The organism is Azospirillum sp. TSH20 (assembly GCF_003115935.1).
In the GTDB taxonomy this organism is placed as follows: domain Bacteria; phylum Pseudomonadota; class Alphaproteobacteria; order Azospirillales; family Azospirillaceae; genus Azospirillum.
Map to the genome: position 1 here is coordinate 1 of NZ_LGQU01000022.1, position 109,423 is coordinate 109,423.

Sequence of the window (109,423 nt, forward strand, 5' to 3'; positions counted from 1 at the left end):
TGGCGGGTCGCGCGGCGTGCCGGTGATCGCCGGCGTACCCGGCGGCCAATGGGGCCGCTGCGATCCCGCCAATCCGAAGAACCGCCGCATGCGCCCGTCGGTGCTGGTGGAGAGCGGCGAGGTGTCGGTGCTGGTCGACACCTCCCCCGACCTGCGGCAGCAACTGCTGGACAGCGGCTGTGCGCGGCTGGATGCCGTGCTGTGGACCCACCAGCATGCCGACCATTGCCACGGCATCGACGAGCTGCGCGAGATCTGCCGCCACATGCATGCGCCGATCGACGCCTATGGCTGGGACGAACATCTGCGGGACATCGAAACCCGCTTCCCCTACTGCTTCGATCCGCTGCCCGAAGGGTATCCTTTCTACCGGCCGGTGCTGAAAACGCACCGCGTCGACGGCCCGTTCAGCGTGAAAGGGCTGGAGGTGACGCCGTTCGAACAGGACCACGGTTATATGCGGACGGTCGGCTACCGGTTCGGGTCATTTGCCTATTCCACCGACGTGGTGAGGCTGGACGAGCGGGCCTTCGAGGCGCTGGCGGGGGTGGACACCTGGATGGTCGATTGCGGCCGGATCGAGCCACCGCACCCGGTGCACGCGCACCTGGCGCTGACGCTGGAGTGGATCGAACGGGTGAAGCCGCGGCGGGCGTTCCTGACCCACATGGACAACAGCATGGACTACGACAGCCTGCTGCGGACCCTGCCGCCGGGGGTCGAGCCGGCATTTGATGGGATGGTGATCGAGGTTTAGGAGTCGGCTTCGATGCCCCCACCTAACCTCCCCCGCTTCGCAGGGGAGGGACTGCCGCCACTCTCCCGCATCAGCACCTGTCCCCTCCCCCGCCCAGCGGGGGAGGGTTAGGGTGGGGGCAATACTTCCCCTTACTTCTTCTTCTCAAGCGGCGGGGCCGCGTAGACGAAGCGGTCGAAGCTGTATTCGGCAACGCGGAACCACAGATACTCTTCCTCGCGGAACTTCTTCCACGCCTCGTAGATCTTGCGGAACTTCTCGTTCTTCGCCGCCTCTTCCTCATACACTTCGATGGAGGCCTGATAGCAGGCCTGCATCACCTCGTTCGGGAAGGGACGCAGCTGGGTGCCGGCGGCGACCAGACGCTTCAGCGCGGTCATGTTCTGGACGTCGTACTTGCCCAGCATGTCGAGCGTGGCGTCGGAGCAGGCGGCCTGCAGCGCCGCCTTGTAGGCCGGCGGCAGCGACTCGAACTTGTCCTTGCCGAACAGCATGGACACCTGCGGCCCGCCTTCCCACCAGCCGGGATAGTAGTAGTACTTGGCAACCTTGTTGAAGCCGAGCTTCTCGTCGTCATAGGGGCCGACGAACTCGGCGCCGTCGATGGTGCCCTTTTCCAGCGCCGGGTAGATGTCGCCGCCGCCGATCTGCTGCGGCACGACGCCCAGCTTGGCCATGATGGTGCCGGCATAGCCGCCGATGCGGAACTTCAGGCCCTTCAGGTCCTCGACCGACTTGATTTCCTTGCGGAACCAGCCGCCCATCTGCGTGCCGGTGTTGCCGGCGCCGATGGCGACCAGATTGTGGCCGGCGAAGAACTCCGCCATCAGCTCCTTGCCGCCGCCGTGGGTCATCCAGGCGTTCTGCTGGCGGGCGTTCAGGCCGAACGGCATCGCCGCGTCGAAGGCGAAGGTCGGATCCTTGCCGACGTAGTAATAGGAGACGGTGTGGCCGCACTCGATCGTGCCGTCCTTGACCGCGTCCAGAACCTGCAGAGCCGGAACGATCTCGCCAGCCGCGAAGACGCGGATCTGGAACTTGCCGTCCGTCAGTTCGGCCACGCGCTTCGCCACGAACTCCGCACCGCCATAGATGGTGTCGAGGCTCTTCGGGAAGCTGGAGGCGCAGCGCCACTTGATCTCGGGCGTGGACTGGGCGATGGCGGGGGCGGCAAGCGTGCTGGCGGCGACGCCCACACCGGCGGAGGTCAGAAATGCACGACGTTTCATGCAGAAGCTCCCTTGTTCATTCTCTGTTATGCGTTCTTATTGCCGGACCGGCGGACACCCTGCCAAGGCGTGTCGGTCCGCACCCGGGCATGGCAGGACCCTCACGGGACCGGGCGATGCCGGATGAGCAGGGAAAGCGGGAATGAATGGGATGCACGCTCGACCGACCCGGACGGCGCACCCTCGGGACCCATGGAACCGGTGGGCACCGGCGCGTTGCGCCATCCGCCCGGTTCCATGGCGTGCCGACGTTGGTGTGCGTTTCCTCCCGTCCATCCGGGCTTGCCGCCGGCCTTCCGGCCGATCCGCCCCAACTTTCTTTTGCCAATCGGATTATGCAGGAAGCGAACGGTCGGGATCAAGCGCGATCGGGAATTGAAGCCTGTATTTCAGAGGTTTAACGCTGCGACGCGAAGCCGCGGGTTTCATTCAATCATAGGCCCGCTGGTGTTCCGCATCCATTCGACGCTAAACGTCTCGACTCCGGCGGCGGCACCCCCATCTTTTGCAATGCGTGCCCCGGGAACCCGGTCGGGCTGGAATGTTGAAGAGGGCGGAACAGGCACTTGCGGGTTGAACGGCCATGAAAGACGCGGCCATGAAGAAGGCGACTGCGGCGGAGAGCGGGAACGAGACGGACGCACGCGACCTGCGGCTGGACTTCTTCCGCGGTCTGGCCCTGTGGTTCATTTTCGTGAATCACATCCCGGCCAATCAGATCTCGTGGGCCACGCCGCGCAATTTCGGACTGAGCGACGCCACCGAGATCTTCGTCTTCATCTCCGGCTACACCGCCGCGCTGGTCTATGGCCGGACGCTGGACCGGCAGGGAATGCCGATGGCGGCGGCGCAGGTGCTGCACCGCTGCTGGACGCTGTACGCCACCTATATCATCCTGTTCTTCGCCTACACCGCGCAGATCGCCTACACCGCCCGCGCCTTCGACAGTCCGCTGTTCGTGGAGGAGATGGGCATCGCCGGCTATTTCCAGGATCCCGTCACCGCCCTGACCCAGGCCATCCTGCTGAAATTCCGACCGGCCAACCTGGACGTGCTGCCACTCTACATCATGCTTCTGCTGGGCTTTCCGCTGCTGCTGCCGGCTCTGCGCCGCCGGCCGCTGGGGGTGCTGGCGGGGTCCGGCGCGCTGTATCTGGCGGCGAGGCAATGGGGGTGGAACCTGCCGACCTATCCCGACGGCGGCGTCTGGTACTTCAACCCCTTCACCTGGCAGTTCCTGTTCGTGCTGGGCGCGTCACTGCAGTTCCAACCGGACCTGCGGGCCGTGCTGACCCGCTTCCGCCGGCCGGTGGGCGTCGCGGCGGCGGTGATCCTGCTGGCCAGCCTGTTCCTGACCTTGTCCTGGAAATTCGCCCCGCTGCACGCGCTGATCCCGGTGTGGCTGACGGAGATCCTCTATCCCATCAGCAAGACCGACCTCGACCCGCTGCGCCTGCTGCATTTCTTCGCGCTGGCCTATCTGGTGCTGTGGCTGGTGCCGGCGGGGGCGTCCTGGCTGCGTGGATCCCTGGCCGCCCCGGTGCTCGCCTGCGGGAAGCAGTCGCTGCACGTGTTCTGCCTGGGCGTGCTGCTGTCCTTCGCCGGGCAGACCGTGCTTGTGCATGTCAGCGGCTCGCTTTCCGCCCAGTTCCTTGTTACCGTGGTCGGCATCGCCGCGATGGTGCTGATGGCGCGCTTCATGAACTGGTACCAGTCGGCGGAGCGGGCACGGCGCCATCGGGTTGCTGCCACCACGAAAATGGGCACATGACGGGTTCATGGGGCAAGGACGGCGAGGGCGGAAGCGACAGATGCTGACGGTCACGGCAATCCTGCTGGCGGCCGCGCTGTTCGCTTCGCCGGATCGCATCCTTGCCGGCCAACCGGCGGCCCCATCCGTCGATTCCGCCTGTGTCGTGCCGGAATCCGTGCTTGCCCCCGGCAGCGGATTGCCGCGGGTTTCGGCGCATCTCGCCGCCGGGCGCCCGCTGTCGGTGCTGGTCGTTCATTCCGCCAAATCGGCACCCAAGCCCGGCATCGTCAGCTATCCCGCCCGGCTGGAAAACGAACTGAAGCGCCGCCTGCCCGGCCGCGAGGTCAGCACCGCCGTGCTGAGCCTGCCCGGCGAGGCAGCGCCCGCCATGGTCGGCCCGCTGACCCAGGCGGTGGAGGACCAGCAGCCCGCGCTGGTCGTCTGGCAGACCGGCACGGTCGACGCCATGCGCAGCCTGGACCTGGAGAGTTTCGGTTCGGCCCTTCAGTCGGGCATCGCCGAGGTTCAGCGCCGCGGCGCCGACATCGTCATCATGGACATGCAGTACAGCATGCACACGGCGCAGCTGATCGACTTCGCGCCCTACGTGTCCTACATGTCCTGGCTGGCCCAGAGTTCGGACGTCTTCCACTTTCCCCGCTACGACATCATGCGCTACTGGGTGGAGGATGGCCGCGTCGATTTCACCGACGAATCGGATGGGGCGAAACAGCGTGCTTATGATTTCGTTCACCAATGCATCGGACAATTGCTGGCGCAAAGCGTCGCGACGATGATCGACCCCCTGTCGATCGGCCGGCGCACCGGAGCGAGCAATTGAGCCCTGTTCTGCCGTCCGCCATCCGAATCCTGTCGCTGATCGCTGCCTTCGCCGTTTCCGTCCCGGCCTTCGCCGCGGAATCTGCGGCGTCCGCAAGCTGCCAGCTGCCGCGCGGCGCCTCGGCCCTGTCGGTGCCATTGCCGCAACTGTCACAACGCATCGCGGCCGGCGCGCCGATCCGGATCGTCGCCATCGGTTCCTCCTCCACCGCCGGAGCGGGGGCGAGTTCGCAGAACAAAGCCTATCCGGCCCGGCTCGACCATTACCTGAGCGAGCGGTTCCGCAATGCCGACATCGCGGTGCTGAACCGCGGGATCAACGGCGAGACCGACGACCAGACCGAAAAGCGGATCGAGGCCGATGCGCTGAGCGCCAAGCCCGATCTGGTGATCTGGCAGGTCGGCGCCAACACGGTGTTGCGCGACGGAGACCAAGGATTGAGCGAACGCTCCATCCGCCAAGGCGTGGCGCGGCTGCGCGCCGCCGGGGTCGATGTGGTGCTGATGGACCTGCAATACGCTCCGAAGATGCTGGAAAAGACCGGCGTCGCCCCGATGCTGTCCCGCATCGCCGGGATCGCCACCGACAACCACATCGGCCTGTTCCACCGCTTCGACGTCATGCGGACGCTGGTGGAGAGCCGCGGGATGACCATGGCCGACCTGATCGGACCCGACGGCGTCCACCAGAACGACGTCGGATACGACTGCGTCGCCCGCATACTGGCGGTCGGCATCGAGGACGCGGTGAACGTCCACAACAGCGGGCTTCAGCGGTAACAGAAGCGGGGCGGACCTCCGCCCCGTTCCCTCAGCGCTGCATCATCGCGCTTTCCTTGCCGCAGAGGAAGAACACCTTGGAATAGACCTTCAGCAGCGCGTCGGTCAGCGCCTGCACCTCCGGGCTGCCCATGGCGCGCGGCTTGGCGGGATCGACATGCAGGACGCAGCTGTCCTTGACGTCGTTGAAGGCGGCCAGCGCGTGGATGCGGTCGGGGCGGAACTCGTCGGGGAAATTCTCGTCCATCAGCCAGAAGCACTGGAAGTTCCGGCAGGATTGCGGCCGCTCCTCGTAGATCGAGCAGCCCTTGCCCTGGTCGCAGGACGCGCACCATTTGGCGGCGGGCTTCTTCAACTCGGGCACGCCCATCAGCTTGCAGCAGAGGGTGCATTCACCGCAGGTGCGGTCGGACATCACGGAAACTCCAAATAACAACGGCTCGCAGCGGCTTTACGCCGGTGCTGGCAGGGCGATGTGCTCGTCCTCGGCGGCCAGCAGCCGCTCGACCGCCTCCGGCAGGGCCGGACGGGCGAAGTGGTAGCCCTGGGCGTATTGGCACAGACCGCGCAGATACACCGCTTCGTCCGCCGTTTCCACCCCTTCCGCCACGCAATCCAGCCGCAAAATGGTGGCAAGGCCGGCGATGACCTGGACGATGGCGGCGTTGCCCTCCCCCGTCGACACCGCACGGACGAAGCTGCGGTCGATCTTCAGCACGTCGACCGGCAGCTTGTGCAGATAGGCCAGGGAGGAATAGCCGGTGCCGAAATCGTCGATCGACAGGCGGACATCCATGTCGCGCAGGCTCTGCATCAGCATCCGGCATTCGTCGGGATCCTGGACCAGCAGGCTTTCGGTCAGTTCCAGCTTCAGGCTGGACGGCGGGATCGGCACCTCGTCCAGCAGGTCGCGCACGGCGCCGACGATGTCGTCGTCGCGGAACTGGCGGGTGGAGACGTTGACGCTCATGAACAGTGGCACGGGCCGCGGGAAACGCGCCTGCCACGCCGCAAGCTGCCGAACCGCTTCGCCCAGCGCCCAGCGCCCCATCGGCGCGATCAGGCCGGTTTCTTCGGCCAGCGGGATGAACTCGGCGGGAGAGACCAGACCGCGGTCGGGGTGGTTCCAACGCATCAGCGCCTCGAAGCCGGCGATGGCGCCGGTCTCCAGCAGGACGATCGGCTGGTAATGCAGGCAAAGCTGACCCTGCTCCAAGGCCGCGCGCAGGTCGGCCTCCATCTGCATCGCGGCCATCGCCTGCCGGCGCAGGTTGGCGTCGAACACGTCGATGCGCGCGCGCCCGCCACTCTTGGCCCGGTACATGGCGAGGCTGGCGTCGCGCAGCATGTCTTCCGCCCGGTCATAGCCGGTCTGGCTCAGCGCCACGCCGATGGAGGCGGTCAGCACGATGTCGCGCCCCTCCTCCAGCGTGACCGGCCGCGAGATGGAGCGGGCCATCCGCTCAGCCGCCTCCAGCGCGTCGCCGGCATCGTCCAGTTCATCCACCAGAACGGCGAACTCGTCTGCCGACAGCCGGGCCAGCGTGTCGCCGACGCGGCGGCTGGCGTCGAGACGTCTGGCGATGATGCGCAGCACGCGGTCGCCGGCGCTGGTGCCGAGCGCGTCGTTGATCGCCTTGAAGCGGTCCAGGTCGATGATGATGGTGGCGAAGGGCCGGGCGCCGGCGCGCCGGTTGCGGTCCAGCGCCTGCCCGATGCGGTCCAACAGAAGCGTGCGGTTGGGCAGTCCGGTCATGCTGTCATGGACGGCGTTGAACAGGATCTGCTGTTCGGCCTTCTTGCGCGCGGTGATGTCGGTCATCGAGCCGGCCATGCGGACGGCACAGCCCTTCTCGTTCCGGACGGCCAATCCGCGCACCAGCATCCACAACTCCAGCCCGGCCTTGTCGCGGATGCGGAATTCATGCTGGAGATGAGGGCGTTCGCCGGTCAGATGCAGGTTGAGCGCGGTGCGCAGCCCGTCCAGGTCGCCGGGCGTGACCCGCTGGAACCATTCGTCGATGGAGCCGGCGATCTCCGCCTCCTCGAAGCCCAGCATCGCCTTCCAGCGCGGCGAGTAATAGACCTCGCCGCTGTCGATGTGCCAGTCCCACAGCCCGTCGGCGGCCCCGGCGGCGGCAAGGGCATAGCGCTCCTCGCTCTGGCGCAGGCGCTGTTCGGCGGTCTTGCGGTCGGTCACGTCGGCCTGGCTGCCGACCAGCCGGGTCGGCCTGCCGTCGGCGTCCAGCACGGCGATGCCGCGGCAGGCCATCCAGCGGATGGCTCCGGCGGCGTTGCGCATGCGGTATTCGACCTGGAAGGCCGCTTCCGATTCGGCCCCTACCTCTACACCTGCCGCTGCCCCGCCGAGTGCCGCCATCGCGTCGGTCAGGATCGCCCGGTCGGCCGGAAGGATGCGGCCCAGCCATTCCTGCGGGTTGTCGGTCAGCTCGCCCGGCGACAGCCCCAGCAGCGACGCCCAGCGCGGCGAGAAATAGACGCGGTCGGTGACCAGATCCCAGTCATAGAGCCCGTCGTTGCTGGCCGCGGCGGCGAGCGCATAGCGTTCCTCGCTGCGACGCAGTTCCTTTTCGGCATGCTTGCGGTCGGTGATGTCGGCGACCGATCCCACCAGCCGGATCGGCTCCCCCGAATCGTCCATCACCGCCATGCCGCGACAGACCAGCCAGCGCCAGTGCGGCTTCGCGGCGGTGGAGTCGACACGGCGGACGCGGTGTTCGATCTGGAAGGGAACGGACAGACCGACCATCTGCGCCTCGAAGGACGCATGCAGCCAGTCAACGTCCTCCGGGTGGACCAGCGACAGCCAGTCGTTCGGCCGGTTGGAGCCGCGGCTTGAATCGCCCGGCGGCAGCCCGAGGAACTCCTTGAAGCGGGGGGAGAGGTACAGCGTGTCGCTGCGCAGGTCCCAATCCCAGACGCCCTCGGTTCCGGCCTTTTCCGCCAGCAGATATCGGTCGATGTTGGTGTTCAAGACCCCTCGTCGGACCAGTCGGCGGTCAGCGATTGGTGGGGCCTCCCACCGTTGAGCCTCCGATGCTAGGGGCATTTTGGTGAAGAAACCATAAATGCATGCGATGGGCCGGCCAACTTGGTTGCCAAGGGTTCCATCTGCGAAATCTTTTCCTATATTAGGATAGCTCGCCACCTCATCCGGGACCGGCACCGATGGATTGGTCCGATCAGGGAATCGTTCTGTCCGCCCGCCCCCAGGGGGAAGGGTCCGCCGTCGCGACTCTGCTGACGCGCGAGCACGGCCGCCATGCCGGCATGGTGATGGGCGGCCGGTCGGCGCGTCAGCGCGGCACGCTGGAGCCGGGGACGCTGGTCCACGCCCGCTGGCGCGGCCGGCTGCCGGAGCATCTCGGCCATTTCACGCTGGAGCCGGTGAAGGGCTATGCCGCCAACTTCTTCGACGACGCGCAGGCTCTGGCCGCGCTGATCAGCGCCTGCGCGCTGGTCGAGGCCGCCCTGCCGGAGCGGGAGGCGCACCCTGCCCTGTTCGACGGGCTGCTCGCCCTGTTCGACCTGCTCGACAACCCGGCCTGGGCCGAGAGCTATGTGCGGTGGGAGATCGGGTTGCTGGCGGAGCTTGGATTCGGCCTCGACCTCGACCGTTGCGCGGTGTCGGGGGCCAACGACTATCTCGCCTATGTCAGCCCGCGCACCGGCCGCGCGGTGACGGCGTCGGTGGGCGAGCCCTATCGTGACCGGCTGCTTCCCCTGCCGGATTTCCTTGCCGGGCGCGGCGGGGGCGGACCGGTGGCCGTGGCCGACGGGCTGCGGCTGACCGCCCATTTCCTGGAACGCCACGTGCTGAACGGCCCGCTGCCGCCCGCGCGTGAACGGTTGAGAGAACGTTACGCGAACGCGGTAGCGCGTTCCGCCTGAAACTGCTAGACCCCATCATCATGAAGCCGCAAAACCCCGCCTCCGAGATTCTGGAAAAGCCGCTGGCCGACGCGCTCGGCGAGCGGTATCTCAGCTACGCGCTGTCCACCATCATGTCCCGCTCGCTGCCCGACGTGCGCGACGGGCTGAAGCCGGTGCACAGGCGGCTGCTGTTCGCCATGAGCCAGCTCCGGCTGGAACCGACGACGCCGCCGAAGAAGTCGGCCCGCGTCGTCGGCGACGTGATCGGTAAGTTCCATCCGCACGGCGACACCTCCGTCTATGACGCGCTGGTGCGTCTGGCACAGGACTTCTCCGTCCGTTATCCGCTGGTCGACGGCCAGGGCAATTTCGGCAACATCGACGGCGATAACGCCGCGGCGATGCGGTACACCGAAGCCCGCCTGACCGAGGTCGCCAAGGCCCTGCTGGAGGGCATCGACGAGGACGCGGTCGATTTCCGCCCGACCTATGACGGCGACGGCGAGGAGCCGGCGGTTCTGCCCGCCAACTTCCCCAACCTGTTGGCCAACGGGTCGAGCGGCATCGCCGTCGGCATGGCCACCAACATCCCGCCGCACAATGTCGGCGAGATCTGCGACGCGCTGCGCCACCTCATCAAGCACCGCGACGCCTCGATCGAGACGCTGGTCAACTTCATGCCCGGCCCCGATTTCCCCACCGGCGGCGTGCTGGTCGAGTCGCGGCAGAATGTGATCGAAGCCTACCGCACCGGCCGCGGCGCCTTCCGCCTGCGCGCCCGCTGGGAGGTGGAGAAGCTGGGCCAGGGCACCTGGCAGATCGTCGTCACCGAGGTGCCCTATCAGGTACAGAAGGCCCGGCTGGTCGAGAAGATCGCCGAACTGCTGCTGGCCAAGAAGCTGATCCTGCTGGAGGACGTCCGCGACGAATCGGCGGAGGACGTCCGCCTCGTCCTGGTGCCGAAGAGCCGGAACGTGGATCCCGAGGTTCTGATGGCCTCGCTGTTCCAGGCGACCGACCTGGAAATCCGCTTCTCGATGAACATGAACGTGCTGGGTGCGGATCATGTGCCGCGGGTGATGAACCTGCGCGAGGTGCTGCAGGCCTTCCTCGACCACCGGCACGAGGTGCTGGTCCGCCGGTCCAACCACCGGCTGAGGCAGATCGACCACCGGCTGGAGGTCCTCGGCGGATATCTCGCCGCTTACCTGAACCTGGACGAGGTCATCCGCATCATCCGCGAGGAGGACGAGCCGAAGCAGGAGCTGATCCGCGCCTTCACCCTGACCGACGTACAGGCCGACGCCATCCTCAACATGCGTCTGCGCAATTTGCGCAAGCTGGAGGAGATGGAGATCCGGCGCGAGCATGACGCCCTGACCAAGGAAAAGAACGGCCTGCTGGAGCTGCTGGGCGACGAAGCCCTGCGCTGGAAGCGGATCGCCGAGGGTGTCGCCGAGATCAAGAAGAAGTTCGGCACGGGCGCGCTTGGCAAGCGGCGCACCGACGTGGCCGACGCACCCGCCGTGATCGAGGTGCCGCTGGACGCGCTGGTGGAACGCGAGCCGGTGACGGTCATCTGCTCCGCCAAGGGCTGGATCCGCACGGTGCGCGGCCATCTGACCGACGCCGAAGCGGAGGATGTGAAGTACAAGGACGGTGATTCGCGCGGCTTCATCGAGCGGTGCGAGACGACCGACAAGCTTCTGGTCTTCGCCAGCAACGGCAAGTTCTTCACCATCGGCGTCGACAAGCTGCCGCGTGGCCGCGGCTTCGGCGAGCCGGTTCGGCTGATGATCGACCTCGGCAACGACGTCGACATCGTCGACCTTTTCCGCCACCAGCCCGGCCGCACCCTGATGGTGGTGTCGGAGGATGGCCGCGGCTTCCGTGTCGAGGAGGCGGAGGTGCTGGCCCAGACCCGCGCCGGCAAACAGGTGCTGAACCTGGAGGACGGCAAGTCGGCCCGCATCTGCCATCCGGTGACCGGCGACACCGTCGCCATCATCGGCAACAACCGCAAGATGCTGGTCTTCCCGCTGGAACAGGTGCCGGTGATGACCCGCGGCAAGGGCGTCCAGCTTCAGAAGTACAAGGACGCCAGCGTCGCCGACGTGAAGACCTTCACGCTGGCCGAGGGCCTGAGCTGGAAGAACGGCGAGCGCAACTTCAACGTCACCGACCTGACCGGCTGGATGGGAGACCGCGCCGGCCAGGGCAAGATGCCGCCGAACGGCTTCCCGAAGAACAACCGGTTCATGTGAGGTGGGGTGGTTGATGGGTGGGGAGGTTAGACCCCCACCTAACCTCCCCCGCTGGGCGGGGGAGGGACTGCCGCCACTCTCCCGCATCAGCACTTGTCCCCTCCCCCGCCCAGCGGGGGAGAGTTAGGGTGGGGGCAATTACTTCGCCGGCGCCGTGACCGTCGCCGACAGCGGCACGCGGCGTTCGACCAGGGCCGAGGTGACCTCCTTGGCCTTGACCGGGTCCATGGCGGCCAGGATGGGCGCGGTCTTCTGTTCCTTCATCTTCTGGATGACGCCGAGCAGAACCGGCATGTCGAGTTCCTCGAAGATGCGGGCCGCTTCCTTCGGCTTCATCGTCTCGTAGATCTTCACCAAGCTTTCCAGCTGGGCCGACTGCTTTTCGTCGCCCTGGGCCATCAGCTTCTGGATGTCGGCCTTGGTCTTCTCCATCTCCGCCACCTTCTGCTCGATCCGCTTCTCGGCGGCGGCCAGCAGGGCTTCGCGCTGTTCCATCTCCTTGGTGCGACGCTCGATCTCGGCGCGGCGCTCGGCGAAATGCTGCAGCAGCTCCTGGTTGTCGATGGGGCCGAGCGGCGCCAGCGGCGCGTTGGCGGCCGGAGCATTGGCCGGGCCGCTCGCCCCGCCGGGCGCCGGCGGCGCGTCCTTGCCGGCCGGCTTCGTCGTGGCAGAGGGCATCTGAGTGGGCGGCGTCGCCGGGGTCGAGCTTTGCGGCCCCTGGGCGAGGGTGACCGGGAAGTCCGGCAGGCGGGCGTCGTGGGTGGCGAGGCGCCACAGGTCGCCGACGCGCACACCCAGCATCATCACCGCGACGAAGATGGTCAGCGGCAGCAGGCGGAAACGGAAATTGCGCGCTCTGGCGCGCAGCCGCTCGGTCAGCGGAACGCGGGGCGTCGCCGGCTTGCGCGCCTTGGCCTTCGCCTTGCCCTTCTTCGCCGAAGCCTTGGCCGGGACCTTGCCGGTTGCGGGACGCACCGCCGGCAGTTGCGCCTGCTGGGCGGCCAGCGTGGGCGAGGTGCGGACGCCGGTTGGGGCGGCTCCGGCCGGGCGGATCACGACCTTGGGTTCGCCGCCCGCCGACGCGGGCTTGCCGTCACTGGTGCGCATGGTCATCCAAGCCCCTTGCCGGCATTCTCGATCGCCTGCAGCAGTTCACGTTCGGCCCTGGACAAGCTCTCGCCATCCCGGGTGATGGGGTCGCGCGCCTCGGCCGGCGGTTCGGCACGCGCGGCGGCGCGGCGCGGCGGCGCGTCCAGCCGGGCCGGCGGCAGGGCGTGGTCGTCATGGTCGTGGTAGTGGTCTTCCTCGACCGGCAGGCTGCGCAGGGCCGGACGCGGCGCCACCAGCGGCGTCTTGGCAGGAGCGCGCGACGCCAGCGCCGGGGCCACCGCGGTGGAGCGGCCACCATCACGCCCACCATCACGGCCGCTGTCGCGCCGGCCGCCATCGCGGTCGCCGACATTGCCCAGCCGGTTGGCCAGCGCGTCGGCCGCCTCGATCATGAACTCCAACTCGTCGCGCAGGGTCTGCGCCTTGTTCACCGTGCGCTGAAGGTCCTCGCCGGTGTCGCTGGCCGCCTTCTTCAGCGTGCGCACGCCGGTCTCCGCCCGCGCCATCGCGTCGTTCAGTCCCTGGATCAGCTCGGCCATCTCGCCGCGGCTCTCGCGCAGCGCGATGATCTGCCGGTTCAGGATGATCGCGTAGGCAATGGTCGCGGCCAGCAGGCCGACCATCACGACGTCGATGATGATGGAGACCAGCGGACTCATAGCCTCATGACCTCCTGCTTGGGCAGTTCCTTTTCCAGGCGGACGGCGATGTGCCCGCCCTTGCGCCCCATCCGCCCCTGGAACATCGACACGTCGCCACAGCGCAGCTCGATCGCGCCGTCGGGGGTGGCGTTCAGCAGGATGCGGGTGCCGACGCGCCAGTTCAGCACGTCGTGCAGGGTCATCGTCACCTCGTCCAGCACGGCCGACAGATCGACGTCCGTCACCATCAGTTCCGAGGCCAAGTGGGTTTCCCAGATCGAGTCACGGCCGAACTTCTCGCCCATGAACATCTGGAGCAGCAGCTCACGCACCGGCTCCAGCGTCGCGTAGGGGATCATCAGCTCCAGCCGGCCGCCGCGATCCTCCATGTCGATGCGCAGCTTGACCAGCACCGCCGCGTTTGCGGGCCGCGCGATGGTGGCGAAGCGCGGGTTGGTCTCCAGCCGGTCGAAGCGGAAGGTGACGGGCGACAGCGGATCGAAGGCGGCGGACAGGTCGGACAGCACCACATGGACCATGCGTTCCACGAGGTTGCGTTCGATGGTGGTGTAGGGACGGCCTTCGATGCGCATCGCCGCCGTGCCGCGCCGGCCGCCCAGCAGCACGTCGACGATGGAATAGATCAGGGCGGAATCGACGACCATCAGGCCGTAATTGTCCCACTCCTCCGCCTTGAACACCGACAGCATCGCCGGCAGCGGGATGGAGTTCAGGTAATCGCCGAAACGGACCGAGGAAATCTGGTCGAGGCTGACCTCGACGTTGTCGGAGGTGAAATTGCGCAGGCTGGTGGACATCATGCGGACGAGGCGGTCGAAGACCACCTCCAGCATGGGCAGGCGTTCGTAGTTGACCAGCGCCGAGTTGACCAGCGCCATGATGCCGGAGTTGTCGCCGTCGCCGGCGCCGCCCTGGTCGAAGCCCAGCAGGCTGTCGATCTCGTCCTGGTTCAGGACGCGCGTCGACCCGCCGCCGCCCATGTCGCCGACATCGCCGCTGTCCTCGGCCAATGCCGCCCATTCCGCGGCAAGCCGTTCCTCTTCGCTCAGTTCACCGGTGTCGCTCATCGGCCCTTATCCCCAGCTGACCGGGCCCTCACTGGACCAGCATTTCCTTGAACAGCACGTCCTTCACCTTCACCGGAAAAGCGGCGGCGGTGATGCGCAGAAGCAGTTCCTGGCGCAGCCGGTACATGCCGGCCGATCCGCGTAGGTCCTCCAGCCGCAATTCGCGCAGGTAGACCTGGAAATTGTCGATGATGCGCGGCAGCACATGCTCCACCGCACCGACATCCTCCGGCTTCGACAGCTGGATGGAGATCTTGATCTTCAGGAAGGCCGGACGCTTGTTGCCGGTGTTCAGGTTCACCAGCATGTCCGGCAGATCGTAGAAGATCGGTGCCGCATGCGGGTCGGCCTTGCCGGGCTCCGCCCCATGCTCGCCCTCCGCGGCGGCGGCATGCTCCCCCTCCTCCGCCGGCTTTTCCTTCCCCAGCAGCCCGTCGAGCAGACCGGAGAAATAGACACCGGCACCGGCGCCGATCAGCAGGACCAGGGGAAGAACGACGAACAGGACCAGCTTCTTGCCGCTGAATTTCTTCCGCGGCAGGCCGTCGGTCGAAAGTTCGCCGGCGTCGGTTTCGGCAGCCATGACATCCTGGGATCGTTCGAGGTGCGCAACGGCTCAGGCTTTGGCCGCCTGACCAGGTCAAAGCTACTTTTGGGATAGTTAATAACTCCTTTCGAGTGGGGAATGGACCGCCCCGGACGGGCAGGTTTCCCCCCGCTGTCACCATTTCGGCACGGTTCTTGATTGGGGCTGCCCGGCACTCCGCGTCCGGAGTCCGACCGCGACCGCCCGCAATCCCCTTGGGACCGGCAGGGCCGTGGTCCATCGCCCTGCCGCACACCTTGTGTGGCGGGAACGGGAGAGTCTTGCCCGGTCCAACCCGGCAAGGAACGCCCCTACCCCGGCAGATTCTGCCCGGCACCCCCTGCCCCATGCGGCGGGAACGCCCCCGCCTTGCCCGGACTCTGCGGATTTACAGCGCTTCCCGAAGTTGGCACGCCGCCTGCAATACCCTTTTCGCCGGTCGGACGCTGTTGCCCGATCCGTTCGCAAGGTGAAGAGGCCGCAAGATGGAAAATTCGATCTACGTCGCCCTGTCGCGCCAGATGGCGCTGCAACGCCAGCTGGACGTGACGTCGAACAACATCGCGAACATGAACACGACCGGCTACAAGAACCAGCGGATGATGTTCACCGAATTCCTGGAAAAGCCCGGCCTGCACGAGAAGGTCAGCTTCGTCCAGGACCGAGCGGTGGTGCGTGATCTCGCCAACGGCGCCATGACCCAGACCGGCAATCCGCTGGATCTGGCGCTGACCGGCCAGGGCTACTTCACCGTCGATACCGCCAGCGGCCCGCGTTACACCCGCGCCGGCAATTTCCGCCTGAACGACCAGCGCCAGCTGGTGGATGCCGGCGGCCTGCCCGTCCTGGCCAACAACGGCCAGCCCATCACCATCCCGGCCGGCACCGGCGACGTGAAGGTCAGCGGCGACGGCACCGTCGCCACCGAGTTGGGCCCGGTCGGCAAGCTGAACATCGTCACCTTCAAGAACGAGCAGCTGATGACCGAGGTCGGCAACGGCCTGTATGTCAGCGACGAGCAGCCGGAGCCGGCCCCGGCCGAGACGAAAGTGGCACAGGGTTTGCTTGAAGGTTCGAACGTGAAGCCCGTGGTCGAGATGACGCAGATGATCGAAATCCAGCGTCAGTACATGTCCGCCCAGCGGGTGATCGAGAACGAACACGAACGTATCCGCACGATGATCCAGCGTCTGGGCCGGACGGCCTGAACCAGACCGACGACGAGAGGAGAAGACCACAATGCGCAGCCTCGCCATCGGCGCCACCGGCATGATCGCCCAGCAGCTCAACGTCGAGACGATCTCCAACAACATCGCCAACTCGACCACCACCGGCTACAAGAAGCAGCGGGCCGAGTTCCAGGACCTGCTGTACCAGAATTTCCGCCGCATCGGCTCGACCTCGTCGGATGCCGGCACCGTGGTGCCGACCGGCGTGCAGGTGGGTGCCGGCGTGCGCGTCGCCGCGGTGGCCCGCGTGCTGGAACAGGGCAACCTGAACATCACCGACAACAAGCTGGATGTCGCGATCAACGGGTCGGGCTACTTCCAGGTGACGCTGCCCAGCGGCGACACCGCCTATACCCGCGCCGGCAACTTCAAGCTGTCGCCGGAAGGCATGATCGTCACCGCCGACGGCTATCCGGTCCAGCCGAACATCACCATCCCGACCGACGCCGTCGACATCTCGATCAACTCGTCGGGCGAGGTGCTTGTGAAGCTGGACGGCCAGACCGCCACCCAGAATGTCGGCCAGCTCCAGCTCGCCACCTTCGCCAACGCGGCCGGCCTCGAAGCCACCGGCGACAACCTGTTCCTGGAATCCGGCGCGTCGGGCCAGTCGGTGACCGGCAACCCCGGCGCCCCCGGCTTCGGCCGCGTCACCCAGGGCGCGCTGGAGACCTCCAACGTCAATGTGGTGCAGGAGATCACGACCCTGATCACCGCCCAGCGCGCCTACGAGATGAATTCCAAGGTCATCAAGACCACCGACGAAATGATGCAGCAGGCCAGCCAGATGAAGTAACGGCGGCGCCGCCGCTTCGCTTCAGCCTTCACATCGGGAATTGCCGCCATGATCCGCCAGCTCGCCAATCGCCGCTTCTCCGCCCTGCTCCTCGGTGCCGCCCTGCTGACCGCCCCGGTCGCGGCGCAGGCCGCCACGGTCGCTGCGGTTCCGGCTGCCGGCGTCGCGGCACCGGCGCCCGACGTGGTCTATGGCATGCCGCATGTCGAGGCGGTTCTGTCCGACGCGCTGTCGCGGGTCATCACCGCCGGCCGGCTGCAGATGGAGCTGGACAACCGCGCGGTCGAACTGCGCGCGCCCCAGGGCGCCGGCGGGCTGGCGGTGGAGAACCTCTATTACAGCCCGGTCCAGGGCCGCTTCGCCGCCGAGATCGTGGTGACCGGCAGCCAGGTGCGCCTGCCGGTTTCGGGCCGCGCCTTCGGCGTGGTGCAGATCCCGGTGCTGTCGCGCCGCGTCCTGCCCGGCGACATCATCGGCCCGGGCGACGTCGACTGGCAGGACATGCGGGCCGACCAGACCACCAGCGACACCGCCGCCACCGACGCCCAGCTGATCGGCATGACGCCCAAGCGCGGCGTGTCCACCAACCAGCCCGTCCGCCTGCGCGACCTGCAATCGCCGCGCATGGTCGACAAGGGCGCCATGGTCACCATCACCCTGCAGACGCCGTCCATGACGCTGACCACCCAGGGCAAGGCCCTGCAGGACGGCGGGAAGGGCGAGGTCATCCGCGTCGTGAACACCCAATCCAACCGCATCGTCGAAGCGACGGTCGCAGGCCCCAACGTCGTCGCCGTGGCAAAGCCCGGCACCATCGCGCAGTAAGGAGAAAGCTCCAATGTCCGCCACCATGACCGCCCGTCTGATCCGCCTCGCGATGGTCGCCGCCGCCGCCACCTCCCTGACCGCCTGCGGCGCCGCCTCGCGCATCGCCGACATCGGCAAGGCCCCGGAGATGTCCAGCATCCAGGACCCGCAGGCCAAGCCCGGCTATCAGCCGATCAGCCTGCCGATGCCGACCCCGCTGCCGACGGAGCGCAACCCGAACTCGCTGTGGCGGACAGGCGCGAAGGCCTTCTTCAAGGACCAGCGCGCGGCCAAGGTGGGCGACATCCTGACGATCAACATCTCCATCGCCGATCAGGCCAAGCTGTCGAACGAGAGCAAGCGGTCGCGCGCCAACACCGAGAAGGCCGGCATGCCGAGCCTGTTCGGCCTGGAAGGCGCCACGCTGAGCCGCGTCCTGCCGGCCGGCGCCTCCGCCTCGAGCCTGGTGGACCTGTCGAGCGACACGTCGAACGACGGCAAGGGATCGGTCAACCGCAACGAGCAGATCGACCTGAAGGTGGCGGCGCTGGTGGTCCAGTCCCTGCCCAACGGCAATCTGGTCATCCAGGGCCGCCAGGAAGTCCGCGTCAATTACGAGCTGCGCGACCTGCAGATCCACGGCGTGATCCGTCCGGAAGACATCACCGCCCAGAACACCATCAGCTACGAGAAGATCGCCGAGGCCCGCATCTCCTACGGCGGCCGCGGCCAGATCACCGACGTCCAGCAGCCGCGCTATGGCCAGCAGCTGTACGACATCATCATGCCGTTCTGAGGACGGCGGGTTTAACGGTTGAGGGACGGGGCCATGGGGGAGTAGTTCCCCTGTGGCCTTGGTGCATGGAGTGTCGTCGGGAGGCCGGGCGTTTGCCATCGTGATCGGACGCCCCGCATAACGCTACCCGATGGGCAATTGCTGCCGCCCGGTGGGTTGTGCCGAGGCGATGTTGCCGAGCCGTTATCTCTATGACGGCAAAGTGCGCGGCCGGCTCAACCTTCCGAGGATTGCCGCGATAGCGCGGTGAACCCATCCATCACGCCAACCGCCATGTTGCCGCCGATGCGCCCCAAGGCCGGCCCGATAAGTTCGGTCGCGCGACGGTAAGCCTCACGCTGGGCAACGCAGTCGATCAGATCAGCCGCGTTGGTGATGCTCTGGGACAAGGTGAGGTCGCTCGTCATTGTTCATCTCCTCGGACAAGCCATGATCGGCAGGACGAGGATGACCATACGCACCGCAGTCTTCTTCCGCTGTTGCGTGCTTCACGTTCTTGGCCCGCGACCAATCCACTTACAGAACGGATGCCGGCCCCACACCACCCAGAAAGAAACGGCCCGGCCTCCCAGGGGGAGAGCCGGGCCGTCTTGCTTTGGGATGGTTGCCGCCTACTGGTAGCCGCCTTCGCGGGCGCGGTCCTTGGCGGCCTCCTCCTGGGCTTTCTCGGTGCGACTGTCGATCTTGCCGCCGGCCTTGTCGGTGTCGGCAGGCTTCTGCGGCGATTCGCTGCGGCCGGCATCGGCCGGATTCCGGTTGGGCTGGTCGGCCATCTTGCTGCTCCTCGGTCGTTTTTCCGACTGGCGATGAGTCGGGAACAGCGGCGGCCGGAGATCGTCGCGGGAGAAGGCCGGCGGCCTCAACCGGCCGGCCGGCCGGTCTCGGTATCGACTTCACCGTCGTCACGGTCCAGGGCGGCGTTGATCTGATCGAGCGTGCGGCCGCAGCCGGTGCAGACGTCGCCGTCGATGGCACACATGCCCAGACAATCGGGATCGTCGCTCATGGCAGTGGGCGTTCCTTACGGTTGGCGGTGCGGTTCCATCCCTATCGGAAAGCAAATTCCATCTCAAGCGTCTGGGTCGGAGGCATAGGCGGAATGGATTGCGGTCGGGATGCTCAGGGTATAAAGCACTTGCTTCATCCACACGCTGCGAAGGTATGCATGCCAACGGCACTGCTGGTGTCCTGCGCGATGTATCGGCACGGCACCGCCAGAATGCCCGCCGCGCTGAAAGCGGCAGGATTTCGCGTCTTTGCCATCTGCCCCCGGCATTCCCTGCTCGAGTTCAGCGACCATGTCGACGGGCGGCACTCTTTCTCCCCGGGACTGTCGGTCGACGATCTGACGGTCACCGCCGCGCGTGCGGCGACGCAACTGGGTGCGAACATCGTCATCGGTTGCGAGGAAAGCGCGGTCAAGGTGCTCGGCTTGGCCGGCCGCCTTCTTGCGCAGGTGGCCGAGGACAGCGCCGACGCACACAAGCTGCGCTTCCTCCAGGGTTGGTACGGCGGCGTCTGCTGGGAAGAGACGCGCTCGCGTTGTGTCGAATTGGCGGCGGAAGCCGGCATTCGGACGCCACGTCAGGTCGTGGTCGATCCGCGGCGCACCGGTCCAAACGACCTGTCCGCTCTCGGCGCGCCGCTTCTGCTGAAATACGACGGCAGTACCGCCGGCCGCGGGGTTTTTCTCGCGTCCGACGCCCGGCATGTGTCCGAACTGCTGGCGGGGTTGGAGCAGATGAGCGCCTTTCCGGCCGACCGGCGGGTCGTTGCGCAGGAGTTCGTGCGCGGACGGGCGGCTTCGGTGTCGTTCTGCGCGCTCGGCGGGCGGATGCTGGAGGGCTTCGCCTATATCACTCTGCAGCATCAGCGGGAACCCTTCGGCCCGGCCTCGGTGATCGAACTGGCGGACCTGCCGCAGTTGATGGACATGGCCCGCCGCATGGTGGAACTGACGCGCTACTCCGGCTTCGGCGGCATCGACGCCATCCTGCCGGAGGATGGCGGCCCGCCCGTCTTCCTGGAGTTCAACGGCCGTCCGACCCAGACCACCCATCTCGGTCGTCTGGCGGGCAGCGACCTGTGCCGGGCGATGGCCTGCGCGCTGGACGGCCGGCCCCATGAAGGCGTGTTCGGACGGACCTCCGGCAAGACGGTCGCCCTGTTCCCGGCGGAATGGGCCCGCGATGCCAACAGCCGCTATCTGACCGCAGCCCACCATGATGTGCCTTGGAGCGAGCGGCGGATGACCGCGGCGATCCTGAACATCACGCCGCAGCTGAATTCCGCCTGACGGGTCATTGCGGCGGCTGGTCCAGCGACAGTTCGCCGGTGACCTCGTGCGTCAGGTCGATGCCGTCGACCGTCAGCACCATGCGGACCGGCAGTGACTTCATCCCGTCCAGCCGTCCTTCCGCCAGCGCGCGGCCGACGGCCAGTTCGATCTCCCGCTGGGAGGTGACACCGACCTGCTTGAGGAATTTGCGCAGGTCGAGGTTGAAGGTCTCGTTGTCCATGTCCGGCCTCCGGGTTGGGAACCGCTGTTTCGCCTGCCGTTCCGAACCCCTGGGGAGCGGCGTTGGTTCCGTGGCCGGCCCCGCCCTTATTCGGGCAACACCTCGTCGGGATACAGCACGCCCGGCCCCCCGTCCTCCCGCGCAACCAGCCGCAGGCCGGCGGCGGTGAAGGCCGCGGTCAGCAGGGTCTCCGTACTCCGGTGCAAGGCGTGACGGCCCTTTTCGAAGTCGCGGATGGTCCCGCGGGAGACCGTCGCCCGATCCGCCAGTTCCTCCTGCGTCCAGTCGAGAAAGCCGCGGGCCGCTCGGCACTGACCCGGAGTCAAAACACCCTTCGTAAGCATATTTTTCTCCGAGAAAGCTTGGCCAAAAACGTTGAAGTTGACCATTTCCACCACAATATTGGCATCACCACCCCGGAATCCAAGTTCCATCCGCGCCCTTCCCCTGCCGCCGGAGACGCCGCCGCATGCCCCATCACGTTCCCCTGATCGCCACCATGGTGGCCGCCATCGTTCTGGCCTTCGTCTTCGGCGCCTTGGCCCACCGGCTGCGCCTTTCGCCGCTGGTGGGGTATCTGCTGGCCGGGGTCGCCATCGGTCCCTTCACGCCAGGCTTCGTCGGCGACATGCAGTTGGCCTCCCAGTTGGCGGAGATCGGGGTGATCCTGCTGATGTTCGGCGTGGGGCTGCATTTCTCGCTGAGCGACCTGATGAAGGTGCGGTCGATCGCCATTCCGGGTGCGGTGGTGCAGATCGCCATCGCCACGGCGATGGGATGGGGGCTGGCCCGCTTTCTCGGCTGGAATTTGGCGGCGGGGCTGGTATTCGGCCTGGCGCTGTCGGTGGCGAGCACGGTGGTGCTGCTGCGCGCGCTGGAGCAGCTGGACCTGTTCCGCACCGAACGGGGACGGATCGCCATCGGCTGGCTGATCGTCGAGGATCTGGCGATGGTGCTGGCGCTGGTGCTGTTGCCGCCGGTGGCCCGCATGCTGGAAAGCGGCGGCGGGATGGACGGCGAGGTGCTGTTGTCGCTGGCGTGGACGCTGGGAAAGGTGGCGCTGTTCGTCGCCCTGATGCTGGTCGGCGGCCGGCGGATCGTGCCCTGGGTGCTGGAGCGCATCGCCCGCACCGGTTCGCGCGAGTTGTTCACCCTCTGCGTCCTGGCGCTGGCGCTCGGCATCGCCTATGGCTCCGCCACGCTGTTCAGCGTGTCCTTCGCGCTGGGCGCCTTCTTCGCCGGGATGGTGCTGAACGAATCCGATCTCAGCCACCGGGCGGCGGAACAGACCCTGCCCTTGCAGGACGCATTCGCCGTGCTGTTCTTCGTGTCGGTCGGCATGCTGTTCGACCCCGCGGTGCTGACCCGGTCGCCTTGGGCGGTGCTGGCGACCTTGGCGATCATCCTGCTGGGCAAGTCGGCGGCGGCCTTCGGTCTCGTCCTGCTGTTCCGCTATCCGTTGCGCACGGCGGTGACGGTGGCGGTCAGTCTGGCGCAGATCGGCGAGTTCTCCTTCATTCTGGTCGCGCTTGGCATGCAACTCGGCATCCTGCCGGAAGAGGGCCAGGGGCTGATCCTGGCTGGCGCCCTGCTGTCGATCACCGCCAACCCGCTGCTGTTCGCCGTGGTCCAGCGCCTGTTCCCGGACGAGGCGGAACCGCTGCCGCCGGCCGACACCGCGCCGGAATTGCGCGATTACCAGGCCTTGAGCGGCCATGTCATCGTCGTCGGCCATGGGCGGGTCGGCCGCTTCGTCACGCAGGCCCTTCAGGAGGTGCCCGCGGAGGAAGAGCGGCCGGTGGTGGTGATCGACCTGCAGCGCGAACGGGTGAAGGCCCTGCAGGCGGCAGGCGTGCGTGCGGTCTACGGCAATGCGGCGGCGGCTGGAATTCTGGAGCGCGCCGGGGTGCAGGGCGCCTCGCTGCTGCTGGTCACCGTTCCCGATGCGCTGGAAGGCGGCGGCGTGGTGCAGCAGGCCCGGACACTGAATCCGACGATCGCCATCGCCGCCCGTGCCCACAGCGACGAGGCGGTGGCCCATCTCGACCGCACCGGCGCCGATGTCGTCTTCATGGGCGAACGCGAAATCGCGCGGCGGATGTTCGAATATGCAGGCCGCACCGATGCGGACGAGGCAAATGGAGCCGGACTGCTGGCAGCGACCTGAACACGGCGAAAACGCCGGTCGGGGACCGGCGTTTCCAAATCCGTCGATGCAACTTCCGGCGAAGCACACGCACCCTCCCCCGGCGACCGGCGCCGGGAAGGCCGTGACCTGCCGGAAGACGGCGCGGCGTCAGTCGTCGCGCTGGGTCCGTTCCATCCGCTCGTGACGCTCCTGGGCCTCCAGGCTCAGCGTCGCGATCGGACGGGCGTCCAGCCGGCGAACGGAGATGGGATCGCCCGTCTCCTCGCAATAGCCGTAGCTGCCGTCGACCAGCCGCTCCAGCGCGGCGTCGATCTTGGAGATCAGCTTGCGTTCGCGGTCACGGGTGCGCAGTTCCAGCGCGCGGTCGGTCTCCGCCGAGGCGCGGTCGGCGATATCCGGTTCCTGGATACCGCCTTCCTGGAGGCTGTTCAGCGTGCCGGTTGATTCCGCCAGAAGCTCCGCGCGCCAGCGCAGCAGCTTCTGGCGGAAATACTCCCGCATGATCGGGTTCATGAACTCCTCGTCTTCCGACGGGGAATAGTTCTGGGGCAGAAGCGGCGACGTCATCCGAAAGCATCCAGCGAAAAAGGGGTGATCCGGGCGGCGCGGAGTATAGGCACGCCACGCCGGGACCGCAACCCATTGGTTCGCCCCTAAAACGACCAAACAAGCCCTTGGAATAAAAAAGATTTGTCAGAGTGGCACATTGGCCGCGCCGTGCCGCTACCCCGTCGGGGCGTGGGACCGCGGGTCTGGCCGCGCCCTGCCCCGCCTGACTGCCGGCTCACGGCAACGGGGCATCGGCCCACCTGCTCGGGAGGGCTAGGAGGTGAGCTTCGCCAGTTCGACCTGCGCCCGCAGATCGATCTCGTCCAGGATTTCGGCCAGATTGGGATCGTCGACCTGGGCGCGGCGCGTCTGCACCACCTTCGCCAGATCGACCAGCTTCTGCATCGACAATGTACCGGACAGCAGGCCGTGCTGGATTTCCTCCAGCCGGTCGAGCATCTCCTCCGCCCGCATCTTGCCGCGCGAAGCGCGCGCGGTGGCGTCGTCGGTCGCATCGACCTCCTGCAAGGCCAGCACGCCCGAAACCCCGGCGGTGGCGGCGGTGCCGCTGACGCCGTGGGCCGAGCCCGCCTCCCCCACCAATTGCTTGGAGAACGCGGCGCCGGACGAGCCTTCGGACTTGCCGGTGCGGCGTACCGAACCGCTGCCGCGTATGTTACCGGAGCCTTCGACTTTCATGATCCGTGCAACCGTTTGCAGTAAAGGATGCGTAAACGCGCGCACTGTAGATGGACCAACCTTAACATCCGGTCAAGGTTTGCCGCAATCGGGCAAAATTTGCCGGTCGGCTGTGACCGAAAGGCGCCATCTTCCGGACGTTTTTCAGGACAAGCACGGATTGCTGCCGTTTCCGTCGTCTGGCACGGCGTTTGTATAGGGATGGGCACGAGTTCAGGAGTGTCCGCGTCATGCTTCCCACCGCCCTTCGCCTTCTGCGCCGCCGTGCCGTTCTGGCCGTGCTGACCGCCCTGCTGGCGTTCGGCGTCCCGGCCGCACCGGCATTGGCCGCATCCGCCCGTATCAAGGACATCGTGGATGTCGAGGGCGTGCGCGACAACATGCTGATCGGCTATGGCCTCGTGGTGGGTCTGAACGGCACCGGCGACAGCCTGAACAACTCGCCCTTCACCGAGCAGAGCCTGACCGGCATGCTGGAACGGATGGGCGTCAACACCCGCGGCACCAACCTGCGCACCAAGAACGTGGCGGCGGTGATGGTGACGGCGACGCTGGGCGCCTATGCCGCGCAGGGCACGCGCATCGACGTGACCGTGTCGGCGATGGGCGACTCCAAGAGCCTGCTGGGCGGCACCCTGCTGGTCACCCCGATGATGGGCGCCGACGGCGAGGTCTATGCCGTGGCGCAGGGGCCGATCGCGGTCTCGGGCTTCACCGCCCAGGGCCAGGGCGCCAGCGTGACCCGCGGCGTGCCGACCTCCGGCCGCATCTCTTCCGGCGCCATCGTGGAGCGGGAAATCCAGTTCTCGCTGGCCGAGTTGCCCGTGCTGCGGCTGTCCTTGCGCAACCCGGACTTCACCACCGCCCAGCGGGTGGCGACCGCCATCAACATCCAGCTGCGCGGCAACCGCGCCCAGGCGACCGACCCGGCCTCCGTCCTGATCAACGTGCCGGAGACGCGCCGCGGCGACGTGGTGGGGCTGGTGACGGAGATCGAACAGCTGCGCATCACCCCCGATCAGGTCGCCCGCGTGGTGGTCGACGAGAAATCGGGCGTCATCGTGATGGGCGAGAACGTCCGCATCTCCACCGTCGCCATCGCCCAGGGCAACCTGACCATCCGCATCACCGAAACCCCGCAGGTCAGCCAGCCCGGCCCCTTCAGCCAGGGCCAGACCGCGGTGGTGCCGCGCACCGACATCCAGGTCGACGAACAGTCCAACAACCGCCTCGCCGTTATGAATTCCGGGGTGACCCTGCAGGAGTTGGTACAGTCCTTGAATGCGCTTGGGGTGGGTCCGCGGGACATGATCGCCATTCTCCAGTCGATCAAGGCCGCCGGAGCCCTGCAAGCCGAGATCGAGGTGATCTGATGTCCATGAGCCCCGCCCTTTCCGCCGCTTCGGCCCCGCGCAGCTCTTCATTGGTGGAGCGCGCCCAGGCGTCAGGGTTCGGCGTACGGACCCTGGCAAAGATTTCCGATCTGGAGGCCAAGACCGACCCGGCAAAGCTTGCCCAGCTGCGCAAATCCGCCAACGAGTTCGAGAGCCAGTTCGTATCGCAGATGCTGAGCCCGATGTTCGAGGGGATCCAGACCGACGAGACCTTCGGCGGCGGGCGCGGCGAGGAAATGTTCCGGCCGATGCTGGTCGAGCAGTTCGGCAAGCAGATCACCCAGCGTGGCGGCTTCGGCATCGCCAAGCAGGTTTACGCAGAGCTTCTTCGCGCCCAGGAGGCCAGCCATGGATAAGGTCGACGTCCGTTTCCCCCAGCCGGCCAAGCCGGCCGCCAACCTGCCGAAGAATGCCCAGGAACGCGCGGTGGCGCTGGTCGAGCTGATGGGCCGCCTGACCGCCCTGCTGGAGCGCGAGGCCGCCGCCGTCCGTGCCCGCCGCCCGGCCAAGGAACTGACCCAGATCGTCAAGGACAAGCAGCCGATGACGCTGGTCTATGAAGAGATCAGCCGCATGCTGCGCGTCGACCGCGAAGGACTGATGGGTTTGCCGCAGGAGATGAAGGCCGCGCTGAAGGATGCGACCGGCAAGCTCTATGCCGCCACCGCCGACAATGCGGAGGCCCTGCGCATCGGCGGCGAGGCGCAGAAGGTGATGGTCGACACCGTCGTCACCGTCATCACCCGCCAGCAGAAGGCGCCGACCACCGCCTATGCCGCCCACATGGGCGGTGGCCGCGGCTATTCCCCGCCGCCCAGCGGGCCGCGCACCTCGGCGGCGCTGAACACCCGTCTTTGATCCCAACCGCCTTCATCCGTGACTGCCGAGACGTTTCGGACGGCCGCCTCTCTCCACAGGGGCGGCCTTTTTCTTTGCGGGCCTTTCTCCTTGGGGCCAGGTTCCTTGGGGCCCGGTTCCTCGGGATTGGGCCGCTGCGGCAAGAAAGACCCCGCACCCGGCGGAAATTGCCGGTCCGGCCTGCATCATGCGGCGGGAACTGCCACCCCGCACCGCATGAATGGCCCAATGGCGCGGAGTCCCAACTGGCCCGCCTGTTGCATTGGTCTCTCCGCATCGCTGTCGGTGCGTTCCGCCGTCCCTGAGAGGCCGTTCCATGGAAGTCCAATCGAACAACATCGCCGCGTCCTTGTTCGACGGTCTCAGCCAGTCCCAGCAGACGCAGGGGACGGGGGCGAAGAACGACCTGTTTTCCAAGATGATGGACCGCATGCTGACCGACGCCGCCGCGCGCAAGCGCGAACAGGCCGATGCGGCGGCACGCAACTCCGCCAAGGACGCCGCAAAGGACGCGGCCAAGGAGGCCAGCGACGCCCGTAAGGCGGAGGCCCAGCGCAAGCAACCGGTGCGCGCCGAACCGAAGCCGGACCTGACCCGCGAGCGCACGGCCCAGGCCGCCCGTCCGGCCACCGATGCCGCCGACACGGCCCGCGCTCCGGAACCGAAGACCGCCGAGACCGACGACGACCGCAAGGTTCAAGCCGGACAGGACGACCGCCGGCCGGCCAAAGCTGAAAAGCCGACGAAGGATGCGAAGGCGGAGGCGGCGAAAGCCGATCCCTCCAAGACGTCCGCGGCGAAGACGGACGACACCAAGACCGTGGCCGCCGACGAAGCCGCCGCGACTGACGACGCCGCCGCTTCGACTGAGGATGCCGGGCAGACGGAAACCGCGTCGGCCGACGCCCCAGGCGACGGTGACCCGACCGCCACAGCCGACGAACAGGCCCAGCCCGGCGACCAGTCCACCACAGAACAGCCTCCGGCCGCTCAGCCGGTGCCGCCGCAACCGGTGCCGCAGGCCAGCGATCTGATCCTCGCCGGACTGATGCCGGCCGGACAGGCCGCGGCGAAGGATGCCACCGAAGAGGCGGGCGCCGGCACCGACGACGCCGCGACGGTCGGGGCCGCGGGGACCGGCACGGCCGGCACCCTCGATCCCGCTGCCCAGCTGGTCCAGGCGCAGGCCGCCGCTGCCGCCGCTGCCGGCGCGACGGCGGGCGGACAGGCCGCCGCCGGTGCCGATACGGCCGCGAAGGCTGCCGGCAAGGGTGGCGCCGTGGATGGCGACGCCGCGAAGACCACGGACGCCTCCCAGGCCGACGCCGGCGCCGAAGCCCTGCCGAGCGACGAGGACGTCGCCCTGCCCGACCGCTTCGCCGACCTGCTGGCCGCAGCCAAGGCCAAGACGGGTGAAGCCAGGCAGAACGGCAAGCATGCCGGCAGCGAGGGCAGCGGCCGGAACGACGCCCAGCCCCAAACTCAGGCGATGCCGCAGCAGCCGGTTCCGCCGGCTCCGCCTGCCGTCCCGGTGGCGGAAGCCGTCACGGCCGCTGCGACGGGTACGGCCGCTACGACGCTGGAGGGCATCGACGCCTCCGGCGCGGCCGGCGGAGCATCCGGCGCCGCCACCGCCAGCCCGCACACCCACCCGGCCCTTGCCGCGATGGAAGGCGTCCACGGCGGCATTCCCGGCCTCGACCAGCCGCAGGCGACCGCGACGCTCCGCCCGTCGCGCGGCGCCGGCATGCCGATGGGCGTGCACGACCAGATCGCCGTCCATATCAAGAAGAATGTCGGCGACGAGGTCGACCAGTTCACCATCAACCTGCATCCGGCCGAGCTTGGCCGGATCGACATCAAGCTGGACATCGGCGCCGATGGCCGGGTCAACGCGATGGTCGCGGTGGAAAAGGCGCAGACCCTCGAACTTCTGCAGCGTGACAGCCGCAGCCTGGAACGCGCCTTGCAGGACGCCGGACTGCAGACGGACTCGAACAGCTTGAACTTCAGCCTGCGCGGCGAAGGCAACCCCTTCGCCGGTGACGGCCGGGGCGACGGCAAGAACGGTGGATCGGGTCGGCGCGGCCGCGGCTTCGGCGGGGGTGGCGACGATGACGGGACCGACAGCGCCGTCTACACGGCAACGCTCGGCAACGGGCGCGTCGACATCCGCGCCTGACGGCGACGCCCGCGGCCATCTCGCCGCAGCCCACCGTCACATGAGAGATATCGGCCGCAAGGCCAACGAAGGACGACCGCGATGACCACGACGACCAACACCACCAGCCCGACCCTGAACCAGTACGGCACCTATTCGGGAGGCAAGTCCACCGGGTCGAAGACGGCGTCCGAAACCGCCAAGACCCCGCAGACCGATGCCGACAAGACCGCGTCGGCGACCAAGGGCCTCGGCGACAATTTCCAGACGTTCCTCACCATGCTGACCACGCAGATGAAGAACCAGGACCCGCTGAAGCCGCTCGACACCAACGACATGACCAAGCAGCTGGTCGATTTCGCCAACGTCGAGCAGAACATCGGCACCAACAGCCGCCTGGACAAGCTGGTTCAGTTGCAGTCGGCCGGCACCGCGTCGACCAACCTCGCCTATCTCGGCCGCACCGTCGCCTTCGAGGGCGACAGCTTCCAATACAACCAGGGCATGGCCCAGGCGCCGCTGGGCTACGAGCTGGAAACATCGGCCAAGTCGGTGCGCGTCGACATCCTGGATGGCAACGGCAACATCATCCGCTCGATGCCGGGCGAGACCACCGCCGGCACCAAGCATGCCGTCAGTTGGGACTTCAAGGACAACAACGGCCGTGCGGTGCAGCCCGGCACCTATCGCATGAACGTGGCGCCGGTGGCGGAGAACAAGAACGACACCATCAAGACCACCACCTACACCTTCGGCACCGTCGCCGGTATCGGCAGCAGCAAGGACGGCGAAACCGTGCTGAACATCGGCGCCAGCGAAGTCCCGCTGTCGAAGCTGACCACCGTCTATTGATCAGGACTCGTTGCACCTACGGATTGTCGGTCCGCCTGCCGGACGGGGCGTTTCCACGCCCCTATCCGTTCGGACAGTCAACTACCACCCGATAAAAAGTTAACCCTTTCGTTTAGGCATTTGTTAAGTGCCGGCGCCTACAGTACCCCGAAATCGTGGAATCCACAGTTTGGGTTGGAGCGTCCGCGCATGGCACTCATCGAACTCGACACCGGCGACGACTCTGCAGCCGGTGCATCGGTCATTGGTCCTGAGGGGCGTCCCATGACCGAAAACGACCTTCCCCCGCCCGACACCAAGCGTTGGGTGATGCGCCGCAAGGCGGAAGTGGTCGCCGGCGTCCGTTCGGGCCTGATCAGCCTGGAAGAGGCGTGCCGCCGCTACACCTTGTCGGTGGAGGAATTCCTGTCCTGGCAGCGGCTGATCGACAGCCACGGCATGCGCGGCCTGCGCGCTACCCGCCTGCAGGACTACCGCCCCGGCCAGCCCGTCCGCGACCGCATCGGCGCGGACTGAGGCAGCGCACACAGAGTCGACGAAGCGCCGCAGGGCTGACCTGCGGCGCTTCGTTGCGTTCGGGGATTGAGGCCGGGGGCAACCGTCGCCTATGACCGCGCCTGCGCACATGCCGCGTCGACCAGCATCGCAGCCGCGCTTGCCACCGCGTCGTTGGCCGGTCCCAAGTCCAGCGCCCGCCCGGCTGCATAGGCGCCTTCCATCAGCAGCTGCAATTGGCCGCACAGCCGGTCCGGATCGTCGGCGCCGGCCGCCACCGCCAACCTGTGCAGGCGGTCGCGGACCATCCGCTTGTGGGCCAAAGCCAGCGCACGGGCGGGGTTGGCGGGGTCGCGCAGTTCGGCGGCGGCGCTGGTGAAGGGACAGCCCTGAAACTTCGGATGATCGATCCAGTGGGCGAGCGCCACGAAAAGCGCCTTCATCTGTGCGCGCGGATCGCCAGGATGGCGGGCCACCACCCGGTCCCACCACGCGCCATGCTGGGCGATGCTGCGCTCCAGATAGGCGCAGACCAGATCGTCCTTGGACTCGAAGTTGCGGTACAGGCTCATCTTCGCGACGCCGGATTTGGCGATGATGGTGTCGATGCCGACCGCGCGGATGCCTTCGCGATAGAACAGCTCCGCCGCCGTATCGAGAATCCGCTCCCGCGCCGGCTTCCTTGCGCTTGCCGCCTCTGACATTCCCGCTCCATCCGTTCCGAACGGCCGGGTTCAAGCCCGACATTGACAATGATACAGACCTGTCTCTACCATCGCAATGAAGAGACAGGTCTGTATCATCGCCGGGCGATCCGGGCCTGACCACCACAATGAACGGAGTTCCAGGGGATGCGCTATTTCGAGGATGTCACGGTGGGCGACCGCTTCACCGGCGGGCCGCTGACGGTCGAGGCGGCGGAGATCGTCTCCTATGCCGAGAAGTTCGACCCGCAGCCCTTCCATCTGGACGCCGATGCGGCGAAGGACACGCTGTTCCGCGGTCTGGCGGCCAGCGGCTGGCACACCGCCGGGATGACCATGCGGATGATCGTGGGCAGCGATGCCGAACTGGCGGGCGGCTATATCGGCATGGGCGTCGATTCCATCGGCTGGCCCCGCCCGACCCGGCCCGGCGACGTGCTGCGCATCGAGATGGAGGTGATCGAAGCCCGCCGCTCCGCCAAGCGCCCCGACCAGGGCGTGCTGCGGGTGAAGACCACCACCTTCAACCAGAATGACGAGGTGGTGCAGACGATGATCGCCAACCTGCTGGCACCCGGCCGCCCCACCTGAAAAAGAAAGCCCCCGCATCCGGGAGTGGATGCGGGGGCGGCAGTTTTTGCTCTCTCAGTTGCGGGCTTCTGCCGTCAGCGCTTCAGGCCGGCGGTGAAGGCGAAGTTGTCGAAGGAGTTCTCGGCCACCCGGAACCACAGATACTCGTCGTCGCGGAACTTCTTCCACGGCTCGTAGATCTTGGCGAACTTCGGGTTGGTCTTGGCCGTTTCGTCATACAGCTCGGTGGCGGCCTTGTAGCAGGCTTCCATCACGTCGCGCGGGAAGGGACGCAGCTGGGCGCCGCCGCCGACCAGACGCTTCAGCGCCGCCGGGTTTTCGGCGTCGTACTTGGCGGCCATGGTCACGTTGGCCTCGAAGCAGGCGGCCTCCAGGACGGCCTTGTACTGCTTGGGCAGCTGTTCCCACTGCTGCTTGTTGACCAGCAGCGAGACGGTCAGACCGCCTTCCCACCAGCCCGGATAGTAGTAGTACTTGGCGACCTTGTTGAAGCCGAGCTTCTCGTCGTCGTACGGACCGATCCACTCGGCGGCGTCGATGGTGCCCTTTTCCAGCGACGGATAGATGTCGCCGCCGGCGATCTGCTGCGGCACGACGCCCAGCTTGGCCAGGACCTGACCAGCGAAGCCGCCGATGCGGAACTTCAGGCCCTTGAGATCCTCGACGGTCTTGATCTCCTTGCGGAACCAGCCGCCCATCTGCACGCCGGTGTTGCCGGCCGGGAAGTTCACGACTCCGTAGCCGTCGAAGAACTCGCGCAGCAGCGCCATGCCGCCGCCATTGTAGATCCAGGCGTTCTGCTGGCGGGCGTTCAGGCCGAAGGGCACCGTCGCGTCGAAGGTGAAGGTCGGGTCCTTGCCGACATAGTAATAGCTGGCGGTGTGGCCGCATTCGACCGTGCCGTTCTGCACCGCGTCCAGAACCTGCAGGCCGGGGACGAGTTCACCGGCGGCGAAGGGACGGATCTGGAACTTGCCGTCGGTGGCCGCGGCGACGCGGGCGGCGATGGTGTCGGCGGCGCCATAAATGGTGTCCAGGCTCTTGGGGAAGCTGGACGCCAGGCGCCAATGGATCTCCGGCTGGGTCTGGGCGATGGCGGGGGCCGCGAGGGTGCTGGCGGCGACGCCGACACCGGCGGAGGTCAGGAAGGAACGACGCTTCATGAACGTTTCCTCATCGTTATGGCCATGGCGTCGGTTGAACGATGACGCCATTTGCCGAACAAAAGGCACTATGGTGCCTGAACAATTCTAAAAATCGCGATGGCTGTAGGACAATTCGTCAAAACGCATGGCTTCCATTCCCACCCTATTCCATCGCATGGAAAATACAGTGCGCAGGCGCGACTGAAACAGCGACAGAAGTCCGTCGACCTCAGCGGGATTTTCAAAGCAATGCATCGCCGGAAGAAACGAAGACTGGCATCCGCTCCTGGGAGCATCCATCAGCCGCATCGATCAACCGCGGAACCGTCTTGCCGTCATCTGAATGGTTACGTGTACCGATGATATATGCGACGCGCGGAATGGCACCCACCCCTACTTTCGTTCATCCACACCAAGGCCGAGACACGCCATCGGCCGCGCCACCTGCAATCGTTTCGTCCGTACATGAAGGCGAGCACGCGCCATCGCATGCAACTTCCAGCTTCCAACGGGATGGGATGCTTGGCATGTTCGCCGCGCGATCGGGGCGGTGGAACGGCCACCGCCCGCGCAGCACCAACGGAGGGCAAGAGGATGGACAAAATCCTCACTCTCCTGATCCTGCTGTTGCAGGTGGTCAAGCTGGTGCTTGAGTACCTGAACCGCTGATCGGGTGGACGTGCCGGGGGTGAACGCCCCGGCATGTCCACACCGAAAATAGTGTTTTTTCACGCCGACGGCAACGCCTCACCCAAGCATCGGCACAGGTTCAATTCGGCGGCGGGGGAGAATCGCGACCGCTCAAGGAACGCCAACCGGCCGGCCGTGCTTGGGATACAGGCACAGCAGCACGCCGCCCAACAGCAGCCCGGCCGCCAGCCCGCCCGCATGCGCGGCCCAGCCGACTTCGGCAAGTGGGGAGTCGGCTTTCAGCGGCACCAGCGTCATCGCCGCGTTCAACAGCGCGAAAACCAGGATCGCCCCCTGCACCAGCCGCCGGGGCAAGCGTCGCGACAGCAGCCCGGAGCGCGGCCGCATCCACAGGAAGGCGCCCATCAGCGCGCAGATCGCCCCGCTCGCCCCGATCAGCGGCGCCATCCGGTCGACGGCGAGCAGCCCCTCCGTCAGCGCCGCCGCCACCGTGCCGGTGAGGAACAGCGACAGATAGCGGAGATGCCCGGCCTCCCGCTCCACCACGTCGCCCAACAGCCACAGCACGGCCATGTTGGAGACCAGATGCGTCAGGTCGCCATGGATCAGCACATGCCCGAACAGCCCGCGCCACAGCGCACCGGTGGGAAGCGGTCCGGCCAGTTCGACCGTTCCAAAGAAATAGGCGGGAACGAAGGCGAAGGATTCCGGCGGCAGCCGCAGGACGAAGGCCAGCACGCAGACAAGGATGACGGTGCGGTTCGCATAGGGCGGGATGGGTACGACGGCGACAGGCCCGGTTCCTCCGCTCCGGCCACGCCGGTCCAGCGCCAGCGCCATCCCCTGCCCCCGCTGTTCGGTGCCGCCGCTTCGCGCGGCGATAAGTCTCACCCCAATGTAAGAAGGGGTATTGGCGAAAAACAGCCGTTTTCTACGCTGCTCAGGGTCCTCCTATACCGGTCGGACGGATTGGAGCGCCGGCCACCGGCTGGCACAGTGGCTCTACCACCCGGCGAGAGTCCCTTCGCCGGGCAATGACAACCGGGGAAGAAACGACCATGAACGAACGTCAGGATACCGGCAGCATGACGGTGGACCGCCAGGGGCGCGTCATGGTGCTGACCATGAGCGACACCGGCACCCGGAACGCGCTGGGCTTGAAGATGATGGCTGCCGGCCGCGACGCGCTGGACGAGGCGACGCACGACCCCGAAATCGGCGCCATCGTGCTGACCGGCGCAGACGGCGCCTTCAGCAGCGGCGGGCACCTGAACAACCTCTATCACCACGGCAGCCGCTCGCGGTCGGAGAATCGGGACGGGATCGAACGTTTCCACGGCTGGGTCCGGGCGATGCGCGAATGCCCCAAGCCGATCATCGCCGCGGTGGAGGGGCCAGCCGCTGGCGCCGGCTTCTCGCTGGCGCTGGCCTGCGACCTGATCGTCGCGGCGGAGGATGCGCAGTTCCTGACCGCCTATATCAAGGTCGGGCTGACCGCCGACGGCGGTGCCTCCGCCTCGCTCGCCCGCGCGCTGCCTCCGCAACTTTATGCCGAACTGATGCTGACCGGTGGCCCGGTCGATGCGGCGCGCCTGCATGCCGCCGGCGTCGTCAACCGCGTCACCGCGCCGGGCCGGGCGCTGGACGAGGCGACCGCCTGGGCGCAGACCATCGCCGAAGGGCCGGCCGGCGCCATGGGCCGGGCGAAGAAGTTGATGGAGCTGGCTTATGGCAGCTTCGCCACCCAGCTCGCCCGCGAAAGCGACCTGTTCGTCGAGGCCTTGCACCATGGCGAGGCGAAGGAGGGCATCACCGCCTTCTTCGAGAAACGCCGGCCGGCTTTCCACAAGCGCTGAGGGATGCGAAGGGCCGGGCGGCATGCTGCCGAACGGCGTCCGAAAGGAGGTGACGCGAGCGAAGAAGTTCCTGAGGTGGCTCGACCGCTTCTGGTTCAAGTTGAAGATCGAGTTCCAAGCCAGATTCAACAAGGATCAGGGCAGGTAAGGGCCAAGGGGCAGGGCCGGGAAACCGGCTCCGCCTTCAGGACGAGGACTCGCGTCACCTCCTGACCGCTGAGGGTACCATCGCCGCCGAGGAGTTCAAGGCGGCGAGCTGCCCGCCGCCCGGCGATCGAACGTCGGGAAAGTTGCATTTCGGCAAGGAGACTTCAGCCGCAAGGCTGCCCGGCGCGACAAATTTTCCCGATGTCGATCGTCATTCCAGTTCCACACGATTGCATGTTGAACGCGGCGGCGCACCGGTTGTAGAAACTATCCGTATGACACAACCGCGCCGCCCCTTGACCGACGCCGAACGGCTCGATTGGATCCGCCTCATTCGCACCGAGAATGTGGGTCCGATCACCTTTCACCGCCTGATGGAACAGTATGGCAGCGCCGCCAAGGCACTGGACATGCTGCCGGAACTGGCACGGCGCGGCGGGCGGCCGAAGCCGCTGCGCATCACCTCCAAGGCCGAGGCGGAGCGGGAGATGCAGGCGAACCGGCGTTTCGGCGCTCAACTGCTCTGCGCCTGCGAACCCGATTATCCGGAGCCGCTGGCCGCGGTGGACGATGCGCCGCCGGTGATTTCGGTCGCCGGACACGCCCATCTGCTGCCGCGGCGCGCGGTGGCCATTGTCGGGGCGCGCAACGCCTCGCTGAACGGCAAGAAGTTCGCCGAATCGCTGGCGCGCGAACTCGGGGCGGCCGGGCTGCTGGTCGTCTCCGGCCTTGCCCGCGGCATCGACACCGCCGCCCATGCCGGCTCTCTCGCCAGCGGCACCGCCGCCGTTCTGGCCGGCGGCATCGACGTGGTCTATCCGCCGGAGAATGAGGGCCTCTACCGCGACATCGTGGCGCAGGGCGTGGTGGTGGCGGAAAGCGCCATCGGCACCCAGCCGCAGGCCCGCCATTTTCCCCGCCGCAACCGCCTGATCTCCGGCCTGTCGCTGGGCGTGCTGGTGGTGGAGGCGGCGTTGCGCTCCGGCTCCCTCATCACGGCGCGGATGGCCCTGGAACAGGGGCGGGAGGTGATGGCGGTGCCGGGTTCGCCGCTCGATCCCCGCTGCCATGGCACCAACAATCTGCTGCGCCAGGGCGCCACGCTGGTGGAACGGGCCGACGACGTGCTGCGCGCCATCGAAAATCTGCGGCCTCCGACGTTGGCGGAACGGCAGCGCGACCTGTTCAGCGCCCCCCTCCATACCCCCGCCCCTGCGGCGGAACCGGACGAATCCGACCTCGCCAAGGCACGCGCCCTGGTGCTGGAAAACCTGGGCCACTCGCCCGTCACCATTGACGAACTCGTTCGCGGGTGCCAATTGTCCGCTCCGGTGGTGCTGACCGTGGTTCTGGAACTTGAGCTTGCCGGCCGAGTCCAGCGTCTTCCCGGTCATCAGGTCTCTCTCGCCTGATCGGCAGCGCCGTGGTTTGGGTGGGCATACGCGAAGGGCTGGTTTCTTGCCGGGCAGCAACGTCGTCATCGTCGAATCGCCGGCCAAGGCGAAGACCATCAACAAGTATCTGGGCGACGACTATACCGTCATCGCCAGCTTCGGCCATGTCCGCGACCTTCCGGCGCGGGACGGTTCGGTGCGCCCGGATGAAGACTTCGCGATGGAATGGGAGCTGGGCGACCGCTCCAAACGCCACATCGACGAGATCGCCAAGGCGGTGAAGTCGGCCAACCGCGTCTATCTCGCAACCGACCCGGATCGCGAGGGAGAGGCCATCGCCTGGCACCTGTCGGAGCTGCTGCGCGAAAAGCACCTGACCGACAATCGCGACGTCCAGCGCATCACCTTCAACGAGATCACCAAGAGCGCGGTGCAGGCCGCCATCGCCAACCCGCGCGACGTGTCGCGCGAACTGGTCGACGCCTATCTGGCGCGCCGGGCGTTGGATTATCTGGTCGGCTTCACCCTGTCGCCGGTGCTGTGGCGCAAGCTGCCCGGCTCCAAGTCGGCCGGCCGCGTGCAGTCGGTGGCGCTGCGCCTGATCTGTGAGCGCGAGTCGGAGATCGAGGTCTTCAAGCCGCAGGAATACTGGTCGATCGCGGTGGGCTTCACCACGCCGGCGGGGTCCTCCTTCACCGCGTCGCTGACCCAGCTGGACGGCAAGAAGCTCGACAAGTTCGGCCTGCCCAACCGCGAGGCGGCCGAGGCCGCGGTGGCGAAGATCCGCCCGCAGACCTTCGCCGTGTCGCAGGTGGAGCGCAAGCAGAGCCGCCGCAACCCGTCGCCGCCCTTCACCACCTCCACCCTGCAGCAGGAGGCCTCGCGCAAGCTGGGCTTCGGCGCCACCCGCACCATGCGCACGGCGCAGAAGCTGTATGAGGGCGTCGACATCGGCGGCGAGACGGTCGGCCTCATCACCTATATGCGAACCGACGGCGTCAGCCTGTCGCAGGAGGCCATCGACGGCGCCCGCAGCCTGATCGGCTCGCACTATGGCGAGCGATACGTCCCGGCCCAGCAGCGCGTCTACAAGACCGCCGCCAAGAACGCCCAGGAGGCCCACGAGGCCATCCGTCCGACCGACCTGCACCGCCGCCCCGAATCGGTGTCCGGCTATCTGGAAAGTGACGAGCTGCGGCTCTATGAACTGATCTGGAAGCGCACACTGGCCAGCCAGATGGAAAGCGCCGTGCTGGATCAGGTGGCGGTGGACATCGCCAGTCCGTCGAAGGACGTGGTTCTGCGCGCCACCGGCTCCATCGTCGTGTTCGACGGCTTCCTGAAGGTCTATCAGGAGGACCGCGACGACGCGGCCGAGGACGACCAGCAGGAACGCCGCTTGCCGGCCATGGACCAGGGCGACGCTCTGGACCGCGGCGACATCGTCCCGGACCAGCATTTCACCCAGCCGCCGCCGCGCTATTCCGAAGCCAGCCTCGTCAAGAAGCTGGAGGAGTTGGGGATCGGCCGCCCGTCCACCTATGCCTCGATCTTGCAGGTTCTGCAGGACCGCAATTATGTCCGGCTGGACAAGCGGCGCTTCATCCCGGAAGACCGCGGCCGGCTGGTGACTGCCTTCCTGGAAAACTTCTTCCACCGCTATGTGGAGTACAACTTCACGGCGGAGCTGGAGAACCAGCTGGACGAGATCTCCGACGGCAAGATCGATTGGAAGACCGTCCTGCGCGACTTCTGGACCGCCTTCGACGTGGCGGTGAACGGCACCAAGGATCTGACGATCACCCAGGTGCTGACCACGCTCGACAATGAACTCGGCGCCCATTTCTTCCCCGCCGCCACCGAGGACGGCCACGACCCGCGCGTCTGCCCGGTCTGCCGCGAGGGGCGGCTGGGGCTGAAGCTAGGCAAGATGGGCGCCTTCATCGGCTGCTCGCGTTATCCGGAGTGCCGCTACACCCGGCCGCTGGCCGTCGCCAACGACGAGAACGGCGAGGCGCAGGAAGGTCCGCGCGAGCTGGGCAACGATCCGGAGACCGGTCTGCCGGTGACGGTGCGCCGCGGCCCCTACGGCGCCTACATCCAACTCGGCCCGGCGCCCACCGCGACGGTCGCTCCGCCAGAGGAGCCTGCGGCGGAAGAGCCTGCCGCCGACGGTAAGAAGCCGAAGGCGAAGAAAAAGAAGAAGGACGACACGCCCAAGCCCAAGCGGGTGTCGCTGCCCAAGGGCATGGCCGCGGCGGACGTCGATCTCGACACCGCGCTGAAGCTGCTGGCCCTGCCCCGCGTCATCGGCAACCACCCGGAAACCGGCGAGGAAATCAGCGCCGGCATCGGCCGCTTCGGCCCCTACCTGAAGCATGGCAGCGTCTACAAGTCGCTGACGCCCGATGACGACGTGCTGACCATCGGCATCAACCGCGCTGTCGACCTGCTGGCCGGAGCCGCCAAGAAGGCGTCGGCCCCGGCCAAGACGCTGGGCGATCACCCGAAGACCGGCAAGCCGATCACCATGGGCTCCGGCCGCTTCGGTCCCTATGTGAAGCACGCCAGCGTCTATGCCTCGATCCCGAAGGGGACCGAGCCGGACAGCGTCACGCTGGAACAGGCGCTGGAGCTGATCGACGCCAAGGTCGCCAAGGACGCCGCCAAGAAGGGCAAGGCCCCGAAGGAGGCCGAACCGGCCAAGGCCGAGGGCGCGGAGGCTGAGAAGCCCGCCAAGGCGAAAGCCGCGGCGAAGAAGCCCGCCGCCAAGAAGGCGACCAAGGCCAAGACCGCCAAGGACGCTCCGGCGGAAGCCGCCGCGCCGAAGAAGAAGACCGCCAAGGCATCGTAACCGAAGTTCCCTCTCCCACCCCGGGAGAGGGATTTTCGCAGGTGATTTTCCTACTAAAATAAAAGACATTAAAGCAGTTCAGACAAAATTCTCTGTTGAAATCCCCGTCAGCCTGTCGTCTCATTGTCCCTGCCCTGCAGGTTCCCCGTGTCACCCGCAGGCCCGGCGCGTTAAGCTGCCGGCGGTGCGCAACCAAAGGAATACGGGAGGACAACGACCATGAGCGCCGCGGTTTCAACACAGGATTCCCATCCCCCGCAGGATACCCCGCTGGTCCTGCGCGAGGATCGCGATGGGGTCGCCACGCTGACACTGAACCGGCCGAAGGCGCGCAATGCCCTGTCGGTGGGGCTGATGGCGGCGTTGCAGGACGCGCTGGACGCCATTCACGAGGACCGTTCCGTGCGCGCCGTGGTGCTGGCCGGGGCCGGCGGCGCCTTCTGCGCCGGGCATGACCTGAAGGAAATGCGCGCCGCCCCGTCGCGGGAACTGTACGAGGCTCTGTTCACCCAGTGCTCCCGCCTGATGCTGACGATCAACCGCATCCGCCAGCCGGTGATCGCCAAGGTGCGCGGCGTTGCGACCGCCGCCGGCTGCCAGCTGGTCGCCACCTGCGACCTCGCCTATTGCGAGGAGGACGCGCGCTTCGCGACGCCGGGGGTGAACATCGGGCTGTTCTGCTCGACGCCGATGGTGGCGCTGACCCGCGCGGTCGGGCGCAAGGCGGCGATGGAGATGCTGCTGCTGGGCGACCTGATCGACGCCGAGGAGGCGGAGCGCATCGGCCTCGTCAACCGCGCGGTGCCGGCCGACCAGCTGGACGAGGTGGTGGACAGCGTCGCCGCCAAGATCGCGTCCAAGTCGCCGCTGACGCTCGCCACCGGCAAGGAGGCGTTCTATCGCCAGATCGACCTGGACGTGGAAGGCGCCTATGCCTACGCCGCCAAGGTGATGACCGAGAACATGATGGCGCAGGATGCCGCCGAGGGAATCGACGCCTTCCTGGGCAAGCGCACGCCGGTCTGGTGCGGCCGATGACCGACCTGAAAATCACCGAGCCGGCCGACTACACCGACGCCTTCCTGCGCGGTGTGCTGGACAGCGTGAAGAGCGTCGCCGTGGTGGGGGCCAGCGCCGACCCGGTGAAGGCCAGCTTCTTCGTGATGAAGTACCTGCGCGACAAGGGATATCAGGTCATCCCGGTCAACCCGAAGATGGCGGGCCAGACCATTCTCGGCCTGCCGGTCTACGCCAGCCTCAAGGACCTTCCGGAGCCGCCGGACATGGTCGACATCTTCCGCAACTCCACCGCCGCCGGCGGGGTGACGGACGAGGCGATCGCCGCCGGGGCCAAGGTGGTGTGGATGCAGTTGGGCGTCCGCAACGACGAGGCGGCGGCACGGGCCCAGGCGGCCGGCCTGACCGTGGTGATGGACCGCTGCCCGAAGATGGAAATCCAACGGCTCTATGGCGAAATCGGCCGGATCGGGGTCAATTCCAACGTACTGGTGACGCGCCGCATGGCGCCGACGAAATCGTTCAAAAAGCTGATCTGAAAAATTGGGGGAATCACGCAGATGACTGAGCAGAAGAGCTTCGGCTTCGAGACCCGCGCCATCCATGCCGGCGCCGCACCCGATCCGGCGACCGGCGCCCGGCAGACGCCGATCTACCAGACCACCAGCTTCGTCTTCGAGGATGTCGAGGACGCCGCCTCGCTGTTCAACCTGCAGAAGGTCGGCTTCATCTATTCCCGCCTGACCAACCCGACGGTGGCGGTGCTGGAGGAGCGGCTCGCCAATCTGGAAGGCGGCGCCGGCGCCACCGCGACCTCGTCCGGCCATGCCGCGCAGCTGCTGGCACTGTTCCCGCTGATGGCGCCGGGGGACCACATCGTCGCGTCGAAGAAGCTCTATGGCGGCTCGCTGAACCAGCTCGGCATCAGCTTCCCGCGCGCCTTCGGCTGGCAGCCGAGCTTCGTCGACACCGACGACGTGGAGAACGTGAAGGCGGCGATCACCGAGAAGACCAAGGCGATCTTCGTCGAAAGCCTTGCCAACCCCGGCGGCGTGGTGACCGACATCGAGGCCATTGCCAGGATCGCCGACGAGGCCGGCATCCCGCTGATCGTTGACAACACGCTCGCCACCCCGTACCTGATCAACCCGATCCAGTGGGGCGCCACGCTGGTGGTGCATTCCACCACCAAGTTCCTGTCCGGCAACGGCACCTCGGTCGGCGGCGTGGTGGTGGACAGCGGCAAGTTCGACTGGAGCAAGTCCGGCAAGTTCCCGGCGCTGAGCGAACCCGACCCCGGCTATCACGGCCTGCGCTTCCACGAGACCTTCGGCCATCTCGCCTTCACCATCCACGGCCATGCCGTGGGCCTGCGCGACCTGGGACCGAGCCAGGCGCCGATGAACGCCTTCCTGACGCTGAACGGAATCGAAACCCTGCCGCTGCGCATGCAGCGCCACGCCGACAGTGCGCTGAAGGTGGCTCAGTTCCTGGAAAGCCATCCCGCGGTCGGCTGGGTCAGCTATGCCGGTCTGGAGTCGTCGAAGTACCGTGATCTCGCGAAGAAGTACCTGCCGCGCGGTGCCGGTGCGGTGCTGACCTTCGGCGTCAAGGGCGGCTTCGAGGCCGGCGTGAAGGTGGTGGAGAGCGTGGAGCTGTTCAGCCACCTCGCCAACATCGGCGATGCGCGCTCCCTCATCATCCACCCGTCCTCGACCACCCACCGCCAGCTGTCGGCGGAGGCCCAGGCGTCGGCCGGCGCCGGTCCCGACGTGATCCGCCTGTCGATCGGGCTGGAAACGCCGGAGGACATCATCGCCGACCTGGATCAGGCGCTGAACAAGACATTGGCGTAAGAGGAACCACCGGTGCACGGAGCAGGCAGCAGGATCGCGCTTGCCCCCGTGCACCGGCACCGGACCGGTCAGACCGCCGGCTTGTAAGCGATCGCATTGATGCTGAAACGCATTCCGTCGATGGTCCGGCAGATGGAACCGTCCTGGCGGCGCGGATCGACCTTCCCCATGCTTGCGTCGGTAAACAGATTGAAGTGATCGACGCGGGAAATGTTGCAGAAACCGACTTCCTGCAGGAAAAGTTGCAGAATATCGTAGCTGAATCCGATCTTGTGCAGATCGTATTCGTTGCGCTGGCCGCCAAATGCGAGCCTCGACAGCTTGAACCGGTCGCCGGTCGTCAGATCATCGGCACAAAATGCGCGGGCGATTTCATAAAAATCGGGAACGGATATGCGGATCCGACCACCCGGCTTCAGCACCCGCAGGAATTCCCGCAGAGCACATTCCAGCTCCCCATTATGGCTCAGGTGTTCGAGGACATGGCTGGCATAGATTTCCTCCACCGATCCGGCAGGAAACTGGCGCATGTCCGTGCAGGTTCCAACGAAGTCGGTAATATCGCTGGCTGCAATATCGAAGATCTTCCAATCCGGGTGTTTCTGATGCCCGCCGACGTGCAACTTCATACTTAGCCTCATCATCCCGGAAAATTATCATCCGGAGTTCGATAAACGAAAAACCAGTCCGCTGCCATAATCGGCAAGAGCGGTCCTGTATAATGGGACGTACCGGCCAATGGTAAAGGGTTTGAAGTCGAAGCCTGCGGAACCTGATGCTCCGACCCACCATGCCCCGGCGTCACTCCGCCGCCGACAACGGCTCAGCCACCGGTTCGGCCTTGCGGCGGTCGTCGGGCAGCAGCAGGGCGGCGGCGAAGGCCAGGGCAGCCAGCGCCGATAGGGTCAGATAGAGCATGGTGAACTCGCCGGTCCGCTCGTAGACCCAGGCGACCAGCTGCACGGCCAGCGGGCCGGCGCCGAAGGACAGGATGTATTTGGCGCCGAAGGCCAGCCCGCGGTGCTTGTCCGGGGTATAGCGGGCCAGCAGCATGTTCTCCGCCGGGATCTGTGTCTGCGAAGCGATCACCACGAAGGCGGCGGCGGCCACCAGCGGCACGTCGGCCAGGACGGCGACCGCCGCCATCAGCGGGATCTGGGCCAGCAGGCAGAGCATATAGACCCGCTTCAGCGAATGGCGGTCGGCCAGCACGCCGCCGACCATCTGCGGCAGGGCGGAAATCAGGTAGACCGCCGTCACCAGCCCGCCGACCCCCAGCGTGCCGGTGCCGAGCCAGCCACCCAGCCGCGCCTCGAACAGCTTGGGCAGCACCACCTGCATGGCGTTGAAGATCAGACCGGCGCAGACCATGGTCAGCGACAGCACGAAGAAGGCGCGCACCACGTCGCCGCGCGACGGCTTGGGTTGCGGCTTCACGTCGGCGTGGCGGTCCTGGACGACGCCGGTCATCATCAGCATGGCCAGAACGACGCCCAGCACAATGCAGAGCGCACCCGGGATGATGAAGGCCATGCGCCAGTTCAGCCATTGCGTCAGGCTGCCGGCGACCACCGCGGCGGTGGCGACGCCGAAGGTACCGAACAGGCCGAGCCAGCCCATCGCCTTGCCGCGATTCTCGGCGTTCGCCATCATCCAGGCCATGCCGACGGGGTGGTAGATCGACGCCCCCAGCCCCAGCAGGGCCAGCGACCACATCAGCATCTCCGGCCCGTCCGACAGTCCGGCCAGAACCGCGCCGCCACCGGTCAACAGGTAGAAGACGGCGATCATGCCGGCCGAACTCCAGCGGTCGCCCAGCCAGCCGGCCAGCGGCGCCCCCAGCCCGATCATGAAGGCGCCCAGAGTCCACAGCCGGATCAACTCGTCATAGGAGAGCTTCCATTCCGTTTCCAGCGCCAGCACGATGGTGAGGAACAGCGCCGACACGATGTGCATCAGCGAGTGCCCGACCCAGGCGAACCCGACGGACAGCCGCGCCGAGGTCGGCGACGGCAGGGCGGCGGAAGGGTGGCTCATGGACCGTCTCCGACCCCGGACCTGTTCGGACCGGGAAATGTTTCACAGGCAAGCGAAAAACAAAGCTGGCACGGGATGGTTGAACCGTCCAATGCGCCTGCCTCATGGCGGGCATGCCGCGTGGAATCGAGTGGTGGCGTTGTCGGGCAACAGGGCTGGACATGATGTGGTAGACCGCCATATGTGGCTTTACCACATCATCGGGACGGCTTATCTTAGGGCATGAACAAAGCCGTGCTCCTCCTGTCCCGTAAGACCCTCTACGACGACGGAAGCATCATCAGGTGCGGGTCTGGTCAGTGGCGGCTCCCGTACCGCCATCGGAGCATGGCTACAAGTACAGTCTGTTTTACGGTAGAGCCGGCGAACGGATCGTCGGGTACGACAACGAGAAGGGCAAAGGTGACCACAAGCACATCCAGGGCCGGGAGACGTCGGTTCGATTCGAGACTATGGATCAGTTGATCGACCAGTTTTTCGCCGATGTCGCGGCGGTCAGGGAGGGAAGGCTATGACGACGCTTCAGATCCACATCGGGATCGACCTCCAGGCCGAGGCCGCTGCCATCAAGGATGCGCTCCGACGCCATTCAGTCGGGGAGACCGTCCGTGAGCACCACATCACCTTCGAGTCCTTCGAGGGGATGGCGCGGATCCTTACGCCGAAGCGGCTGGAGATCCTCCGGCATCTTCATCGCAATCCCACCGCGAGCATCCGGGCATTGGCCGGCGCGCTGGGCCGCGATTACCGGAATGTCCATCTGGATGTGACCGCATTGGTCGAGGCCGGACTGATCGACGATCAGGACGGTTTGCGAGTGGATTATGACGATGTCGAGATGAAGATGGCGCTCTGACGGGAAGCGCTCAGTCGTGAACGTTCCCGCGCATCTTCTTCACCTCCGACCGCTTGGCCTTGCCCTCCAGTCGCCGCTCCTTGGATCCCTTCGTCGGCTTGGTCGGGCGGCGGGGCGGCGGCGGCGGGGCGGCGGCTTCGCGGATCAGGTCGATCAGGCGCTCGCGGGCGTCTTCGCGGTTGCGAATCTGCGAGCGGTAGCGGTCGGCCACCAGGATCAGCACGCCATCCTGGGTCAGGCGGGACCCGGCCAGCCGCTCCAGCCGGTAGCGCACCGGGTCGGGCAGGTTCGGCGAACGCCGCACGTCGAAGCGCAATTGGACCGCGGTCTCCGTCTTGTTGACATGCTGGCCGCCGGGGCCGGAGGCGCGGATGAACTCCTCCTGCAACTCGTTTTCGTCCAAGCTGATGCGGGGGTTGACCCGGATCATGTCGACTCCCCCGTTGGCGGCTCCAACGGATGGCGGGCGCGGAAGGCGCGGGCCAGGGCGGCGAAGCCGGCGACGTCGACCTCCTCGGCGCGGGCGGTCGGGGCGATGCCGGTTTCCTCCAGCAGGGCCTCGGCATTGCCCAGCGACTTCAGGCTCTGGCGCAGCATTTTGCGGCGCTGGCCGAAGGCGGCGGCGGTGACCTGTTCCAGCGCGCGCCAATCCGCCGGTTCGGGGTTCACCCGCGGGGTCAGGTGAACGACCGTCGATTCGACCTTCGGCGGCGGGGTGAAGGCGCGCGGCGGCAGGTTGAACAGCACGCGGGCGTCGGAGCGCCACTGGGTGATGACAGACAGCCGGCCATAGGCCTTGCTGCCCGGTTTCGCCACCAGCCGGTCGGCGACCTCCTTCTGGAACATCAGGGTCAGGCTGACATAGGCCTCGATTCGCGCCAGCCAGCCGAGCAGAAGCGGGGTCGCGATGTTGTAAGGCAGGTTGGCGACGATGGCGCGCGGCGCGGGGGCGAGGTCTTCCGGGTCCACCGTCAAGGCGTCGGCCTCGACGATGCTCAGGCGGCCCTGCGATGCCTCGATGACGTCCTGCAGCGCCTCGATGAAGCGGCGGTCGCGTTCGATGGCGATGACCTTTACCGCATTGGTCGCCAGCAGCGCGCGGGTCAGGCCGCCGGGACCGGGACCGACCTCGATGGCGGTGGTGCCGGCCGGCAGATTGGCCGAGCGCGCGATCCGCCCCGTCAGGTTCAGGTCGAGCAGGAAGTTCTGCCCCAGCGACTTGCGCGCCTCCAGCCCGAAACGCGCGATCACGTCGCGCAGCGGCGGCAGGGCGTGCGGGTCGAATGCAGCCGGGGTGGATGCGGGCGCGGCAGGGGCGGAGATCGGGTCGGTCATCCCCGACTTATAGGCATCCCCCACGCGCTTCACCAGACGGCAGTTTGCAACAGTGATTACAGCAGGCGGCGCAGCAGCACGACGGCGACCACGCCGGCCACCACGGCGACCACCATCGGCACGCGCCGGGCGATCAGACAGACGAAGGCGGCGGCCAGCGCGTCGGACGGGCGCGACAAGGCGGCGGGCGCCACCAGGGCGACCAGAACGGCGCCGGGCGTCGCCTCCAGCGCAGCATTTGCCGCCCGGCCCGGCCGGATCCGCGCGATCAGCCACGGCCCGCCGATCCGCGTCATCCAGGTGACGAGCGCCCCGCCCAGCACGATGGCGAAGACACTCCAGTCCAGGTGCAGCGACTCAAGCATTGCGCGCCCTCCCCTGCCCCTTCGCTTGAAGGGCGGCGACCGCGCCACCGGCCAGCGCGCCGGCCAGGATGTGCCAGGTCCCACCCGGCGACAGCGTATGGACGGCCAGCGCGGCGGCGGCACTCGCCAGCCAGGGCGGCAGCGAACCGGCTCCGCGCCAGAACCCGGCCAGCAGGCACAGGAAGACGGCGATAAAGGTGAAATCCAGCCCCCAGGCGGTCGGGTCGGCGATCAGCGCGCCAGCCAGCGTTCCGGCCACCGTGCTGGTGAGCCACGCCAGATACAGCGTCGCCGCCACACCGTACCAGTAGGCCAAGGTCAGCTCAGGTCCTCGGCGGAGCGCCAGCGCCCATTGCTCGTCGGTCATGAAGAACAGCGCCAGCCCGGCCCGTGCCCGCGGAACACCGCGGAAGCGCGGCTCCAGCGTCGCGCCCATCAGCAGGTGGCGCAGGTTGACCAGCAGGATGGCGCCGACCACCGCCAGCCCGGCGCTGCCCTTGTCCAGCAGTTCGACCGCGACGAACTGGGAACTGCCGGCGAAGACCAAGGCGCTCATCAGCCCCATGTCCAGTGCCGACAAGCCCGCCTTGGCAGCGAGGCTGCCCAGCAGGAAGCCGAAGGGAACCGCGCCGGCCACGATGGGCAGGCAATGGACGACGCCTGCCGCGAACTCCTGCCGCGGGGATGCCGGTAAGGTGTAGCTACCCATGCTCATGTGCTTGCTCATGGCTGCGAAACTAGGCGGCCGCGGCGGGTGCGTCTTGGACGGGATTGCTGCCGCGCCGGTATTGGCCGGGGGAGACGCCGACCCGCCCCTTGAACACCCGGTTGAAATGCGCCTGATCGCAGAAGCCGCAGGTCAGCGCCACGTCGGCAAGCGGCAACGGGCCGGCGAGCAGCCGCTTGGCCTGGGCGACGCGGCGGTCGGTCAAATAGCCGTGCGGTGTGGTGCCCACCGCCGCGCGGAAGACGCGCAGCAGATGGAAGCGGCTGAGCCCCGCCGCCTCGGCCAGATTGGCCAGTTCCACCGGGCTGTCGAGATGGGCGTCCAGATACTCCCGCGCGCGGCGGACCGCCGCCGGCTCCTGCCCCGCATCTTGCGGGCGGGCGGTCAGGTCGCCATGGCGCAGGGCCAGCGCAGTGAAGGCACGCAGCGCGTCGGTGTCGGTGCGCAGCGGCTCGCGGTACGGCCCCTCCAGCCCATGGTGCAGGCCGCGCAGGGCCTGAAACAACTCCGGGTCGTCCAGTTCGGTGGCGGCGAAATGCGGGGTGACGGGCCGGCCCAGCGCATCGGCCATCGCCTGTTCGAACAGCGCCACCGACGGGTAGAACATGCGGTAGGCATAGCCGTCTTCGGCTGGGCGGCCGTCATGCAGAACCTCCGGATCCAGAACCACGACCTGTCCGGCCCGCGCCACCCGCTCGGTGCCGCGGCAGCGGTACAGCTCGGTCCCGGCGGTGATGACGCCGACCACATAGGTTTCGTGCGTGTGCGGGGCATAGCTGTGGCGCTGGAAGCGGGCGTTCAGGCATTCCATGCCGTCGAAGCGCGCCTCCCGCCACAAACGGGCGAAATCGCCGCCGCCGGCCGGAGTCTGGCTTAGTGCTGATTGCTGGTCCATGCCGCAGTCTAACAGGAGGGCGTGACGGTCGTCTTGGACAGGATTGCGGGCGGAGCGGCCGATAGCATGCCGGCCGGCGCGTTACACACTGTTACACAGCCGCACCCCGCCGGATATTGTCCAGTTACAGTCGCGCGCGATCATGGCCGCCAACAAGAAACGACACCGGATCGAGGGCGACTGCCATGACCATCTCGAAGACCATGACCCGCGACGTGGTCACCCCCGTCACCATCGTCACCTTCGTCGTGTCCACGGTGACCGGCGTGATGCTGCTCCTGCACTGGAATACCGGGCTGGTGCGCTTTTCCCACGAATGGCTGAGCATGGCGTTCTCCGCCATCGCGCTCTGGCATCTGGTGAAGAACTGGCGGGCTTTCCTGGGCTATCTGAAGCGGTACGCCGCGAGGGCCGCCTTCGTCGCCACCATCGTCGTATCGGTGGTCTTCACCGGCATGACCGGCACCACCGGCGGCGGCAGCGTCAATCCGGGTGCGGTGTTCGGCGCGCTGTCGGGGGCGACGCTCGAAGCCGCCGCCCCGGCGCTGGGCCTCACGCCCGACAAGGCGGTGGAGGTGCTGAAGACCGCGAACATCGACGCCGCGCCGGGCGAGACCCTGACCGCCATCGGCGAGCGCGCCGGCAGGAACGGCGCTGCCGTCGCCAGCCTGCTGGCGGCGAAGCGGGCGCACTGAGGCCAGCGCCTATTCCTCCCCGTCTTCCTCGCCGTCACCGAGCAGATAGTCGATGTCACCGCCGTCGAGAGCACTGACCAGCCCCTTGCCCTCGATGGTGGCGGCGGACAGGCTGCCCTTGCGGCGCTGGAGGTCGAGGATGCGTTCCTCCACCGTATTGGCGGCGATCAGCTTGTAGACGAAGACCGGCTTGTCCTGGCCGATGCGGTAGGCGCGGTCGGTCGCCTGATCCTCAGCGGCCGGATTCCACCAGGGATCGTAATGGATCACCGTGTCGGCGGCGGTCAGGTTCAGGCCGCGCCCGCCGGCCTTCAGGCTAATGAGGAAGACCGGAACCTCGCGGTTCTGGAAGCGGTTCACCGGCTCGGCGCGGTCCAGCGTGCGGCCGGTCAGCTCGACATAGGGGATGTGCGCCTTCTCCAACTCCAGCTTGATGAGGTCGAGCATGGTGGTGAACTGCGAGAAGATCAGGATGCGCCGGCCTTCCGGCACCATCTCCTTCACCATTTCGGTCAGGGCGTGCAGCTTGGCGCTCGGCCGTGCCTTGCCGCCCAGCGCGGCGATGGATTTCAGCAGGCGCGGATCGCAGCAGACCTGCCGCAACTTCAACAGCGCGTCGATCACCGCGATGGCGTTCTGGCCCAGCCCCTTGCCGCTGGCGGCCAGCGCCGCGCGCACAGTCTCGTTCACCGACAGGCGGATGGTCTCGTAGAGGTCGCGCTGGTCGCGCTCCAAGTCGATGCGCACCACCACCTCGGTCTTCGGCGGCAGTTCCTTCGCCACCGCCTCCTTGGTCCGGCGGAGCAGGAAGGGGCGGATGCGGCGCATCAGCAGGTTGGCGCGGGTGTTGTCGCCGCGCTTCTCGATGGGAACGCGGTAACGCTTGCCGAAATCCTTGCGGTCGCCCAGCAGGCCCGGCATCAGGAAGGCGAACTGGCTCCACAGCTCGCCCAGATTGTTCTCCACCGGCGTGCCGGACAGGCAGAGCCGATGCCGCGCCGGAAGCGCCGCCACCGCGCGGGTCGCCTTGCCGTCGGGGTTCTTGATCGCCTGCGCCTCGTCCAGCACGATCATGTGCCAAGTCAGCCGCTTCAGCAGGTCGACGTCGCGCGCCACCACGCCATAGGTGGTCACGACGATGTGGGCGCGGTCGATCTCCGACAGCTTGCCGTGGCGGTCGACTCCATGCAGCACAACGACTCGCAGATGCGGGGTGAAGCGCTCCGACTCCGCGACCCAGTTGGGCACGAGGCTGGTCGGGACGACCACAAGGCAGGGTTCGGTCAGCCGGCCCTCATGCTCCTCCATGGCGATGTGGGCCAGCGTCTGGGCGGTCTTGCCCAGCCCCATGTCGTCGGCCAGGATGCCGGCGACGTTGTTGGCGCGCAGGCTCTGCATCCAGGCCAGACCGCCGCGCTGGTAATCGCGCAGTTCGCCCTTGAAGCCCGGCGGCGGGGTCATGTCGCCCGGCATCTCGTCGGCGCGCAGGCGCTGGAGATAGCCGTCGATCTGCGCCGTCTCGTCGCCGCGCCGGGCGATCAAATCGTCGATGTCCAGCAGCGAGTCGGCCTCGGCCAGCGGCACCTTCAGCCGGTCGCCGCTGCTGCGCCCGCTGTCCAGCATCGCTTCGAGAACGCTGAGCAACCGCTCGATCCGCTCGGCCGGCAGGGCCAGGACATTGCCGTCGTCCAGCACGATGTGGGCGCGGCCGTCGATGACACGGGTGGTCGACAGGCCGCCCTTTTCCACCAACCGGGCGAGGATCGGCAGAAGCGGCTGGCGCTCGCCATCGATTTCCACGCCGACATCCAGATCGAACCAGCCATCGCCGGCATCGCGGACGGCAACCTCGACCTCCGCACCCGGTTCGATGACCTTGGTGCCGAAATCGGCGCCGACCTCCATGATCCAGCCGGCCTTGGTCAGGGCGGGGACCTCGTTGGTCAGGAAATGCTGCCAACGCTCCTCCACGTCCCGGCCGGTCAGCCAATGGACGCGGGAGCCGCGGGCGTTCAGCACGCCCTTCGGCGGCTCGATCCGCGCTTGGGCGAAGCCTAGGCCGGACAGCCGATCCAGCGCCGCCTGCTCGTCGGCCTTGTCGCGGCGGACGAAGGTGACATCGCCGAAGTCGTCCTCATAGCGGGCGAACTGGCGCTGGTCGTCGGGCTCGATCTCCACCGCGCGGCCGGGCTCGCCATAATCGAAGGAGAGGCGCAGCACGTCGACCAGCCCGTCGGCCGGCGTCACAACGCGGCCGAGGCGGGCGATGATGCGGGGGGAGCGCTCGACGATGGCCGCCGCATCGGCCGCCCCGCTGCGCACGCCGGGGATGGCGTTGTCGCGGAAGCTGGATGTCGCGATGGAGGGCGGCGGCGGGGTGATGCGCGGCATCGACGCCACACCACTGCGCGACGGACCGAACAGGCGGGACGGGGGCGATTTGGACGGAACCGGCGGCGGTGGCGGAGCGGCCGGTCCCGGCTTGGCCTTCGGCACCTCCACCACCTGGAGGTCGACCGGGAAGACGGTGCCGGAGGCACTGTCCACGCACCAATAGGACTGACCCTTCACCAGCACGCTGCGTTCGGGCAGGCCGGTCGGGCGCAGCTTGCGGGTGGCGGGGTCGCGGAAGGCGCGGACGGTGCGGCCCGGCCCCTCGGCCAGCGGGGTGCCGTCGCGCCAGCGCAGGCGGCCGGTGGACAGCAGGCGGCGCAGCAGGCGGTCCACCGCCTCTCCCCGGCTCTTGGCAACGGGGGTGCGTTCGGTCCCGCCGCCGCCGAGCAGCCGGGCGATGGCACGGTCGGCGTCGCCGTCAACAGAGCGCGGCGCCTTGGCCAGCACGTCGCGCGGAGTGGCGGGGCTGGCGTCGGCCGCCCCCTCCGCCACGAATTCCACCAGGATGTAGCAGGCGACGTCGCCCTGCCCCGGCTCCAGCGTCCAGCGCAGGCTGCGCACCGGCTCCGGCTTGGGCGCCGGAGGCGGAGGCGGCGGAGGCTGGGGCGCCACGCTGCGGATCGGCGGCGGGACCGGCGGGCGGACCAGGGTAAGCGGGGCCTTGGGAGCGGGCGGTGCAGAAGGGGCCGCTGCGGCCGGGGTGGGCGCGACGGGTACAGGCGGCGGAGGCGGAGGCGGTGCCAGCGGCGCCTTCACGTCGGCGACGTCGAACAGGGAGGCGCGGCGCCATTCCGGCCGGCTTTCCAGCGCCAACATCGCCGCCGCAGCCATATGGGCGCAGGCGTTGCGGCCACAGGAACAGCTGCGGTCGAGCACGATGCTGCGCTTGCCCTGCACCGGCGTCACCGTCACCGACAGCCGCCGTCCGAGGTCGCTGACCTCCGCCTCGATCCGGTCGCCGCCGGGAGGACCCAGCGTCACCGCACCGGTCATCATCAGCGTGCGGCCCCGCTGCAGCGTCTTGGCATCGAAGACGCGCGTCAGGTCCTCCTGACCGAAGGGGACGGCGGCGCCACCCGACGAAGGGCCACGCGGCAGGGCATCGAAAAGCGACATGCGGTGCGAGGTGACCAGGCGAAAGCTGATGGAATGGGGCGGAACGGAACGGAAACGGGGCGTCGGTATAGGATCTTGCGCGGCGTGGCGCAAGCCTTAGGCTCAAGCATTGACGCGAACGGTGCCGCAACGGCGGAACCGGGCGCGGCCGTCCGTCATAGCACAGGACGACAGCGGCTTCACCCCGGTTGGTGATTTACCCGCGATTGCCGGGGAATACCCGGCTGGCCAGTTCGCACAGGCCGCCCTCGCTGTCCAACTGATGGGCGGCCCAGCGGATCGTTCCCTCGACGAAGGACGGATCGCCGGCATGGACCAGAAGGGCCAGCCCCAGCGCCATCGCCCCCGCCAGCCAGGGAGAGGGACGCAGGCGCGGGACGGCATCCTTGCGGCTGCTCCACAGGAACAGCAGGGCCGACAGCCCGCCGATCATCAGCCCGGCCACCACCTCCGCTCCCGAATGGGCGGAGACGGCGACACGCGAGGCGCCGATGGCCAGCACCAGCGACACCGCCGCCAGCGGCAGCGCGATGCGGAGCCAGCGCGATCGGGCACTGCGCGCCGCCAGCGCCGACACCGACCCGTAGAAGACGGCCGAGAAGGCGGCATGGCCGCTGGGGCTGACGAAACGGTCGCCGGAGAACAGAGACGGGAACAGCGGGAAGTCCGGCAGACCACAGCCATGCCCCACCAGCTTCAGCACCACCATGGCGCCCAGGCACAGCGACAGGGCGAGCAGCCAGCGCAGCGCCAGCGGCGCCGAATGGTGCCGCCACAGCGCGGTCGCATAGAGGGCGGAAAGCGGTACGAGAAGGCTGCTGCTGCCCAGATGGGTGATGGCGCCGCTGGCGATGGCGAGCATCGGTCCCCCATGGATGCCGGTGATAACGAACGGCTTTGCCAGATGGTGCGGCGCAGCAGGATCGGCAAGAGGACGAGTCGAAAGCCCCGCCCCTACCCCTCCAACTGGTCGGCGCGGGCGTCGGCGATGACGCAGTTCCGGCCCGACCGCTTGGCTTCGTACAGCGCTTCGTCGGCCCGGCGGACCAGCCCTTCGGCGGTATCGCCCAGCCGTCCGCCGATCGAGATGCCGACGGACACCGTCACGTTGATCTCGCCGTGGCCGGTCGACACGGCGAAGGGCGTGTCGGCGATGCGCGAACGCAAGCGTTCGGCGACGATCAGCGCGGCTTCCCCGTCGGTGTCCGGCAGGATGACGATGAACTCCTCGCCACCCAACCGGGCGACGAGGTCGAAGGTGCGCAGGTTGCGGCTGGCGCGGGCGGATACCTCGCGCAGCACCTCGTCGCCGATGGCATGGCCGTAGGTGTCGTTGACCACCTTGAAATGGTCGATGTCGAACATCAGCACCGACACCGGCTTGTGGCTGTCGATGGCGCGTTCCAGCAGCCGCGGCAGATGGGCGTTGACGTAACGGCGGTTGAAGACGCCGGTCAGGCTGTCGGTCAGCGCCATCGACAGGCTCTGCTCGTAATTGGAGCGCAGCCGTTCCTGATAGCGCTTGCGCCGGATCTGGGTGCGGGCGCGGGCCAGCAGTTCGTTCCGGTCGACCGGCTTGACGACGTAATCGTTGGCGCCGAGTTCCAGCCCCTTCGCCACCTGCCCCAGGTCGCCGTCGTCCACCATCAGCAGGATCGGCACCTGCCGCGTGCGCTCGTGCGAGCGCAATTGCGAGCAGAGGCGCAGCCCGTCTTCGTTCAGCAGGGTCAGGCTGACCACCACCAGATCGAGCGGCGTGCCCAGCGCGCGTTCCAGCGCCTTGGCGCCGGTGTCGGCGGAGAACACCATGTTGTGGTCGCGCTGAAGCGTCTCCGTCACCTTTTCCAGGTCGAGGGCGGAGTCCTCCAGCACCAGCACATTGGCGCGCTCGAAGGATTCGCTCAGCATGGTGCCGCTGCGCTCGATAACGCCGAACTGGCCGGACGTGCTTTCGCGCAGGCGCCATTCGTCCATCATCATCTTCAGCCGAACCAGCGAGCGGACGCGCGCGAACAGCGCGATGTCGTTCACCGGCTTGGTCAGGAAATCGTCGGCCCCGGCCTCCAGGCCACGGACGCGGTCGGCGATGTCCGACAGCGCCGTGACCATCACCACGGGGATGTGCATGGTGGCGGGATCGGAGCGGATCTTCTCGCACACCTCGAACCCGTCCATGCCCGGCATCATCACGTCCAGCAGGACTATGTCCGGCGATTCCTTCCGCACCATCTCAAGCGCGTCGGGTCCGTTGAAGGCCGTCAGAACATTGAAGTACTCGCGCGTCAGCTTCGCCGCGAGCAGCTTCACATTCGGCAGTACATCGTCGACGACAAGGACACGCGCGGACATCGGAAGGAAATTCCTGCAGAATTGCTACAGAGAAAACAGACTTAGCCGAGAAACTTCTTGACTGTTTCGAGGAACTTCACAACCGAAATGGGCTTTGCGACATAATCCTCGCAACCGCCCTGACGGATTTTCTCTTCGTCACCTTTCATGGCGAAGGCGGTGACGGCCACGACCGGAATGCTCCTCAGATCCGGATCGTCCTTGATCCAGCGGGTCACCTCCAGCCCGGAAACCTCCGGCAGCTGGATGTCCATCAGGATCAGGTCGGGGCGGTGCTGACGGGCCAGCCGCATCGCCTCCATGCCTTCGCGGGTCTGCAGCGTGCCATAGCCGTGCGCTTCGAGCAGGTCATGAAAGAGCTTCATGTTCAGCTCGTTGTCCTCGACGATGAGGACGGTCTTCGTCGGCCCACCACCGGTCGCCAATGGACCGCAAGGCTCCGCTGACATGCATCCTCCCTGGGTGTGACCCCCGCGTTCACGCTGTCCATTGCCGGATTGCGTACCGCAGTTGCGGGGTCGCAAGACCGGTATATCCCCTTTCTGATTAGGTCGCGACGGTTAAATAGTCGTTACCGGACCGCTGGATGACAGCCCTGATGACCGCGGACCACCCTGCATTCAAACGAAAACCGCCCGCGGCGGACGCGGGCGGCGATCGGTTATCGACAACGGCAATATACCGGGATGGAGCCGGGCGACGGCTCAGGCAGCCCGCCTGGTTTTGCGCTTGGCATCGCGGCGGCGGGCGCCCTTGGCGCCGTACATCATGGCGTCGGCGCGGCGCATCACCTCGTCCTCGCTGTCGTCGGCGCCATAGGGCTGGGTGCCGACGGAGAAACGGACCGGCAGCGACTGCCCACCCCATTCCACATGGGTAGCATCGGCGATGGCGGCCAGCTGGCGGGCGCGGGCGAGGCCGCTGGCGGTGTCGGTGTTGGTCAGCAGCACGGCGAACTCGTCGCCGCCCAGCCGGGCGACCACATCCTCCTGCCGGACATTGCCGACGATCATCCGCGCCACCTGCCGCAGATAGGCGTCGCCGGCGACATGGCCGTGGGTGTCGTTGATGGCCTTGAAGCCGTCCAGGTCGATCATGACCAGCAGGCCGCCAGCGGACCCGTTGCGGCGGGCGGACGCCAGTTCGCGCCGGAAGTGGCTGTAGAAGCCGCGCCGGTTCAACAGGCCGGTCAGCTCGTCCGTCATCGTCAGGCTTTCCAGGTAGGCGATGCGCTCGTGCAACTCGGCGATCGTCTCCTTGGCTTCGGCGAGCAGCGCGATCGTCTCGTCCAGCGTCTGGCGCTCGGTCCCCCGCAGAAGCCCGACACGCGAAGCCAGCGCGACCGGCGACCATCCGGCCGGCACGTCGAAACGGTCGGAGGTGTGGTGCTTCAGGTCCAGGGCGGCGACGATGGCGTTCATGGGGTCGGCTCCTCTGATGAAGGTCGGAACACTTCGCCTTCACCCAAGCAACCGCTGTGCCAACCCGCCGCATCCCGCAGATACCAAGCATTTTATGCATTTCCGGCGGATTGCGCCGCCGGATCATCGGCAGGGGGTGGAGCCTCTTTCCTACCGGACCGGCATCTTCTGCCCACCCCAACCGTTCGGGGCAGGAAATCCCTGCCGGTGACTGGCGGCCGGAGCGGCGGTCCGGCAAAAGGCTCCACCCGCCCTTTACACCACCCGATCCGGCGCCGGCCGGCCGGCCATCACCGCATCGATGTTGTCCAGCGCCTTGAATCCCATGGCGTTCCGCGTTTCCACCGTGGCGCTGCCCAGATGCGGCAGCAGGAAGGCGTTGGGCAGATCGCGGTAGCCGGGATGCAGGTTCGGCTCGTTCTCGAACACGTCGAGCCCGGCGGACGCCAACCGCCCGGTCTTCAGCGCGGCGATCACGGCCTCATCGTCCACCACGCTGCCGCGCGCCGTGTTGATGAGGATGGCCCCCGGCGGCAGCCGCCCGATCCGTTCGGCGTTCAGCCAATGTCGGGTTTCCACCGTGGCGGGGAAGTGAAGCGACAGGACATCGCACACCGGCAGCATCGCCTCGGGATCGGCGTGGTAGATGGCGCCCAGTTCGAGGTCCGGCGGCAGCCGACGGCGGTTGCTGTAGTGGATGGTCATGCCGAAGGCGCGGGCGCGCGCCGCCACCGCCTGTCCGATGCGGCCCATGCCAACGATGCCCAGCCGCTTGCCGCCGACATGGGTGCCCATCAGCTGGGTCGGGGTCCAGCCGGTCCATGCGTTGGCGCGTATCATCCGCTCGCCCTCCGAGGCGCGGCGCGCGGCACCCAGCAGAAGAAGCAGCGCGATGTCGGCGGTGGCGTCGGTCAGCACGTCGGGCGTGTTGGTGACGGTCAGGCCGCGGGCGCGCGCCGCCTCCAGGTCGATGTGGTCGGTGCCGACGGAGAAGGTCGCCAGCACCCGCACCCGCTGCGGCAGGGCCGCGATGGCGGCGGAGTCCAGCCGATCACCGGCACAGCAGAGCACGGCGTCGGCCCCAACCTCCGCCGCACGGGCGGCGATCTCCGCCCCGCTGAAGGCGCGGTCTTCTGGATTGAACACGGCCCGGTAATCGCGCGAGGCCCGCGCCTCCACCGCTTCCGGAAGGCGGCGGGTCAGCAGCAGCACCGGGCGGGCAGAGGGCTGGGCATCGGGACTGTCCGACTGCGCCGCAAACGGCAACTCGGCAGGGCTTGTCATTCCGGCGGTTCCCTTCCATTGATAAGACATTCGGGTGGCGGGCCTTTCGGACCGCGGCAAAAACACCCATACTTCACCAAGAGCCGTCAATCACCTGTGGATCCCGTCTTGCTCGACCGTCTTTCCGCCTTTCCGGCAACCGTCGGCGCGGTCCTCGCGGCCGCCGTTTCCACCGGTGCGCTCCTCGCGGCCTCCCCTGCCCTGGCTCAGCCGGCCGCGACCTCCATGGCGGCGGTGGCGGCCAGGATCCAGCCGCACCGGGCGATCTACACCATGTCGCTCGCCTCGGCGCGCAACGGATCGAAGGTCAGTGACGTCCGCGGCCGCATGATGTTCGAATGGGCCGACGCCTGCGACGGCTGGACGACGGAGCAGCGCTTCCAGCTGCGCTTCGTCTACAGCGAAGGCGACGACATGGCGATGAACACCAACTACACGACCTGGGAATCGAAGGACGGCCTGCGCTACCGCTTCAACGTCCGCAAGCTGGTCAACGGCGAGGTGGACGAGGAGGTGCGCGGCGAGGCGAACCTGAACCGCGACGGCGCCGGCACCGCCCAGTTCACCAAGCCCGAACCGCAGGAGATGGAGCTGCCGGCCGGCACCATGTTCCCGACCGCCCACACGCTGGCGATCCTGGACCATGCCGAACGGAAGGACCCCTTCTTCACCCGCACGATCTTCGACGGGTCCGACGCGGAAGGACCGACCGAGGTGTCGACCGTCGTCGGCAAGCCCGGCGCGCCGACGGACGCCGGCAAGGACCCGCTGCTGAAGGTGGGCAAGGCCTGGCCGGTCCGCATGGCGTTTTTCCCGACGCAGAGCGATTCGGCCCAGCCGGAGTATGAGATGAGCCTGCATCTGCTGGAAAACGGCATCGCCGAGTCCATGCAGATCGACTATGGCGATTTCACCGTCAACGCGGTGCTGGACAAGATCGAGGCGCTGCCGAAGTCGGGATGTTGACGGCGGCGCAACGCGCCCGTGACAATTCACATCGGGTTTGCCGATCCAGGGGACATCCGATGGTTTCCCTGTTGATCGCGACTCGCCGCTGCGCTTAACTGCGGGTTGGGGTTTTGCGCAACAGGCCGGATTTAGCCCATGGGCAACCGGCCGTCCGAGGGTTTATCCGTCATGAGCAAGAAGCATGTCCAGATCGGGCAGGTTTTCCAACCGGTCGGCAGCGCCGGCGGCCGCGGTTGGCGGGTGACGGCAACGGTCAACCTGCTGGGCATCCCGCACGCCCGCGTCGTCAGCACCGAAGACGAGGGCGTGTCGAAGACCCTCAGCTGCTCGGTCCTCGCCGACACCAGCCACTATCGCCTGATCGCCTCGGCGCCGGCCGATGGGATGGCCGCGTAAAGGGCGCGGTTCAGCGGACGTTATTCAACGTCGTCATTCCGACACCGGCATGACGTCCGCCCCTTACTCCTCCCCCCGCCGCTCGCGCAGTCGCGCCCAATAGTCCAGCCGCTTGCGCAGGTCGCGTTCGAACCCACGCTCCACCGGCTGGTAGAACTCGCGCCGCGCCATCCCTTCGGGGAAGTAGTTCTGCCCGGAGAAGCCCTCCGCCGTGTCGTGGTCGTACTCGTATCCCTTGCCGTAGCCGATGGTCTTCATCAGCTTGGTCGGCGCGTTCAGGATATGCTTGGGCGGCATCAGCGAACCGGTTTCCTTCGCCGCGCGCACCGCCGACTTGTAGGCCGTATAGCCGGCATTCGACTTCGGCGCCGTCCCCAGATAGATCACCAGCTGCGCCAGGGCCAGTTCGCCCTCAGGGCTGCCCAGCCGCTCATAGGCTTCCCAGGCGGCGATGGCCTGGGTCAAGGCATTGGGATCGGCCAGCCCGACATCCTCCACCGCGAAACGGGTCAGGCGCCGCGCGATGTAACGCGGGTCTTCCCCGCCATCCAGCATGCGGCTGTACCAGTAGAGCGCCGCGTCGGTGTCCGACCCGCGCAGCGACTTGTGCAGGGCGCTGATGAGGTTGTAATGCCCCTCCTGCGCCTTGTCGTAGAGCGGGGCGCGGCGCTGGATGGTGGCGGCGAGCGCGTTGGTGTCCAGCACCGTCTCGCCCGGCAGCGCGAACAGCTCCTCGCACAGGTTCAGGCAGAAACGGCCGTCGCCGTCGGCCATCGCCTTCACCGCGGCGCGCGCGTCGGCGTCCAGCGGCAGCGGCCGGCCCATCTCCGCCTCCGCCCGCGACAGCAGCTTTTCCAGCGCCGCATCGTCCAGGCGGTTGAGCACGAACACCTGCGCTCGTGACAGCAAGGCGGCGTTGAGTTCGAAGGACGGATTCTCGGTCGTGGCGCCCACCAGCGTGACCGTGCCGTCCTCGACGAAAGGCAGGAAACCGTCCTGCTGGGAGCGGTTGAAGCGATGGATCTCGTCGATGAACAGCAGCGTGCCCTGCCCCGCCACCCGCCGGGCCCGTGCGGCATCGAACACCTTGCGCAGATCGGCGACGCCGGAGAAGACCGCCGACAGCGGTTCGAAATGCAGGTCGGTGCTGTGGGCCAGCAGGCGGGCGATGGTGGTCTTGCCGCAACCGGGCGGCCCCCACAGGATCATGGAGGCCAGCCGCCGCGCCGCGACCATGCGACCCAGCGGCCCGTCGGGCTTCAGCAGGTGGTCCTGCCCGACCACCTCGTCCAGCGTGCGCGGGCGCAGCCGGTCGGCGAGCGGGCGGGGAGCCGCCGACTCGAATAGCCCGGCATCCCCGCCCGACTCGCCGCGTTTCGCCATGATGGGTGCCTCAGCGCGCCGCGCCGCAGCGCTGATAGCACTGCTTCAGCTGATAGCTGCAGTTGTCGGTCGGGCTGAACGGGGTCGAATCGGCACGGTCGATGCCGCCCTGGTTGCGCGCGGCGACCGAATCCATGCACACATTGTGGCTCCGCTCGCACTGGGCCTGACAGGAGGCGCCGGCACCGGTGCCGCCATCGATCCGCAACGACTGGTCGTCGGCACCGCCGCGCGGGGTGGACGGACCGGGGACCACGGTGACGGTGGGCGCCGGACCGGAGGCGGCAGGGCGCGACGCCGGGTGATCGGCGCAGGCCGCCAGGCCGAGAAGGGCCACGGCCATGAGCGGGGCGATGAGACGGACCGGACGGAACTTAGCCACGACGGCTCCTATTCTTCTTGTTGTGAGGACGGCCATGGACATGACGGAATGCCACCCCCCTCTGGACCATCCCCCGTTCGGCCCCCACTATGCCGATATCAGCCGTAAGAAGGGAATGACTGAAATGACTCCGAAATCGGACGGCAGACCGCCGCGCAACCGGTCCCTGCGACTGCTGCTGGCGCTGCTTGTCCTTGGCCTCGTCATGCTGGCCTCGCGCGCGCTGGCGCTGCCCAATGTCGACATGGCCGAGATGATCATCCCGCTGCTGGGCGGGCTGTTCGTGGCGGTCGCCATCGTCATGATCGTGCGCCGTGACCGTGCCGACCGTGACGCCCTGCCCCCGTCCCGGCGTGACCGCCAGGACCAGGGCATGCCGGACTGAGTCGCTCAGACGAACTTGAAGCTGAGCAGGCCGCCGACCACGACGACCAGAAGGACGGTGGCCACCAGCATCAGCCGCTTCTCAATGATGTGCTGAACCTGCGGTCCGTAGAAATGCAGCAGGATGGCGATCATGTAGAATCGGGAGAAGCGCGCGACGATCGAACAGAGGATGAAGACCGTCAGATCCAGATGGGCGAATCCGGCGGTGATCGTCAGCAGCTTGTAGGGGATCGGCGTCACCCCCTTCAGGATCAGGAACCAGGGGCCGAACTCGGTGAACATCTCCTGGAAATGATGGAACGACTCCTGCGCATTGTAGAAGTCGATGATCATCCGCCCGACGCTTTCGAACAGATAAAAGCCCAGCGCGTAGCCCAGCAGGCCGCCCAGAAGCGACGCGAAGGCGCAGATGTTGGTGTAGAACCAGAGTCGCTTCGGCTTCTCCAGGCACATCGGCACCAGCATCACGTCCGGCGGCAATGGGAAGAAGGAGCTTTCGGCGAAGGAGATCGCCGACATCCACCAGACGGCATCGTCGCGGGCGGACAGGCGCTGGAGGCGCGTGTAAAGGGAACGCAACATTCGACCGGCCACAAAAGAGAAAACCCTTCCTCCGGGGAGCCCGAAGGAAGGGTCTAACATATCACCGATATCGGCGGTTCCGTCCTGCACGACGCGGGGCCCTGAGGCCCGATGCCGCACGGTCAGGATAACCGGCGCAATGCCCGGTCATATCACTCGGCGGTCTCGGCTTCGGCCTCGACGGCATCCTGCGTCGGGCCCGAATCCTGACCCTTGGCGGAGACGTCGCGGTCGACCAGCTCGAACACGGCCATGTCGGCGGCGTCGCCATAGCGGAAGCCGGCCTTCAGGACGCGGCTGTAGCCACCCTGGCGATCCTTGTAGCGGTCGGCCAGCACCGTGAACAGCTTGGTGACCGTGTCGTTGTCGCGCAGCTGCGCGAAGGCCAGACGACGGTTGGCCAGGCCACCCTTCTTGCCGAGCGTGATCAGCTTGTCGACGATCGGACGCAGGTCCTTCGCCTTCGGCAGGGTGGTGGTGATCTGCTCGTGCTTGATCACCGCGTTCGCCATGTTCGAGAACATGGCCTTGCGGTGGCTGCTGGTCTTGCTGAACTTACGTCCCGAAACGCCGTGACGCATGGCGGTCCTCCTTCATGGCATGGCCCCCCTCGGGGAGCCGATCGTGAACCCCGCCGCCCAGTCGTAACGCTGGTACGGCCATGGGGTCGGGCCGCTTCGGCCCTGGGAAATGCGCCCTCCCCGCCCAAGGGCGGAAAGGGCGCGGAAACAAGCGAGATGTTTAGTACGGCTCTTCCAGACGCTTGGCCAGCTCTTCGATGTTCTCCGGCGGCCAGTTCGGGATTTCCATACCGAGGTGCAGGCCCATCTGGGACAGCACTTCCTTGATCTCGTTCAGCGACTTGCGGCCGAAGTTCGGGGTGCGGAGCATTTCCGCTTCCGTCTTCTGCACCAGATCGCCGATGTAGACGATGTTGTCGTTCTTGAGGCAGTTGGCCGAACGGACCGACAGTTCCAGCTCGTCCACCTTGCGGAGCAGGTTCTTGTTGAACGGAACCTCCTCGTGCTTCTCCTCGGAGACGGCGTGAGTCGGCTCCTCGAAGTTGATGAACAGCTGCAGCTGGTCCTGCAGGATGCGGGCGGCGAGTGCCACCGCGTCGTCCGGCTTGACCGAACCGTTGGTCTCCACCGTCATCGACAGGCGGTCATAGTCGGTGACCTGCCCGACGCGGGCATTGTCGACCTTGTAGGACACCTTGCGGACCGGGGAGAACAGGGCGTCGATCGGAATCAGGCCGATGGGCGCGTCTTCCGGACGGTTCTGGCTGGCCGGGACGTAGCCCTTGCCGGTCTCGACCGTCAGTTCCATGTTCAGCCGCGCGCCGTTGTCCAGCGTGCAGATGACCAGTTCCGGATCCATGACCTGGATGTCGGGACCGGTCTCGATCATGCCGGCCTTGACCTCGCCCGGGCCTTCGGCGCGCAGGCGCATGCGCTTCGGGCCGTCGCCGCCCATGCGCAGACCCATCGTCTTGATGTTCAGGACGATGTCGGTCACGTCCTCGCGGACGCCGGGGATGGACGAGAACTCGTGCAGCACGCCGTCGATGTGGATCGAGGTGACGGCGGCACCCTGCAGCGAGGAGAGCAGGATGCGGCGCAGGGCGTTGCCCAGGGTCAGACCGAAGCCGCGTTCCAGCGGTTCGGCGACCACCGTCGCGAAACGGTCGGCGTCGTCACCGGGCTGGATGTCCAGCTTGCTCGGCTTAATCAGTTCCTGCCAGTTCTTCTGAAGCACGGATCGACCTCAAGATGCCATCGGGTGAACACGAACCCGCGGGGCCCGAACCATTCCCATGCTGAGGGGACCGCGATGGCTGCGGCCCCCTGTCCCGGAATGGCTGGTCCCCGCGGGTGCGGAAACAATGCTGAATCAGACGCGACGCTTCTTCGGCGGGCGAACGCCGTTGTGCGGGATCGGCGTGACGTCGCGGATCGACGTGATCTGGAAGCCGATCGACTGCAGGGCGCGCAGGGCGGACTCACGCCCCGAACCCGGACCCTTCACTTCGACTTCCAGGGTCTTCATGCCGTGTTCCTGGGCCTTGCGGCCGGCGTCCTCGGCAGCGACCTGGGCGGCGTAGGGCGTCGACTTGCGCGAACCCTTGAAGCCCATGGTGCCCGACGACGACCAGGCAATGGTGTTGCCCTGCGCGTCGGTGATGGTGATCATCGTGTTGTTGAACGAGGCGTTCACGTGAGCGACGCCGGCGGTGATGTTCTTGCGCTCGCGGCGACGCAGGCGCTGAGAAGCAGCGGAGGGCTTGGCCATTTTGCGTTCGTCCTCTTACTTCTTCTTGCCGGCGATCGGCTTGGCCGGACCCTTGCGGGTGCGGGCGTTCGTGTGGGTGCGCTGGCCGCGGACCGGCAGGCCCTTGCGGTGACGCAGGCCGCGGTAGCAGCCCAGGTCCATCAGACGCTTGATGTTCATGGCGACTTCACGACGAAGATCGCCCTCGACGCGGTAGTCGGCGTCGATGGTCTCGCGGATCTTCAGGACTTCGTCGTCCGTCAGCTCGTTCACGCGACGCTCGGCCGGGATTTCCAGCTTCGCGCAGATTTCCTTGGCCTTGAAGGGGCCGATGCCATGGATGTAGGTCAACCCGATCTCCACGCGCTTCTGCGCGGGGATGTTGACGCCAGCGATACGCGCCACGCTGCTCTCCTCAGTCTCGATATCTCAACGGCAGCCCGTCGGGCCGCCTACACACCGAGCAAATCCCGCCCGGCACAACGCCGGGACCAGGAACGCACAATGTTACCCGCCACCCTTGCGGGGCGGCGAGAGGGTGCGACTATAGGAAAACTCCAGAACTTGTCAAGGTGAATTGCCGACCGCTATTCGGCCGGAACCGGCTGCCGGATCGGTGTCGCGCCAGTGGCTGCCTGTGCAAGGCCGGAACTGGAGTTGTCATCCGCCATGTCCTCGACCGCAACCGGCCGCAGCGGCATCCTACCGGCTTTCAGCAGCGCACGGTCACGCAAGACCTGCGGCAGGTCGAGGCTAAGCTTCAATTCGATGTTGCGCCAGATCTGGCGCAGCCGCTGGACATGCAGATCCTCGCCGATCGCCTGCACAACCGACTCGAGATTCTCCAGCGTGATGCCGCGGTCGGCCAGCAGCACCGCGCCCTTGCCGTCGGTCTTCGGGCAATTCAGCGCCTGCATCAGCCGTGGCCGCGACTCCGGCCGGCTCATGAAGCGTTCGATGTCGAAGATGGTACGGACATTGATGACCCGGAGCGCCTCGATCTGGTCGAGGTCGAGCGCCAGGATCAACTGCGCCTGCGCCACCCAATCCATCGTCTCGTAGATGCCGTAGGGCGTTTCAACGAACAGCAGGATCGGGTTTGCCGTGGCCAGATTCTGCACGTCCTCGATCTCGAACTCGGCAAGTCGGAATTTGATGGCCGAATCGATGCCGAGAATCATGTCGATCGGATATTCGCGGATGAAGCTCTGGGCCCGGGGATCGATCCGCCGGACCTGCAATTGCGGCACCCGGCTCAGCAGCGTTTGCAGACCGAGTTTGGGGAAGAAGCCGGTCAGGAACGCCACCAGCAATTCCGGCACGCCGTCACCGACCGCCCCCTCCGGCGCAATCTTCGCAATGTCCATATAGGCGTGATGCAGCGCGACCGCGGTGATGCAGGCCAGGATGATGTGGCCGGTCACCCGCAGGAAAGAGATCGGCGACAGATCGTAGTTGGAAATGCGGCGGATCAGGTAGTCGATCGACCACACATAAGCGCCGAAGAAGGCGAAGGACAGCACCGCCACGGTCTGAAGCTGGTAATGCACCAGATCCATGGGCGTGACCCCGTCAACTCCGTACAGCGTCATTCCGCTGAACAGCGGCTGGAAATGGTCCAACCGATCCTTGCCCAGCAGCATGCCGCTGGAGGTTAGAAAGCCGCTGAAGGACACCATGATGAAGACCAGGACCGGAAAGAAATAGGCGCGCCATTCCGACGGCTGCGTGTTGTCCGGTCCCTGCGGCAGCGCCCGGTACTTATAGGCCGCGAATTCGAAGGAGGGGATCAGCTGGTCGTGATCCTGCCCTTCGATGCGGAAGACCGATTCCAGGTCCGCGATGATCTTCTGCCGCACATTCTTGATGTTGCTGCGGCCGATGAAGATCGTCAGCGGAAGGATGAAGGACAGGCCGAGCAGGCCGAGTGCGCTCAGCACCCGCAATTCACCGACCACACGGATCACTTCGTCGAACATCACGCCCCCGGCATGCGACACCGACACGCCGCTTTCCTGACGTGCAGCCACGACAATGCAACCACGTTACGGTCGCACCGCCGAAGGATATACTCCCATTGAGTGATTTTCAGTGAAAATTTGCGCGTGACAATCCGCGACGCAAGCCCGTCCGCCTAGGGTCAGGACCCATAAATCGAGTGAAAGTGTCAGATAGCGGTTTCGAGCCCTGATCGGACATTCTCTCTCAAACGTTCTCAGCTCTACCGCAACCTGAAATGCCCGCTTTCCACCGCCTTACCGATTGCGTCGCAGGTCTCGTCAACGCTCAAACCTGCCACCGACAGCGAATGGCCCTCCAATGCGCCCAAATTCCCGAACTGCTGATGCAGCGCAGAAATCGGAACCGGATCTGAAAGGGTGTCACCGCCTCGTTCGCGGCATCGTCTGATGGCCTCCTCCAGATCCGGACGAAGGACGATATAGTGCAGGACCGCTTCGATATTTCGGAAGGCGTCCAGAAACCAGGGCCCAATGATGCCATCCACCAGAACGAAGTAGCCGCCCTTCGCATAGCGGGCAGCAGCCCCGGTCAGCACGTCGATCACTGTTGCATTCTGGCCGTGGGCCTCGGGACGCCACGGTGGAATCGAACCTGCTTTGATGAAATGCCAGAAGTCGTCCGAATGCAGATGGACCTTCGGGCTGCCGGGCAGTTGCGCGATGCTGTTCGCGGCGGTCGTTTTGCCTGAACCAGGTGTTCCGGTCAGGATAAGGATTTCTTCAGGTCTGAACATCTTGCGCTCGTGGTCTGGTCATTTTGCCGGTTGCCATAGCAGCATGCAGCGGCTTTGTCCGCGCAGCGGGCGTCGCGAAACCGATTCCACCTGACATGTCATCGTGATTCAAGTGCGACAGGAGGATATGTCGATGTCTGATCAATTCTGGCTCACCGAGACACAGCTCAAGCGCATTGAGCCCTATTTCCCAAAGTCGCGTGGCGTCCCGCGCGTGGACGACTGCCGAGTGGTCAGTGGGATCGTCTACGTCATCCGCAACGGCCTGCAGTGGAAGGATGCCCCGAAGGCATACGGGCCGCACAAGACGCTCTACAACCGGTTCCTGCGCTGGAGCCGGTTGGGCGTGTTCGACCGGATCTTTGCCGCTCTGGCGGGTGAAGGCCCCAAGCCCGAGCGGATCATGATCGATACTACCCACCTGAAGGCACACCGAACTGCGGCGAGCCTGCTTAAAAGGGGGATGCTCCCCGTCGTATCGGGCGCACGAAAGGTGGGCTGAACTCCAAACTCCACGCCGTCTGTGACGAGGCAGGCCGACCCATTATCCTGCTCCTGTCCGAGGGCCAGATGAGCGACCACACAGGTGCGCGGCTCCTGCTGGATATCTTGCCGGCCGGCGCGATGCTGATCGCGGATCGCGGCTACGACAGCAACTGGTTCCGTATGGCGCTTGCCGAGAGAAACATCGAGCCGTGCATTCCACCCACCAGGAGCCGCAAAGTTCCTCTCAACTACGATAAGGGCCTCTATCGCCAGCGCCACAAGGTCGAGAACATGTTCGCGAAACTCAAGGACTGGCGCCGGATCGCAACTCGCTATGACCGCTGCGCCCACACCTTCTTCTCAGCTATCTGCATCGCAGCGGCCGTCGCCTTCTACCTCAATTAACGAGTCCTGAGCCTAGAGGTCGGTGCCCGCAATCCGATGACGGATCGCGTCGGCCTGGATTCGGACGCGGCTGAGATGCGGGTTGATCTTCAGCGCCGCATCGAACGCCCGCAGCGCCGGCTTTTCGTCGCCCAGCGCCAGATAGACGAGGCCCAACTCGACCAGCGCCCCAAAATGACGGGGTTCGAGTGACAGGGCATGGCGGAGGTCCAGCATGGCGGCGCGATAGTCGCCCAGCATGTAATGGGCGGCGGCGCGCTTGTTCCATCCTTCGGCATAGGACGGGTCGCGGGCGATCACCGCGTCGAAGGCGTGCAGCGCCGACTCGTAGTCGTCGCCGTTCAGGCTGAGCACCCCGGCGCGCATGTCGCGCACCATCACCGGGTCGGGATGTTCCAGCCAGAAGTCCCAGATATGCTCCTCCACCGATTCGGCATAGGCGGCGTCGGTGGCGCTGTGCAAGGCCTGGAAAAGACTGTCGAGACGCATGTTTCCCTGCCCCGCGCCAGCCGGCACCCCGAGGGTCAGCAGCAAAAGCACTGTCAAGGAAAAGAAGCGTCGAATCATCATGCTCCAAATTTGGGCACGGATTCGGCGAGCTGCCAACTATTTTTTGGTTGCAAAACGCTAAAGAATTGGTCAGAGGCGCTGCCCTTGGGCTTTAGAGCCGCAGGCCTATGCCCCCCTATACCATTGGTACAGGCCGAAGAATGGTCGGAAACGGCGAACGGCCGGCGGATTGCTCCGCCGGCCGTCTGCTTTACCGGATGTGTCCCAATCGTCCGGAAGACGATCAGGCGGCCTTGTTGCGGCCGGCCACGATTTCGTCGGTGACGTTGCGCGGCACCGGCTCGTAGTGGCTGAACTCCATCGTGTAGGACGCACGGCCCGAGGTCATGCCGCGCAGCTGGCCGATGTAGCCGAACATTTCGTTCAGCGGGACATTGGCCTCGACGGCGATGTTCGAACCACGCTCCAGCTGGCCCAGGACGGTGCCGCGACGACGGTTCACGTCGCCGATGACGTCGCCCAGGTAATCCTCCGGCGTGACGATCTCGACCTTCATCACCGGCTCCAGCAGGATCGGGCCGGCCTTCGGCAGGGCCTCACGGAAGCAAGCCTTGGCGGCGATTTCGAACGTCAGGGCGTTCGAGTCGACGTCGTGGTACTTGCCGTCCACCAGGCGGGCGCTGAAGTCCACAGTCGGGTAGCCGGCGAGGACGCCGTCTTCCTTCTGCATCTCCAGACCCTTGCCGACCGACGGAACGTATTCGCGCGGAACCGAACCGCCAACCGTCTCGTCCTTGAAGCTGAAGCCGGCGCCACGCTCCTGCGGCTCGAAGATGATCTTCACTTCGGCGAACTGGCCCGAACCACCGGTCTGCTTCTTGTGGGTATAGGTGTATTCGACAGGCTTGGTGATCGTCTCGCGGTAGGCGACCTGGGGCTTGCCCATGTTGCCTTCCACGCCGAACTCCGTGCGCATGCGGTCCAGCGTCACTTCCAGGTGCAGCTCGCCCATGCCGCGCAGGATGGTCTGGCCGGTTTCACGGTCGGTCTCCAGGCGGAGCGACGGATCGGCGCGGACCATCTTGCCGAGAGCGATCGAGAACTTCTCCTGCTCGCCCTTGGTCTTCGGCTCGACCGAGACGCTGATGACGGGGTCGGGGAAGCGCATACGCTCCAGGATGACCGGGTGGGCGGCGTCGCACAGCGTATCACCGGTCTCGGTCTCCTGCAGGGAGACGAGCGCGATGATGTCGCCGGCGCGGGCTTCCTCGATCGGGTTGGCTTCCTTCGCGAACATCTCGACCATGCGGCCGATCTTCTCGCGCTTGCCGCGGGTCGAGTTCAGGATCGACATGCCCTTCGTCAGCACGCCCGAATAGACGCGGATGAAGGTCATCGAGCCGTAGGTGTCGTTCAGCACCTTGAAGGCCAGCGCCGAGAAGGGCGCTTCGTCGGAGCTGAGACGCTCGCCGTTCGGGTTGCCGTCCTCGTCCACCGTCTTGATCGCCTCGACGTCGGTCGGGGCCGGCAGCAGATCGACGACCGCGTCCAGAACCTGGCAGACGCCCTTGTTCTTGTAAGACGAGCCGCAGAGGACCGGGGTGAAGGCGCTGGTGATGGTGCCCTTGCGCAGGCAGGCGCGCAGCACGTCGGCCGACGGCTCCTCACCCGACTCCAGGTAGGCTTCCATCGCCGCGTCGTCCTGCTCCAGGGCAGTGTCGACGAGTTCGGCGCGCAGAGCCGGAATGCTGGCGACGTTGTCCAGGTCTTCCTTGACGGTCAGGTTGAGCTTGGCCGCGAGATCGTCGGTGATCTCCCAGGTCTCCCACTTGGCGTCCTTGTCGTCCGAGAACCAGACATAGGCCTTCATCTCGACGAGGTCGACCATGCCGCGGAAGTTGTCTTCCGAGCCGAGCGGAACCTGGATGCAGACCGGACGGGCGTTCAGGCGCTGACGGATCATGCTGACGCAGCGCTGGAAGTTGGCGCCCGAGCGATCCATCTTGTTGACGTAGCAGATGCGCGGAACGTTGTAGTTGTCCGCCAGACGCCAGTTGGTCTCCGACTGCGGCTCCACGCCGGCGACGCCGTCGAACACCACGACCGCACCGTCGAGGACACGCAGCGAACGGTTCACCTCGATGGTGAAGTCGACGTGGCCGGGGGTGTCGATGACGTTGATCTTCTTGTCGCGCCAGAAGGCCGAAACCGCGGCGGACTGAATGGTGATGCCGCGCTTCTGCTCCTGCTCCATATAGTCGGTCGTGGTCGACGTCTTCAGATCCTTCGTCTCGTGGACGTCGATGATCGTGTGCTTGCGACCGGTGTAGTACAGAATACGTTCGGTGGTCGTCGTCTTGCCCGCGTCGACGTGGGCGATGATGCCGATGTTCCGAATGTCAGACAGTGGCGTTTGGCGCGGCATGTTGCGGTTCCATTGCAGTAACGCGACAACCGAAGCGCGACCGTCAGGGTCGTCCGCTTCGGCGGCAGAGGTTGGTCGGGGTTTTACGGGCGATCTGTTAAGGCGTCATTAACATTCCGTAAACCGACAAGCAATTTGTCGGAATATTGAAGCGCGCGGCCCTCACAGCGTTCGGGCCACGCCGGCACACCCCAACCGAGGCTGCCGGGTCGCCCCGTTTCCGCCGCCTTATTTAGCAGCGGTGACCTGAATTTCAACGAGATACTCAGGAGCGGCCAGCTTGGCTTCCACCGTGGCACGGGCCGGCGGATTGGCCGGATCGACCCAGGCTTCCCAAGCCTTGTTCATCGCGCCGAAGCTGGCGATGTCCACCAGATAGATCGTGGCCGACAGCAGCTTGCTCTTGTCGCTGCCCGCTTCCGCCAGCAAGGCGTCGATCTGGGCCAGGATCTGGGCAGTCTGACGCTCGACGTCGGGCGTCGGCTCGTCGGCGACCTGACCGGCGAGATAGACCGTGTCCTTGTGGACGACCATCTGGCTCATGCGCGGTCCGGTGTGGAAGCGCTGGATCGACATTGCGGAAAGACTCCGGGTTCCGGGGGGCTCGAAAAAGACGGGGGTACGTCTATGCCATTCGGGGCCGCGCGCGAAGCGAAAAATGCGTTTCAGCCGCTCAGGGCTGACCCGCAGCGCCATCCTTCGCCAAAAGTGCGGCGAAACGCGCGGACGGGACTGCAAAATTGCGCACGGCCGGGCCGACCCCGGCGGCAACGCCGACTCCGGCGACCGACCAACCCTCCCCGTTCGCCCTGGGTGTCCGCACCAGCAGCGGCCCGCCGCTGGTTCCGCGCGTGGCGTCGCAATCGTGCACCAGCAGGCCGGCGCTTTCCCCCAGAAGATGACAATCGCTGTCGGCCATCAGGATCTGCGCCCGGTCCTGGCTGTATCCGCCGAGCATCACCGGCGTTCCCGGCGGCAGCTGTCCGGCGCTGAGGGGCAGCGGAGGAACCGACTCCGGCGCGTGCTGAGACAGGGTCAGCACCGCCCAGTCGGCGGCGACCTTGGGAGTCGCTGATGCGGGATCATAGGCCGGGTCGGTCGCGACGCGCGCCACCGTGACATGGCGGGTGAACTCCCCCCGGTCATAACCGAACAGGACATGCAGGGAGGACGCCTGCAGGAAGCGCCGCGTGCGCGGGTTGAACAGGCAATGGCCGGCGGTCACCACCGTGTGCCGGCCGACCAACGCCCCGGTGCAGCGGCCAGCCAGATTGGTCTGCACCCGGACGATACTGTTCCAAGGCTCCGCGGTCGCATCCACCGGCGCCCGCCGGTCCCCGGGCCCGACACCGGGAAGCAGCGGCCGTTCCGCATGGGCGCCGGAGGCGACGACCGACACCACGAGAGCAAGCGCGGCTGCGACCATAAGGCCAAGACCAGGGCTGCGCCGAGCCCACGCATGTTCTTGCTCCGTTTCCCTCAATCCCGTATCCTCCGACTCATGGCGACGCTGATCATCACCGAAAAATCCAGCCAGGCGAAGGACCTGCGCGCGGCCCTGGGCGACCGCTACGGCCGCATCCTGCCGGCCGAGGGCCATTTGCTGCGGCTTGCCGAGCCGGATGAGGTCGACCCCGCCTGGAAGCGCTGGTCGCCGACGCTGCTGAAACCCGATGGGCTCTTTCCCACCCGGCCCGACCAGGGCGGCAACAAGGCCGCGAAGCTGCAGGCGATCACCGCCGCGCTGCGCGCCTGCGACGAGGTGATCCTCGCCACCGACTGCGACCGCGAAGGCCAGCTGATCGGCCAGGAGATCCTGGAGCATGTCGGTTATCGCGGCAAGGTGCGGCGCGCGCTTTTCACAGCGCAGGACCCGAAGACCCTGCGCGATGCCTTCGCCGCGCTGAAGTCCAACGACTCCATGCGACCGCTCTACGAGGCGGCAGTGGCGCGCCAGCAGGCCGACCAGATCTACAACCTGTCGCTGACCCGCACCGCGACCAAGACCCTGCTGGCACCCGGCACCCGCGGCGTCATCGGCATCGGCCGGGTCAAGACGCCGACACTGGCCATCGTGTGCCTGCGCGAGCTTGAGATCCGCAACTTCAAGCCCGAGGATTATTTCGAGGTCGTGGCGACTGCCACCGTGGCGGAGGGCAGCTTCCTGATGCGCCACGCCCCGGCGCCGAAGGACCGCATCAAGGACCGCGCCGCCGCCGAGGCCATCGCCCGCGCCGCCGACAACCACCGCGGCCCGCTGACCGTCACGGTGGAGGAGAAGCGGCAGGCGCCACCCAAGCTGTACGACCTGCCCTCGCTGCAGAAGACCTGCGGCCAGCGCTGGGGCTGGACCGCCGACCGTACGCTGGCGGTGGCGCAGGAACTGTATGACGGTGAGGGCAAGAAGCTCATCACCTATCCGCGCGCGGAGGCGCGCTACCTGTCGGAGAACCAGATCGCCGACGCGCCGGCCATCGTCGGGGCGCTGACCAGGCTGCGCGGCTTCGCCCATCTCGACATCGCCCGGCCGGTGATCCGCAAGGGCAAGTCCGGCCATTTTTGCGACAAGGCGTTGGAAGGCGTGTCGCACCATGCGGTGATCCCCAACGTCAATGTGCTGGACGATCTGGAATCGCGGCTGGTCCGGTTGACCGACGACGAGAAGCGGCTGTTCGCGCTGATATGCCGCTCCTATCTGGCCGCGGTGATGCCGGATTACGAGTATCGCCAGACCAGCGTGACCATGCCGGTTCCGGTGCCATCGGCTGGAGGTGGCAAACCGGTCACCTTCCGCGCCGTCGGCCGCATCCCGCTGAAGCTGGGCTGGAAGGCCGCCTTCGGCTCCGCCGAGAGCGACGACCGCTCCGGCGGCAAGGCGGAAGAAGAGGCCGAGCAGACCCTGCCGCCGCTGACCGACGGCGAATTGGCGACCCTGAGCGATCCCAAGGTGGAGGCGAAGCGCACACAGGCGCCGCCACGCTACAACGAAGGCACGCTGGTCGACGCCATGCAGAACGCTTGGCGGTTCGTCGAGGATCCGGCTCTGCGCGACCGGCTGAAGGAGGCCAAGGGAATCGGCACCCCGGCCACCCGCGCCGAGGTGATAAAGGGTCTGCGCAAGCAGAACCTGTTGGGGGCGGACGGCAAATGGTTGGTGCCGACCCCCGCCGGCCTCCATCTGTTCGAAACACTGCGCGCCGCCGCCCCCACCCTGGTCGATCCCGGCACCACCGCGCTGTGGGAGATGAAGCTCGACGAGGTGGTGACCGGCCGCGCCGATTTCCGCCATGTGATCGACGCCATCGCCAGCGAGGCCGACCGGCTGATCGGCGCATTGATCGGACAACGCGGTGCCACGCTGGATCTCGGCTTGCCCGCCGTCAAGGTCCGATTCGCCCGGCGCGGCGCCGCGGGACGAAGCACGACGACGCGGGGCGGCGCCGCTGTGTCGGGCGATGTGGCGAAACCTGCGCGACGGCGGACCCGCAAGATTGCGGCTCCCGCCGAGGGGGACGCGGCGGCGCCAAAGCCGCGACGCACCCGCAAGACCAAGGGAGCCAGCAGCGCCCCGCCTGCCGCCGCAGCGGCTGAGAGCGCGCCGGCAGAGGCTTCGCCCATTCCGGAGTCGCGGCGCCGTCGTGAGCCGACTGAGCGTATGGTTGCCTTCGCCCGCAGCTTGGCGGAACGCAAGGGCATCGCCCTGCCCGACCCGTGCCTGCGCGATTTCGATCAATGCCGCAGTTTTCTGGATCAGCACGCGCGCTGACCACAGCCCAACCACCGGGCTACCGGTTGCGTACCAGCGCAGATTTGCGCGATTTCGGCTATATTGATTGCTGGACGAGACCTGCTTGGTCGGTAACTCTCATGGCGGTCTCAATCAATGCTGAGCGCTTCCCATGAGATTTTCCAGCCCAACCTCGCGGACCGTCATCGCAGCCGCGCTGACCCTGGTGGCGATAGCCCCTGCGCTGGCCCAGAGCCAACCGAACTACGGCGGCACCAGCGTGACGCAATGTATCCCGTTCGCGAATTTCCAATCGGTGTCCTTCACCGATCCGCCGAAGCTGAATTTCAGCATTGCCGGCGACAGCACCATCCACACGGTGACGATGGACACCGGATCGGTCGGCGTCGCCATGTCCGCCACCAACATCCCCAATTATGAGACGCTGAAAACGGCGCCGGGCGCCAAGCCGGGCACGCAGTTCCTGTCGAGCAGCAAGGTTCTGTGGGTCGGCACCTGGGTGCCGATGACGGTCACGCTCTATGACCGCGGCAACAAGCCGGTCGCGACCTCCGATGTTTTGATCCTGGGCGTGGAGCAATCAGGCCGCTGCGACAGTTACCAGACCGACCAGAAAATTTGTTCCAACCTGCCCGCGCCGGAGAAGCCGGTGCTGTATATGGGCGTCGGTTTCGGCCAGGAGGCCGATTTCCAGCCGCAAGGCACGCCCGACAAGAATGTCCTGCTGAACCTGCGCAGTGTGAACGGCCAGCCCATCGCCGATGGCACGCTGAACAAGGGTTACATCATCGGCCGCCAGGGCATCGAGGTCGGCCTGACCGCCGCCAACACATCCGGCTTCCGCTTCGCCCAGTTGGCCCCCTACCCGCAATATCCCGGCGACTGGATGATGCCGCAGGGCTGCATCACGGTGAATCCGGAGGTGAACCGCAATGCCGACGGTCCGGTCTGCACGACGGCCAACATCCTGGTGGATACCGGGATCCCGCAGAGCTACATGACGCTGCCGCCTGCGATCCAATTCGACAAGGTGGAGCAGGCCGATCTGAGCGAGCCGACAAAGATGGTGTGGGTACTGGCGCCCAACACGTCGGTGGCTGTCCAGATTCCGAATGCCGGCGATCCGATCGCCACCGACACCTTCATCGTCGGGGCCGGCGCTCCGAACGAGCCGGCACAGGTGATCCCCTCCAGCACCGAACCGCCCCCACCCGCTCCCAAGAAGGCGCCGTTCATCAACACCGGCCGCCATTTTCTGCGCCAATACCAATTCCTGTATGACGCCAAGCAGGGGTATGTCGGCATGAAGGACCAGCCCAATCCCTGCGGCGAGCAGTAACCGGCAAAGGGGCGCCCGTCCGGCGCCCCACACCATGCGGACATGAAAAAAGCCCCGGAACGGGGCCTGACTGCATGGACAGCAATGGGGATGATGGTGGGCGATGAGGGGATCGAACCCCCGACATTCTCGGTGTAAACGAGACGCTCTACCGCTGAGCTAATCGCCCGTACCTGAAAAATCATGCACTGAAATGCAAGCCGGCCGGGTGGTTGCCCGGCCGGCCGCACTATGCCCTGAGCGGGCCGGAAACTTCAAGCTTGCTGAACCTCACGCTCAGTTCAGAGCGTCCTTGAGGGTCTTGCCCGCCTTGAACTTCGGCTGCTTGGATGCCGGGATGTCGATTTTCTCGCCGGTACGCGGGTTGCGGCCCTCGGTCGCGGGGCGCTCAGCCACCGCGAAGGTGCCGAAGCCGACAAGACGGACTTCATCGCCGTTCTTCAAGGATTCGGCGATGCTGTCGAACACGGCGTCGACGGCCTTCGTGGCGTCGGTCTTGGACAGACCGGACGCTTCGGCAACATGCGCCACGAGATCGTTCTTGTTCACGCAATCCCCCTTCGAAATTCAGCAAATACTGAAAGACAAAAGCCGCCCCAGGACTTTTCGTCCACGACTTTTTGGAAGCAAAGGATAAGCACAGCGTTTGCCGCCCGTCAATTCCCGACGGGCGACAAAGCTCCTATTGTCCCAAAAGCCGACTGCCCCGCGACGGCTATGATCGGATCATGGCCGTTCTGGCCCCGGATCAGTGACGCAGGACCTCGCCGTCGGCACCCTTCTCCTGGGCCTTCGCCGCGGCCGGATCGACCTCCGGCTCGGTCCACTCGATGGGCTCCAGCGGACGGACCAGCGCGTTGCGCAGCACCTCGTCCACCGTGCCGACGGGCATGATCTCCAGCCCGCGCTTCACGTTGTCCGGGATGTCCGCCAGGTCCTTCTCGTTGTCCTTCGGGATCAGCACATGCTTGATGCCGCCACGCAGAGCGGCCAGCAGCTTCTCCTTCAGTCCACCGATGGGCAGGACCCGGCCACGCAGCGTGATCTCACCGGTCATCGCCACATCCTTGCGGACCGGAATGCCGGTCAGCACCGAGACGATGGAGGTGGCCATGGCGACACCGGCTGACGGGCCATCCTTCGGCGTGGCGCCTTCGGGAACGTGGACGTGGATGTCCTTCTTCTCGAACAGCGTCGGCTTGATGCCGAAGGCGACGGCGCGCGACTTGACGTAGCTCTCGGCCGCCTGGACCGATTCCTTCATCACGTCGCCCAACTTGCCGGTGGTGGTGACGCGGCCCTTGCCGGGCAGACCGACGGCCTCGATCGACAGCAGTTCGCCGCCAACCTCGGTCCAGGCCAGACCGGTGGTGACGCCCACCAGATCCTCCAGCTCCGCCTCGCCGTAATGGAAGCGGCGGACGCCGGCATACTTGTCCAGGTTGCGGCGGGTAACCGAAACCTTGGCGTTGCCGCCCTTCAGCAGGATCTCCTTCACCGCCTTGCGGCAGAGGTTGGCGATCTCGCGCTCCAGGGAACGGACGCCGGCTTCCCGCGTGTAGTAGCGGATCAGGTCGCGCAACGCGTCGTCGGAGATGGCGAACTCGCCCTTCTTCAGGCCGTTCGCCTCCACCTGCTTCTCGATCAGATGACGCTTGGAGATTTCGACCTTCTCGTCCTCGGTGTAACCGGCGACGCGGATGATCTCCATGCGGTCCAACAGCGGCTGCGGCATGCGCATCGTGTTGGCGGTGCAGACGAACATCACGTCGGACAGGTCGTAGTCGACCTCCAGGTAATGATCGTTGAAGGTACCGTTCTGCTCCGGATCCAGAACCTCCAGCAGGGCGGACGACGGGTCTCCGCGCCAGTCGGCGCCGAGCTTGTCGATCTCGTCCAGCAGGAAGAGCGGGTTGGAGGACTTGGCCTTCTTCATGCCCTGGATGACCTTGCCGGGCATCGAGCCGATGTAGGTGCGGCGGTGACCGCGCACCTCGGCCTCGTCACGGACGCCGCCGAGCGACATGCGGACGAAGTTGCGGCCGGTCGCCTTGCCGATCGACTTGCCGAGCGAGGTCTTGCCGACGCCGGGCGGGCCGACGAGGCAGAGGATCGGCCCCTTGACCTTGTTCATGCGGTTCTGGACGGCGAGATACTCAAGGATGCGTTCCTTGACCTTCTCCAGACCATAATGATCGTCGTCCAGCACCTTTTGGGCCAGCTTCAGGTCGCGCTTCACCTTGGTGCGCTTCTTCCACGGAATGGACAGCATCCAATCCAGGTAGTTGCGGACCACAGTGGCTTCCGCGGACATCGGGCTCATCGACCGCAGCTTCTTCAGCTCGGCCAGAGCCTTTTCGCGGGCTTCCTTGGAGAAGCGGGTCTTGTTGATCTTCTCTTCCAGCTCCGCCGATTCGTCGCGGCCGTCCTCGGTCTCGCCGAGTTCCTTCTGGATCGCCTTCAGCTGCTCGTTCAGATAGTACTCGCGCTGGGTCTTCTCCATCTGCCGTTTGACGCGGTTGCGGATGCGCTTTTCCACCTGCAGCACGCCGATCTCGCCTTCCATGAAGGCATAGACCCGCTCCAGGCGCTCAGACACGGTGGCGCATTCCAGCAGCTGCTGCTTTTCCGGAATCTTCAGCGCCAGATGCGAGGCGACGGTATCGGCCAGCTTGCCGGCTTCCTCGATCTGGTTGATCGAGACCAGCACCTCCGGCGGGATCTTCTTGTTCAGCTTGATGTACTGCTCGAACTGGGAGACGACGGCGCGGCTCAGGGCTTCGAGCTCCTGGTTCTCGCCGGTCTTTTCCTCGACCAGTTCGGCCTGGGCCTGGAAGAACTCCTCATTGTCGGCGAACTTGGTGATGGCGGCGCGCTGGCCACCTTCCACCAGCACCTTGACGGTCCCGTCCGGCAGCTTGAGCAGCTGCAACACGGTGCCGACGGTGCCGACGCTGTAGATGTCGGCCGGAGTCGGATCGTCCTGCGCGGCGTTCTTCTGGGTGACGAGCAGGATCTGCTTGTCATCCTTCATCACGTCTTCCAGCGCGCGCACGGACTTCTCGCGCCCGACGAACAGCGGCACGATCATGTGGGGGAAGACCACGATGTCGCGCAGCGGCAGGACCGGGTAGAGGGCACCACGGGAGAGTTCGATCATGGGCAGGGCCTCAATGAATGGATCGCCGCCAGCCCGGAATGGGCCTGACACAGCCCCCGCCTCGGGTTGAGCGCGGGGATCGCCTACGGCACCGGACTAACGTGGCACACGGCCATGCGCCCTTCAAGGGGCTGCGACCGTCTTCCCGCCGTTTCCGCAAGGTGAAACGGCCGTTTGGCTGGCCAAGACCGCCTTTGCTCCCCTTTCGGACGACATAACAGACGGTTCGGGCCGGTTTTACGCCACTTCGACCACCCAAACGGAAGCTTTGCGGCGTCATTCACCCTGTCAGCCGCAGACGATCCGCTCCAAAGACACTGGAGGAGCGACGATTCGGAATGACCAGTCCGGGTGCCATGCGCCGACCGCATTTGAAATGGGCCGAAAAAGAAAAAGGGGCGCCGAAGCGCCCCTCTCGTCGTCCCGTCACAAAGAGTGCGACGGCCTGTCGTCCGATCACGCGCCCGGCGCTTCGCTGCGCCGTTCGGCATGGACGTAGAGCGGCTTGGCGCGCCCTTCGACCACTTCCTTGTTGACCAGGATGCTCTCGATGCCGGTGAGGCCCGGAAGGTCGAACATCGGGTCGAGCAGGATGGCTTCCATGATCGACCGCAGACCGCGGGCGCCGGTCTTGCGGGCGATGGCCTTGTGGGCGATGGCGCGCATGGCGTCCTCGGAGAACTCCAGATGGACGTCCTCCATCTCGAACAGACGCTGGTACTGCTTGACCAGGGCGTTCTTCGGCTTGCTCAGGATCTCGACCAGCGCCGCCTCGTCCAGGTCGGACAGGGTGGCGAGCACCGGCAGACGGCCGATGAACTCGGGGATCAGGCCGAACTTCAGCAGATCCTCGGGCTCGACCTCGTGCAGGATCTCGCCGGTGGCGCGCTCGTCGGCGGAACGGACATCGGCGCCGAAGCCGATGCTGGTGCCCTTGCCGCGCTGGGCGATGATCTTGTCCAGGCCAGCGAAGGCGCCGCCGCAGATGAACAGGATGTTGCTGGTGTCGACCTGCAGGAATTCCTGCTGGGGATGCTTGCGCCCGCCCTGCGGCGGCACGGAGGCGACGGTGCCCTCCATGATCTTCAGCAGGGCCTGCTGCACGCCCTCGCCCGACACGTCGCGGGTGATCGACGGGTTGTCGGACTTGCGGCTGATCTTGTCGACCTCGTCGATGTAGACGATGCCGCGCTGCGCCCGCTCGACATTGTAGTCGGCGGCCTGCAGCAGCTTGAGGATGATGTTCTCGACATCCTCGCCGACATAACCGGCTTCGGTCAGCGTCGTGGCGTCGGCCATGGTGAAGGGAACGTCGATGATGCGGGCCAGCGTCTGGGCCAGCAGCGTCTTGCCGCAGCCGGTCGGGCCGATCAGCAGGATGTTCGACTTCGCCAGTTCGACGTCGTTGTGCTTCGTCCCGTGGGCGAGGCGCTTGTAATGATTGTGGACCGCCACCGACAGCACGCGCTTGGCGTAAGACTGTCCGATGACGTAATCGTCGAGCACCGCATGAATGTCGCGCGGAGTCGGGACCCCGTCGCGGGACTTCACGAGGGTCGTCTTGTTCTCCTCGCGAATGATGTCCATGCACAGTTCGACGCATTCATCGCAGATGAACACCGTCGGACCGGCAATCAGCTTGCGGACCTCGTGCTGGCTCTTGCCGCAGAAGGAGCAGTAGAGCGTATTCTTCGAATCGCCGCTGCTGGACTTGCTCATCGGTACTCCGTCATCTCGCGGGAGGCGTGGACCCCTAGGACCATGCCCGTTCGCGGCGCCCCCCGACGCCGGTCCTACTCAGGTTATCGCGGACGACGTCCGCGACAAGGTCACGCGCCGGTTTAGCGACGCATTACAATCCGCATACCGGACATGCCACAAGGGGCTTCCCCTATGACCGGCCCCTATGACCGGATCGTGTCACTGCCATTCAACATCAGCGTCACGACCCGATCAACCCTTTGTTGGGAGGGCCCTAGAAGCGTGGGTTACGAATGGTGATCGACGCCCGGGCGCTTCTCCACCACCTCGTCGATCAGACCGAAGGTCTTCGCCTCTTCCGGCGACATGAACTTGTCGCGCTCCATGGCGGACTCGATGGTGTCGAGATCCTGCCCGGTGTGCTTGGCATAGATGTCGTTCAGGCGCGAACGCAGCTTCAGGATTTCCTGGGCCTGGATTTCGATGTCCGAGGCCTGGCCCTGTGCGCCGCCCGACGGCTGATGGATCATGATGCGGCTGTTGGGCAGCGAGAAACGCTTGCCCGGCGCACCGGCGGCCAGCAGCAACGAGCCCATCGAGGCCGCCTGCCCCATGCACACCGTCGACACCTGCGGACGGATGTACTGCATGGTGTCGTAGATGGCGAGGCCGGCCGAGACGTAGCCGCCCGGCGAATTGATGTAGAGCGCGATGTCCTTGTTCGGGTTCTCCGACTCAAGGAACAGCAGCTGCGAGCAGATCAGGCTGGCGACGGCGTCGTTCACTCCGCCGATCAGGAAGATGATCCGCTCCTTCAGCAGGCGCGAATAGATGTCGTACGCGCGCTCGCCCCGGTTGGTCTGTTCGATGACCATCGGGACCAGAGCATTCATCTTCGGCTCGAAGTCGTACATGTGTTCTTCCCTGCCCCCGCAGTTGGCTGAACCGGTGATCGTTGCCGGCACGGAACCACATATAGGAACCTTTGGGGGCGGATGGTAGTCCGCCCCCACTCCTTTCGGGGAGTTAGGCCGCTTCAGACTCGTCCTCGTCCTTGCTCAACTCTTCGACGCTGACGGTCTTCTCGGTCACCTTGGCCTGATCCAGGATGTGATCGACGACCTTGTCCTCGAAGATCGGGGCGCGGAGGTTCTCGAGCGCCTGCTGGTTCTGCTTGAAGAACTCGAAAACCTGACGCTCCTGACCGGGGAAGCGGCGGGCTTCATTGATCAGGGCGCGGTTGACCTCGTCCTGGGTGACCTGGATGTTGTTGCGGCGGCCGACTTCCGACAGCAGCAGACCCAGGCGGACGCGGCGCTCGGCGATCGAGCGGTACTCGGCCTTCAGCTCGTCCTCGGACTTGTTGGCGTCCTCGCCGGCGGTGCCGTTCTTCAGCTCTTCCTGCAGGCGGGCCCAGATGCCCTCGAACTCGATGTCGACCATGCCGGCCGGCACCTCGAAGGAATGAGCCTCGGCCAGCTTGTCGAGCAGCTGACGCTTCACGCGCAGGCGCGACAGGCCGTCATACTCGCCCTTGATGCGGTCGCGGATCGCTTCGCGCATCTTCTCCAGGCTCTCCATGCCGAACTCCTTGGCGAGTTCGTCATTGACCTCGGCCGGGACGTTCTTGCGCAGCTCCTTCACGTCGACCTCGAAGACCGTCGCGGCGCCCTTCAGGCGCTCATGCGGGTAGTCTTCCGGGAAGGTGACGTTGACGGTGCGGTGCTCGCCGACCTTGGCGCCGACCAGCTGCTCCTCGAAGCCCGGCACGAAGCGGCCGGCACCCAGCTCCAGCGGGTAGTCCTTGCCGTCCATGCCCGGCAGGGCCTCGCCGTCGACGCTGCCCGCGAAGTCGATCACGGCGATGTCGCCGGTCTCGGCGGCGCGGTCCTCGGTGACCGGGGCCTGGGTCGAGTGGGCCGAGGCCAGACGGGTGAGCGCCTCCTCCACCGACTCGTCGGTGACCTCGGCAACCGGCTTCTCCAGCTCGATGCCCGAGAAGTCGCCCGGCTCGACGTCCGGCAGCAGCTCGACCGCCATCTTGTAGGTCAGGTCGCCGCCGTCCTCGTACTTCTCGACTTCGATCTTCGGCTGCAGGGCGACGCGCAGGCCGCGCTCGCTCAGCGCCTGGCGCGAGCTGTCGGAGATGGCGTCCTCCAGCACCTCGGACAGCACGCCGCCGAAATAGCGCTGCTTGATCACGGTGACCGGCACCTTGCCCGGACGGAAGCCCGGCAGCTGGACCGTGCGGCGCAGCTCTTCCAGCTTGCCGTTCACCTTCTCTTCGATGTCCTTGGCGGAAATGACGACCTGAAATTCGCGCTTGAGGCCGTCGGTGCTGGTCTCGGTGATGTTCATCGGAACGAAAGCCTATCTCGTTGTTCCGGCCCGGCGGCGCCCGTCCGGGCGGCCCGAATCCGTGTTGTCCATGCGGTCCAAGGTGTTGCCATGGTGCGGGCGAAGGGACTTGAACCCATACGACCGAAGTCACTGGAACCTAAATCCAGCGCGTCTACCAATTCCGCCACGCCCGCGTTCATGGCAAAGGCAGCCGCGACGGGTGCCGAAACACCCGCCGGACCGCCGGCGAAGTCCGGTCTATAGCACAGCGCGCCGGAAGCAAACAGGCAAAATGGCCCCACGCAAGAGAGTGAGGCCCGCTCTGTTCGCGTCAGCCGCCGGCCTTCCCCGCCGCCTTGCTCCCCGCCTTGTCCAGGGACCGCACCGCGGACGAGGTGATGATGCGTCCCTCGCCGGTGTAGGCCTCGTGATTGGCGTCGATCTCGCCCAGCCGGTAGCGATAGTTGATCATCATTCCCAACGACTGCTTCAGCCCCTTGGCCGAGCGGTCCGCCAGCCAGTTCAGCCGCTCCATCCGGGCGCCGTTGGTCAGGTGGAAATGCGCCACCGGGTCGAGCGCGCGGGGGCGGCCATTGCCCTTCGCCTCCTGCACGCTGGACAGGTAATGGACGCACATCCGCATCAGCGGGCCGCGCAGGTGCTTCTGCAGCTCTTCATCCTCCGCCCAGCCGGGACGGGAAAGAGCGCGGGCGAGCAGCGGCGATTCGTCGGTGCCGACGCCGCCTTCGGTGGTCGCCTCGCCGTCGTCGGCCTGCTCCAATTCGGCCAGTCGTTCGGCGATCCGCTCGGCCTCCGTGTTGGTCAGCAGGGCATCGCCGTCGCGGTCCAGCGACCGGTCGAACCAGCGGCGGAATCCGGGGATCGGCGACAGGGTGGCGTAGCACTTGATGTTGGGGAACTCGGTCGCCAGCCCATCGACCACCCGCTTGATCAGGAAATTGCCGAAGCTGATGCCGGCCAGCCCGACCTGCGCGTTGGAGATCGAATAGAAGATGGCGCTGTCGGCGCTCTTGGGGTCGCAGACCGGGGCGGTGGGGTCGAGCAGAGCCTGCACATTGTCCGACATGCCTTGGACCAGCGCGACCTCGACGAAGATCAGCGGCTCGTGCGGCATGCGCGGGTGGAAGAAGGCGAAGCAGCGGCGATCCGAATCGAGCCGGTCCTTCAGGTCCTGCCAGCCGCTGATCTCGTGCACCGCCTCGTACTTGATCAGCTTTTCCAGAAGCGAAGCCGGGCTGTCCCAGGTGATGCGGTGCATCTCCAGGAAACCGACGTCGAACCACGCCCGCAGCAGGTTCTTCAGATCGTCTTCCAGCGCCTGCAGCAGCGGTTCGCCGCGCGCCATCTCCATCAGCTCTGCGCGCAGGTCGACCAGGAACTTGACGCCTTCCGGCAGCGCGTTGAACTGGGTGAGCAGCCGCAGGCGCGGCGGTTCCAGCGCCCGGCGCAGCGCCCGTTCTGCATGGCCGCGCGCCACCGGGTCGGTGGCGGCCTGGAAGGTCGCCATCGCGTCCATCACCGCATCGCGGTCGACGTCGAAGTCGCGCGCGAGCATTAGTAGGAAGTTGCGCCGACCCTGGGGATCCAGCGCCAGATAGGTGCGACCGAGCTGGGCAGCGCGGGCGCGGGCCGAGACCTCGCCGCCCCGCGATTCCAGGCAGGCCTCGATCTGCTCCTTGAGGCGCTCGGCGTCCTCCTTCGGCAGATGGGTGCGCGGCGGCGCGCCGACGGCGCCGCGGGCCGATGCCGCGATCTCGCGCCAGCGGGTGCGCAGGTTGTCCAGCGCGCGGTCGAAGAAATTGGGCTGCGCGGCCGGAGATGGCGGCACAGGCTCCAGAGTGGTGGTGTCGGGTGCGTCGCTCATGCCCCGGAGTCTGGCCCGACCGGAGCGCCGCCGCAAGAGGGCGCGCGAACGCCGTCGTCAGGGGTACCGCGGACGTCGACTTATGGGCCGGTCCCGGCGGACCTCAACCCTGCGCCTTCAGCGCCTTCAGCACACCGGGCAGCGCCCCCGCCAGATCGTCGGAGATCAGGCCGGGGCCGAGCGCGCGCCCCGCCTCGCCATGCAGCCAGACGGCGGTGCAGGCGGCCTCGAACCCGTCCATTCCCTGCGCCAGCAGGCCGAGAACGATGCCGGCCAGCACGTCGCCGGTGCCGGCGGTCGCCAGATCGGGCGGCGCGTTGACATTGACGACGGCACGCCCGTCGGGCGCCGCGACCACGGTGTCCGCCCCCTTGAGGACGACGACCGCGCCGGACCGCGCGGCGGCGGCCCGCACCCGCGACAGCTTGTCGCCGTCCATGCCGACCGAATCACCGAACAGCCGGGCGAACTCCCCCTCATGCGGGGTGAGGACGCAACGCTTGTCGAGCCGGTCGAGCAGTTCGTCGGCCGACTCGGTGAAGCTGGTCAGCGCGTCGGCATCCAGGACGCAGGCCCGCCCGGCGTCCAGTGCCGCCATCACGGCAGCGCGGGTCTGCGCGCCCCTGCCCGCCCCCGGCCCGATCAGCACGGCGTTCTTGCGCGGGTCCTGCAGCCGCTTGGCGAAGGCGCCGGCATCCTCCAACGGATCGACGATCACGCTGGCGCAGCCGGCGGCATAGATGGGGAACGCTTCCGGCGGGCAGGCGATGGTGACCAGTCCGGCCCCGGCCCGCAGCGCCGCGACCGAGGCTAGGCGCGCCGCGCCGGTCATCCGCGCGCCGCCCAGCACCACGGCATGGCCGCGCGCATATTTGTGGCCGTCCAGCGCCGGCCAAGGGAAACGGTGGTTCCAAAGCGACGGCTCGTTCACCGCGGTCTGCGGGGCGATGCTGTCCAGAGCCTGCTCCGGGATGCCGATGTCGGCGACCACCACCTCGCCGCACAGGGTGCGGCCGGGCAGCAGCACATGGCCGGGCTTGCGGCGGAAGAAGGTGACGGTCAGCGCCGCTTGCGGAGCGGCTCCCAGCACCCGGCCGCTGTCGCCGTGAAGGCCGCTCGGTACGTCCACGGCGACGACGGTGCGCCCCTCCATCGCCTCGACGATGGCGCGAGCAAGCCCGTCGAGCGGCCGGGACAGGCCAGCGCCGAACAGCGCATCGATGACCAGCGGGTTGCCCTTGAGGATGTAGGGATCGGCCGCCTCGATCGGGCCGGGCCAGCGCTCCGCCGCCACCGCCGCATCGCCGGTCAGCGCCGAGCGCGTGCCGAGCAGCGCCAGCCGCACCGGCCAGCCGGCCTCCAGCAGAAGCCGGGCGATGACGAAGCCGTCGCCGCCATTGTTGCCGGGGCCGCAGAGCACGGCGGTCGGGTGCGGCGCCCAGCGCTCGCACACGGCGCGGACCACGGCGGCGCCGGCGGCCTCCATCAGGGCCGGGCCGGGCACCCCGGCGGCGATGGCCAGCTGGTCGGCCCGATACATCTCCGCGACGGATAGAAGCTCATCCATCCCCCACTCCCCCCGACCCTGGCTTGCCTTGCCGTTCCTTGGGCGGGCGAAGATGCGTACGCCCGCTCTACCCGTAGGCAGTGTCTTCACCCGGAACAAATGATGCGGACAAGCATAAACGTCCGCAAAACGGCGGGCCAGCCGTGCGGACGTTTATAAAACCGAAATTTTCCAAGACGCGAAGAAGAAGATGGGGCGATGGATGGGACTCGAACCCACGACCGCTCGGACCACAACCGAGAGCTCTACCAACTGAGCTACCACCGCCGCCGTCAGCGTTTCCGCCGTCGGGAGCCGCGTTATGCTCCACCGCGGCTGGTCGGTCAAGCGCCTTTTTCACGAAAAGTGAAAAAACTTCTTTCGGGGCGGAACGGCACCCCTTTCGCCCGGCCAAAAAGGCCGTGACACGCCCGGCGCCGCGGAGCGCTTGCACCAGTTGCACAAATATTGTTCACTCCGCTGAATCCTTTGGCAGCACCCTGCCCCATTGGACGGCACCCGTCCGTCTTATGACCAGCGTCGATGCCGCCGGATCGGACCGGCCGAATGTGGCACGCTCCATGCTTATCGTCGTCGCTGTCGGCAGTGCCGTGGACGGTGCCTGCCGGCGTTGGCACCTCGTACACGAGAGACCCATGAAGAAGATCGAAGCCATCATCAAGCCGTTCAAGCTCGACGAGGTGAAGGAAGCCCTTCACGAAGTCGGGATCAAGGGGATCACCGTCACCGAAGCCAAGGGCTTCGGCCGCCAAAAGGGCCACACGGAGCTTTACCGCGGCGCGGAATACGTCGTGGACTTCCTGCCGAAGGTGAAGATCGAGGTGGTGATGGAGGATTCCCTGGTGGAACGGGCGATCGAGGCGATCCAGCAGGCCGCCCATACCGGCCGCATCGGCGACGGCAAGATCTTCGTCACGCCCGTGGAGGAGGTGGTCCGCATCCGCACCGGGGAGAAGGGCGCCGACGCGATCTGATCGCGCCTGGATAGCATCGTCCACCGGCTCCTCCCTTCCGACCGGCACCCTCCCGACCAGCATCCGCCAACATGCGCCACTTTCCCCATCACCTCCTGCCGGCCCCGGCCGCACACCTCGCCGAACGGCCGATGGCCGCCTATGGCGAACGTGCGACTTTTTGGGTTGGCGCGTTGTGCGGGGAAGAAAGGCGTGAGATAACGTCCGCCGCGAGCGCCGCCCTCCGCCGCCAAGACCCCGACGGGGCTTGGGCAGCGGCTTGACGCAGCGGGATCCAACCCTCTTAAAGCGTGGAAAAAGAGACATGTCCGACATCAGCAAGGTCTTCGACCTGATCAAGGAACACGACGTCAAGTACGTGGACCTGCGCTTCACTGACCCGCGCGGCAAGCTGCACCACACGGCCCAGCACGTTTCGACCATCGACGAGGACGTGTTCGAAGACGGCATCATGTTCGACGGTTCCTCGATCGCCGGCTGGAAGGGCATCGAAGAGTCGGACATGATCCTGAAGCTGGACCCGACGACGGCCATCATGGACCCGTTCGCCGCCCAGCCGACGCTGAACATCCTCTGCGACGTCTATGATCCGGGCACCGGCGGCTCCTACGCCCGCTGCCCGCGCGGCATCGCCAAGGCCGCCGAGAAATACACCGCTTCGGCCGGCATCGGCGACACCGTCTTCTTCGGTCCGGAAGCCGAGTTCTTCATCTTCGACAACGTGAAGTACACGGTCGAGATGAACAAGGTCTCCTACCAGTTCGATTCGGACGAGGGCACCTACTCGTCCGACAAGGACTATGAGGACGGCAACCTGGGCCACCGTCCGGGCACCAAGGGCGGCTACTTCCCGGTCGCCCCGATCGACAGCTGCAACGACCTGCGCGCCGAGATGCTGAGCGTCCTGGCCGAGATGGGCGTTCCGGTCGAGAAGCACCACCACGAGGTGGCCGCCGCCCAGCACGAGCTGGGCATCAAGTTCGACACGCTGGTCCGCACCGGCGACAACATGCAGTACTACAAGTACGTGGTGCACAACGTCGCCCACGCCTACGGCAAGACGGCGACCTTCATGCCGAAGCCGGTCTTCGGCGACAACGGTTCGGGCATGCACTGCCACCAGTCGATCTGGAAGGACGGCCAGCCGCTGTTCGCCGGCAACCAGTATGCCGACCTGTCGGAACTGGCTCTGTACTATATCGGCGGCATCATCAAGCACGCCAAGGCGCTGAACGCCTTCACCAACCCGTCGACCAACAGCTACAAGCGTCTGGTCCCGGGCTATGAGGCTCCGGTGCTGCTGGCCTACTCGGCCCGCAACCGTTCGGCCTCCTGCCGCATCCCGTACGTCGCCTCGCCGAAGGGCAAGCGCGTCGAGGTCCGCTTCCCGGATCCGTCGGCCAACCCGTACCTGGCCTTCGCCGCCATGCTGATGGCCGGCCTGGACGGCATCCAGAACAAGATCCATCCTGGCGACGCGATGGACAAGAACCTGTACGACCTGCCGCCGGAAGAGCTGGCCAAGGTCCCGACCGTCTGCGGCTCGCTGCGCGAAGCCCTGAACTCTCTGCGCGAGGACAACGAGTTCCTGCGCAAGGGCGATGTCTTCTCGCAGGACATGATCGACGGCTACATCGACCTCCGCACGGAAGAGATGATGGCCTTCGAGACCATGCCGCACCCGATCGAGTACAAGATGTATTATTCTGTTTGATCTAAGCCGCTGAACTCTTGGGGTTTGCTTCCGTCCAACCCGGAAAGTGGACCCCATCAGTGGACCTGTCAAGTGGACCCCGTCGGCTTAACTGTCGGCGGGGTTTTCTTCATTATGGGCACACCCCCCCTGTGAGCCCGCAGGAGACTCGCTGAGTGGCCCCATGCCTCCCCCGCACCTACCCTTGCGGAGGAAGCGCAGACCGCATCCAGTGAGTCTCCTGTGAGTCGGGAGAGTCGGCACGGTGGTGATGGTGGTCAGGAGCGCCGATGCGCACTCGACAACCGAGAGACCCACATCATGACCAACGCTCTGACCACCTTCGATTTCCACGGCACCACCATCCGCGTCCTCGACCAGAAGGGAGAACCCTGGTTCCTGGCAAGCGAGGTGTGCGCCCTGCTGGGCTACACGAACACCCGTGACGCGGTGCTTCGCCATACCTCTGCAAACCAGCGGAATACCGTCGTGGTTCGCGACGGAAATCGCGGAAACCCCACCAAGGTCATCATCTCCGAGGGCGGGGTGAATGCCCTCATCCTGGGAAGCCGACTTCCCGCCGCCCAGGCTCTCAAATCGTGGGTCACCGACGTGGTCCTCCCGACCCTCCGCAAGGACGGCATGTACGTCATGGGCGAGGAGAAGGTCGCGACCGGCGACTCCACCGTCGACGAACTGGAGGCCCAGTTGATGCAGGCTGCTTAGGTGCTTCTCTTCCAAGGGTTGTTCATTTGGGATGGCTTGGCTATGAACGAAGCAGACTCCACCTTCCGGAAGACCAAACGATGCAATCGTTACTCCGTGTTCTCGCCGTCTTGTTAAACATAGCCATGTTGATGCTGGCGGCGTACGCCCTGTCGAAGTTCGGTTGGCCGAGAAGAGATAGTCAAGATCAGGTACTTATCACAATCCTACTGCTCGCTCCGGTGGTCAATCTCTTGGCCATTCTCATGAAGAACAACTTCCGGGCACGCGATAGCTGGATCAGCATGGAGATTGAGGCCCGTAAGGCGGTGCTGCGGAAGCGCATCAACGGCCAAGAAGCTGACCCGTCACCGCAATAAGATCGACCATCACCACCATCGACCGCGAACCCCGCGTCCTCGACACCGATCTGGCCGAGGCTCTCGGGTATGACCGCCCCCGCGTTATCCGCGACCTCATCAAGCGGCATGAAGCTGCCCTGGCTGGCCTGGGAATTATCTGCACGGTGAAGGAAAAGACCGGGATGCGGGGCCGACCGGCGACCGCCTACTACCTCAACAAGGCGCAGGCCATCTTCGTGACCACGCAATCTGGCACAGCCACCGCCATCGACATCACGGTCGAGGTCATCAAGAAGTTCGACGCCTACGAGAAGGGCATGGTCCCGGCTGCCCCGGTGATGCCCGCCATCCCGACCACCTTCGCGGAGGCACTGCGCCTCGCTGCTGAGAAGGTCGAACGGCAGCCCGTGCCTGGGCCGAGCCCCTCAGACCATCCCGCGCTGTGCCTCCTTCCACCCGTTGAAGGTCACGCCGTGCCCCCGGTAGGCGAACACCTCACCAACCCACGGCAGGCGGACATAGAGGCTCTGCGCGTGGACCTCGACGGTGAAGGAGCGGAAGGCAATGTGCATGGTCGTTATCCCGTGTTGAAGTGCTGCAGGGACATTATCCGAACTAATGGAGTAACTCTAAGGGTTATATCTGCAGTCTCGGCAAATTCCTTGCTTGATCTGGACGATCTATCCACGGGTGGATACTTGCGGCTCAGATTTGAGCGGCCTGAAATTTGGGAAAATTCCGAGGGGGCATCTGATAGATGGAAGCGCGCCCGTCCCCCCCCGTGTGCCCGCGCAAGCGTGATGCACGCCCACCCGCTCATGCAGGCCCGAGCATTCACCCGCGCAGAACACGCCACGACACACGCGCCGCCCAGCAGCAGGGGCCACGGTGCGGGGGAAGCTGGGTGAGAGGCCATGTCATCACCCATCGACGAACGATGATCGGTGTTGACACAGACGGAGGCTTGGCGGTACTGGTGCTCTCGCCACCACGGACACACGCACCGGAGCCCCTGCCATGACCACCTACGTCGCCTACCTCCGCGTCAGCACGGACAAGCAGGGTCGCTCCGGTCTCGGGCTGGAGGCCCAGCAGGCAGCCATAGACGCCTTCCTGCGCCCTGGTGACCACCTCATTCAGCCGCCGTTCGTGGAGGTCGAGAGCGGCAAGAAGGACGACCGTCCCCAGCTTGAAGCCGCCATCACCCTGTGCAGGAAGACCGGGGCCACCCTGTTGATTGCTAAGCTGGACCGTCTGGCCCGCAAGCTCTCCTTCATCGCCAACCTGCTGGACAGCGGGGTCGAGTTCACTGCGGTCGACATGCCGAACGCCAACCGGCTGACGGTCCACATCATGGCTGCGATGGCCGAGCACGAACGTGAGATGATTTCCACCCGCACCAAGGCCGCGCTGCAGGCTGCCAAGGCCCGTGGAGTCAAGCTGGGTGGCGACCGGGGGTATCGCCCTGCCCAGGCACCGGACGCATCCCTGGCGACCGTGGCGCGGCAGGAGAAGGCCACCAAGGCAGCGCACGGCGTCATGCCGGTGGTCAGGGAACTCCAAGCCCAGGGGGTCACCAGTCTCAACGCCCTGGCTGCCAAGCTCAACGAGATGGGCGTGAAGACCCCGCGCGGGGGCAACTGGACGGCCACGGCGGTCAAGCGTGCGGTGGAACGGGTGGCCTCCTGACCCAGGCAGGCCCCATCGGGCCGATCAAGAGGCGGAAAGAATGTGTCCCATTCACACCCAGGAGCGAGGGACAATTACTGTACCCTCCAGGATAAAGAAGCGCTTCTCGGTGCCGCTCTTGTCCAAGGCTTCGGTTACCGGTCGGTCTCGGTGCTCGTAGGTCTGTTCGGTCATTGTTTCCTTTGCTCTGGTTGGGAGTGGACGGGTTAGCGGGATGCGACCCGTCCTCCTCTCAGACATCTGGCTCAATGATCCGCATGCAGTTCTGTTTCCGATAGCGCTTTCCCTGGGTAACAACCGGAAAGCCATTATCGGTAGACAGAAATAAAGTAGACAGAAATAAAGTAGACAGAGAGGGGTAGAGGAAGAGGAGACGGAAGACCTCCATCCTCAATGGATACCATCATACCTTCTCCAATGAAGATAATGGTCTGAGTCACACCTACAGCCCCACGATAAGTGGGACGTGAAGTGGCTATTTAATGCAACACCCACATACAAAGGCCATGATGGTGATGATCCATTATGGTGTCATAAACACATTCGTTTGCTAATCTACGGTACAGACGTCAGTTAGCATTGAACGTTGCCATGTTGACTTTGAGGGAGTGGTCTTAGGGCTGCTCCCTCCTTTCTTTTGTGTCTTCGTGTGAGATGGGGTGTCTATCTATCTCCAAGATTTGTTCCTTTATTACCCATCCACCCCTCCCGCCTTCCCCGTCAACTCCACTCGAACGCTCCTGACCTAGCACGGTCGGTGGTGCGCCGAGTCATGCCTTCAGGTGCCCACATGAACGAGAACAGCGAGAGCGTAACGCAGACGAAGTGTCGCCCTTGGATGACGGTGCCCCTCTCAAACTCAGATGAGGTCGCCATCATCGACGTTGAGGACTACGAGAAATTGGTCCCTCTGCTGGGTAGCAGGACGTGGAGACTCAACGGGGACGGCACCTACACCTATGTGCGGTCGAAGTTGAAAGACCGGACCATGGTCACGGTGGCCCGTCTCATCCTGGGCAACCCCTGGCGTGCCAGCGTCCGTTACCTCAACGGCAACCCCCTCGACCTCCGCAAGTCGAACCTGACCCTCTCCTACGGTGGGGGTGGGGTGAAGAAGACCGGCAAGGGGCGGAAGCGCTCCTTCGTCTGAGGGGTCACCGCCATGCCCAAGGACGACCCCTCCAGCATTGCCCGCATGGTCGCCATGACCCAGGGCCTGCCCAGCTACGACAGCGGCAAGCCCTGCCCCAACGGCCACCCCGGTCGACGGTCGGTGTGGTCGAACGACTGCCGCGACTGCAAGCGCGAGGCATCCAGCCGACGCCGCGCCAAGACCAAGACCATCCCCCACGGGTGAGGGAGCCCCTCTCCCCAACACCATCAGCATCAGGACAACCAACATGACCGACGTTATCGACACCTCCACCCCGGCCACTGCCCCCACCGCACCGGCCCTCACCGGGCAGGACAATGCCTCCAGCGTGTGGCGCGAGCGTACCGCCGTCCACGTCTCTGGCCCCACTGGGACGGACATCGTCGGCTCTGCGGTGAGCCAGTTCGGTTCCCCAGTGGCCCCCAGTCAGATCGGCCCCGACACCCTTGTCCGGGTCGGTGGCATGCAGACCTCCGCTGCCGTGGCTGAACAGCTTGGCTATCTGGTCCGCAACCCCAACACGGGGATGTACACCGCCCCCACGGCTGCCCCTGCGGTTGCCCAGCAGGCACCCCAGCAGCAGGCCCCGCAGGCCACCCAGGCTGCCCAGCAGCAAGCCCAGGCCGCCCCTATGGACAAGCAGACCCAGTCCCTGGTGGACAACCTGAACCGTGACCTCTCGTCCTCAACCTCCACTCGCGCCATGCTGGACGTGGTGGGAGGTGGGGAGGTCTCCCACAGCACGCTGACCAACATCGCCAGTGAATTGGGCATGGAGCCTGGGCAGGCGGCTGAACTCATGGAGCGTGTCCACGGCGGCTATGCCTCCCAGGCGGCAGCGGTCATCAGCAAGGCCACCGGCATGGACCCGTCAGCGGTCTACGACTGGGCCATGGCGAACGCTCCTGGCGAGATGCGGCAGGCGATGCAGGCCCATGTGCAGGGGGGTGACACCTCCGTCTATGTCGCCCTCGCCAATCGCTACGCCCAGAGCTTGGCGGACACCGACCCCGATGCAGTGCTGAACGCCGAGTTCGGCAGCGGCATCACCGCCCAGCGTCACCCCAACGGCACCATCCTGCTGAACATCCCGCGATACGGCCAGATGACCTACAAGCAGGCCGTGAAGATGAACCTCATCCGTATCCGCTGACCACTCACGGGGCTGCCTCACGGTGGCCCCTCCCTGCATCCCGAAAGGAACCCGATCATGACCACCGAGAACACCACCACCGACGACGCCAACACCCTGACGCTCGGCCCCATCGTAATGCGGAAGGGTCGGTTCGGCCTGTCCGTCCACCTCGTCGACGGTGGTCAGGAAATCACCCATGCCCGCACCGGTGACCCGCTCCGTGACCTCTGGAAAGCCTTCAAGGGTGCCGACAACACCACAAAGATCATCGAAGGCACCGACACGCGCGGCAACGAGAATGTCAAACACTATTCGTTCGACTGGTAAAGACTTCCCCATCCAAATCTAAGCGAGAGACACAATGGCTTACACGCGTATCGTGAACGAAGACGGCACCCAGGTCATGACTTCCGAGTCTGACGTGGCAGCGACTGCCGCCGGGGTTATCCGCATCGACTGGAAGGAGAATGGCTCCTTCGTCGCCTACGTCGATGGTGTGGAGGTGGCCCGTGAGGTGGACAGCACCAAGACGCTGGGTCACCTCTTCCGTGTCATGCCTCCGCTGTAGCTCCTAACCGAGTCGGCTCTATGAGGTGCGTGAGGTCCACCCCGAAGTCTGCATCCTTGAAGACCTCCAGCCGATCAGCGGGGGTCGCGAGCTTGCCGCCGTAGGTGCCAGACGTGATGGACCGGACCTCCTGCCCCACGATGCGAGCGACCGTGTGTTCTGCCACGCCCTTCTTCTCCAGCAGGAACGAGATGAACGTGTGCCTGAACGAGTGGAAGGTGAGCCCCTCACGGTCCAGGCCGATGAGCCTGCGGAACTGGGGCCACCACTGCACGAACGATTGGCTGTGCTTCCCCTCTGTGCCCGCCTGCAGCAGGGGCCATAGCTGGGCTCCCCGCACGCTCTCGCGGTAGTCCAGCAGCCCCAGCGCAACGAGCCTGGGATGCACGGGAACCTTGCGGACCCCCGCAGGCGTCTTCGACTTGGTGATGTCGAAGCACCAGACCCCGTCAATCTCCCGAAGATCATCACGCTTTAACTGTGCAATCTCCTCGACCCTCATGCCTGTGTGCAGAGCGATGAGGGGGAACCAATACTTGTGGTCACGGACCAGTTGCTTCCCTGGCCGGTCCCTCCGGTCATCTCTCCAATGCCCCGTGAACATCGGGGAGTGGAACAGCTTCACCAAGTCTTCTGGCGTGTAAGCATCTCGCGTGCCCTTCTCTGGGCGCGGAGCCAAGCCCTTTGTCGGGTTATCTATGGTCGCTTTCCGCTCCCGCTTGGCCCAGTTGAACATAGCCGACACCAACTTGAAGTGTAGGCCGATGGTGTTGGGAGACAAATCAAGTCCCTCAAGCGCCTCACGCCAGTCACGGATATGGTCAGGCTCGATAGTGTCCACCGGCCTATCCCCGACCGTCTCAACGAACAGCTTGAGCTTTGGGACACTCTTGCGCTTGGTATCCGGTGTCCACTTCCGGTCTCGCTCCTGGCTCTCCGCAAATGCTTCCACCAGTGCGCCCAACTTGATGGACTTCATAGCAGGGTCCACCACTTCCGGGACCGCTGCAGGTGCCGGGGCCATGGCAGGGACGAAGACCTCATCATCCGGCTTAGCCGAGTAGTCCCCCTGCCTCCTGGCGATGGAGAGCTTGAGCAACTGGACGTGTGCCCGCAGGAGGAGCTTAGAGAGCACCCGGCGTTCGTCCTCGCCAAGGGTCAGCCCACTCCCCCCGACCAACTCCTCTACGTCAGCAGCCACCCTGCCGACATCGTTCTGCGCGTTTGCCTCCCAGGCGTCATCAAGGAAGTCATGCAACAGATTAACGTCTGCGCTGACGGGGTCTTCCCCAGGCTGGGCAGTGGTGTATGCCGCCCTCTGCGGAGTAGCCCGGAGCCGCTGCTCTTCATCGACCTTGCGCGCATCGTCAAACCACTTGCGTGCAAGCTCTTCAATCTGGGTGGTGGTCAGCATCGGTCCCCGTTCCAACTCCTCGAACAGCCCATCGGCCACGCTCGACATCTGCCGGGCAGCCTTGAGCGCATCCGCTCGGTTGGACGTATGGAGCGACCTAACCAACTCCTTCCGCTTCCACCTCTGAGCGAGCGCAAGAGGCACCTTCCGCCGCCATTGGTAAACGCCACCTTTCCGACGCACATGCATTCCCGTGGACCCTGGGTGGACCCTCCGGTGGACCTGATGGGGTCCACTTTGGGGGGTCTGTTGCAGCCAAGGACGGAAATTCCCCTGTGGTATCAGCACCTTACCGAACCCCTGCGGGGGTCCAAGATGTATTACTCGGTCTGATGTTGCCTCGCGGCGTCCGGAAGCGGGCGCCGCGGCCGGCATTGCATCAATCGAAAGCCGTTCCCGGTTCGCGCCGGGGGCGGTTTTCTTTTTTGGCCTGTTCGTTCCAGACGCCGACATCAGGCGGCGCACCGCCCGCCCGCTCCGCGCAATCCGCCTTTGCGCAATTGCAGGCCGGGAACAGGCAGCCGTCGCCGTTCAGATCGGTCGCCCGCACCGCGAGGTCATAGCGCACGCCACGCATGATGGCGGGGCCGGCGGTGCTGTGGCGCTCGTAATGCTCGACGACATGGCGGACGCGGGTGAGCAGTTCGCGCCGTTGATCGTGTCCCGGGTCCATGCCTTCGCCCCCAATCGCCAGTGATTGCAGCCATGAACAGGGACGCCGGAGAGCCGCGTCCTGTTCCAGCATCCATGCGCAGTACGGCGCATGGGGAACTCAACGCACAGGAATGATGCGGCGGCCCGGCTGTTGGCACAGCAGTGATCAAGATGGGTGACCAAGACGGGAGGGCAAGATGGATCGCGACAGGCTGCACCGCGTCGCCAAGGCGCTGGGCGATGTCCGCCTTTACGAGAAGCACCACACCGGGGAGTTCATCACCATGCGCCTGCGCGATTCGCTGGCCGACACCCCCGGCTATGATGAGGCAGAGGTGGACAAGAAGTTGTTGGAACTGGCCCGTGTGGCGCTGGAAGCCGCCGAATAGTGGGCGCGCAGGGTGACGAAGCGGCGGAGGGCCTGTTGGGTGGAGGTGAACCAAGCCAACAGAGGGAGAATGCCGCCATGGCCGAAGACAAGAGGTCCGATCTGCCGCAGAACGACCGGTCCGGCACTGATCGTCCGGCGACCAAGCCGATCCCGGTGAAGCCGGCGGTCGAGCCAATGAGCGACAAGGACGAGGCACCGCCGGGGACGCCGGGGACGGGCGAGAACATCGATCCGAAGACCGGCGAAAGCTATGTGCAGGGGATCGGCGGGGCGTGATGAGCAGGCGTCGGCCAACGACACTCCAAACGAAAAGGGCCGGCTCCTGCGAGCCGGCCCTTTCGCTGTCACATCCCCCGCGTCACGCCACAAAGGGCGGAAGCGCGGTGAAGTTGGCGGCCTTTTCGACGACGTGGCCGACGCGCAGCAGCGTCTCCTCGTCGAAGGGTCGGCCGATCAGCTGCAGGCCAAGCGGCAAGCCGTCGGCGCCCAGACCGGCCGGGACCGACATGGCCGGCAGGCCGGCAAGGTTGATCGGAACGGTGAAGACGTCGTTCAGGTACATCTGCACCGGATCGTCCATCTTCTCGCCGATGGCGAAGGGCGTGCTGGGCGCGGTCGGCGTCAGGATGACGTCGCAGCTCTTGAACGCCTCGTCGAAGTCCCACTTGATGCGCGTGCGCACCTGACGGGCCTTGTTGTAGTAGGCGTCGTAATAGCCGGCCGACAGCACATAGGTGCCGATCAGGATGCGGCGCTGCACTTCCTTCCCGAAGCCGGCGCCGCGGGTGTTCTCGTACATTTCCTTGAGGTTGCCGCCCTCGACCCGCAGGCCGTAGCGCACGCCGTCATAGCGCGCGAGGTTGGACGACGCCTCGGCCGGGGCGATGATGTAGTAGGCGGCCAGCGCGTATTTGGTGTGCGGCAGGCTGACCTCGACCGGCTCGGCGCCGGCCTCCTTCAGCCAGGCGATGCCCTGGTCCCACAGCGCGGCGATCTCGGCCGACAGGCCCTCGACCCGGTATTCCTTCGGAATGCCGACGCGCAGGCCGCGGATGTCGCCGGTCAGCGCGGCGCGGAAATCCGGAACCGGCATATCGACCGAGGTGGAGTCCTTCGGATCGAAACCGCACATGGAGCGCAGCATGATCGCCGCATCCTCGACCGTGCGGGTCATCGGCCCGGCCTGATCCAGCGAGGAGGCGTAGGCGACGATGCCCCAGCGCGAGCAGCGGCCGTAGGTCGGCTTGATGCCGACGGTGCCGGTGTAGCCGGCCGGCTGGCGGATCGAACCGCCGGTGTCCGTGCCGGTGGCGCCCAGCGCCGCGCGCGCGGCGATGACCGCGGCCGAACCGCCCGACGAACCGCCGGCGACGATCTTCTTCTCCCAGGCATCCGGCGCGCCGGGGCTCCACGGGCTGACCGTCTCGCCCTGATAGGCGGTGATGGTGGCGGAGCCCATGGCGAATTCGTCCAGGTTCACCTTGCCCAGCATGACGGCGCCGTCGCGCCAAAGCTGGGAGGTCACCGTGGACTCATATTCCGGCTTGAAGCCGTCCAGGATATGGCTGCCGGCGGTCGTCGACACGCCCTTGGTGCAGAACAGGTCCTTCACCGCGATGGGCAGGCCGTCCATCGGCCCGGCCGAGCCCTTCGCGCGGCGCTCGTCGCTGGCCTTGGCCATCGACAGGGCGGCGTCGGGGGTCTCGGTGATGAAGATGTTGAAGGGTCGCACGGCCTCGACCGCGCGCACGTGCGCCTCGGTCAGTTCGACCGCGGTGAACTCCTTCTTGGCGAGGCCATCCAGGGCCCCGGCCATCGTCAGATGCGTGAGCGCCGTCATCACTCGACCACCTTGGGCACGACGTAGAAGCCTTCGGCCGTTTCCGGACCGTTCGACAGGACCTGCGCGGCGTAGCCGCCGTCGGTGACCTCGTCCTTGCGGCGGCGCAGCTTCTGCGCGGCGACGCTGGTCATCGGCGGCACGTCCTTCGTGTCGACCTCGTTGAGCTGTTCCACGAAGGTCAGAATCTGGCTCAGTTCCCCAGCCAGGGATTCCAGTTCCTCGTCCGGCACCTTGATGCGGGCCAGATGCGCGATCTTGGCCACCGTGGCCTTGTCGAGCGACATGCCTCTACTCTCTTCCAAAACATTGGAAATCGGCCGCGAAGCTATCACCCGCGCACGCGCACCGCAACGATTGCGGCCATTCCGCCGCTCAGAAGGCGCCGGATCATGCGGCGATGCGGGTCGCCGACTGCCAATTGGCGCGTTCCATGCGCAGTTTGAACAGCGCGATCGGCTCGCCCCAGGGCGTCACCCGCGTCTCCAGCGCGATCGGCGTCATGCCGAGCTTGGCATAGAGCAGCAGGCCCGGCGTGTTGGTGTTGAAGCAATAGAGCGTCAGCTCGGGCAGGTGATGGTGATCGAAAGCGCGGTCGATCATCGTCCGCACCAGATATTCGGCGATACCGCGGCGGCGCAGGGTCGGGTCGACGCTGACATTGCCGATGCTGGCGGTGCAGCCATCCTCGAAGGTGGCATAGTTGGCATAGCCGACCACGCGCTCCCGCCCATCCTCGGTCAATGTGACCACGGTCGGATCGCGGCGGAGGCCCAGCGTCGCCCGGACCTGATCCGGGGTCAGCGGCCAGACGGCGCGCGGGAACAGGAAATACAGCTCCTCCGCGTTGCGTGGGAACCCGCAGATGGTGGGGATGTCGGCGTCGGCGAGCGGCCGGTGCGACAAGGCGGTAAGGGATAGTGCGCTGCTCATACTTAGAAGAATAAGTATCTTTTACAACAACTCAAGCGATCTTGCAGTGACAAGGCTGCGGCCTTATGGTCGGATCATGATCCATACCCTCTCCGAACTCGCGGCCCGGCTGGGCAAAAACCAACGTTTGCTTGGCCTTGACGTCGGCACCAAGACCGTCGGGCTGGCGGTGGCCGATCCGGGACTGATCGTCGCATCTCCCATCGGAACGCTGAAGCGCACCAAATTTACCCAGGATGCGCGCGAGCTGGGCAAGACAATCCGCGATTACGGCATCGGCGGGCTGGTGGTCGGGCTGCCGCTGAACATGGACGGAACGGAGGGGCCGCGTGCCGAGTCGGTGCGCGCCTTCGCCAAGAACCTGCTGGAACGTCCCGACCTGCTGGGCTGGGAGGCCGAAATCGCCTTTTGGGACGAGCGGCTGTCCACCTCGGCCGTCGAGCGCTTCATGATCGGCGAGGCCGACATGACCCGCAAGCGCCGGGACGAGGTGGTGGACAAGATGGCCGCCGCCTACATCCTGCAGGGTGCGCTCGACATGCTGGCCAACCAGCGCCGCCTCGCCGCGGAAGCGGATGAAGACGAAGGCGAGGAAGAGCGGGACGACGATTACGACCGCGATTGAAGCGGTCGCCGACAAAGGCTGACCTCAGTCGAAGTTCAGGGCGAAGGACGCCCGTCCCTGCCCTGCCGCGGCGCGCTGCCACATGGCGCCGAAGGCCGCCTCCAACACGCGGGTAAAGCGCATGCCATCCAGTGCGGGCGAGGCGGCGAGCCGGTCGCGCAGGCGGCTGCGGATGCTCGCCAACCCGTCCGGATCGGACACCAGCGCGGCGGCCATGGCGATGTAGGCTTCCTCCCCCTCGACCGCCAGCGCCGGAAGTCCGGCGGAGGTGAGGTGGGTCACCGTGTGGCGGGCGCAGAAGCGGTCTCCGCCCAGCGTCACCACCGGCACCCCCATCCACAGCGCCTCCAGCGTCGTCAGCCCGCCCGAATAGGGGAAGGGATCGAGCGCGACGTCGATCTCGCCATAGGTTGCCAGGAATTCGGCATGCGGGGCCGCGCCGTGCAGCTCGATGCGGGCCGCGTCGGCGCCGGCGGCCGTGAACAGCGCCAGCGTCCGTGCCCGCAAATCCGCATCGTCCAGGCCGGGCGTGCGCAGAAGCAGCCGCGACCCAGGCACCGCCGCCAGAAGGCGGGTCCACAAGGAGGCGACCTGCGCGTTCAGCTTGGGCAGGGCATTCAGCGACCCGAAGGTCGGAGCGCCGCGCGCGATCATCGGCAGCGGCGCCACGGCGGGTGCGGCGGCCGGCGGCGACCAGGGGACATAGGCGTCGGGCATGCGGACGATGCCCTCGATAGCCCAACCGTCGGCGCCCTCCGGGCTCTGCCGCTGGTCGGAGATCAGGTAATCCATCGCCGGCAGGCCGGTGGTGCCGACATAGCCGGCCCAGGTGACCTGCACCGGCGCCGCCCGCCGGGCGAAGACGCCCAACCGGTTGCCCAGCGTGTGGCCGGCCAGATCGACCAGGATATGGATGCCGTCTGCGCGGATGCGCTCCAGCAGGGCCGCGTCATCCATCGCCACGGTGTCGACCCAGCCGTCGGCCAGACCGCGCAGCCGCGCCGTCACGGCGTCCGGGTTGGCGGTGTTGGAATAGCAGATCGCCTCGACCACGCCACGGTCATGGGCGGCCAGCACCGGCTCGAGGAAAGTGCCGACGGGGTGGGCACGGAGATCGGCGGAGACGTAACCGACGCGCAGCCTCGGCGCCGGCGCCGCCACCGCGGCGGCCGGCCGGTCGGGATAGCGGGCACCCCAGTCGGCATGGGCCTGGGCGATCTGCGGCATCGTCCGCGCCGGGTCGTACTGCATCAGGAACAGCCGGGCGCTGTGCAGCGAATCAGCGCCGGGTGCCAGCCGCAGCGCACGGTCGAGCGCGGTCAAGGCCTCGCCGATGCGGGCCTGGGGAGCGAGAGAGCGGCTGGCACGGTTGGCCCACAGCTCCACCCGCGACGGCTCCAGGCACAGCCCGGCGCGATAGGCGCGGTCGGCCTCGTCAAGCCGGTTCATCTCGGCCAGCGCGTTGCCGATGTTGTAGGGCGGGATCCAGCTGTCGGGTTCGAGGATCGCGGCGCGGCGGTGCAGCGCCGCCGACTCGGCCCTGCGCGCCTGCGCCCGCAGCAGATTGCCGGCATTCACCAGCGCGGCCAGCGTGGCAGGGCTGAGCGCGATGGCGCGGCGGTAGCAGCCTTCCGCCAGATCGGCGCGCCCGGCGCCGGCCAGCGTCTCCGCCATCACCAGCAGGCCGTCCATCGCCATGGCGAGACCGCCGTCGAGGTTCAGCGCCCCGGCATAGGCCTGCGCCGCTCCCGGAATGTCGCCCTGACTTTCCAGCACCAGCCCGTAATTGGCCCACCAGACGGCGACGCCCGGCCGGGCGGTGATGGCCTGGGCGAGAAGGTCCTGAGCCTCGGCCCAGCGGCCGGCCTGCGCGGCGATCAGGCCCTGGCGGTAGATGCTTTCGGCCTGATCCGGCGTCATCGTCTTCGGTTCCGTCTTAAGCTTCGGTCCGGCCCAGCTGGTCCATCAGCTCGCGCCATTCGCGCTTGGACAGGCCGCTGGCCTCCTGCGTCACCGGCTCCCCGGCCAGCAGGCGCTTCACCACGTCAAGGCCGGTGCGCGACAGGTGGGCGCCGCCCATGCGGTATTCGGTGAAGGACTCGTAGACCGCCGGAACCCAGCGCTTCACCACGTCCAGCATCGCGTCGGCATAGACGCGGATCTCATACTGGGCGTGGGCATCGGCGCGCAGCGACAGGAAATGCAGAAGGTTGTGGAGATCGACCTTCCAGTACCACTGCGTGTAGTAGTTCAAGGACAGGTTCATCCGCGCCAGTTCGCGCGCCAGACCCTGGCGGGTCGGATCGATGACGCTGCCGTCCTCACGGTGGTTCAGCATCTCTTCATAGTGGCTGTAGGCGCGTTCGGAATCCTCGCGCAGCAGCCGCATGACGTTGGCCGCCTCCTCGCCTTCCAGGACGTCGCCGCGGCCCTGGCGGTTCACCACGGCCTGGGCGCCCAGCTGTTCCGGCGCCGGCACGTAGAATTCGCGGTCGAGGATGGAGTAACGCGCCGAGTACTCGTTCACGTTCGCGGTGCGGTGGCGAATCCACTGGCGGGCGACGAAGATCGGCAGCTTCACATGGAACTTGATCTCGCACATCTCGAACGGGGTCGAGTGGCGGTGGCGCATCAGATACTTGATGAGGCCGGAATCCTCGCTGACCTTCTTGGTGCCCTTGCCATAGGACACGCGCGCCGCCTGCACGACCGCCGAATCGTCGCCCATATAGTCGATGACGCGGACGAAGCCGTGGTCCAGAACCTCCAGCGGCTGATAGAGGACCTCTTCCAACGCCGGGACGGTGGCGCGGCGGGTGGTGGCGGTGACGGCGCGCAGGCGATCGATTTCGTCGCGCTGCTCGGGCGTGATCGGCATGGTGACTCCGGGGTTACGGTGCCGGCTGTCTTACCAGACCGCGTGGCTGTCGGGAACGGTGAACGAACGAAGTGCCCCGCGTCAACGCAACGCATTCGGCGATCATGCACACACCCCCTTCCCTTGCCGAACGGGAGTGCCTATATTCGCCTCGTCGGTTCGCCGACTATGGCGATAAACGCCTTGTGGAATAAGCGTTGTGGACCCGGGGGCGGTACCCGGCGCCTCCACCAACCATACACCGGACTCGTTGACCGGGGTCGTTGGGGGCGAAATAGGATCGACACGCGTGGTAAAGGCATGGTTTTCGCTCGGCATGGTTCCGCCGTTATCGGGCCGTTGCAATAGTTGCCAACGACAACGTTGCTCAGGCTCGCCTCGCTGCCTAACGGCGGCTGGTAGCCTAAACCTAATCCCCGAGGGTTAGCGCCTAAGGGTGGGGCCGTGGGCCGCCTAGCAACAGAAGGCCCACACCTCTTCTTTCCAGCGTTTCGTGCCGGCCCTCGGCCAAGGCGGGACGCCGGACCGATCGCGTTATCAGGGACCCGCCCAAGCATGCCGAAAGAGCAGCTCCGCTATGACCGCATGGTCGAGACCGCGTTGCGCGGCGTTGTCCGCGACGCGCTGACCGAGGTTGCCGAGCGCGGCTTGCCGGGCAATCACCATTTCTACCTGACCTTCCGCACCGGCTTCCCCGGCGTGGAGATCCCGGATTACCTGGCCTCCCAGTATCCGAACGAGATGACCATCGTCCTGCAGTTCCAGTATTACGGGCTGGACGTGACGGACGATCATTTCGAGGTCACGCTGAGCTTCAACAACGTGCATGAGCGGCTGGTGATCCCGTTCGCCGCCATCACCACCTTCGCCGACCCGTCGGTGAATTTCGCGCTGCAGTTCCAGCCGCTGGCCGCCGCCGAATCGGCGGAGGTCTCGACCATGCCGCCCCGCCCCGCCGCCGAGCGTGTCGAGGAAAAGGCTGAGGAAAGCGCCCCGGCCGAGGAGCCGAAGCGCGGCGAGGTCGTGGCCCTGGACGCTTTCCGCAAGAAGTAACCGCTTCCCACACATGCCGTCCCAGCCGCCCAGCGAGTATGTCGTCACGCTCTGCGAGATGATGGCGCCGCTGGGCGATGTGCGGGCGCGCCGCATGTTCGGCGGCTATGGCCTGTCCATCGACGGGCTGACCTTCGCGCTGGTCGCGGACGAAACCCTGTATTTCAAGGCGGACGACGTGAACCGCGCGGCGTTCACGGAGTTGGGGCTAGAGCCTTTCCGGCCGATGCCGGACAAACCGACCACCCTGTCCTACTACCCGCCTCCCGACTCGGCTCTGGACGACCGCGATGAACTGCTGCCCTGGGCCCGGTCGGGGTTCGAGGCGGCCTTGCGGGCGGCGGCAAAGAAGGCGGCGAAGGTGAAGCGGAAGAAACCTGCCATAGCGGAATAGGCCCTCCCCCCCGGAGAGGGAAGGGACCCGCGCCGTCAGGCGTGGGAAGGGTGGAGGGGTGATCCAAGAATCAAGAACCGCATGGTTCCCTGTACTACCCTTCACCCTTCCCACGCGCCCCCTCAAATATTCTCCGCCATGTGGATCGTCGCGTTGCTCGCCTGGGCACCGGCGGTGCGTTGGCGCATCTGGCGGGCGAAGCGCAGCGGGTTGGGCAGGAAGTTCAGCATCGAGCCGAGCTTGCCGACCGACGAGGTCGCCTTGCCCACCGCCATCACGTCGGCCAGCCGCCGGTCGATGAAGGCGCGGGTCTCCGCATGGTCCTCCGACTTGTCGTCCAGCCAATAGAAGGTGGAGGAGCTGACCACCGCCGCCAGCAGCGCCCGCTTGGTGTAGTGGTTGTAGTCGGTGGAGGTGTCGCCGGCGGCGAACCACATGGCGTCCACCGTGCGGTAGAGCAACCGCAGGCCGAGCGTCACGTTCTGTGGCATCGCCAGGTAGGAAAGCTGCCGGCGCTTGGCTTCGCGATAGGGCTCCAGAACCTCGAAATAGGTGCGGACGGCGAGAGAGATGCGCTCGCGCACCTTCATCTCGGCCATCGGCTGGGCTTCCAGCCGGTCCAGCATCTGGCGGTCGGCCCAGTCGGCGAAATGCTCCACCGCGTCGGTGACGCCGCCGGGAAAGGCGCGAAGCAGCGCCGACGGCTCGTGCCCCGCCATCTCGGTGCCGTCGCGCAGAGCCTGCAGGCTCCAGCCGTCGAAGACGACGTTGGGCAGGCTGGCCACCAGGATCTCGTCGCGAAGCGTGTCGATGCTCATCGCCAAATCTCCCTGCGCTCGCCCTCAGGCCGGGGTCGGCGCGTCCGTGGCCGCGCCCGGCGCGGCCGTGATATGAGTCGCCGCGGCCAGCGCGGCGTTGAGGTGATGCATCTCCTCGGTGCAGACGAGGAGCCGCAGATCGTCCATGCGATCAAGATAGAGCACGCCATCCAGGTGGTCGACCTCGTGCTGGACCACACGGGCATGGAATCCCGACGCTTCCCGATCGATCCGGGCGCCGTCCAGGCCATAACCGCGGTAGCGGATGCGGGCATAGCGCGGCACCAGCCCGCGCAGGCCGGGAATCGACAGGCAGCCTTCCCAGCCCATGACCATGTCGTCGGTCAGCGGCTCGATCACCGGATTGACCAGGACGGTGTTCGCCACCTCCTCCCCCTCGCCGCGGTCGGCGGGGATGCGGAAGACGATGATCCGGCGCGACTCCGCGATCTGCGGCGCGGCCAGCCCGACTCCGGGAGCATCGAGCATGGTGGCGATCATGTCGGCCGCCAGCCGGGCGACGGCCGGATCGGTCGGGTCGGCGATGGGCTCCGCGATCTTGCGGAGTACGGGATTGCCCATCCGGGCGATTGGAAGCACTGGCATGCCGCTATATCTGGAGTGTGAATGCGGCCGGAGCAACCGATTCCTGTGGTTATGCCACAGCGGTTCTGGCCGGGCTTATGCTTGCGGGCCGAAGACTCCCCTTCACAAAGGCGGTGGAGCATGCTACACACTGCGCCCACACAAGGGGTGCGCCCGCCGCGCATACCTATCTGTTGCCTTTGCGCAACACGGCACACTTGGAAGGGTGACGGTAAACGTGCAAGTTCTGGTCCGAGATAACAACGTCGATCAGGCCCTCCGCGCGCTGAAGAAGAAGATGCAGCGCGAGGGCATTTTCCGTGAAATGAAGCTGCGTCGCAACTACGAGAAGCCCTCGGAGAAGCGTGCGCGTGAGAAGGCTGAAGCGGTGCGTCGCACCCGCAAGCTGCTCCGTAAGCGGATGGAACGCGAGGGCTATTAATCGTCGGTCGCACGTAGCGACTGCGAAGGGCGCGTGTGATGCGCGCCCAAGACCCCTTGTGTCTTGCACCCGACCGTCCCGCGATCCTCGCGTGGGCGGTTTTGGTGTATCTGCGCCATTTCGCTTGGCCTGATTGTGCGTCGGTCAAGCGTATTGAACGGTCAGCGAGCCAAAACGTCGCAGCCCGTACCGGAAAGGCCCGATCATGAGCGCTTCCAACCTCACCGCCCGCCACTCGGTCCCGGCGTTGCGCGCCCGCAAGGGGGGCGAGCCGATCGTCTGCCTGACCGCCTACACCGCCCCGGTGGCCCGGCTGCTCGACCCGCATGTCGATATCCTGCTGGTCGGCGATTCGCTGGGCATGGTGGTCTATGGGCTGGACAGCACGCTGCCGGTGACGCTGGACATGATGATCGCCCATGGCGCCGCGGTGGTGCGCGCGTCGGAACGGGCGTGCGTCGTCGTCGATCTGCCCTTCGGCAGCTATCAGGAGAGCAAGGAGGCCGCTTTCCGCGCCTCCGCCCGCGTGATGGCGGAAACCGGTGCCCAGGCGGTCAAGCTGGAAGGTGGGCTGGAGATGGCGGAGACGGTGGCCTTCCTGACCGCCCGCGGCATTCCGGTGATGGGCCATGTCGGGCTGACGCCGCAGTCCGTCAACACGCTCGGCGGCTACAAGGCGGTCGGTCGCGATGCCGAGGCGGCCGAGCGGATCGCCGCCGACGCCCGTGCCATCACCGAGGCCGGCGCCTTCACCCTGGTGATCGAAGGCACGATGGAGCAACTCGCCCGCCGCATCACCGAAGAGGTGGCGATCCCCACCATCGGCATCGGCGGCTCACCGGCCTGCGACGGTCAGGTGCTGGTCACCGACGACATGCTTGGCCTGTTCGGCGCCTTCCAGCCGAAATTCGTCAAGCGCTACGCCAACCTGGGCGAAACGGTCGGCGAGGCCGCCGCGACCTACGCCGCCGAGGTGCGCAGCCGCGCCTTTCCGGGGCCGGAGCATTGCTTCGGGGTGAAGAAGGCGGCGGCGGTGTAACGCCCTCTCCTCCATATCGTTCTTCCTCCGTTCCAGGCGATCCGCTACAGTCCGACCGCCATGGATGCACCCTCCCCTGCCCTGATCCCGCCCAATGTCGCCGCGTGGTTCCGGTCGCGCGGCTGGGCGCCGCACCCGCATCAGGTCGCCATGGTGGAGGCCGCCGAGCGGGGTGAAAGCGCTCTGCTGATCGCGCCCACCGGCGGCGGCAAGACGCTGGCCGGCTTCCTGCCCTCGCTGATCGAGCTGGCCGAACGGCCGCGCGAGGGGCTGCACACCCTCTACATCTCGCCGCTGAAGGCGCTGGCGGTCGATATCCAGCGCAATCTCGAACAGCCCATCGCCGAGATGCGGCTGCCGATCCGGGCGGAAACCCGCACCGGCGACACGCCGGAGGCCAAGCGCAGGCGCCAGCGCAGCCATCCGCCGCACATGCTGATGACGACGCCGGAAAGCCTGGCGCTGCTGCTGTCCTACACCGACGCCGACCGGCTGTTCCGCAATCTCCGCTGCGTCATCATCGACGAGTTGCATGCGCTGGCCGGCACCAAGCGCGGCGACCTGCTGGCGCTCGGTCTTGCCCGCCTGTCGCGGCTCGCCCCCGCGGCCCGCCGCGTCGGGTTGTCGGCCACGGTGGCGGAACCGGAGCGGCTGCTGGCCTGGCTGTCCCGCCGCGGCCGGCATGACGGAAGCGACTCCGACGACGTGCGACTTGTGCTGGGCCGCAGCGGCGCGCAGGCTGAGGTGGAGATCCTGACCTCGCAGGAACGGGTGCCCTGGGCCGGCCACATGGCGATGCACGCCATGAAGGAAATCTACGAGCGCATCAACCGCCAGCGCACCACCCTGCTGTTCGTCAACACCCGCGCCCAGGCCGAACTGGTGTTCCAGGCGCTGTGGCGGGTCAACGACGACAATCTGCCGATCGCGCTCCACCACGGCTCGCTGGCGGTGGAGCAGCGCCGCAAGGTCGAGGGCGCCATGGCGCGCGGCGAGTTGCGGGCGGTGGTCGCCACCTCCTCGCTGGACCTCGGCATCGACTGGGCGGCCGTCGACCTCGTGGTGCAGATCGGCGCGCCGAAGGGATCGAGCCGGCTGGTCCAGCGCATCGGCCGCGCCAACCACCGGCTGGACGAGCCCAGCCGCGCCCTGCTGGTTCCCGCCAACCGCTTCGAGGTGCTGGAATGCCGCGCCGCGCTGGAGGCGGTGCACGACCACACGCTGGACGGCGAGGCGCCGCGGCCGGGTGGGCTGGACGTGCTGGCCCAGCATCTGCTCGGCATGGCCTGCGCCGCCCCCTTCTCGGCCGATGAGCTGTATGAGGAGGTGGTCTCCGCCGCCCCCTATGCCGCGATGACGCGCGACGAGTTCGACGACGTGCTGGATTTCGTCGCCACCGGCGGCTACGCGCTCGGCGCCTATGAACGCTTCCAGCGCCTGAAGCTGCGCGAG

General features: G+C 66.3%; 112 protein-coding genes, 3 tRNA genes and 1 other RNA gene (1 of these 116 cut by a window edge). 53 read left to right on the plus strand and 63 right to left on the minus strand.

The genetic code is table 11. The features are described 5' to 3' along the window. On the plus strand, positions 1-757 hold a 757-nt coding region (locus TSH20_RS05360; RefSeq protein ID WP_109073771.1), incomplete at its 5' end, for an MBL fold metallo-hydrolase. Positions 758-888: 131 nt separating this feature from the next. On the opposite strand, the gene TSH20_RS05365 is transcribed toward TSH20_RS05360, so the two are convergent. Further along, entirely contained in the window at positions 889-1,986 is a 1,098-nt protein-coding gene (locus TSH20_RS05365; RefSeq protein WP_109073772.1) for a TRAP transporter substrate-binding protein, read from the minus strand. Positions 1,987-2,584: 598 nt separating this feature from the next. Between TSH20_RS05365 and TSH20_RS05370 the strand changes: the two genes are divergently transcribed. The 3 genes from TSH20_RS05370 to TSH20_RS05380 are packed head-to-tail and all read left to right on the plus strand — an operon-like array spanning position 2,585 to position 5,359. Next, positions 2,585-3,757 (plus strand): OpgC domain-containing protein, encoded by a 1,173-nt coding sequence (locus TSH20_RS05370; RefSeq protein ID WP_247871528.1) that lies wholly within the window; start codon positions 2,585-2,587, stop codon positions 3,755-3,757. 40 nt (positions 3,758-3,797) lie between these two features. Next, positions 3,798-4,580 (plus strand): hypothetical protein, encoded by a 783-nt coding sequence (locus TSH20_RS05375; protein WP_109073774.1) that lies wholly within the window; start codon positions 3,798-3,800, stop codon positions 4,578-4,580. Then, positions 4,577-5,359, plus strand: coding sequence for an SGNH/GDSL hydrolase family protein (locus TSH20_RS05380; RefSeq protein ID WP_247871527.1), 783 nt, complete (start codon positions 4,577-4,579; stop codon positions 5,357-5,359). Before TSH20_RS05375 ends, TSH20_RS05380 begins: the two co-directional genes overlap by 4 nt. A 31-nt stretch (positions 5,360-5,390) precedes the next feature. Here TSH20_RS05380 and TSH20_RS05385 read toward each other — a convergent pair whose 3' ends face one another. Together TSH20_RS05385 and TSH20_RS05390 are read right to left on the minus strand one after the other, a co-directional pair. Next, on the minus strand, positions 5,391-5,774 hold the full coding sequence (locus TSH20_RS05385; protein WP_109073775.1) for a hypothetical protein: 384 nt from the start codon (positions 5,772-5,774) through the stop codon (positions 5,391-5,393). Positions 5,775-5,810: 36 nt separating this feature from the next. Beyond that, positions 5,811-8,354: a GGDEF and EAL domain-containing protein gene (locus tag TSH20_RS05390; RefSeq protein ID WP_109073776.1), complete on the minus strand. Its 2,544-nt coding sequence runs from the start codon at positions 8,352-8,354 to the stop codon at positions 5,811-5,813. A 194-nt stretch (positions 8,355-8,548) separates the two neighbouring features. On the opposite strand from TSH20_RS05390, the gene recO reads away from it, so the two are divergent. Then, entirely contained in the window at positions 8,549-9,271 is a 723-nt protein-coding gene (gene recO, locus TSH20_RS05395; RefSeq protein ID WP_109073777.1) for a DNA repair protein RecO, read from the plus strand. Between the two features lie 20 nt (positions 9,272-9,291). Then, positions 9,292-11,517: a DNA topoisomerase IV subunit A gene (gene parC / locus TSH20_RS05400; RefSeq protein ID WP_109073778.1), complete on the plus strand. Its 2,226-nt coding sequence runs from the start codon at positions 9,292-9,294 to the stop codon at positions 11,515-11,517. A gap of 138 nt (positions 11,518-11,655) precedes the next feature. On the opposite strand, the gene TSH20_RS05405 is transcribed toward parC, so the two are convergent. From TSH20_RS05405 to TSH20_RS05420, 4 genes are read right to left on the minus strand one after another with little or no spacing between them, the layout of a single operon-like run. Beyond that, positions 11,656-12,630 carry a hypothetical protein gene (locus tag TSH20_RS05405; RefSeq protein WP_109073779.1) on the minus strand — a complete coding sequence of 325 codons (975 nt, stop codon included), beginning with the start codon at positions 12,628-12,630 and terminating at the stop codon, positions 11,656-11,658. Next, positions 12,627-13,286 carry a DUF6468 domain-containing protein gene (locus tag TSH20_RS05410; protein WP_109073780.1) on the minus strand — a complete coding sequence of 220 codons (660 nt, stop codon included), beginning with the start codon at positions 13,284-13,286 and terminating at the stop codon, positions 12,627-12,629. The genes TSH20_RS05405 and TSH20_RS05410 overlap by 4 nt, the downstream gene beginning before the upstream one ends. Next, entirely contained in the window at positions 13,283-14,356 is a 1,074-nt protein-coding gene (gene fliM, locus TSH20_RS05415; protein ID WP_085089732.1) for a flagellar motor switch protein FliM, read from the minus strand. Before fliM ends, TSH20_RS05410 begins: the two co-directional genes overlap by 4 nt. A 28-nt stretch (positions 14,357-14,384) precedes the next feature. Then, positions 14,385-14,939, minus strand: coding sequence for a flagellar basal body-associated FliL family protein (locus TSH20_RS05420; protein WP_109073781.1), 555 nt, complete (start codon positions 14,937-14,939; stop codon positions 14,385-14,387). Between the two features lie 488 nt (positions 14,940-15,427). Between TSH20_RS05420 and flgF the strand changes: the two genes are divergently transcribed. The 4 genes from flgF to flgH are packed head-to-tail and all read left to right on the plus strand — an operon-like array spanning position 15,428 to position 18,570. After that, entirely contained in the window at positions 15,428-16,150 is a 723-nt protein-coding gene (gene flgF / locus TSH20_RS05425; protein ID WP_109073782.1) for a flagellar basal-body rod protein FlgF, read from the plus strand. A 31-nt stretch (positions 16,151-16,181) separates the two neighbouring features. After that, positions 16,182-16,967, plus strand: coding sequence for a flagellar basal-body rod protein FlgG (flgG, locus tag TSH20_RS05430; protein ID WP_085089735.1), 786 nt, complete (start codon positions 16,182-16,184; stop codon positions 16,965-16,967). 48 nt (positions 16,968-17,015) lie between these two features. Further along, positions 17,016-17,792: a flagellar basal body P-ring formation chaperone FlgA gene (flgA, locus tag TSH20_RS05435; protein WP_109073783.1), complete on the plus strand. Its 777-nt coding sequence runs from the start codon at positions 17,016-17,018 to the stop codon at positions 17,790-17,792. A 13-nt stretch (positions 17,793-17,805) separates the two neighbouring features. Then, positions 17,806-18,570, plus strand: coding sequence for a flagellar basal body L-ring protein FlgH (gene flgH / locus TSH20_RS05440; protein ID WP_199232072.1), 765 nt, complete (start codon positions 17,806-17,808; stop codon positions 18,568-18,570). A gap of 215 nt (positions 18,571-18,785) precedes the next feature. Here flgH and TSH20_RS05445 read toward each other — a convergent pair whose 3' ends face one another. From TSH20_RS05445 to TSH20_RS05450, 3 genes are all read right to left on the minus strand, one after another. Next, positions 18,786-18,977 carry a hypothetical protein gene (locus tag TSH20_RS05445; protein ID WP_109073784.1) on the minus strand — a complete coding sequence of 64 codons (192 nt, stop codon included), beginning with the start codon at positions 18,975-18,977 and terminating at the stop codon, positions 18,786-18,788. Positions 18,978-19,181: 204 nt separating this feature from the next. Beyond that, the gene (locus TSH20_RS34875; RefSeq protein WP_158281951.1) at positions 19,182-19,343 is read right to left on the minus strand and encodes a hypothetical protein; all 162 of its coding nucleotides are present in this window, start codon (positions 19,341-19,343) and stop codon (positions 19,182-19,184) included. 86 nt (positions 19,344-19,429) lie between these two features. Beyond that, entirely contained in the window at positions 19,430-19,576 is a 147-nt protein-coding gene (locus tag TSH20_RS05450) for a DUF1289 domain-containing protein (RefSeq protein ID WP_109073785.1), read from the minus strand. 159 nt (positions 19,577-19,735) lie between these two features. Here TSH20_RS05450 and TSH20_RS05455 point away from each other — a divergent pair, with 159 nt between their 5' ends. Beyond that, positions 19,736-20,866, plus strand: coding sequence for an ATP-grasp domain-containing protein (locus TSH20_RS05455; protein ID WP_158281952.1), 1,131 nt, complete (start codon positions 19,736-19,738; stop codon positions 20,864-20,866). A gap of 4 nt (positions 20,867-20,870) precedes the next feature. Here TSH20_RS05455 and TSH20_RS05460 read toward each other — a convergent pair whose 3' ends face one another. Next, positions 20,871-21,089, minus strand: coding sequence for a DUF6494 family protein (locus tag TSH20_RS05460; RefSeq protein ID WP_109073787.1), 219 nt, complete (start codon positions 21,087-21,089; stop codon positions 20,871-20,873). An 86-nt stretch (positions 21,090-21,175) separates the two neighbouring features. Further along, positions 21,176-21,523, minus strand: coding sequence for a helix-turn-helix transcriptional regulator (locus TSH20_RS05465; RefSeq protein WP_247871526.1), 348 nt, complete (start codon positions 21,521-21,523; stop codon positions 21,176-21,178). A gap of 35 nt (positions 21,524-21,558) precedes the next feature. On the opposite strand from TSH20_RS05465, the gene ybaL reads away from it, so the two are divergent. Further along, positions 21,559-23,256 (plus strand): YbaL family putative K(+) efflux transporter, encoded by a 1,698-nt coding sequence (gene ybaL / locus TSH20_RS05470; protein ID WP_109073788.1) that lies wholly within the window; start codon positions 21,559-21,561, stop codon positions 23,254-23,256. Positions 23,257-23,385: 129 nt separating this feature from the next. On the opposite strand, the gene dksA is transcribed toward ybaL, so the two are convergent. Next, positions 23,386-23,805: an RNA polymerase-binding protein DksA gene (gene dksA, locus TSH20_RS05475; RefSeq protein ID WP_012974451.1), complete on the minus strand. Its 420-nt coding sequence runs from the start codon at positions 23,803-23,805 to the stop codon at positions 23,386-23,388. A 255-nt stretch (positions 23,806-24,060) separates the two neighbouring features. Beyond that, positions 24,061-24,486, minus strand: coding sequence for a flagellar assembly protein FliX (locus TSH20_RS05480; protein WP_109073789.1), 426 nt, complete (start codon positions 24,484-24,486; stop codon positions 24,061-24,063). A 230-nt stretch (positions 24,487-24,716) separates the two neighbouring features. Between TSH20_RS05480 and TSH20_RS05485 the strand changes: the two genes are divergently transcribed. The 6 genes from TSH20_RS05485 to TSH20_RS05510 all read left to right on the plus strand — a co-directional run bounded on the left by TSH20_RS05485 (position 24,717) and on the right by TSH20_RS05510 (position 30,267). Then, the gene (locus TSH20_RS05485; RefSeq protein WP_109073790.1) at positions 24,717-25,859 is read left to right on the plus strand and encodes a flagellar basal body P-ring protein FlgI; all 1,143 of its coding nucleotides are present in this window, start codon (positions 24,717-24,719) and stop codon (positions 25,857-25,859) included. Positions 25,860-25,864: 5 nt separating this feature from the next. Next, positions 25,865-26,236: a rod-binding protein gene (locus TSH20_RS05490; protein WP_247871525.1), complete on the plus strand. Its 372-nt coding sequence runs from the start codon at positions 25,865-25,867 to the stop codon at positions 26,234-26,236. Beyond that, positions 26,229-26,738 (plus strand): flagellar basal-body protein, encoded by a 510-nt coding sequence (locus TSH20_RS05495; protein ID WP_109073792.1) that lies wholly within the window; start codon positions 26,229-26,231, stop codon positions 26,736-26,738. Before TSH20_RS05490 ends, TSH20_RS05495 begins: the two co-directional genes overlap by 8 nt. A gap of 316 nt (positions 26,739-27,054) precedes the next feature. Beyond that, on the plus strand, positions 27,055-28,920 hold the full coding sequence (locus TSH20_RS05500; protein WP_109073793.1) for a flagellar hook-length control protein FliK: 1,866 nt from the start codon (positions 27,055-27,057) through the stop codon (positions 28,918-28,920). A gap of 81 nt (positions 28,921-29,001) precedes the next feature. After that, positions 29,002-29,751: a flagellar hook capping FlgD N-terminal domain-containing protein gene (locus TSH20_RS05505; protein ID WP_109073794.1), complete on the plus strand. Its 750-nt coding sequence runs from the start codon at positions 29,002-29,004 to the stop codon at positions 29,749-29,751. A 189-nt stretch (positions 29,752-29,940) separates the two neighbouring features. Next, the gene (locus TSH20_RS05510; RefSeq protein WP_109073795.1) at positions 29,941-30,267 is read left to right on the plus strand and encodes a DUF1153 domain-containing protein; all 327 of its coding nucleotides are present in this window, start codon (positions 29,941-29,943) and stop codon (positions 30,265-30,267) included. 89 nt (positions 30,268-30,356) lie between these two features. On the opposite strand, the gene TSH20_RS05515 is transcribed toward TSH20_RS05510, so the two are convergent. Next, positions 30,357-30,950 carry a TetR/AcrR family transcriptional regulator gene (locus tag TSH20_RS05515; protein ID WP_109073796.1) on the minus strand — a complete coding sequence of 198 codons (594 nt, stop codon included), beginning with the start codon at positions 30,948-30,950 and terminating at the stop codon, positions 30,357-30,359. Between the two features lie 147 nt (positions 30,951-31,097). On the opposite strand from TSH20_RS05515, the gene TSH20_RS05520 reads away from it, so the two are divergent. Beyond that, positions 31,098-31,541 carry a MaoC family dehydratase gene (locus tag TSH20_RS05520; RefSeq protein ID WP_109073797.1) on the plus strand — a complete coding sequence of 148 codons (444 nt, stop codon included), beginning with the start codon at positions 31,098-31,100 and terminating at the stop codon, positions 31,539-31,541. Between the two features lie 74 nt (positions 31,542-31,615). On the opposite strand, the gene TSH20_RS05525 is transcribed toward TSH20_RS05520, so the two are convergent. Continuing rightward, positions 31,616-32,704 (minus strand): TRAP transporter substrate-binding protein, encoded by a 1,089-nt coding sequence (locus TSH20_RS05525; RefSeq protein ID WP_109073798.1) that lies wholly within the window; start codon positions 32,702-32,704, stop codon positions 31,616-31,618. A gap of 783 nt (positions 32,705-33,487) precedes the next feature. Then, a complete protein-coding gene (locus TSH20_RS05530) occupies positions 33,488-34,177 on the minus strand; it encodes a rhomboid family intramembrane serine protease (RefSeq protein ID WP_109073799.1) in 690 nt (229 codons plus the stop codon). A gap of 218 nt (positions 34,178-34,395) precedes the next feature. Between TSH20_RS05530 and TSH20_RS05535 the strand changes: the two genes are divergently transcribed. The 6 genes from TSH20_RS05535 to TSH20_RS05560 all read left to right on the plus strand — a co-directional run bounded on the left by TSH20_RS05535 (position 34,396) and on the right by TSH20_RS05560 (position 42,461). After that, positions 34,396-35,193: an enoyl-CoA hydratase gene (locus TSH20_RS05535; protein ID WP_109073800.1), complete on the plus strand. Its 798-nt coding sequence runs from the start codon at positions 34,396-34,398 to the stop codon at positions 35,191-35,193. A gap of 422 nt (positions 35,194-35,615) precedes the next feature. Beyond that, positions 35,616-36,752, plus strand: coding sequence for a DNA-processing protein DprA (gene dprA, locus TSH20_RS05540; RefSeq protein WP_109073801.1), 1,137 nt, complete (start codon positions 35,616-35,618; stop codon positions 36,750-36,752). 46 nt (positions 36,753-36,798) lie between these two features. Continuing rightward, positions 36,799-39,588 (plus strand): type I DNA topoisomerase, encoded by a 2,790-nt coding sequence (gene topA, locus TSH20_RS05545; RefSeq protein WP_109073802.1) that lies wholly within the window; start codon positions 36,799-36,801, stop codon positions 39,586-39,588. A gap of 219 nt (positions 39,589-39,807) precedes the next feature. Beyond that, positions 39,808-40,626, plus strand: coding sequence for an enoyl-CoA hydratase (locus tag TSH20_RS05550; protein WP_109073803.1), 819 nt, complete (start codon positions 39,808-39,810; stop codon positions 40,624-40,626). Next, on the plus strand, positions 40,623-41,144 hold the full coding sequence (locus TSH20_RS05555; RefSeq protein WP_109074065.1) for a CoA-binding protein: 522 nt from the start codon (positions 40,623-40,625) through the stop codon (positions 41,142-41,144). The genes TSH20_RS05550 and TSH20_RS05555 overlap by 4 nt, the downstream gene beginning before the upstream one ends. Before the next feature lie 21 nt (positions 41,145-41,165). Continuing rightward, positions 41,166-42,461, plus strand: coding sequence for an O-acetylhomoserine aminocarboxypropyltransferase (locus TSH20_RS05560; RefSeq protein ID WP_109073804.1), 1,296 nt, complete (start codon positions 41,166-41,168; stop codon positions 42,459-42,461). 68 nt (positions 42,462-42,529) lie between these two features. Here TSH20_RS05560 and TSH20_RS05565 read toward each other — a convergent pair whose 3' ends face one another. Beyond that, a complete protein-coding gene (locus TSH20_RS05565; protein ID WP_158281953.1) occupies positions 42,530-43,090 on the minus strand; it encodes a methyltransferase domain-containing protein in 561 nt (186 codons plus the stop codon). A 172-nt stretch (positions 43,091-43,262) separates the two neighbouring features. Next, a complete protein-coding gene (locus TSH20_RS05570) occupies positions 43,263-44,498 on the minus strand; it encodes an MFS transporter (protein ID WP_109073806.1) in 1,236 nt (411 codons plus the stop codon). Positions 44,499-44,797: 299 nt separating this feature from the next. Between TSH20_RS05570 and TSH20_RS35605 the strand changes: the two genes are divergently transcribed. Together TSH20_RS35605 and TSH20_RS05580 are read left to right on the plus strand one after the other, a co-directional pair. Next, on the plus strand, positions 44,798-45,013 hold the full coding sequence (locus tag TSH20_RS35605) for a DUF6516 family protein (RefSeq protein WP_247871545.1): 216 nt from the start codon (positions 44,798-44,800) through the stop codon (positions 45,011-45,013). Continuing rightward, positions 45,010-45,354: a winged helix-turn-helix transcriptional regulator gene (locus TSH20_RS05580; protein ID WP_109073807.1), complete on the plus strand. Its 345-nt coding sequence runs from the start codon at positions 45,010-45,012 to the stop codon at positions 45,352-45,354. The genes TSH20_RS35605 and TSH20_RS05580 overlap by 4 nt, the downstream gene beginning before the upstream one ends. A 10-nt stretch (positions 45,355-45,364) precedes the next feature. Here the strand turns inward: TSH20_RS05580 and arfB are convergent, their stop codons facing one another. The 5 genes from arfB to TSH20_RS05605 are packed head-to-tail and all read right to left on the minus strand — an operon-like array spanning position 45,365 to position 48,676. After that, on the minus strand, positions 45,365-45,784 hold the full coding sequence (gene arfB / locus TSH20_RS05585) for an alternative ribosome rescue aminoacyl-tRNA hydrolase ArfB (RefSeq protein ID WP_109073808.1): 420 nt from the start codon (positions 45,782-45,784) through the stop codon (positions 45,365-45,367). Further along, on the minus strand, positions 45,781-46,689 hold the full coding sequence (gene rsmA / locus TSH20_RS05590; protein ID WP_109073809.1) for a 16S rRNA (adenine(1518)-N(6)/adenine(1519)-N(6))-dimethyltransferase RsmA: 909 nt from the start codon (positions 46,687-46,689) through the stop codon (positions 45,781-45,783). Before rsmA ends, arfB begins: the two co-directional genes overlap by 4 nt. Before the next feature lie 56 nt (positions 46,690-46,745). Beyond that, positions 46,746-47,054: an AzlD domain-containing protein gene (locus TSH20_RS05595; RefSeq protein ID WP_109073810.1), complete on the minus strand. Its 309-nt coding sequence runs from the start codon at positions 47,052-47,054 to the stop codon at positions 46,746-46,748. Beyond that, a complete protein-coding gene (locus TSH20_RS05600) occupies positions 47,047-47,769 on the minus strand; it encodes an AzlC family ABC transporter permease (RefSeq protein ID WP_199232071.1) in 723 nt (240 codons plus the stop codon). The genes TSH20_RS05595 and TSH20_RS05600 overlap by 8 nt, the downstream gene beginning before the upstream one ends. Before the next feature lie 22 nt (positions 47,770-47,791). Next, complete coding sequence (locus TSH20_RS05605; protein ID WP_109073811.1) at positions 47,792-48,676, minus strand: AraC family transcriptional regulator; 885 nt, start codon at positions 48,674-48,676, stop codon at positions 47,792-47,794. 185 nt (positions 48,677-48,861) lie between these two features. On the opposite strand from TSH20_RS05605, the gene TSH20_RS05610 reads away from it, so the two are divergent. Next, on the plus strand, positions 48,862-49,371 hold the full coding sequence (locus TSH20_RS05610; RefSeq protein ID WP_109073812.1) for a DUF4405 domain-containing protein: 510 nt from the start codon (positions 48,862-48,864) through the stop codon (positions 49,369-49,371). A gap of 9 nt (positions 49,372-49,380) precedes the next feature. Here the strand turns inward: TSH20_RS05610 and TSH20_RS05615 are convergent, their stop codons facing one another. The 6 genes from TSH20_RS05615 to TSH20_RS05640 all read right to left on the minus strand — a co-directional run bounded on the left by TSH20_RS05615 (position 49,381) and on the right by TSH20_RS05640 (position 57,935). Further along, positions 49,381-52,881, minus strand: coding sequence for a DEAD/DEAH box helicase (locus TSH20_RS05615; protein ID WP_109073813.1), 3,501 nt, complete (start codon positions 52,879-52,881; stop codon positions 49,381-49,383). 196 nt (positions 52,882-53,077) lie between these two features. Next, a complete protein-coding gene (locus tag TSH20_RS05620; RefSeq protein ID WP_109073814.1) occupies positions 53,078-53,743 on the minus strand; it encodes a phosphatase PAP2 family protein in 666 nt (221 codons plus the stop codon). A 92-nt stretch (positions 53,744-53,835) separates the two neighbouring features. Further along, positions 53,836-55,230, minus strand: coding sequence for a PleD family two-component system response regulator (locus TSH20_RS05625; protein ID WP_109073815.1), 1,395 nt, complete (start codon positions 55,228-55,230; stop codon positions 53,836-53,838). Positions 55,231-55,271: 41 nt separating this feature from the next. Then, positions 55,272-55,679, minus strand: a complete 408-nt coding sequence (locus TSH20_RS05630) for a response regulator (protein WP_085089773.1) — start codon at positions 55,677-55,679, stop codon at positions 55,272-55,274. A gap of 255 nt (positions 55,680-55,934) precedes the next feature. Then, positions 55,935-56,651 (minus strand): GGDEF domain-containing protein, encoded by a 717-nt coding sequence (locus TSH20_RS05635; protein ID WP_109073816.1) that lies wholly within the window; start codon positions 56,649-56,651, stop codon positions 55,935-55,937. A gap of 255 nt (positions 56,652-56,906) precedes the next feature. Beyond that, positions 56,907-57,935 (minus strand): D-glycerate dehydrogenase, encoded by a 1,029-nt coding sequence (locus TSH20_RS05640; RefSeq protein WP_109073817.1) that lies wholly within the window; start codon positions 57,933-57,935, stop codon positions 56,907-56,909. 108 nt (positions 57,936-58,043) lie between these two features. On the opposite strand from TSH20_RS05640, the gene TSH20_RS05645 reads away from it, so the two are divergent. Continuing rightward, entirely contained in the window at positions 58,044-58,901 is an 858-nt protein-coding gene (locus TSH20_RS05645; RefSeq protein WP_247871524.1) for a cell envelope integrity EipB family protein, read from the plus strand. A 171-nt stretch (positions 58,902-59,072) separates the two neighbouring features. Beyond that, complete coding sequence (locus TSH20_RS05650; protein ID WP_098739542.1) at positions 59,073-59,300, plus strand: hypothetical protein; 228 nt, start codon at positions 59,073-59,075, stop codon at positions 59,298-59,300. A gap of 63 nt (positions 59,301-59,363) precedes the next feature. On the opposite strand, the gene TSH20_RS05655 is transcribed toward TSH20_RS05650, so the two are convergent. Beyond that, positions 59,364-60,683: a replication-associated recombination protein A gene (locus tag TSH20_RS05655; RefSeq protein ID WP_109073819.1), complete on the minus strand. Its 1,320-nt coding sequence runs from the start codon at positions 60,681-60,683 to the stop codon at positions 59,364-59,366. 10 nt (positions 60,684-60,693) lie between these two features. Beyond that, complete coding sequence (locus TSH20_RS35255) at positions 60,694-61,065, minus strand: hypothetical protein (RefSeq protein WP_199232070.1); 372 nt, start codon at positions 61,063-61,065, stop codon at positions 60,694-60,696. Between the two features lie 124 nt (positions 61,066-61,189). On the opposite strand from TSH20_RS35255, the gene TSH20_RS05665 reads away from it, so the two are divergent. Further along, positions 61,190-61,450 (plus strand): hypothetical protein, encoded by a 261-nt coding sequence (locus tag TSH20_RS05665; RefSeq protein ID WP_109073820.1) that lies wholly within the window; start codon positions 61,190-61,192, stop codon positions 61,448-61,450. Positions 61,451-61,455: 5 nt separating this feature from the next. Here TSH20_RS05665 and TSH20_RS05670 read toward each other — a convergent pair whose 3' ends face one another. From TSH20_RS05670 to TSH20_RS05700, 7 genes are all read right to left on the minus strand, one after another. Continuing rightward, positions 61,456-62,034, minus strand: coding sequence for a YqaA family protein (locus TSH20_RS05670; protein WP_085089780.1), 579 nt, complete (start codon positions 62,032-62,034; stop codon positions 61,456-61,458). 152 nt (positions 62,035-62,186) lie between these two features. Further along, positions 62,187-62,615, minus strand: a complete 429-nt coding sequence (rplQ, locus tag TSH20_RS05675; protein ID WP_109073821.1) for a 50S ribosomal protein L17 — start codon at positions 62,613-62,615, stop codon at positions 62,187-62,189. A 160-nt stretch (positions 62,616-62,775) separates the two neighbouring features. Continuing rightward, positions 62,776-63,792, minus strand: a complete 1,017-nt coding sequence (locus TSH20_RS05680) for a DNA-directed RNA polymerase subunit alpha (protein ID WP_085089782.1) — start codon at positions 63,790-63,792, stop codon at positions 62,776-62,778. 135 nt (positions 63,793-63,927) lie between these two features. Next, positions 63,928-64,326 carry a 30S ribosomal protein S11 gene (rpsK, locus tag TSH20_RS05685; RefSeq protein ID WP_012974490.1) on the minus strand — a complete coding sequence of 133 codons (399 nt, stop codon included), beginning with the start codon at positions 64,324-64,326 and terminating at the stop codon, positions 63,928-63,930. Between the two features lie 15 nt (positions 64,327-64,341). Then, entirely contained in the window at positions 64,342-64,710 is a 369-nt protein-coding gene (rpsM, locus tag TSH20_RS05690) for a 30S ribosomal protein S13 (protein ID WP_012974491.1), read from the minus strand. 182 nt (positions 64,711-64,892) lie between these two features. After that, positions 64,893-66,335 carry a hypothetical protein gene (locus TSH20_RS05695; RefSeq protein ID WP_146205422.1) on the minus strand — a complete coding sequence of 481 codons (1,443 nt, stop codon included), beginning with the start codon at positions 66,333-66,335 and terminating at the stop codon, positions 64,893-64,895. Between the two features lie 191 nt (positions 66,336-66,526). Further along, on the minus strand, positions 66,527-67,060 hold the full coding sequence (locus TSH20_RS05700) for an AAA family ATPase (protein WP_109073823.1): 534 nt from the start codon (positions 67,058-67,060) through the stop codon (positions 66,527-66,529). A gap of 133 nt (positions 67,061-67,193) precedes the next feature. On the opposite strand from TSH20_RS05700, the gene TSH20_RS05705 reads away from it, so the two are divergent. After that, positions 67,194-67,951 (plus strand): IS5 family transposase gene (locus tag TSH20_RS05705; RefSeq protein ID WP_109074067.1). Its coding sequence is split into 2 segments (ribosomal slippage): positions 67,194-67,527 and positions 67,527-67,951, totalling 759 coding nucleotides; the frame shifts between segments, so codons are not numbered across the junction. 12 nt (positions 67,952-67,963) lie between these two features. Here the strand turns inward: TSH20_RS05705 and TSH20_RS05710 are convergent. The 4 genes from TSH20_RS05710 to TSH20_RS05725 all read right to left on the minus strand — a co-directional run bounded on the left by TSH20_RS05710 (position 67,964) and on the right by TSH20_RS05725 (position 72,312). Then, the gene (locus tag TSH20_RS05710; RefSeq protein WP_247871523.1) at positions 67,964-68,440 is read right to left on the minus strand and encodes a tetratricopeptide repeat protein; all 477 of its coding nucleotides are present in this window, start codon (positions 68,438-68,440) and stop codon (positions 67,964-67,966) included. Between the two features lie 304 nt (positions 68,441-68,744). After that, on the minus strand, positions 68,745-70,886 hold the full coding sequence (gene fusA / locus TSH20_RS05715; RefSeq protein WP_109073825.1) for an elongation factor G: 2,142 nt from the start codon (positions 70,884-70,886) through the stop codon (positions 68,745-68,747). A gap of 228 nt (positions 70,887-71,114) precedes the next feature. Continuing rightward, the gene (locus tag TSH20_RS05720) at positions 71,115-71,462 is read right to left on the minus strand and encodes a RidA family protein (RefSeq protein WP_014248117.1); all 348 of its coding nucleotides are present in this window, start codon (positions 71,460-71,462) and stop codon (positions 71,115-71,117) included. Between the two features lie 97 nt (positions 71,463-71,559). Then, a complete protein-coding gene (locus TSH20_RS05725) occupies positions 71,560-72,312 on the minus strand; it encodes a trypsin-like serine protease (protein ID WP_247871522.1) in 753 nt (250 codons plus the stop codon). A gap of 75 nt (positions 72,313-72,387) precedes the next feature. On the opposite strand from TSH20_RS05725, the gene TSH20_RS05730 reads away from it, so the two are divergent. Together TSH20_RS05730 and TSH20_RS05735 are read left to right on the plus strand one after the other, a co-directional pair. Beyond that, positions 72,388-74,652 (plus strand): DNA topoisomerase, encoded by a 2,265-nt coding sequence (locus TSH20_RS05730; protein WP_109073826.1) that lies wholly within the window; start codon positions 72,388-72,390, stop codon positions 74,650-74,652. Positions 74,653-74,785: 133 nt separating this feature from the next. Next, positions 74,786-75,973, plus strand: a complete 1,188-nt coding sequence (locus TSH20_RS05735; RefSeq protein WP_109073827.1) for a hypothetical protein — start codon at positions 74,786-74,788, stop codon at positions 75,971-75,973. Between the two features lie 94 nt (positions 75,974-76,067). Here TSH20_RS05735 and TSH20_RS05740 read toward each other — a convergent pair. The 10 genes from TSH20_RS05740 to TSH20_RS05785 all read right to left on the minus strand — a co-directional run bounded on the left by TSH20_RS05740 (position 76,068) and on the right by TSH20_RS05785 (position 86,893). Next, positions 76,068-76,142: transfer RNA gene (locus tag TSH20_RS05740), tRNA-Val, on the minus strand. A gap of 107 nt (positions 76,143-76,249) precedes the next feature. Further along, positions 76,250-76,522 (minus strand): HU family DNA-binding protein, encoded by a 273-nt coding sequence (locus tag TSH20_RS05745; protein ID WP_012974523.1) that lies wholly within the window; start codon positions 76,520-76,522, stop codon positions 76,250-76,252. A 199-nt stretch (positions 76,523-76,721) separates the two neighbouring features. Then, positions 76,722-79,133, minus strand: coding sequence for an endopeptidase La (lon, locus tag TSH20_RS05750; RefSeq protein WP_109073828.1), 2,412 nt, complete (start codon positions 79,131-79,133; stop codon positions 76,722-76,724). Positions 79,134-79,589: 456 nt separating this feature from the next. Then, complete coding sequence (clpX, locus tag TSH20_RS05755) at positions 79,590-80,852, minus strand: ATP-dependent Clp protease ATP-binding subunit ClpX (RefSeq protein WP_012974526.1); 1,263 nt, start codon at positions 80,850-80,852, stop codon at positions 79,590-79,592. A 269-nt stretch (positions 80,853-81,121) separates the two neighbouring features. Next, on the minus strand, positions 81,122-81,748 hold the full coding sequence (gene clpP, locus TSH20_RS05760; RefSeq protein ID WP_109073829.1) for an ATP-dependent Clp endopeptidase proteolytic subunit ClpP: 627 nt from the start codon (positions 81,746-81,748) through the stop codon (positions 81,122-81,124). 112 nt (positions 81,749-81,860) lie between these two features. Next, positions 81,861-83,192, minus strand: a complete 1,332-nt coding sequence (gene tig / locus TSH20_RS05765) for a trigger factor (RefSeq protein ID WP_109073830.1) — start codon at positions 83,190-83,192, stop codon at positions 81,861-81,863. Positions 83,193-83,283: 91 nt separating this feature from the next. Continuing rightward, a tRNA-Leu gene (locus tag TSH20_RS05770) sits at positions 83,284-83,368 on the minus strand. 137 nt (positions 83,369-83,505) lie between these two features. Then, entirely contained in the window at positions 83,506-85,059 is a 1,554-nt protein-coding gene (locus TSH20_RS05775) for a malonyl-CoA decarboxylase (RefSeq protein ID WP_109073831.1), read from the minus strand. A gap of 103 nt (positions 85,060-85,162) precedes the next feature. Then, a complete protein-coding gene (locus TSH20_RS05780; protein WP_109073832.1) occupies positions 85,163-86,626 on the minus strand; it encodes an NAD(P)H-hydrate dehydratase in 1,464 nt (487 codons plus the stop codon). Between the two features lie 191 nt (positions 86,627-86,817). Beyond that, positions 86,818-86,893: transfer RNA gene (locus TSH20_RS05785), tRNA-His, on the minus strand. A gap of 368 nt (positions 86,894-87,261) precedes the next feature. Between TSH20_RS05785 and TSH20_RS05790 the strand changes: the two genes are divergently transcribed. The 4 genes from TSH20_RS05790 to TSH20_RS05805 all read left to right on the plus strand — a co-directional run bounded on the left by TSH20_RS05790 (position 87,262) and on the right by TSH20_RS05805 (position 90,378). Further along, positions 87,262-87,600: a P-II family nitrogen regulator gene (locus tag TSH20_RS05790; RefSeq protein WP_012974531.1), complete on the plus strand. Its 339-nt coding sequence runs from the start codon at positions 87,262-87,264 to the stop codon at positions 87,598-87,600. Between the two features lie 304 nt (positions 87,601-87,904). After that, the gene (gene glnA / locus TSH20_RS05795; RefSeq protein WP_109073834.1) at positions 87,905-89,314 is read left to right on the plus strand and encodes a type I glutamate--ammonia ligase; all 1,410 of its coding nucleotides are present in this window, start codon (positions 87,905-87,907) and stop codon (positions 89,312-89,314) included. Between the two features lie 300 nt (positions 89,315-89,614). Beyond that, positions 89,615-90,019: a BRO family protein gene (locus TSH20_RS05800; protein ID WP_109073835.1), complete on the plus strand. Its 405-nt coding sequence runs from the start codon at positions 89,615-89,617 to the stop codon at positions 90,017-90,019. 80 nt (positions 90,020-90,099) lie between these two features. Further along, positions 90,100-90,378: a hypothetical protein gene (locus TSH20_RS05805; protein ID WP_109073836.1), complete on the plus strand. Its 279-nt coding sequence runs from the start codon at positions 90,100-90,102 to the stop codon at positions 90,376-90,378. 407 nt (positions 90,379-90,785) lie between these two features. On the opposite strand, the gene TSH20_RS34880 is transcribed toward TSH20_RS05805, so the two are convergent. Then, positions 90,786-90,932 (minus strand): hypothetical protein, encoded by a 147-nt coding sequence (locus TSH20_RS34880; protein ID WP_158281954.1) that lies wholly within the window; start codon positions 90,930-90,932, stop codon positions 90,786-90,788. A gap of 445 nt (positions 90,933-91,377) precedes the next feature. On the opposite strand from TSH20_RS34880, the gene TSH20_RS05810 reads away from it, so the two are divergent. From TSH20_RS05810 to TSH20_RS34885, 6 genes are all read left to right on the plus strand, one after another. After that, positions 91,378-92,049 carry a recombinase family protein gene (locus TSH20_RS05810; protein WP_109073837.1) on the plus strand — a complete coding sequence of 224 codons (672 nt, stop codon included), beginning with the start codon at positions 91,378-91,380 and terminating at the stop codon, positions 92,047-92,049. A 790-nt stretch (positions 92,050-92,839) separates the two neighbouring features. Beyond that, complete coding sequence (locus TSH20_RS05815) at positions 92,840-93,199, plus strand: hypothetical protein (RefSeq protein ID WP_146205421.1); 360 nt, start codon at positions 92,840-92,842, stop codon at positions 93,197-93,199. A gap of 12 nt (positions 93,200-93,211) precedes the next feature. Continuing rightward, positions 93,212-93,406 carry a hypothetical protein gene (locus tag TSH20_RS05820; RefSeq protein ID WP_109073839.1) on the plus strand — a complete coding sequence of 65 codons (195 nt, stop codon included), beginning with the start codon at positions 93,212-93,214 and terminating at the stop codon, positions 93,404-93,406. Positions 93,407-93,449: 43 nt separating this feature from the next. Continuing rightward, positions 93,450-94,355, plus strand: coding sequence for a hypothetical protein (locus TSH20_RS05825; protein WP_109073840.1), 906 nt, complete (start codon positions 93,450-93,452; stop codon positions 94,353-94,355). Positions 94,356-94,412: 57 nt separating this feature from the next. After that, positions 94,413-94,664 carry a hypothetical protein gene (locus TSH20_RS05830; RefSeq protein WP_109073841.1) on the plus strand — a complete coding sequence of 84 codons (252 nt, stop codon included), beginning with the start codon at positions 94,413-94,415 and terminating at the stop codon, positions 94,662-94,664. A gap of 94 nt (positions 94,665-94,758) precedes the next feature. Beyond that, positions 94,759-94,905 carry a hypothetical protein gene (locus TSH20_RS34885; protein ID WP_158281955.1) on the plus strand — a complete coding sequence of 49 codons (147 nt, stop codon included), beginning with the start codon at positions 94,759-94,761 and terminating at the stop codon, positions 94,903-94,905. Here the strand turns inward: TSH20_RS34885 and TSH20_RS05840 are convergent. Together TSH20_RS05840 and TSH20_RS35260 are read right to left on the minus strand one after the other, a co-directional pair. Beyond that, positions 94,889-96,319 carry a site-specific integrase gene (locus TSH20_RS05840; protein WP_158281956.1) on the minus strand — a complete coding sequence of 477 codons (1,431 nt, stop codon included), beginning with the start codon at positions 96,317-96,319 and terminating at the stop codon, positions 94,889-94,891. The two genes, TSH20_RS34885 and TSH20_RS05840, sit on opposite strands and share 17 nt — an antisense overlap. A gap of 379 nt (positions 96,320-96,698) precedes the next feature. Beyond that, positions 96,699-97,064, minus strand: a complete 366-nt coding sequence (locus tag TSH20_RS35260; RefSeq protein WP_199232069.1) for a hypothetical protein — start codon at positions 97,062-97,064, stop codon at positions 96,699-96,701. Positions 97,065-97,170: 106 nt separating this feature from the next. On the opposite strand from TSH20_RS35260, the gene TSH20_RS05850 reads away from it, so the two are divergent. Both TSH20_RS05850 and TSH20_RS05855 read left to right on the plus strand, forming a co-directional pair. Further along, positions 97,171-97,362 (plus strand): hypothetical protein, encoded by a 192-nt coding sequence (locus TSH20_RS05850; RefSeq protein WP_109073844.1) that lies wholly within the window; start codon positions 97,171-97,173, stop codon positions 97,360-97,362. Positions 97,363-97,439: 77 nt separating this feature from the next. Continuing rightward, complete coding sequence (locus tag TSH20_RS05855; RefSeq protein ID WP_109073845.1) at positions 97,440-97,640, plus strand: hypothetical protein; 201 nt, start codon at positions 97,440-97,442, stop codon at positions 97,638-97,640. Positions 97,641-97,722: 82 nt separating this feature from the next. Here TSH20_RS05855 and gatA read toward each other — a convergent pair whose 3' ends face one another. The 3 genes from gatA to TSH20_RS05870 form a co-directional block, all read right to left on the minus strand. Continuing rightward, positions 97,723-99,204 carry an Asp-tRNA(Asn)/Glu-tRNA(Gln) amidotransferase subunit GatA gene (gene gatA / locus TSH20_RS05860; protein WP_109073846.1) on the minus strand — a complete coding sequence of 494 codons (1,482 nt, stop codon included), beginning with the start codon at positions 99,202-99,204 and terminating at the stop codon, positions 97,723-97,725. Further along, on the minus strand, positions 99,204-99,491 hold the full coding sequence (gene gatC, locus TSH20_RS05865; protein WP_014248134.1) for an Asp-tRNA(Asn)/Glu-tRNA(Gln) amidotransferase subunit GatC: 288 nt from the start codon (positions 99,489-99,491) through the stop codon (positions 99,204-99,206). The genes gatA and gatC overlap by 1 nt, the downstream gene beginning before the upstream one ends. A gap of 103 nt (positions 99,492-99,594) precedes the next feature. Beyond that, the gene (locus TSH20_RS05870; RefSeq protein ID WP_109073847.1) at positions 99,595-100,137 is read right to left on the minus strand and encodes a GNAT family N-acetyltransferase; all 543 of its coding nucleotides are present in this window, start codon (positions 100,135-100,137) and stop codon (positions 99,595-99,597) included. Positions 100,138-100,213: 76 nt separating this feature from the next. Here TSH20_RS05870 and ruvX point away from each other — a divergent pair, with 76 nt between their 5' ends. Next, positions 100,214-100,762: a Holliday junction resolvase RuvX gene (ruvX, locus tag TSH20_RS05875; RefSeq protein ID WP_109073848.1), complete on the plus strand. Its 549-nt coding sequence runs from the start codon at positions 100,214-100,216 to the stop codon at positions 100,760-100,762. A gap of 24 nt (positions 100,763-100,786) precedes the next feature. Here ruvX and TSH20_RS05880 read toward each other — a convergent pair whose 3' ends face one another. Both TSH20_RS05880 and thyX read right to left on the minus strand, forming a co-directional pair. After that, positions 100,787-102,682 carry a tetratricopeptide repeat protein gene (locus TSH20_RS05880; protein WP_109073849.1) on the minus strand — a complete coding sequence of 632 codons (1,896 nt, stop codon included), beginning with the start codon at positions 102,680-102,682 and terminating at the stop codon, positions 100,787-100,789. A 16-nt stretch (positions 102,683-102,698) separates the two neighbouring features. Continuing rightward, complete coding sequence (gene thyX, locus TSH20_RS05885) at positions 102,699-103,640, minus strand: FAD-dependent thymidylate synthase (RefSeq protein WP_109073850.1); 942 nt, start codon at positions 103,638-103,640, stop codon at positions 102,699-102,701. Between the two features lie 114 nt (positions 103,641-103,754). Between thyX and ssrA the strand changes: the two genes are divergently transcribed. The 3 genes from ssrA (at position 103,755) to TSH20_RS05900 (ending at position 105,087) form a co-directional block, all read left to right on the plus strand. Beyond that, positions 103,755-104,115: a transfer-messenger RNA gene (ssrA, locus tag TSH20_RS05890) on the plus strand. An 80-nt stretch (positions 104,116-104,195) separates the two neighbouring features. Next, complete coding sequence (locus TSH20_RS05895; protein ID WP_109073851.1) at positions 104,196-104,693, plus strand: ClpXP protease specificity-enhancing factor SspB; 498 nt, start codon at positions 104,196-104,198, stop codon at positions 104,691-104,693. Positions 104,694-104,706: 13 nt separating this feature from the next. Further along, positions 104,707-105,087, plus strand: a complete 381-nt coding sequence (locus TSH20_RS05900; RefSeq protein ID WP_109073852.1) for a TfoX/Sxy family protein — start codon at positions 104,707-104,709, stop codon at positions 105,085-105,087. Between the two features lie 122 nt (positions 105,088-105,209). Here TSH20_RS05900 and TSH20_RS05905 read toward each other — a convergent pair whose 3' ends face one another. Continuing rightward, positions 105,210-105,905 carry a COQ9 family protein gene (locus tag TSH20_RS05905; protein ID WP_109073853.1) on the minus strand — a complete coding sequence of 232 codons (696 nt, stop codon included), beginning with the start codon at positions 105,903-105,905 and terminating at the stop codon, positions 105,210-105,212. A 24-nt stretch (positions 105,906-105,929) separates the two neighbouring features. After that, on the minus strand, positions 105,930-106,511 hold the full coding sequence (gene def, locus TSH20_RS05910; protein ID WP_109073854.1) for a peptide deformylase: 582 nt from the start codon (positions 106,509-106,511) through the stop codon (positions 105,930-105,932). A gap of 217 nt (positions 106,512-106,728) precedes the next feature. Between def and rpsU the strand changes: the two genes are divergently transcribed. The 3 genes from rpsU to TSH20_RS05925 all read left to right on the plus strand — a co-directional run. Then, positions 106,729-106,932, plus strand: coding sequence for a 30S ribosomal protein S21 (gene rpsU / locus TSH20_RS05915; protein WP_012974546.1), 204 nt, complete (start codon positions 106,729-106,731; stop codon positions 106,930-106,932). 205 nt (positions 106,933-107,137) lie between these two features. Then, entirely contained in the window at positions 107,138-107,971 is an 834-nt protein-coding gene (gene panB, locus TSH20_RS05920; protein ID WP_109073855.1) for a 3-methyl-2-oxobutanoate hydroxymethyltransferase, read from the plus strand. Positions 107,972-108,031: 60 nt separating this feature from the next. Further along, a protein-coding gene (locus TSH20_RS05925) for a ligase-associated DNA damage response DEXH box helicase (RefSeq protein ID WP_109073856.1) crosses the window boundary here: on the plus strand, positions 108,032-109,423 show its 5' portion. 1,095 nt of this gene lie beyond the right edge of the window; only the first 1,392 of its 2,487 coding nucleotides appear in the window; its start codon is at positions 108,032-108,034; the stop codon falls past the right edge of the window.

Excerpts from the sequence above, each read along its gene's own strand:
- TSH20_RS05730 (WP_109073826.1), top strand. The coding sequence starts at position 72,388 with ATGGCGACGCTGATCATCACCGAAAAATCCAGCCAGGCGAAGGACCTG.
- TSH20_RS05815 (WP_146205421.1), top strand. The coding sequence starts at position 92,840 with ATGAACGAGAACAGCGAGAGCGTAACGCAGACGAAGTGTCGCCCTTGG.
- TSH20_RS05650 (WP_098739542.1), top strand. The coding sequence starts at position 59,073 with ATGAGCAAGAAGCATGTCCAGATCGGGCAGGTTTTCCAACCGGTCGGC.
- TSH20_RS05500 (WP_109073793.1), top strand. The coding sequence starts at position 27,055 with ATGGAAGTCCAATCGAACAACATCGCCGCGTCCTTGTTCGACGGTCTC.
- TSH20_RS05385 (WP_109073775.1), bottom strand. The coding sequence starts at position 5,774 with ATGTCCGACCGCACCTGCGGTGAATGCACCCTCTGCTGCAAGCTGATG.
- dksA (WP_012974451.1), bottom strand. The coding sequence starts at position 23,805 with ATGACGTCGCCGCTTCTGCCCCAGAACTATTCCCCGTCGGAAGACGAG.
- TSH20_RS35260 (WP_199232069.1), bottom strand. The coding sequence starts at position 97,064 with ATGCTGGAACAGGACGCGGCTCTCCGGCGTCCCTGTTCATGGCTGCAA.
- TSH20_RS05365 (WP_109073772.1), bottom strand. The coding sequence starts at position 1,986 with ATGAAACGTCGTGCATTTCTGACCTCCGCCGGTGTGGGCGTCGCCGCC.
- TSH20_RS05535 (WP_109073800.1), top strand. The coding sequence starts at position 34,396 with ATGAACGAACGTCAGGATACCGGCAGCATGACGGTGGACCGCCAGGGG.
- TSH20_RS05900 (WP_109073852.1), top strand. The coding sequence starts at position 104,707 with ATGCCGTCCCAGCCGCCCAGCGAGTATGTCGTCACGCTCTGCGAGATG.
- TSH20_RS05830 (WP_109073841.1), top strand. The coding sequence starts at position 94,413 with ATGACCACCGAGAACACCACCACCGACGACGCCAACACCCTGACGCTC.
- clpX (WP_012974526.1), bottom strand. The coding sequence starts at position 80,852 with ATGAGCAAGTCCAGCAGCGGCGATTCGAAGAATACGCTCTACTGCTCC.
- TSH20_RS05810 (WP_109073837.1), top strand. The coding sequence starts at position 91,378 with ATGACCACCTACGTCGCCTACCTCCGCGTCAGCACGGACAAGCAGGGT.
- TSH20_RS05720 (WP_014248117.1), bottom strand. The coding sequence starts at position 71,462 with ATGTCGATCCAGCGCTTCCACACCGGACCGCGCATGAGCCAGATGGTC.
- TSH20_RS05610 (WP_109073812.1), top strand. The coding sequence starts at position 48,862 with ATGACCATCTCGAAGACCATGACCCGCGACGTGGTCACCCCCGTCACC.
- TSH20_RS05825 (WP_109073840.1), top strand. The coding sequence starts at position 93,450 with ATGACCGACGTTATCGACACCTCCACCCCGGCCACTGCCCCCACCGCA.
- TSH20_RS05375 (WP_109073774.1), top strand. The coding sequence starts at position 3,798 with ATGCTGACGGTCACGGCAATCCTGCTGGCGGCCGCGCTGTTCGCTTCG.
- clpP (WP_109073829.1), bottom strand. The coding sequence starts at position 81,748 with ATGTACGACTTCGAGCCGAAGATGAATGCTCTGGTCCCGATGGTCATC.
- TSH20_RS05600 (WP_199232071.1), bottom strand. The coding sequence starts at position 47,769 with ATGAGCATGGGTAGCTACACCTTACCGGCATCCCCGCGGCAGGAGTTC.
- TSH20_RS05625 (WP_109073815.1), bottom strand. The coding sequence starts at position 55,230 with ATGTCCGCGCGTGTCCTTGTCGTCGACGATGTACTGCCGAATGTGAAG.
- TSH20_RS05855 (WP_109073845.1), top strand. The coding sequence starts at position 97,440 with ATGGCCGAAGACAAGAGGTCCGATCTGCCGCAGAACGACCGGTCCGGC.
- TSH20_RS05570 (WP_109073806.1), bottom strand. The coding sequence starts at position 44,498 with ATGAGCCACCCTTCCGCCGCCCTGCCGTCGCCGACCTCGGCGCGGCTG.
- TSH20_RS05655 (WP_109073819.1), bottom strand. The coding sequence starts at position 60,683 with ATGGCGAAACGCGGCGAGTCGGGCGGGGATGCCGGGCTATTCGAGTCG.
- thyX (WP_109073850.1), bottom strand. The coding sequence starts at position 103,640 with ATGCCGATCACGCCCGAGCAGCGCGACGAAATCGATCGCCTGCGCGCC.
- TSH20_RS05520 (WP_109073797.1), top strand. The coding sequence starts at position 31,098 with ATGCGCTATTTCGAGGATGTCACGGTGGGCGACCGCTTCACCGGCGGG.
- TSH20_RS05455 (WP_158281952.1), top strand. The coding sequence starts at position 19,736 with ATGCCAACGGCACTGCTGGTGTCCTGCGCGATGTATCGGCACGGCACC.
- TSH20_RS05780 (WP_109073832.1), bottom strand. The coding sequence starts at position 86,626 with ATGGATGAGCTTCTATCCGTCGCGGAGATGTATCGGGCCGACCAGCTG.
- TSH20_RS05595 (WP_109073810.1), bottom strand. The coding sequence starts at position 47,054 with ATGCTTGAGTCGCTGCACCTGGACTGGAGTGTCTTCGCCATCGTGCTG.
- TSH20_RS05555 (WP_109074065.1), top strand. The coding sequence starts at position 40,623 with ATGACCGACCTGAAAATCACCGAGCCGGCCGACTACACCGACGCCTTC.
- TSH20_RS05505 (WP_109073794.1), top strand. The coding sequence starts at position 29,002 with ATGACCACGACGACCAACACCACCAGCCCGACCCTGAACCAGTACGGC.
- TSH20_RS05410 (WP_109073780.1), bottom strand. The coding sequence starts at position 13,286 with ATGAGTCCGCTGGTCTCCATCATCATCGACGTCGTGATGGTCGGCCTG.
- rpsK (WP_012974490.1), bottom strand. The coding sequence starts at position 64,326 with ATGGCCAAGCCCTCCGCTGCTTCTCAGCGCCTGCGTCGCCGCGAGCGC.
- panB (WP_109073855.1), top strand. The coding sequence starts at position 107,138 with ATGAGCGCTTCCAACCTCACCGCCCGCCACTCGGTCCCGGCGTTGCGC.
- TSH20_RS05510 (WP_109073795.1), top strand. The coding sequence starts at position 29,941 with ATGGCACTCATCGAACTCGACACCGGCGACGACTCTGCAGCCGGTGCA.
- TSH20_RS05870 (WP_109073847.1), bottom strand. The coding sequence starts at position 100,137 with ATGAGCAGCGCACTATCCCTTACCGCCTTGTCGCACCGGCCGCTCGCC.
- flgF (WP_109073782.1), top strand. The coding sequence starts at position 15,428 with ATGGAAAATTCGATCTACGTCGCCCTGTCGCGCCAGATGGCGCTGCAA.
- TSH20_RS05525 (WP_109073798.1), bottom strand. The coding sequence starts at position 32,704 with ATGAAGCGTCGTTCCTTCCTGACCTCCGCCGGTGTCGGCGTCGCCGCC.
- TSH20_RS05370 (WP_247871528.1), top strand. The coding sequence starts at position 2,585 with ATGAAGAAGGCGACTGCGGCGGAGAGCGGGAACGAGACGGACGCACGC.
- gatC (WP_014248134.1), bottom strand. The coding sequence starts at position 99,491 with ATGTCGCTCGACAAGGCCACGGTGGCCAAGATCGCGCATCTGGCCCGC.
- dprA (WP_109073801.1), top strand. The coding sequence starts at position 35,616 with ATGACACAACCGCGCCGCCCCTTGACCGACGCCGAACGGCTCGATTGG.
- arfB (WP_109073808.1), bottom strand. The coding sequence starts at position 45,784 with ATGATCCGGGTCAACCCCCGCATCAGCTTGGACGAAAACGAGTTGCAG.
- TSH20_RS34875 (WP_158281951.1), bottom strand. The coding sequence starts at position 19,343 with ATGGCCGACCAGCCCAACCGGAATCCGGCCGATGCCGGCCGCAGCGAA.
- gatA (WP_109073846.1), bottom strand. The coding sequence starts at position 99,204 with ATGACGGCGCTCACGCATCTGACGATGGCCGGGGCCCTGGATGGCCTC.
- TSH20_RS05460 (WP_109073787.1), bottom strand. The coding sequence starts at position 21,089 with ATGGACAACGAGACCTTCAACCTCGACCTGCGCAAATTCCTCAAGCAG.
- parC (WP_109073778.1), top strand. The coding sequence starts at position 9,292 with ATGAAGCCGCAAAACCCCGCCTCCGAGATTCTGGAAAAGCCGCTGGCC.
- fusA (WP_109073825.1), bottom strand. The coding sequence starts at position 70,886 with ATGCCGCGCCAAACGCCACTGTCTGACATTCGGAACATCGGCATCATC.
- TSH20_RS05635 (WP_109073816.1), bottom strand. The coding sequence starts at position 56,651 with ATGAACGCCATCGTCGCCGCCCTGGACCTGAAGCACCACACCTCCGAC.
- TSH20_RS05530 (WP_109073799.1), bottom strand. The coding sequence starts at position 34,177 with ATGGCGCTGGCGCTGGACCGGCGTGGCCGGAGCGGAGGAACCGGGCCT.
- TSH20_RS05665 (WP_109073820.1), top strand. The coding sequence starts at position 61,190 with ATGACTCCGAAATCGGACGGCAGACCGCCGCGCAACCGGTCCCTGCGA.
- TSH20_RS05775 (WP_109073831.1), bottom strand. The coding sequence starts at position 85,059 with ATGAGCGACGCACCCGACACCACCACTCTGGAGCCTGTGCCGCCATCT.
- rsmA (WP_109073809.1), bottom strand. The coding sequence starts at position 46,689 with ATGACCGACCCGATCTCCGCCCCTGCCGCGCCCGCATCCACCCCGGCT.
- TSH20_RS05880 (WP_109073849.1), bottom strand. The coding sequence starts at position 102,682 with ATGACGCCGGATCAGGCCGAAAGCATCTACCGCCAGGGCCTGATCGCC.
- TSH20_RS05820 (WP_109073839.1), top strand. The coding sequence starts at position 93,212 with ATGCCCAAGGACGACCCCTCCAGCATTGCCCGCATGGTCGCCATGACC.
- TSH20_RS05605 (WP_109073811.1), bottom strand. The coding sequence starts at position 48,676 with ATGGACCAGCAATCAGCACTAAGCCAGACTCCGGCCGGCGGCGGCGAT.
- TSH20_RS05445 (WP_109073784.1), bottom strand. The coding sequence starts at position 18,977 with ATGACGAGCGACCTCACCTTGTCCCAGAGCATCACCAACGCGGCTGAT.
- TSH20_RS34880 (WP_158281954.1), bottom strand. The coding sequence starts at position 90,932 with ATGCACATTGCCTTCCGCTCCTTCACCGTCGAGGTCCACGCGCAGAGC.
- fliM (WP_085089732.1), bottom strand. The coding sequence starts at position 14,356 with ATGAGCGACACCGGTGAACTGAGCGAAGAGGAACGGCTTGCCGCGGAA.
- TSH20_RS05725 (WP_247871522.1), bottom strand. The coding sequence starts at position 72,312 with ATGGTCGCAGCCGCGCTTGCTCTCGTGGTGTCGGTCGTCGCCTCCGGC.
- TSH20_RS05840 (WP_158281956.1), bottom strand. The coding sequence starts at position 96,319 with ATGCTGACCACCACCCAGATTGAAGAGCTTGCACGCAAGTGGTTTGAC.
- TSH20_RS05495 (WP_109073792.1), top strand. The coding sequence starts at position 26,229 with ATGGATAAGGTCGACGTCCGTTTCCCCCAGCCGGCCAAGCCGGCCGCC.
- TSH20_RS05670 (WP_085089780.1), bottom strand. The coding sequence starts at position 62,034 with ATGTTGCGTTCCCTTTACACGCGCCTCCAGCGCCTGTCCGCCCGCGAC.
- TSH20_RS05485 (WP_109073790.1), top strand. The coding sequence starts at position 24,717 with ATGCTTCCCACCGCCCTTCGCCTTCTGCGCCGCCGTGCCGTTCTGGCC.
- ybaL (WP_109073788.1), top strand. The coding sequence starts at position 21,559 with ATGCCCCATCACGTTCCCCTGATCGCCACCATGGTGGCCGCCATCGTT.
- flgH (WP_199232072.1), top strand. The coding sequence starts at position 17,806 with ATGTCCGCCACCATGACCGCCCGTCTGATCCGCCTCGCGATGGTCGCC.
- rplQ (WP_109073821.1), bottom strand. The coding sequence starts at position 62,615 with ATGCGTCACGGCGTTTCGGGACGTAAGTTCAGCAAGACCAGCAGCCAC.
- TSH20_RS05550 (WP_109073803.1), top strand. The coding sequence starts at position 39,808 with ATGAGCGCCGCGGTTTCAACACAGGATTCCCATCCCCCGCAGGATACC.
- TSH20_RS05640 (WP_109073817.1), bottom strand. The coding sequence starts at position 57,935 with ATGACAAGCCCTGCCGAGTTGCCGTTTGCGGCGCAGTCGGACAGTCCC.
- TSH20_RS05480 (WP_109073789.1), bottom strand. The coding sequence starts at position 24,486 with ATGAAAGTCGAAGGCTCCGGTAACATACGCGGCAGCGGTTCGGTACGC.
- TSH20_RS05700 (WP_109073823.1), bottom strand. The coding sequence starts at position 67,060 with ATGTTCAGACCTGAAGAAATCCTTATCCTGACCGGAACACCTGGTTCA.
- TSH20_RS05800 (WP_109073835.1), top strand. The coding sequence starts at position 89,615 with ATGACCAACGCTCTGACCACCTTCGATTTCCACGGCACCACCATCCGC.
- TSH20_RS05490 (WP_247871525.1), top strand. The coding sequence starts at position 25,865 with ATGAGCCCCGCCCTTTCCGCCGCTTCGGCCCCGCGCAGCTCTTCATTG.
- TSH20_RS05735 (WP_109073827.1), top strand. The coding sequence starts at position 74,786 with ATGAGATTTTCCAGCCCAACCTCGCGGACCGTCATCGCAGCCGCGCTG.
- def (WP_109073854.1), bottom strand. The coding sequence starts at position 106,511 with ATGCCAGTGCTTCCAATCGCCCGGATGGGCAATCCCGTACTCCGCAAG.
- TSH20_RS05515 (WP_109073796.1), bottom strand. The coding sequence starts at position 30,950 with ATGTCAGAGGCGGCAAGCGCAAGGAAGCCGGCGCGGGAGCGGATTCTC.
- TSH20_RS05805 (WP_109073836.1), top strand. The coding sequence starts at position 90,100 with ATGCAATCGTTACTCCGTGTTCTCGCCGTCTTGTTAAACATAGCCATG.
- TSH20_RS05850 (WP_109073844.1), top strand. The coding sequence starts at position 97,171 with ATGGATCGCGACAGGCTGCACCGCGTCGCCAAGGCGCTGGGCGATGTC.
- TSH20_RS05905 (WP_109073853.1), bottom strand. The coding sequence starts at position 105,905 with ATGAGCATCGACACGCTTCGCGACGAGATCCTGGTGGCCAGCCTGCCC.
- flgA (WP_109073783.1), top strand. The coding sequence starts at position 17,016 with ATGATCCGCCAGCTCGCCAATCGCCGCTTCTCCGCCCTGCTCCTCGGT.
- glnA (WP_109073834.1), top strand. The coding sequence starts at position 87,905 with ATGTCCGACATCAGCAAGGTCTTCGACCTGATCAAGGAACACGACGTC.
- TSH20_RS05790 (WP_012974531.1), top strand. The coding sequence starts at position 87,262 with ATGAAGAAGATCGAAGCCATCATCAAGCCGTTCAAGCTCGACGAGGTG.
- TSH20_RS05620 (WP_109073814.1), bottom strand. The coding sequence starts at position 53,743 with ATGCTCGCCATCGCCAGCGGCGCCATCACCCATCTGGGCAGCAGCAGC.
- TSH20_RS05405 (WP_109073779.1), bottom strand. The coding sequence starts at position 12,630 with ATGACCATGCGCACCAGTGACGGCAAGCCCGCGTCGGCGGGCGGCGAA.
- TSH20_RS05420 (WP_109073781.1), bottom strand. The coding sequence starts at position 14,939 with ATGGCTGCCGAAACCGACGCCGGCGAACTTTCGACCGACGGCCTGCCG.
- lon (WP_109073828.1), bottom strand. The coding sequence starts at position 79,133 with ATGATCGAACTCTCCCGTGGTGCCCTCTACCCGGTCCTGCCGCTGCGC.
- tig (WP_109073830.1), bottom strand. The coding sequence starts at position 83,192 with ATGAACATCACCGAGACCAGCACCGACGGCCTCAAGCGCGAATTTCAG.
- TSH20_RS05630 (WP_085089773.1), bottom strand. The coding sequence starts at position 55,679 with ATGTCAGCGGAGCCTTGCGGTCCATTGGCGACCGGTGGTGGGCCGACG.
- TSH20_RS05565 (WP_158281953.1), bottom strand. The coding sequence starts at position 43,090 with ATGAAGTTGCACGTCGGCGGGCATCAGAAACACCCGGATTGGAAGATC.
- TSH20_RS05895 (WP_109073851.1), top strand. The coding sequence starts at position 104,196 with ATGCCGAAAGAGCAGCTCCGCTATGACCGCATGGTCGAGACCGCGTTG.
- ruvX (WP_109073848.1), top strand. The coding sequence starts at position 100,214 with ATGATCCATACCCTCTCCGAACTCGCGGCCCGGCTGGGCAAAAACCAA.
- TSH20_RS05450 (WP_109073785.1), bottom strand. The coding sequence starts at position 19,576 with ATGAGCGACGATCCCGATTGTCTGGGCATGTGTGCCATCGACGGCGAC.
- TSH20_RS05710 (WP_247871523.1), bottom strand. The coding sequence starts at position 68,440 with ATGCGTCTCGACAGTCTTTTCCAGGCCTTGCACAGCGCCACCGACGCC.
- flgG (WP_085089735.1), top strand. The coding sequence starts at position 16,182 with ATGCGCAGCCTCGCCATCGGCGCCACCGGCATGATCGCCCAGCAGCTC.
- TSH20_RS05560 (WP_109073804.1), top strand. The coding sequence starts at position 41,166 with ATGACTGAGCAGAAGAGCTTCGGCTTCGAGACCCGCGCCATCCATGCC.
- TSH20_RS05615 (WP_109073813.1), bottom strand. The coding sequence starts at position 52,881 with ATGTCGCTTTTCGATGCCCTGCCGCGTGGCCCTTCGTCGGGTGGCGCC.
- TSH20_RS05580 (WP_109073807.1), top strand. The coding sequence starts at position 45,010 with ATGACGACGCTTCAGATCCACATCGGGATCGACCTCCAGGCCGAGGCC.
- recO (WP_109073777.1), top strand. The coding sequence starts at position 8,549 with ATGGATTGGTCCGATCAGGGAATCGTTCTGTCCGCCCGCCCCCAGGGG.
- TSH20_RS05465 (WP_247871526.1), bottom strand. The coding sequence starts at position 21,523 with ATGGAACTTGGATTCCGGGGTGGTGATGCCAATATTGTGGTGGAAATG.